General features: G+C 57.1%; 97 protein-coding genes, 1 rRNA gene, 11 pseudogenes and 1 riboswitch. Of the genes and pseudogenes, 88 read left to right on the top strand and 21 right to left on the bottom strand.

Going from position 1 to position 82,305, the window contains the following annotated elements:
* Positions 1-152: 152 nt before the first annotated feature.
* The 3 genes and pseudogenes from SD70_RS18090 to SD70_RS33525 form a co-directional block, all read right to left on the bottom strand.
* Positions 153-853: pseudogene (locus SD70_RS18090) on the bottom strand (response regulator).
* Entirely contained in the window at positions 850-3,504 is a 2,655-nt protein-coding gene (locus tag SD70_RS34995) for a sensor histidine kinase (protein WP_231571286.1), read from the bottom strand. Before SD70_RS34995 ends, SD70_RS18090 begins: the two are co-directional and overlap by 4 nt.
* Before the next feature lie 28 nt (positions 3,505-3,532).
* Entirely contained in the window at positions 3,533-3,925 is a 393-nt protein-coding gene (locus SD70_RS33525) for a universal stress protein (protein ID WP_231571285.1), read from the bottom strand.
* On the opposite strand from SD70_RS33525, the gene SD70_RS34990 reads away from it, so the two are divergent.
* Together SD70_RS34990 and racE are read left to right on the top strand one after the other, a co-directional pair.
* The gene (locus SD70_RS34990; RefSeq protein ID WP_231571284.1) at positions 3,902-4,447 is read left to right on the top strand and encodes a polysaccharide deacetylase family protein; all 546 of its coding nucleotides are present in this window, start codon (positions 3,902-3,904) and stop codon (positions 4,445-4,447) included. The two genes, SD70_RS33525 and SD70_RS34990, sit on opposite strands and share 24 nt — an antisense overlap.
* A gap of 207 nt (positions 4,448-4,654) precedes the next feature.
* Positions 4,655-5,464 carry a glutamate racemase gene (racE, locus tag SD70_RS18070; RefSeq protein WP_041048925.1) on the top strand — a complete coding sequence of 270 codons (810 nt, stop codon included), beginning with the start codon at positions 4,655-4,657 and terminating at the stop codon, positions 5,462-5,464.
* A 77-nt stretch (positions 5,465-5,541) separates the two neighbouring features.
* On the opposite strand, the gene SD70_RS18065 is transcribed toward racE, so the two are convergent.
* On the bottom strand, positions 5,542-6,330 hold the full coding sequence (locus SD70_RS18065; protein WP_041048924.1) for an AraC family transcriptional regulator: 789 nt from the start codon (positions 6,328-6,330) through the stop codon (positions 5,542-5,544).
* A gap of 154 nt (positions 6,331-6,484) precedes the next feature.
* Here SD70_RS18065 and SD70_RS18060 point away from each other — a divergent pair, with 154 nt between their 5' ends.
* From SD70_RS18060 to SD70_RS18020, 10 genes and pseudogenes are all read left to right on the top strand, one after another.
* Positions 6,485-7,690, top strand: a complete 1,206-nt coding sequence (locus tag SD70_RS18060; protein WP_041048944.1) for an MFS transporter — start codon at positions 6,485-6,487, stop codon at positions 7,688-7,690.
* 403 nt (positions 7,691-8,093) lie between these two features.
* Complete coding sequence (locus SD70_RS18055; RefSeq protein ID WP_231571283.1) at positions 8,094-8,993, top strand: M14 family metallopeptidase; 900 nt, start codon at positions 8,094-8,096, stop codon at positions 8,991-8,993.
* A 105-nt stretch (positions 8,994-9,098) separates the two neighbouring features.
* Positions 9,099-9,311, top strand: a complete 213-nt coding sequence (locus tag SD70_RS18050; protein WP_041048923.1) for a hypothetical protein — start codon at positions 9,099-9,101, stop codon at positions 9,309-9,311.
* A gap of 925 nt (positions 9,312-10,236) precedes the next feature.
* Complete coding sequence (locus tag SD70_RS18045; RefSeq protein ID WP_041048922.1) at positions 10,237-10,479, top strand: hypothetical protein; 243 nt, start codon at positions 10,237-10,239, stop codon at positions 10,477-10,479.
* A gap of 19 nt (positions 10,480-10,498) precedes the next feature.
* Positions 10,499-10,900, top strand: a complete 402-nt coding sequence (locus tag SD70_RS39850) for a FadR/GntR family transcriptional regulator (protein WP_331436811.1) — start codon at positions 10,499-10,501, stop codon at positions 10,898-10,900.
* Positions 10,894-11,229: a FadR/GntR family transcriptional regulator gene (locus SD70_RS39845; protein ID WP_331436810.1), complete on the top strand. Its 336-nt coding sequence runs from the start codon at positions 10,894-10,896 to the stop codon at positions 11,227-11,229. The genes SD70_RS39850 and SD70_RS39845 overlap by 7 nt, the downstream gene beginning before the upstream one ends.
* Positions 11,230-11,630: 401 nt before the next feature.
* Positions 11,631-12,377: a (Fe-S)-binding protein gene (locus tag SD70_RS18035; RefSeq protein ID WP_041048921.1), complete on the top strand. Its 747-nt coding sequence runs from the start codon at positions 11,631-11,633 to the stop codon at positions 12,375-12,377.
* A gap of 1 nt (position 12,378) precedes the next feature.
* Positions 12,379-13,883: pseudogene (locus tag SD70_RS18030) on the top strand (LutB/LldF family L-lactate oxidation iron-sulfur protein).
* Positions 13,873-14,670, top strand: coding sequence for a LutC/YkgG family protein (locus tag SD70_RS18025; RefSeq protein WP_231571282.1), 798 nt, complete (start codon positions 13,873-13,875; stop codon positions 14,668-14,670). The pseudogene SD70_RS18030 and the gene SD70_RS18025 overlap by 11 nt, the downstream one beginning before the upstream one ends.
* A 163-nt stretch (positions 14,671-14,833) precedes the next feature.
* Positions 14,834-15,268, top strand: a complete 435-nt coding sequence (locus SD70_RS18020; protein ID WP_041048920.1) for an Hsp20/alpha crystallin family protein — start codon at positions 14,834-14,836, stop codon at positions 15,266-15,268.
* Between the two features lie 419 nt (positions 15,269-15,687).
* On the opposite strand, the gene SD70_RS36160 is transcribed toward SD70_RS18020, so the two are convergent.
* A complete protein-coding gene (locus tag SD70_RS36160; protein ID WP_156158078.1) occupies positions 15,688-15,834 on the bottom strand; it encodes a hypothetical protein in 147 nt (48 codons plus the stop codon).
* A gap of 184 nt (positions 15,835-16,018) precedes the next feature.
* Between SD70_RS36160 and SD70_RS18015 the strand changes: the two genes are divergently transcribed.
* Positions 16,019-16,558, top strand: a complete 540-nt coding sequence (locus tag SD70_RS18015) for a hypothetical protein (protein ID WP_041048919.1) — start codon at positions 16,019-16,021, stop codon at positions 16,556-16,558.
* A 21-nt stretch (positions 16,559-16,579) separates the two neighbouring features.
* The gene (locus SD70_RS18010; RefSeq protein ID WP_041048940.1) at positions 16,580-18,037 is read left to right on the top strand and encodes a flotillin family protein; all 1,458 of its coding nucleotides are present in this window, start codon (positions 16,580-16,582) and stop codon (positions 18,035-18,037) included.
* Positions 18,038-18,262: 225 nt separating this feature from the next.
* Here the strand turns inward: SD70_RS18010 and SD70_RS18005 are convergent, their stop codons facing one another.
* The 5 genes and pseudogenes from SD70_RS18005 to SD70_RS17985 form a co-directional block, all read right to left on the bottom strand.
* On the bottom strand, positions 18,263-18,475 hold the full coding sequence (locus SD70_RS18005) for a hypothetical protein (protein WP_041048918.1): 213 nt from the start codon (positions 18,473-18,475) through the stop codon (positions 18,263-18,265).
* A gap of 248 nt (positions 18,476-18,723) precedes the next feature.
* Positions 18,724-18,903: a hypothetical protein gene (locus SD70_RS18000; RefSeq protein WP_041048917.1), complete on the bottom strand. Its 180-nt coding sequence runs from the start codon at positions 18,901-18,903 to the stop codon at positions 18,724-18,726.
* Between the two features lie 139 nt (positions 18,904-19,042).
* Positions 19,043-20,118, bottom strand: a pseudogene (ytvI, locus tag SD70_RS17995) (sporulation integral membrane protein YtvI).
* Between the two features lie 16 nt (positions 20,119-20,134).
* Entirely contained in the window at positions 20,135-20,893 is a 759-nt protein-coding gene (gene map, locus SD70_RS17990) for a type I methionyl aminopeptidase (protein ID WP_041048916.1), read from the bottom strand.
* Positions 20,894-20,938: 45 nt separating this feature from the next.
* Positions 20,939-21,304: a winged helix-turn-helix transcriptional regulator gene (locus SD70_RS17985; protein WP_041048915.1), complete on the bottom strand. Its 366-nt coding sequence runs from the start codon at positions 21,302-21,304 to the stop codon at positions 20,939-20,941.
* A gap of 163 nt (positions 21,305-21,467) precedes the next feature.
* Here SD70_RS17985 and SD70_RS17980 point away from each other — a divergent pair, with 163 nt between their 5' ends.
* Entirely contained in the window at positions 21,468-22,415 is a 948-nt protein-coding gene (locus tag SD70_RS17980; protein ID WP_041048914.1) for an aldo/keto reductase family protein, read from the top strand.
* 42 nt (positions 22,416-22,457) lie between these two features.
* On the opposite strand, the gene fosB is transcribed toward SD70_RS17980, so the two are convergent.
* Positions 22,458-22,883: a metallothiol transferase FosB gene (gene fosB, locus SD70_RS17975; protein WP_041048913.1), complete on the bottom strand. Its 426-nt coding sequence runs from the start codon at positions 22,881-22,883 to the stop codon at positions 22,458-22,460.
* A gap of 137 nt (positions 22,884-23,020) precedes the next feature.
* Here fosB and SD70_RS17970 point away from each other — a divergent pair, with 137 nt between their 5' ends.
* Positions 23,021-23,323, top strand: coding sequence for a heme biosynthesis protein HemY (locus SD70_RS17970; RefSeq protein ID WP_041048912.1), 303 nt, complete (start codon positions 23,021-23,023; stop codon positions 23,321-23,323).
* Complete coding sequence (locus SD70_RS17965) at positions 23,323-23,544, top strand: DUF1450 domain-containing protein (protein ID WP_041048911.1); 222 nt, start codon at positions 23,323-23,325, stop codon at positions 23,542-23,544. Before SD70_RS17970 ends, SD70_RS17965 begins: the two co-directional genes overlap by 1 nt.
* A 61-nt stretch (positions 23,545-23,605) precedes the next feature.
* On the opposite strand, the gene SD70_RS17960 is transcribed toward SD70_RS17965, so the two are convergent.
* The gene (locus SD70_RS17960; protein ID WP_052487585.1) at positions 23,606-24,304 is read right to left on the bottom strand and encodes a YczE/YyaS/YitT family protein; all 699 of its coding nucleotides are present in this window, start codon (positions 24,302-24,304) and stop codon (positions 23,606-23,608) included.
* A 250-nt stretch (positions 24,305-24,554) separates the two neighbouring features.
* Here SD70_RS17960 and SD70_RS17955 point away from each other — a divergent pair, with 250 nt between their 5' ends.
* From SD70_RS17955 to SD70_RS17850, 25 genes and pseudogenes are all read left to right on the top strand, one after another.
* Entirely contained in the window at positions 24,555-26,048 is a 1,494-nt protein-coding gene (locus tag SD70_RS17955; protein ID WP_052487589.1) for an FTR1 family iron permease, read from the top strand.
* A gap of 32 nt (positions 26,049-26,080) precedes the next feature.
* Positions 26,081-26,449 carry a hypothetical protein gene (locus SD70_RS17950; RefSeq protein WP_052487584.1) on the top strand — a complete coding sequence of 123 codons (369 nt, stop codon included), beginning with the start codon at positions 26,081-26,083 and terminating at the stop codon, positions 26,447-26,449.
* 40 nt (positions 26,450-26,489) lie between these two features.
* Positions 26,490-26,648, top strand: a complete 159-nt coding sequence (locus SD70_RS36155) for a hypothetical protein (RefSeq protein ID WP_156158077.1) — start codon at positions 26,490-26,492, stop codon at positions 26,646-26,648.
* On the top strand, positions 26,623-27,873 hold the full coding sequence (locus tag SD70_RS17945; RefSeq protein ID WP_082053456.1) for an MDR family MFS transporter: 1,251 nt from the start codon (positions 26,623-26,625) through the stop codon (positions 27,871-27,873). The genes SD70_RS36155 and SD70_RS17945 overlap by 26 nt, the downstream gene beginning before the upstream one ends.
* A 102-nt stretch (positions 27,874-27,975) precedes the next feature.
* A riboswitch (cyclic di-GMP riboswitch) is annotated at positions 27,976-28,062 on the top strand.
* Positions 28,063-28,152: 90 nt separating this feature from the next.
* Positions 28,153-28,428: a hypothetical protein gene (locus SD70_RS33520; protein ID WP_052487583.1), complete on the top strand. Its 276-nt coding sequence runs from the start codon at positions 28,153-28,155 to the stop codon at positions 28,426-28,428.
* A 487-nt stretch (positions 28,429-28,915) separates the two neighbouring features.
* A complete protein-coding gene (locus SD70_RS17935) occupies positions 28,916-29,701 on the top strand; it encodes a DeoR/GlpR family DNA-binding transcription regulator (protein ID WP_041048910.1) in 786 nt (261 codons plus the stop codon).
* A complete protein-coding gene (locus SD70_RS17930; RefSeq protein WP_041048909.1) occupies positions 29,698-30,717 on the top strand; it encodes a PHP domain-containing protein in 1,020 nt (339 codons plus the stop codon). The genes SD70_RS17935 and SD70_RS17930 overlap by 4 nt, the downstream gene beginning before the upstream one ends.
* Positions 30,717-31,616, top strand: a complete 900-nt coding sequence (locus SD70_RS17925) for a metallophosphoesterase (protein WP_331436808.1) — start codon at positions 30,717-30,719, stop codon at positions 31,614-31,616. The genes SD70_RS17930 and SD70_RS17925 overlap by 1 nt, the downstream gene beginning before the upstream one ends.
* A gap of 217 nt (positions 31,617-31,833) precedes the next feature.
* Entirely contained in the window at positions 31,834-32,490 is a 657-nt protein-coding gene (gene eutL, locus SD70_RS17920) for an ethanolamine utilization microcompartment protein EutL (RefSeq protein ID WP_041048934.1), read from the top strand.
* A 20-nt stretch (positions 32,491-32,510) separates the two neighbouring features.
* The gene (locus SD70_RS40425) at positions 32,511-32,807 is read left to right on the top strand and encodes a BMC domain-containing protein (protein WP_449267216.1); all 297 of its coding nucleotides are present in this window, start codon (positions 32,511-32,513) and stop codon (positions 32,805-32,807) included.
* Positions 32,804-34,292 (top strand): annotated as a pseudogene (locus tag SD70_RS34985) (acetaldehyde dehydrogenase (acetylating)). The gene SD70_RS40425 and the pseudogene SD70_RS34985 overlap by 4 nt, the downstream one beginning before the upstream one ends.
* A gap of 23 nt (positions 34,293-34,315) precedes the next feature.
* Entirely contained in the window at positions 34,316-34,603 is a 288-nt protein-coding gene (eutM, locus tag SD70_RS17905; RefSeq protein WP_041048908.1) for an ethanolamine utilization microcompartment protein EutM, read from the top strand.
* An 8-nt stretch (positions 34,604-34,611) separates the two neighbouring features.
* Positions 34,612-35,402: pseudogene (pduL, locus tag SD70_RS17900) on the top strand (phosphate propanoyltransferase).
* Positions 35,403-35,408: 6 nt separating this feature from the next.
* Positions 35,409-36,449: a hypothetical protein gene (locus tag SD70_RS39310; RefSeq protein ID WP_041048907.1), complete on the top strand. Its 1,041-nt coding sequence runs from the start codon at positions 35,409-35,411 to the stop codon at positions 36,447-36,449.
* A 6-nt stretch (positions 36,450-36,455) separates the two neighbouring features.
* Positions 36,456-36,830, top strand: a complete 375-nt coding sequence (locus SD70_RS17890) for a EutN/CcmL family microcompartment protein (protein WP_082053455.1) — start codon at positions 36,456-36,458, stop codon at positions 36,828-36,830.
* A 9-nt stretch (positions 36,831-36,839) separates the two neighbouring features.
* A complete protein-coding gene (locus SD70_RS17885; RefSeq protein ID WP_041048906.1) occupies positions 36,840-37,181 on the top strand; it encodes a BMC domain-containing protein in 342 nt (113 codons plus the stop codon).
* 5 nt (positions 37,182-37,186) lie between these two features.
* Entirely contained in the window at positions 37,187-37,639 is a 453-nt protein-coding gene (locus tag SD70_RS17880; protein ID WP_041048905.1) for a EutP/PduV family microcompartment system protein, read from the top strand.
* Positions 37,640-37,642: 3 nt separating this feature from the next.
* Positions 37,643-39,097 carry a sensor histidine kinase gene (locus tag SD70_RS17875; protein WP_041048904.1) on the top strand — a complete coding sequence of 485 codons (1,455 nt, stop codon included), beginning with the start codon at positions 37,643-37,645 and terminating at the stop codon, positions 39,095-39,097.
* Positions 39,094-39,696: an ANTAR domain-containing response regulator gene (locus tag SD70_RS17870; RefSeq protein ID WP_041048903.1), complete on the top strand. Its 603-nt coding sequence runs from the start codon at positions 39,094-39,096 to the stop codon at positions 39,694-39,696. The genes SD70_RS17875 and SD70_RS17870 overlap by 4 nt, the downstream gene beginning before the upstream one ends.
* A 9-nt stretch (positions 39,697-39,705) precedes the next feature.
* The gene (locus SD70_RS38245) at positions 39,706-40,521 is read left to right on the top strand and encodes an ethanolamine ammonia-lyase reactivating factor EutA (RefSeq protein ID WP_231571281.1); all 816 of its coding nucleotides are present in this window, start codon (positions 39,706-39,708) and stop codon (positions 40,519-40,521) included.
* Positions 40,446-41,184: pseudogene (locus SD70_RS38235) on the top strand (ethanolamine ammonia-lyase reactivating factor EutA). Before SD70_RS38245 ends, SD70_RS38235 begins: the two are co-directional and overlap by 76 nt.
* Positions 41,181-42,542 carry an ethanolamine ammonia-lyase subunit EutB gene (locus SD70_RS17860; RefSeq protein ID WP_041048902.1) on the top strand — a complete coding sequence of 454 codons (1,362 nt, stop codon included), beginning with the start codon at positions 41,181-41,183 and terminating at the stop codon, positions 42,540-42,542. The pseudogene SD70_RS38235 and the gene SD70_RS17860 overlap by 4 nt, the downstream one beginning before the upstream one ends.
* 33 nt (positions 42,543-42,575) lie before the next feature.
* Positions 42,576-43,460, top strand: a complete 885-nt coding sequence (gene eutC / locus SD70_RS17855) for an ethanolamine ammonia-lyase subunit EutC (RefSeq protein WP_041048901.1) — start codon at positions 42,576-42,578, stop codon at positions 43,458-43,460.
* A gap of 23 nt (positions 43,461-43,483) precedes the next feature.
* Positions 43,484-43,612 (top strand): hypothetical protein, encoded by a 129-nt coding sequence (locus SD70_RS39305; RefSeq protein ID WP_269432490.1) that lies wholly within the window; start codon positions 43,484-43,486, stop codon positions 43,610-43,612.
* A gap of 14 nt (positions 43,613-43,626) precedes the next feature.
* Positions 43,627-45,189 carry an amino acid permease gene (locus tag SD70_RS17850; protein ID WP_041048900.1) on the top strand — a complete coding sequence of 521 codons (1,563 nt, stop codon included), beginning with the start codon at positions 43,627-43,629 and terminating at the stop codon, positions 45,187-45,189.
* Between the two features lie 132 nt (positions 45,190-45,321).
* On the opposite strand, the gene SD70_RS17845 is transcribed toward SD70_RS17850, so the two are convergent.
* Positions 45,322-46,467 (bottom strand): THUMP domain-containing class I SAM-dependent RNA methyltransferase, encoded by a 1,146-nt coding sequence (locus SD70_RS17845; protein WP_394297985.1) that lies wholly within the window; start codon positions 46,465-46,467, stop codon positions 45,322-45,324.
* Positions 46,468-46,545: 78 nt separating this feature from the next.
* Between SD70_RS17845 and SD70_RS17840 the strand changes: the two genes are divergently transcribed.
* Positions 46,546-47,205, top strand: a complete 660-nt coding sequence (locus SD70_RS17840; protein WP_041048898.1) for an O-methyltransferase — start codon at positions 46,546-46,548, stop codon at positions 47,203-47,205.
* Between the two features lie 272 nt (positions 47,206-47,477).
* Here the strand turns inward: SD70_RS17840 and SD70_RS17835 are convergent, their stop codons facing one another.
* Positions 47,478-47,660 carry a hypothetical protein gene (locus SD70_RS17835; protein ID WP_041048897.1) on the bottom strand — a complete coding sequence of 61 codons (183 nt, stop codon included), beginning with the start codon at positions 47,658-47,660 and terminating at the stop codon, positions 47,478-47,480.
* 528 nt (positions 47,661-48,188) lie between these two features.
* Between SD70_RS17835 and SD70_RS17830 the strand changes: the two genes are divergently transcribed.
* Positions 48,189-50,021, top strand: coding sequence for a sensor histidine kinase (locus tag SD70_RS17830; RefSeq protein WP_052487579.1), 1,833 nt, complete (start codon positions 48,189-48,191; stop codon positions 50,019-50,021).
* Positions 50,022-50,076: 55 nt separating this feature from the next.
* Here SD70_RS17830 and SD70_RS17825 read toward each other — a convergent pair whose 3' ends face one another.
* The 3 genes from SD70_RS17825 to SD70_RS17815 all read right to left on the bottom strand — a co-directional run bounded on the left by SD70_RS17825 (position 50,077) and on the right by SD70_RS17815 (position 52,620).
* On the bottom strand, positions 50,077-50,325 hold the full coding sequence (locus SD70_RS17825) for an NHLP leader peptide family RiPP precursor (RefSeq protein ID WP_041048896.1): 249 nt from the start codon (positions 50,323-50,325) through the stop codon (positions 50,077-50,079).
* A 71-nt stretch (positions 50,326-50,396) separates the two neighbouring features.
* Positions 50,397-51,332 (bottom strand): hypothetical protein, encoded by a 936-nt coding sequence (locus SD70_RS17820; RefSeq protein ID WP_041048931.1) that lies wholly within the window; start codon positions 51,330-51,332, stop codon positions 50,397-50,399.
* An 88-nt stretch (positions 51,333-51,420) separates the two neighbouring features.
* Entirely contained in the window at positions 51,421-52,620 is a 1,200-nt protein-coding gene (locus SD70_RS17815) for an MFS transporter (protein ID WP_041048895.1), read from the bottom strand.
* 97 nt (positions 52,621-52,717) lie between these two features.
* Between SD70_RS17815 and SD70_RS17810 the strand changes: the two genes are divergently transcribed.
* The gene (locus SD70_RS17810; protein ID WP_041048894.1) at positions 52,718-53,272 is read left to right on the top strand and encodes a spore coat protein; all 555 of its coding nucleotides are present in this window, start codon (positions 52,718-52,720) and stop codon (positions 53,270-53,272) included.
* Between the two features lie 179 nt (positions 53,273-53,451).
* On the opposite strand, the gene SD70_RS17805 is transcribed toward SD70_RS17810, so the two are convergent.
* Positions 53,452-54,228 (bottom strand): metallophosphoesterase family protein, encoded by a 777-nt coding sequence (locus SD70_RS17805; RefSeq protein WP_041048893.1) that lies wholly within the window; start codon positions 54,226-54,228, stop codon positions 53,452-53,454.
* 89 nt (positions 54,229-54,317) lie between these two features.
* Between SD70_RS17805 and SD70_RS17800 the strand changes: the two genes are divergently transcribed.
* From SD70_RS17800 to SD70_RS17790, 3 genes are all read left to right on the top strand, one after another.
* Complete coding sequence (locus SD70_RS17800) at positions 54,318-55,730, top strand: CapA family protein (RefSeq protein WP_052487578.1); 1,413 nt, start codon at positions 54,318-54,320, stop codon at positions 55,728-55,730.
* Between the two features lie 11 nt (positions 55,731-55,741).
* Entirely contained in the window at positions 55,742-56,371 is a 630-nt protein-coding gene (locus tag SD70_RS17795) for a fumarylacetoacetate hydrolase family protein (protein ID WP_041048892.1), read from the top strand.
* A 294-nt stretch (positions 56,372-56,665) separates the two neighbouring features.
* Positions 56,666-57,283 carry a DNA-3-methyladenine glycosylase family protein gene (locus tag SD70_RS17790; protein WP_231571279.1) on the top strand — a complete coding sequence of 206 codons (618 nt, stop codon included), beginning with the start codon at positions 56,666-56,668 and terminating at the stop codon, positions 57,281-57,283.
* Between the two features lie 99 nt (positions 57,284-57,382).
* Here SD70_RS17790 and SD70_RS17785 read toward each other — a convergent pair whose 3' ends face one another.
* A complete protein-coding gene (locus SD70_RS17785; protein ID WP_041048891.1) occupies positions 57,383-58,420 on the bottom strand; it encodes a fatty acid desaturase in 1,038 nt (345 codons plus the stop codon).
* Positions 58,421-58,750: 330 nt separating this feature from the next.
* On the opposite strand from SD70_RS17785, the gene SD70_RS17780 reads away from it, so the two are divergent.
* The 36 genes and pseudogenes from SD70_RS17780 to SD70_RS17610 all read left to right on the top strand — a co-directional run bounded on the left by SD70_RS17780 (position 58,751) and on the right by SD70_RS17610 (position 78,151).
* Positions 58,751-58,954, top strand: a complete 204-nt coding sequence (locus SD70_RS17780) for a cold-shock protein (protein ID WP_041048890.1) — start codon at positions 58,751-58,753, stop codon at positions 58,952-58,954.
* Positions 58,955-59,038: 84 nt separating this feature from the next.
* Entirely contained in the window at positions 59,039-59,293 is a 255-nt protein-coding gene (locus SD70_RS17775) for a cold-shock protein (protein WP_041048889.1), read from the top strand.
* Between the two features lie 228 nt (positions 59,294-59,521).
* Positions 59,522-59,689, top strand: a pseudogene (locus tag SD70_RS38230) (tRNA-binding protein); the annotation flags it as partial.
* Positions 59,683-60,345, top strand: a pseudogene (rplB, locus tag SD70_RS17770) (50S ribosomal protein L2); the annotation flags it as partial. The pseudogenes SD70_RS38230 and rplB, both read left to right, overlap by 7 nt.
* Before the next feature lie 49 nt (positions 60,346-60,394).
* Positions 60,395-60,676, top strand: coding sequence for a 30S ribosomal protein S19 (rpsS, locus tag SD70_RS17765; protein WP_041048888.1), 282 nt, complete (start codon positions 60,395-60,397; stop codon positions 60,674-60,676).
* Positions 60,677-60,734: 58 nt separating this feature from the next.
* A complete protein-coding gene (gene rplV, locus SD70_RS17760; RefSeq protein ID WP_041048887.1) occupies positions 60,735-61,070 on the top strand; it encodes a 50S ribosomal protein L22 in 336 nt (111 codons plus the stop codon).
* A gap of 12 nt (positions 61,071-61,082) precedes the next feature.
* Complete coding sequence (rpsC, locus tag SD70_RS17755; protein WP_041048886.1) at positions 61,083-61,754, top strand: 30S ribosomal protein S3; 672 nt, start codon at positions 61,083-61,085, stop codon at positions 61,752-61,754.
* Between the two features lie 3 nt (positions 61,755-61,757).
* Complete coding sequence (gene rplP, locus SD70_RS17750; protein ID WP_041048885.1) at positions 61,758-62,195, top strand: 50S ribosomal protein L16; 438 nt, start codon at positions 61,758-61,760, stop codon at positions 62,193-62,195.
* A complete protein-coding gene (rpmC, locus tag SD70_RS17745) occupies positions 62,182-62,379 on the top strand; it encodes a 50S ribosomal protein L29 (RefSeq protein ID WP_041048884.1) in 198 nt (65 codons plus the stop codon). The genes rplP and rpmC overlap by 14 nt, the downstream gene beginning before the upstream one ends.
* A 25-nt stretch (positions 62,380-62,404) precedes the next feature.
* On the top strand, positions 62,405-62,674 hold the full coding sequence (gene rpsQ / locus SD70_RS17740) for a 30S ribosomal protein S17 (protein ID WP_041048883.1): 270 nt from the start codon (positions 62,405-62,407) through the stop codon (positions 62,672-62,674).
* Positions 62,675-62,707: 33 nt separating this feature from the next.
* Entirely contained in the window at positions 62,708-63,076 is a 369-nt protein-coding gene (rplN, locus tag SD70_RS17735) for a 50S ribosomal protein L14 (protein WP_041048882.1), read from the top strand.
* Between the two features lie 97 nt (positions 63,077-63,173).
* Positions 63,174-63,527: a 50S ribosomal protein L24 gene (rplX, locus tag SD70_RS17730; RefSeq protein ID WP_082053452.1), complete on the top strand. Its 354-nt coding sequence runs from the start codon at positions 63,174-63,176 to the stop codon at positions 63,525-63,527.
* A 33-nt stretch (positions 63,528-63,560) separates the two neighbouring features.
* On the top strand, positions 63,561-64,103 hold the full coding sequence (gene rplE / locus SD70_RS17725; protein ID WP_041048881.1) for a 50S ribosomal protein L5: 543 nt from the start codon (positions 63,561-63,563) through the stop codon (positions 64,101-64,103).
* A 34-nt stretch (positions 64,104-64,137) separates the two neighbouring features.
* Positions 64,138-64,323, top strand: coding sequence for a type Z 30S ribosomal protein S14 (locus SD70_RS17720; RefSeq protein WP_041048880.1), 186 nt, complete (start codon positions 64,138-64,140; stop codon positions 64,321-64,323).
* 33 nt (positions 64,324-64,356) lie between these two features.
* Positions 64,357-64,755: a 30S ribosomal protein S8 gene (rpsH, locus tag SD70_RS17715; protein WP_041048879.1), complete on the top strand. Its 399-nt coding sequence runs from the start codon at positions 64,357-64,359 to the stop codon at positions 64,753-64,755.
* A gap of 29 nt (positions 64,756-64,784) precedes the next feature.
* Positions 64,785-65,327 carry a 50S ribosomal protein L6 gene (gene rplF / locus SD70_RS17710; protein ID WP_041048878.1) on the top strand — a complete coding sequence of 181 codons (543 nt, stop codon included), beginning with the start codon at positions 64,785-64,787 and terminating at the stop codon, positions 65,325-65,327.
* A 23-nt stretch (positions 65,328-65,350) separates the two neighbouring features.
* Positions 65,351-65,719, top strand: a complete 369-nt coding sequence (gene rplR, locus SD70_RS17705) for a 50S ribosomal protein L18 (protein WP_041048877.1) — start codon at positions 65,351-65,353, stop codon at positions 65,717-65,719.
* A gap of 24 nt (positions 65,720-65,743) precedes the next feature.
* Positions 65,744-66,241: a 30S ribosomal protein S5 gene (gene rpsE, locus SD70_RS17700; protein WP_041048876.1), complete on the top strand. Its 498-nt coding sequence runs from the start codon at positions 65,744-65,746 to the stop codon at positions 66,239-66,241.
* A gap of 12 nt (positions 66,242-66,253) precedes the next feature.
* Positions 66,254-66,439 (top strand): 50S ribosomal protein L30, encoded by a 186-nt coding sequence (gene rpmD / locus SD70_RS17695; protein WP_041048875.1) that lies wholly within the window; start codon positions 66,254-66,256, stop codon positions 66,437-66,439.
* 32 nt (positions 66,440-66,471) lie between these two features.
* Positions 66,472-66,912: a 50S ribosomal protein L15 gene (rplO, locus tag SD70_RS17690; protein ID WP_041048874.1), complete on the top strand. Its 441-nt coding sequence runs from the start codon at positions 66,472-66,474 to the stop codon at positions 66,910-66,912.
* Positions 66,912-68,216 carry a preprotein translocase subunit SecY gene (gene secY, locus SD70_RS17685; RefSeq protein WP_041048873.1) on the top strand — a complete coding sequence of 435 codons (1,305 nt, stop codon included), beginning with the start codon at positions 66,912-66,914 and terminating at the stop codon, positions 68,214-68,216. The genes rplO and secY overlap by 1 nt, the downstream gene beginning before the upstream one ends.
* 90 nt (positions 68,217-68,306) lie before the next feature.
* Positions 68,307-68,956, top strand: a pseudogene (locus tag SD70_RS17680) (adenylate kinase).
* Between the two features lie 109 nt (positions 68,957-69,065).
* The gene (locus SD70_RS17675) at positions 69,066-69,377 is read left to right on the top strand and encodes a KOW domain-containing RNA-binding protein (protein ID WP_041048872.1); all 312 of its coding nucleotides are present in this window, start codon (positions 69,066-69,068) and stop codon (positions 69,375-69,377) included.
* Between the two features lie 2 nt (positions 69,378-69,379).
* Entirely contained in the window at positions 69,380-69,598 is a 219-nt protein-coding gene (gene infA / locus SD70_RS17670) for a translation initiation factor IF-1 (protein ID WP_041048871.1), read from the top strand.
* 53 nt (positions 69,599-69,651) lie between these two features.
* A complete protein-coding gene (rpmJ, locus tag SD70_RS17665; RefSeq protein WP_003333770.1) occupies positions 69,652-69,765 on the top strand; it encodes a 50S ribosomal protein L36 in 114 nt (37 codons plus the stop codon).
* A gap of 21 nt (positions 69,766-69,786) precedes the next feature.
* On the top strand, positions 69,787-70,155 hold the full coding sequence (gene rpsM, locus SD70_RS17660; protein WP_041048869.1) for a 30S ribosomal protein S13: 369 nt from the start codon (positions 69,787-69,789) through the stop codon (positions 70,153-70,155).
* A 21-nt stretch (positions 70,156-70,176) separates the two neighbouring features.
* Positions 70,177-70,575: a 30S ribosomal protein S11 gene (rpsK, locus tag SD70_RS17655; RefSeq protein WP_041048868.1), complete on the top strand. Its 399-nt coding sequence runs from the start codon at positions 70,177-70,179 to the stop codon at positions 70,573-70,575.
* Between the two features lie 118 nt (positions 70,576-70,693).
* Complete coding sequence (locus SD70_RS17650) at positions 70,694-71,638, top strand: DNA-directed RNA polymerase subunit alpha (protein WP_041048867.1); 945 nt, start codon at positions 70,694-70,696, stop codon at positions 71,636-71,638.
* A gap of 28 nt (positions 71,639-71,666) precedes the next feature.
* On the top strand, positions 71,667-72,032 hold the full coding sequence (gene rplQ, locus SD70_RS17645; protein ID WP_041048866.1) for a 50S ribosomal protein L17: 366 nt from the start codon (positions 71,667-71,669) through the stop codon (positions 72,030-72,032).
* 85 nt (positions 72,033-72,117) lie between these two features.
* Positions 72,118-72,887: pseudogene (gene truA / locus SD70_RS17640) on the top strand (tRNA pseudouridine(38-40) synthase TruA).
* Positions 72,888-73,068: 181 nt separating this feature from the next.
* Positions 73,069-73,508, top strand: a pseudogene (gene rplM, locus SD70_RS17635) (50S ribosomal protein L13).
* A gap of 21 nt (positions 73,509-73,529) precedes the next feature.
* Positions 73,530-73,922: a 30S ribosomal protein S9 gene (gene rpsI / locus SD70_RS17630; protein WP_041048863.1), complete on the top strand. Its 393-nt coding sequence runs from the start codon at positions 73,530-73,532 to the stop codon at positions 73,920-73,922.
* Between the two features lie 249 nt (positions 73,923-74,171).
* The gene (locus SD70_RS17625) at positions 74,172-74,864 is read left to right on the top strand and encodes a phosphoadenylyl-sulfate reductase (protein ID WP_041048862.1); all 693 of its coding nucleotides are present in this window, start codon (positions 74,172-74,174) and stop codon (positions 74,862-74,864) included.
* A gap of 28 nt (positions 74,865-74,892) precedes the next feature.
* Positions 74,893-76,077, top strand: a complete 1,185-nt coding sequence (sat, locus tag SD70_RS17620) for a sulfate adenylyltransferase (RefSeq protein ID WP_041048861.1) — start codon at positions 74,893-74,895, stop codon at positions 76,075-76,077.
* Positions 76,078-76,145: 68 nt separating this feature from the next.
* On the top strand, positions 76,146-76,904 hold the full coding sequence (gene cwlD / locus SD70_RS17615) for an N-acetylmuramoyl-L-alanine amidase CwlD (RefSeq protein WP_041048860.1): 759 nt from the start codon (positions 76,146-76,148) through the stop codon (positions 76,902-76,904).
* A 155-nt stretch (positions 76,905-77,059) separates the two neighbouring features.
* Positions 77,060-78,151: an Mrp/NBP35 family ATP-binding protein gene (locus tag SD70_RS17610; protein WP_041048859.1), complete on the top strand. Its 1,092-nt coding sequence runs from the start codon at positions 77,060-77,062 to the stop codon at positions 78,149-78,151.
* Here SD70_RS17610 and gerD read toward each other — a convergent pair.
* On the bottom strand, positions 78,116-79,150 hold the full coding sequence (gerD, locus tag SD70_RS17605) for a spore germination lipoprotein GerD (protein ID WP_052487576.1): 1,035 nt from the start codon (positions 79,148-79,150) through the stop codon (positions 78,116-78,118). The genes SD70_RS17610 and gerD overlap by 36 nt on opposite strands.
* A 157-nt stretch (positions 79,151-79,307) precedes the next feature.
* On the opposite strand from gerD, the gene SD70_RS17600 reads away from it, so the two are divergent.
* Entirely contained in the window at positions 79,308-79,919 is a 612-nt protein-coding gene (locus tag SD70_RS17600; RefSeq protein ID WP_041048858.1) for a KinB-signaling pathway activation protein, read from the top strand.
* A gap of 17 nt (positions 79,920-79,936) precedes the next feature.
* On the opposite strand, the gene pdaB is transcribed toward SD70_RS17600, so the two are convergent.
* The gene (gene pdaB / locus SD70_RS17595) at positions 79,937-80,719 is read right to left on the bottom strand and encodes a polysaccharide deacetylase family sporulation protein PdaB (RefSeq protein WP_041048857.1); all 783 of its coding nucleotides are present in this window, start codon (positions 80,717-80,719) and stop codon (positions 79,937-79,939) included.
* Positions 80,720-80,859: 140 nt separating this feature from the next.
* Between pdaB and SD70_RS17590 the strand changes: the two genes are divergently transcribed.
* From SD70_RS17590 to SD70_RS17580, 3 genes are all read left to right on the top strand, one after another.
* A complete protein-coding gene (locus SD70_RS17590) occupies positions 80,860-81,432 on the top strand; it encodes a stage II sporulation protein M (RefSeq protein ID WP_156158076.1) in 573 nt (190 codons plus the stop codon).
* Between the two features lie 202 nt (positions 81,433-81,634).
* Positions 81,635-81,853: a hypothetical protein gene (locus SD70_RS17585; protein WP_041048855.1), complete on the top strand. Its 219-nt coding sequence runs from the start codon at positions 81,635-81,637 to the stop codon at positions 81,851-81,853.
* 263 nt (positions 81,854-82,116) lie between these two features.
* Positions 82,117-82,305, top strand: a 16S ribosomal RNA gene (locus tag SD70_RS17580); the annotation flags it as partial.

Genomic DNA, 82,305 nt, shown 5'->3' with positions numbered 1-82,305 from the left:
CCATCGGGTACTTCACGCCCAATCAACGAGAACGTATGTACTACACAGCTGCGTGATTTTCTCGATTCTATGTGTCCAATCTATTGACAGCGGTGCACTTAACGATAGACTCATGCGGCGAAAGTAACCGGAGGACGGCGACTTCTCTAATCCTAATTACGAGAAAGAAACCTGTACCCTATCCCCGGCTCCGTGACGATATATTTCGGCCTGGTAGGGTCTTCCTCCAGCTTCTTCCGCAAATGGCCGATGTACACGCGCAAATAATGGCTGTCCGATTCATGGTGATGGCCGCCCCAGACTTGCTGAAGCAACTGCCGCTGAGTAACCACCTTACCGGCGTTGGCGGCTAATATTTTCAGGAGATCGTACTCTGTCGGCGTCAGCTTCAACCTTTCACCGTTAAGTTCAACCGCCCGGTGAGCCAAATCGATCACGAGGTCGCCGAACTGAAGGATAGGCTCGTTCACGGATTTTGCCACATGGCGGAGCGCCACGCGAATTCTGGCTACTAGCTCTCCCATGCTGAACGGTTTCGTGACGTAGTCGTCAGCCCCGCCTTCCAATGCGGTGATTTTGTCTTCTTCGCGTTCCTTCGCCGTCAGCACAATAATCGGTACACTCGACCAGTCCCGGATACGCTTAAGGACATCCATTCCAGACATATCGGGGAGACCCAGATCCAACACAATTAAATCGGGATGAATGATGACGCTTGCAATACGCCGTCTTCTCCGGTGGTTGCTTCGTGAATTTCAAAATGATGGGCCTGCAAGGTGACTTTAAGCAGCTTTTGTATCTGGGGCTCGTCATCAATGACCAGAATGCGCGCCCCATTTTCGGTGATTGTCATGGTTGTTCGGTTTCCCCCTCTGGAGGTAGCGGACTCGGTTTGCTTTCTTCATTCAAGGGTAAAGAAATCATAACCTTCGTTCCTCTGTCAACATTCGGTTGTGCCGTAATTAACCCCCCGTGCAGTTCGACGATTCCTTTGCAAATCGCCAGTCCCAAGCCGGTGCCGGGTACATGTCTAGTTGCTTCGGCACGATAAAACTTGTCAAAAATGCGTTCCCGGTCAGCCGCCGCGAGACCGATTCCGGCATCCGCGACGGCGATAACGACACTGCTCTCTTCCGTCTTGACGGATACGTCGATGTTGCTATAATCAGGGGAAAATTTGATGGCATTGCTTATGACATTAACCAGCACTTGCTCCAGCAGCACCTCGTCTCCGAGAATCATCGGGATATGATCCGGCAACTCAACTCGGATGTTTCGATGCTGCTGAAAATCCTTCACCTGCGCAAGCACGACCCCTATAATGTCCTCAACATCGCACCATTTTTTACGCAGATGGAGCATGTCGCTTTCCAGCTTGACCATGCCGAGCAGGTTCGTAACAAGGCGATTCATGCGCAGTGCCCCGTCTCGGATTGTAGCGAGCAGATCCAGCCGATCCTCAGGCGAGAATAGCCGATCTCCTTCGATTAATCCTGTCACGGAACCGATAATGGTCGCCAGCGGCGTTCGCAGCTCATGGGAGACGGAATCGAGCAATGCCGTCCGAAGTTTTTCCGATTCCGCCATCAAATGCGCAAGCTTCGCCTCCTCGGCCAGCTTGACACGTGCAATTGCGCTTGCGGCAAGCCCACATAGAGCCTCCAACAAGCGGACGGTATCAGGCGAAAGAACGGCATGCGAACTCTCGAGATTGACGGATAAGACTCCGTATATACGGTCCTCGGTACGCAATGGAACGTAAAGTCCCGACGATTCTCGCAACGTGTTGGACCCTTTCCCCGCTATTTCCCCATGCTGATAAACCCACTTTGCGATGACCATTTCCGAATCGGACTGCCCCAACTGGGAGTGTACGAAAGAAGAGGCCGATAATCTCAGTTCGTTCTTGTCATCAGGCAAATAAATGGCAACCGGAGTGCCGGCCATCTGGGATACTTGCCGGGAAACGTTCTCCAGAAGGGAATGAATGTCTGTAATCGCGCTCATTTGTCGGCTCAACGCATAGAGCGAGGCCGTATGTGCTTCTCTTTGCTTCGAGAAGCGCAGCTGTTCCTTCAACCGGGCAGCCAGACTTCCGGTTAATGCAGCTACCGCCAAAAACACGACAAAGGAGACCAAATAACGCAAATCCGCTACGGTAAAGCTCAGGAAAGGCGGTACAAAAAAGAAATCAAAAGCCAGGACGCCTAAGGCCGCCGCGTAAAAGGATGGCCCGATTCCTCCATAAACAGCGCTTAACAATACGGGGATTAAATACAAGAGCGCTATATTCACTAACTCGAACGTCAGCCCGAAAGGATGGAGGATAACGGTTAAAAGCGCAATGCTTACCGTGATCCAGGCATACGACTTCAGGGAAAATGACCGGTAGCCCCGTAACGGGGCTCTCGGTTCCTGGTCAGACTTGAGGCTTGCAGGGATGACATGGACATTAATGCCATGACTGTTCCGAATGATCTGCTCCACAACGGAACTGCGGAGCCATTCCCCGATCCGGGACCGGAGCGGCTTCCCGATAATCATTTGTTTCACATTGCGGCTGCGCGCTAAAGAAAGCAGTTCTTCGGCGATATGATTTCCCGATATGGTGACGACCTCTGCGCCAAGCTCTTCCGCCAGCTGAAGATTCCGTGAGAGCTGATCCTGCTTCTCCTTGTCTTTCGAAAACCCTTGCGGCGTTTGAACGTACACGGCAATCCAATCCGATTTGAGGCCCGCGGCCATTTGGCGCCCCATGCGAATTAACTGCTTCGAGAAGGGGCTGGCGCTCACGCACACCATGACCTTTTCGGCTACGGGCCAAGGACCGGAAATTTTCTTTGCCTGCATATATTGCTCAAGCTGACTGTCAACCCGCTGCGCGGCATAACGGAATGCCATTTCCCGCAAGGCGTCGATGTTGCCAGCGCGATAAAATTTCCGCTGAGCTTCTCTTTCACTCTCGTTAAGTCCGGCACGATTGAATCGCTGTATGATTTCATCCGTCGGCGCATCGACCAATTGGATGCGATCCGCTTGCTCGAGGAACGTATCGGGTACTGTCTCCACCACGTTCCAGCCGATAATCCGCGAGACGATATCGTTAAGACTTTCCACGTGCTGAATATTGAGCGTAGCGTACACGTCAATGCCGTGGCCCAGAATAGTCTCTACATCCAAGTAACGCTTCGGCCTCATGGCGTTCGGCCCGTTTACGGGTTCAAGGTTATCGACCAGAACGAGCCCGGGACGCTTTTGAATGATTCCTTCCGTATCCATGAGTCCGTTCTTCTTGGACAAGACAGGGAATTGAAGCTTGGCATTCAAGCTCTTCGTATCGGGGTAAGCGGCCGCTTCCATCCATCCGAGCAAAACATCGATGCCCTGCTCTCTCTGCTTCTCTGCAGCGGTCAGCATGGCATAGGTTTTGCCTACGCCGGCGGCGGCGCCGAGAAACAGCGTTAATTTCCCTCTCTTCGCAAGCTCTGATACCAATTGTCTCACATCCTGCCGATTCTCTTGCTCCAGTTCATTATAACGCAAGGTTCGGATCATAATCCGCTACAATTAAGACATCTCTATGCCTGGATTGACGGATAAGACGATTCACCACGGAGCCTTTCCACAGCTCTTCCCAGAAGCCTAGCTTCGATTGGCCGATTACCAGCTGCGTAGCTTCCACTTCATCCGCCTTTATGCGCAGCACTTCGGCAATTTTCTGCGCGTACTGGCCCTCGTGAACGATGAATTTTCCGCCGAGGCGAACCGTCAGCTTCTTAAACGCCTCGAGTCTTAACTTGAGTTCCTCGGATAACGGTCCTCCTGCATGCACATAATTGACATACCAGGCGGCTTTCAGCCTGTAGGCGGTGCGAAATCCGCGGCGAATCAAACGATCGGCGTGAGGAGTGGAATTGACGCACACGAAAATCACCTCCTTGCGCCGCCACGGGCCGCGAAGGGAGCTTTCCTCGCCGGGTATAACCTCAAGAAAGATCCCGCGTTCCTGAAGCAGCTCGTCGCGGACGGGCACCTTGTCGCCAATCATACGATGACGCACCGCGATTTCAATACGCTTTCCGACGACGAGATCAAGAAGGAGATCGCCGATTTCGAGAAGCTGTACAAGGACATTACGGGCAGCGCCGTTAAGCCGTTTTTCCGCTTTCCTTACGGTCGTTACAACCGCCATGTGCTGAGCCTCGTATCCGATCTCGGTTATACGTCCGTATTTTGGTCGACGGCGATGAAAGATTGGGAGCCGCGCAAGCATCCCGACGATCCGCTGAACGATATCATGGCCAATCTGCATGACGGCAACGTCATCCTCATGCATCAAGGGTCGAAGGAAAACATCGAGGCGCTGGACAAAATCATCAAGGCGATCAAGGACAAAGGATACGAATTCGATACGGTGGACCATTTGCAAGCCCCGCCCCGGTCTTAAGTCTCGGGCGCGCACTCCGCGCAGGCAATGTTCTGGATATAACGGCGTATTGCCTCCCGGGCGGCGATGAGGTAACATATCGTATTGTCTCTTTGTGACAGCAATCCGACATGCGCCGCCCGAACGTGCCTCCGGTACGTTGCCGGGCCGTCAGGCATATGTTACAGGGATGCCTCACCATCAAAGTGGAGAAGGAAGCGTGGACCCGTGCAGCATGCGATAGCCATCTTAGATTCAGGCGTCGGGGGCTTAACCGTTGTGAAAGAAATTATGCGGCAGCTTCCGCAAGAGAAAATCATCTATTTCGGCGACACCGCCCGCTCGCCTTACGGGCCGCGTCCCGCCGACGAGGTGCGCCTGTTCACCCGGCAAATCGTTGACTACCTCGCGCAATTTGCGCCGAAAATGATCGTGATCGCCTGCAATACCGCCACTGCGGTAGCGCTGGACGATATTCGCCGGCATGTCGGCATTCCGGTCGTCGGCGTCATCCACCCTGGCGCACGGGCGGCCATCAAGTCGACCCGAAGCGGCATGATCGGCGTTATCGGGACCGAAGGCACGATTCGCAGCGGCGCCTACGAGCAAGCTCTAAAGCGTATTTCGCCGGGGCTTCAGGTGTTTAGCCTGGCGTGCCCGCGGCTGGCACCCTTCGTCGAGCGCGGCTTGTTCGGCGCCGATGAAGCGGAAGACGTCGTGCGCAGCTCGCTGGAGCCGATCATGAATGTGCCGATGGATTGCCTCATTCTCGGCTGCACCCATTACCCGTTTCTGGCAGATGCGATCGGGCAGGTGATGGGGCCAGGGGTAAAGCTCATTTCTTCCGCAGACGAAACGGCGCGCGAAGTGAGCGCCATCCTTTATCATAAGGGCTTGCTATCGGAGTCGGCGGACATTCCGCTTCATCAGTTTTTTTGCAGCGGCGATCCCGCGCTGTTCAAACAAATCGCCCAAACGTGGCTGTCCGAGCAAATCTCGATCACGCCCGTCATCTGGCAAGTGCCCAATATCGTATAATCCTGAGCTGCCCCCGCCGCTCCCGGAGCGCGACGGCAAGCTCAAAAACCCCGCTCGAGCGAGCGGGGTTTTTGGCTTTAAAGCGACCTGAACTGCTCCGGGCTCATGCCCACGGCGGTCCGGAACGCCCGGTATAACTGGCTCGTGCTCGCGAATCCGAGGCTCAAGCTAATGTCCGTAACCGACATCCGGGTTGTCCGCAGCTGGCGCTTCGCTTCCTCGATCCGCACTTGCAGCACGTACTGGTAAGGCGACAAACCGGTGGCCGATTTGAACGAGCGTATAAAATGATACCGGCTTTGCAGCGCGACCGACGCCAGCTCGTCAACGGTCAAGCAAGAGCGGAAGCGGGCCCGGATATACTCGATTGCGCGGGCGATGTGCGGATCGTTCTTGTTTGGCGTGGAAAGGGGGCCGTCGCTTGGCGGGATGCTTCCTGTCAGAACGCGGCTCATGTAGGAGACCACAAGCGATTCCGTCTCCTGCTGGGCGAGCGGGTCCGCAGCATCGCGCATGAGCAGCTGCTCGGCCCATGCCCGGAACCGGACCTGCAGCTCTTGTGCGTTAATATACGGCCTCGGAGCCAGCCCGTCTGCCGGGAAGCCCTCGGGCATCCGGTCCGACTGCAGCTGAATGATGATGACGCCGGACTTGCCGCCGAGCCGAAAATGGTGCTCTTCGCGTGGGTGCTGCACGCGGGCGCACCCTTCGCCGAGCCGATATTCGCGGCGTTCCTGCGTAAACTGGCACGTGCCGTGAATGGGCACGGTCAATTGAACGCGGTCGTCATGAAAGTGGGGGTCGTTCGTAAACTCGTCCTCGATGCGCCACAGCTCCATCGCGGGCGTCTTGATTCGGATTTGCATAGACGTTCACCTGATGACAGTATAGCAAAAATTGCTTGATTTCGTAGCAACATTCGCGACGACATCAACCTCTCGCTTTTTTAAGATATAGAAAAAAGAAGGAGGAGAGACGCTTATGCTGCCGCAATCGTCAACGGATGCGCCGCAATTCCGCATGGAGCAAGCGGCCGAACGGACGCGGACGTACTCGATGTACGCCCTTGTCGGAGTGAGCCTCGCACACTTGTTCAACGACGCGATGCAAACGGTCATTCCGGCCGGGTTCCCGCTGTTTCAGCAACAAATGAATTTGAGCTTCAGCCAAATCGGATGGGTGGCGTTCGTTCTGAATGTCACGGCATCGCTCCTTCAGCCGCTCATCGGCTACTATACGGACAAAAGGCCGATGCCCGCCATGCTTCCGGCAGGAATGATATTTTCGCTTGCCGGAATGATCGGCTTGGCCAGTTCCGCGAATATGACCGCGCTGCTTTTGTCCGTCATGGCTGTAGGTATCGGCTCGTCCGTGCTTCATCCGGAATCTTCGCGCGTCGCCCATTTGGCCGCAGGCAAAGGCAGAGGGCTTGCCCAGTCCGTTTTCCAGGTCGGGGGGAATACGGGCCAGGCGCTCGGACCGTTGCTGGTGGCCCTTCTTCTCGTTCCAAAAGGCCAGCAAGGATTTGTGTGGCTGTCGCTTCTTGCCTTGGCGGGCATTGCAATCCAAATCGGGGTCAGCCGTTGGTATAAGTCCGGAATCGCGATAGACCGCGTGGGCCATAAAGAGAAGACGGTACGGCAGCCGGCAAAACTAAGCGGACAAGCCGACCGGAAAACGACCGTTTTTGTCATCGGCGTGCTCATCCTGCTGCTGTTTTCCAAGTTCGTTTATTTGGCCGGAATGAACGGGTTCTATTCGTTCTATTACATGAACCGGTACGGGCTGCCGCTCGCTAACGCCCAGTTGTGCCTGTTCGTCCTGCAGTTTGCCGGCATGCTCGGTACGCTGCTCGGCGGTCCGCTGGCCGACCGGATCGGCAGGAAGAGCGTCATCTGGTTTTCGATTTTCGGCACCGCGCCGTTCGCCATGCTGCTGCCTTACGCCGGTCCAACCGCCTCGCTGCTGCTTTGCGTGCCGATCGGCCTGATTTTGATGTCGGGCTTCTCGGTCATTATCGTCTACGCGCAAGAAATGCTTCCGGGCAAAGTGGGCACCGTGGCGGGACTGTTTTTCGGGCTGTCGTTCGGGATGGGCGGCATCGGATCCGTCGCTCTCGGATGGCTTGCGGATGCGACTTCCGTGACGCTCGTCATCCGGCTTTGCGCATTTTTGCCGCTGCTGGGCATCGTAGCCTTTTTGCTGCCGAAGGACAGGCGCGGCTGACGCGAATCGCACGTACCAATCATAGGAAATGAACCGGCTCTATGCCGGTTTTTTTATCGCTCCATCGGTAAGTATAAGCTGCGCCTATACGTAGGCGGAATCCGCTACGAGACGTTGAGCTGGAGAAATGGCGCGCAACAAGGCTAACTTCGTACAGCTTGCTTAACGCTTTGGCGTTAAGCTGGAGGAGAAAATGGTGAACAACAAGGCTAACGTCGTACAGCCAGCTCAACGCTTTGGCGTTAAGCTGGAGGAGAAATGGTGAACAACGCACCTAACGTCGTACAGCCTGCTTAACGCCGGGAAACGCGTTCGTCTTAAGGACGGCGTAAACCGTCTCCTCTTGCTTGCCGGCGGAATACACTGTAGCACAACGAAACGTTGCAGGGGAGGATCGGGCGAGGTGGAACGATCTATTGTCGAGTCGGCAGCGGCTTACGATTACGGCGCGTTTCGGCGCGATTTGGCATTGCTGGCGCAGCGGTACGGCCAGCTGCGGACGGAAATGCTCGGCTGCAGCGTGATGGGGAGAGAGCTGCTGTGCGTGCGGCTCGGCTCGGGACCTAGGCGCGTCCATATCAATGCGGCGTTCCATGCCAACGAATGGATTACTTCCCTCGTGCTCATGAGCGTGTTGGAGGAGCTGGCCGGCGCCGACGAGCAAAATTCCTTGTTCGCCGGACGGTCCGCCCGGCGGCTGCTGGCAAACAATACGCTGTGGCTTGTGCCGATGGTGAATCCGGACGGGGTCGAACTTGTGCTGCATGGCCCTTGTTCTGCGCCCCCGCTGCAGTGCGGGCTGCTCGCGCAGAATGGAGGCTCTTGCGATTTTAGCGGCTGGAAAGCGAACATTCGCGGGATTGATTTGAACGATCAGTTTCCGGCCCATTGGGAGGAGGAGCGTGCCCGCCGCTTTGTGCCGGAGCCTGGCCCGCGCGATTACGGCGGAGAAGCGCCGCTCACCGAGTCGGAGGCGCAGGCGATCGCGCTGCTTACTCTCGACGTGGATTTTCACCGGGCTATGGCGCTGCACACGCAGGGCGAAGAAATTTATTGGAATTACCGCGAATGCGAACCGCCGGAAGCGGAAGTTCTCGCCGCGCGGATGGCCGCCGCCAGCGGCTATAAAGCCGTGAAGCTGGCGGACAGCGACGCCGGGTACAAAGATTGGTTCATTCAGCTATACCGCCGGCCCGGCTTTACGATCGAGCTCGGCTGTGGCGTCAACCCGCTTCCCGTATCGCAGCTTCCGCAGCTGCTGGGAGCCGCTAGGGCGATCATCGGCGAACTGCTGGAAGATTGACGCCGATGCGGCCAGTCCCGGCAAAAATGTCCGAGCCGCCCTTGCACCAATGGGCTCCCGCTCACCATATATTGCTGCATACACGTTTCGGAGGAGGGCACAGAGATGGCGGGAAGCAAGGGCGGGCATAAACCGAAAAAGAAAAAGGAAGGCGCTTCTGGACGGGCCCAATACACGATGAGGATTGTCGATTCGGCCACGTGCGCCGTATGCAAAACGCCGTGCGCGCGCGGCCTCGATTATTTGGCGCGGATGTCGCAGCCGGGCGCGGTCGGCAGAGGGGTACCCTGCATACTGACGCGCAAGCGGGTCAACTGAAGGGCAAGGCCGCAAGCAGCGCGGCAAAAAGACCGGTCTGCCGCCTCGAGGCTGTGCAGACCGGTCTTTTTTGAAAATTGTATTCATCGGGCAACTCGCTTGTCTTTTATTGGGCAGAGCGAGCGCCGGCTGCAGGGCGGGGTTTGGTGGGCGAGCTTCTTATTATGGAGCCGGATATGCTCTTGGGGCCGGCATGGTGTTGTTGCATGAGGTTGCAAGGAAGGCCTCGCCTCTGTACGATGGTGAAACAGAAGACGATGGGGCCGGACAGGAGCAATCTTCACAAAGTCCAAGGTTCTTAATTCAACGACTTGGGGGGCGCTGATTGGGAATGAAACGACGAATAACGGCGTTTAAAGCCCTGACATTCGCTAGCTAAGACGTTTGTTCTCTCTGCATGGAATTTTCAGTCGCTGATCGTCTTTTCCCCATAAAACCGGCTCCGGATCCGTCATGAAAGTCGCTAACTAACGAACATGTTCGTTATTTCACCGCAATGTCGAACGGATATGCGGTTGGGCGCTTGGGTAACTTCCTAGATCACGTCGACTCGGAACTGCGAGCCGGATTCCCCCTGCATTTGGGATATTCATGCGATTTGCAGGCAAAACCGGGCGGAGGCAGGATTTGCGACGGCGATTGTCGAACGATAAGGACTGAATGATAGCCTGAACCGTAGCTTTAGCAAGCAAGAACCAAGCAACACGCATGAGAGACAACCGAAGCAAGCAAGCAACCGAAGCAACACGCATGCGGGACAACCGAAGCAAGCCAGAACCAAGCAACACGCATGAAGATCAACCGAAGCATGCATTTAACCAAGCAACACGCATGAACAGCAGCCCGGCACGCGCCAAGTTTACCGTCGCTCCCGGAAGCCTATACTACGGATACACTTCTTGCCCGCAATAAGGAGGGAACGCGAATGTTCAAAACGGTGCGGTGGTGGTCGCTGCGCAGATGGGGACGGGCCGTCGCTCGCGTGTGGCGCATCATCCGGTCGCCGCAAGTGCCGCTCCGCGTGAAGCTGCTGTTTGTCGTACCCGTGCTCCTTTATTGGGTGCTGCCGGATGCGCTGCCGGGCCTGCCGTTCGACGACATTGCCGTGACGCTGCTGCTGACGGGCTGGTTCGCTTCCTATACGGAACGCAAATATCCGCATTTGTAACGGGAGAAAGTATGAGGTCATGGCTTTGATGGAATATCCAAAATTCGAAAACCGCAAAATTTACGAAAAAATTGCCGCGCATTTGGAAGAACAAATTGCCGGCGGCGTCCTGAAGCCCGGGGACAAGCTGCCGTCGACGAAAGAGCTGTCCGAGTCGTACCAAGTCGGACGCTCCACGATTCGTGAAGCGCTGAGCGCGTTAAAAGCCAAAGGGCTGCTGGACATTCATCAGGGCGAAGGGAGCTACGTGCGCAAGGTTGAGCCTGGCGACGTGCAGCTGCCGAAATTGGCAACGCTGCTGCTCAGCAAGGAGTCGGTGCTGGAGCTGCTGGAAGCGCGCAAGGCGCTGGAGACGGCGAACGCCGGCATCGCTGCGGCCAAGCGGACGGAAGCCGATCTGCCTCGTTCGAGCGCGTGCTGAAGACGATGGAGGCGAACCTCGGCAACGAAGAAGAAGGAGAACGGGCCGACGTCGAGTTTCACCGGACGCTCGCGGCGGCAACGCACAACTCGATTATGATGCGGCTGCTCGAGTCGATATCCGGCCAGATGGAGCTTGCGATCCGCGAAACGAGACGGCTGCAGATGTACGCCGACAAAGCGGTCTCGAAGCAGCTGTGGATGGAGCATAGCGCGATTTACTGCGCGGTGCGGGACGGCTCTCCGGAAGCGGCGCAGCAGGCGATGCGCGATCATTTGCTTCATGTGGAGCGGATGTTGGAGCCTTTTTTGCTCCAGCAGAAAGTATAAGCATCGCCTATACTCAGGCTGATTCCGCCACTAGGCGTTAAGCTGGAGGAGTAAACGGCGAGCAACGGGCAGGCGTCGCACAGCCAGCTTATCGCATCGGCGTTAAGCTGGGAGAGTAGCGGCAAGCCAATGTGCGGGGCGTCTCTCAGCCAGCTTAAAGCCGGGAAACGCGCTCGTCCTAACGGACGGCGTAAGCCGGTTCCTCTTGCTGCGTCATAAGCATTAGCCGCTCATAGAATCGCCCGGTTCCGCTGCGATAAACGCGCCCGCCCTAAGACGGCGCATGCCGCTTCCTCTCGCATTCGCATTCGCGGAGCGGCCGTGTTCGCGGAAAAGGGGCTTCCCAACATTCAACTTATCTGATAACCTGATAACAGGATCATTTTAGGAGGCGAACCCCTTTGACAGTATCGCTATTCATTACGTGTTTGGCCGACATGTTTTACCCCGAGGTCGGGGAGAGCATGGTGCGGCTGCTGCACCGGTACGGCTGCGAGGTCGATTTTCCGGAGGGCCAGACGTGCTGCGGGCAGCCGGCGTTCAACAGCGGCTATCAGGACGAGGCGCGCGAGGTGGCGCGGCGGCTAATCCGCGCTTTCGAGCACAGCGACTACGTCGTCTCGCCGTCTGGCTCGTGCAACGGCATGATTCACCATTATTATCCGCATTTGTTCCGGAACGAGCCGGAATGGGCGGCGAAGGCGGAAGCGTTCATCGCCAAGACGTACGAGTTTTCGCAGTTTATGGTGAACGTGCTCGGCGTAACCGATCTCGATGCGGAATTCCCTGCGAAGGCTACGTACCATCCTTCATGCCACGGCTCGCGGCTGCTCGGCATCAAGGACGAGCCGGCGGCGCTGCTGAAAGGAGTGCGCGGCCTGGAGCTTGTGGAGCTGCCGCATAAGGAAGATTGCTGCGGCTTCGGGGGTACTTTCGCGGTGAAAATGGCCGACATGTCGGAAGCGATGATATGCGACAAAGCAAACAATGTGGTTTCAACCGGGGCGGACGTTTTGGTCGGGATGGACATGGGCTGCCTGATGAATATCGAAGGCAGGCTGAACAAGGAAGGCCGGCCGATCCGCGTCATGCACCTCGTTCAGCTGCTGGAGGAAGGAGTGAACAGGCGTGAGCGAAACCGCGTATAGCATGGCCGATCCCGAGCTGGAGCCGATCGGCAGCGGGCTGAAGAAACGGACGGAGCGGGCCCTGGCCGACGAGTTTTTGCGCAAGGCCGTCAAGTTCACGACAGAGAAGCTGAAAAACAGCAGGCTAAGCGCTATCGCCGATATCGGCCATTGGGAAACTTGGCGCGAGCGGGCCAAAGCCATTCGCTCGCATACGATCGCGCACCTCGACTACTATTTGACGCAGTTTTCCGACAACGTCGCCCGGGCGGGAGGGCATGTCCATTTTTGCGCCTCCGCGGAAGAAGCGGTGCGGCAGTTCATCGCTATCGCCGAAGCGAAAAAGGCGAAGCTCGTCGCCAAAGGCAAATCGATGGTGTCCGAAGAGATGCATCTCAATCACCGGCTGGAGGAGCTCGGCATCGAGGCGATAGAAACCGACCTTGGCGAGTACATTTTGCAGCTGGCCAGGGAGACGCCGTCGCACCTCATTATTCCGGCAATTCACAAAAACAAGCAGCAGATCGCCGACCTGTTTACCGCCGACGGCGGCGAGCCGATGGAGCCGCAGACGCAGGTGCTGGCGGCGTACGCCAAGCGCAAGCTGCGGCAATATTTTCTGGAGGCGGACATCGGCCTTACGGGCTGCAACTTCGGCGTGGCGGAGACCGGTTCGATTACGCTCGTCTCGAATGAAGCAACGGCCGGATGGTGTCGACGCTGCCGAAAACGCATGTCGTCATTATGGGCATGGAGCGGCTTGTACCGACGCTGGAGGACCTCGAGGTCGTGCTGAATATGCTGGCACGCAGCGCTACAGGACAGAAGCTGACGGTATATACGTCCTTGATTACGGGCCCGCGGCGGCCGGAAGATTTGGACGGACCCGAGGAGCTGCACGTCATCGTGCTCGACAACGGGCGGTCGGCGCAGCTCGGCGACCCGATGTTCCAGGAAGTGCTGAACTGCATTCGCTGCGCGGCGTGCCTGAACGTGTGCCCGGTTTATAAGCAAGTCGGCGGCCATACGTACGGCAGCGTGTACAGCGGGCCGATCGGCGCCGTCTTGACGCCGCTGCTGAAGCAGGACATGAAGGAAGCCGGGCAGCTCGCCTATGCATCAAGCTTGTGCGGAGCGTGCTACGAAGCATGCCCGGTCAAAATCCCGCTGCACGACATGCTCGTGCACCTGCGCCACCGCAAAGTGAAAATGGGCTACGCGCCGCCACTGGAAAAGCTGGCATTCAAAGTGTACGCCACGACGTTCGGCAGCGTGAAGCTGTACCGAATGGCGGCAAAATCGGCCTATTTCGGCCTGAAGCCATTCGCGCGCGGCGGTGCGATAAGACGGCTGCCGGGGCCGGGAGCCGGCTGGACGCAGTCGCGCCTGTTCCCGATGAAGCCGAAGCAGTCGTTCCGCGACCGTTGGGAGGCGCTGCAGCGGGAGCTGCAGGCGGCGCCGCAGACGAAGGCGGCGAAAGCTGCGGGGCAGCAAGTCGAAAAGGGGCGGATCAAGCATGATGGATAAGCATACAATGCTGCAAGGCAGCATTAACGGCCGCGAGGCGTTCATGCGCCGCATCGCGAACCGGCTTGGCCGCGGCGAGCCGCTTGCCTCGGCGCCGCAGCGCGACGTGCGCGGCGTGCCGGAGCATTACGCCGTAGTCAAGCTTGGCATGAGCGACAACGTGCAATTGTTCCTCGAAAGCTGGTCCGCATTGAAGGGTCAGGCGCTCGTCGTCAAGGAGGCCGAAGCGCCGCAAGCGATCGGCGCCTGGCTGCGGCAAATCGCCGCGGAACACGGCGTCACCCGCATCGCTCGCTGGGATCACGACGGCCTCGAGGCGCTCGGGCTGGACGAAACGCTCGCTGCCGCAGGCATCGAAACGGTGCCGTGGCGCGAACGCGAGGACGATCCGGAGGGAGCGGCCCGCGATGCCGCAGCTTCGCCCGGCGGTCCCATGTGGGCGAACCGCTCGCCGCTTTTGCGGATGACGGAGCGGGCGCAGCTCGGCCTCGTCTGGCCGGACTGTGCCATCGCCAACACAGGTACGCTCGCTCTGCTCGCTCGCGGCGGCCAAGGCCGTTCCGTCTCGCTGGTGACGGACATTCTGTTCGCCGTGTTCCGCGCCGACCAACTCGTCACCCGGCTCGGCGAAGCGTTCGAGCTCATTCGCAGGCGGTTCCCGGACGCGCCTTCGCTGCCTTCGTCCATCAATTTCGTCACCGGACCGAGCCGCAGCGCCGATATCGAGAACGACCTGACGATCGGCGTGCACGGCCCGGGCAAAGTGTATGCCGTGATCATCGAATGAGCACCGCCTGACGCCTCAAGTGGCAGAGGGGCAGAGCTTTCCGTTCCGGGCCCGTGCTTTGTTTTGCGCAGCCGCTTAGTCTCCGCTCCCGCCCACACCAATAGGCCTTTGCCGGCGTATGTGTATATCAGATCACATACCCGACAATGAGGTGAAACTTGCCATGTTCGAAGGATTGGAGCGGATGAAGCAATGGCTGCAGTCCGGCGATCAATTTTTCCAGCAGGTGCATGCGCTGTGGAACAGCGGCCCGCGTGTGGACGTATACGACACGGGGGATAAAGTCAAGGTCGTCATCGAAGCCCCTGGCCTCATGAATGCGGCAAGCAGGCACCAGTGGGCGGTGCGCGTCATCGATCACAATCTGGTGCTGCGGGGCCAGCTGCATATCGACCAGTCGGCGCGGAGCGATTACGGACGAACCTACAGCGAACGGCGCGATGAGCAGTTTACGAAAATCGTCCCGCTGCCCGCTCCGGTCGAACGGAAGCCGTCCGCGGTCCGGTACGACGACGGGCTGGTGACGATCGTGCTCGACAAGCGCAAAGACGACGCGGGCGACGAGTGGCACCGGATCGATTTCAGCCGCAAAAAATAACGCTGCATGCAAAAACTTTCCCCCGGCACAGTCGGCGGAAAGTTTTTTTTTCTATGAAATATGGGAAAGCGCGGAAGCGAAAAGGCTTTTTAGACAAGTAGACGGGATTTGTTCCGGTAAGCAGGGCTATCCAGTTTAGGAACAGGTTCGCTGTACAGCGTCTTGCGGGGCGTTATTAGGCACCGAATTGACGGAATGGATGCACAAGGACCGATTGTTCCATGAATAGCGACGAAAATTCGCTCACGGAGCGACCTTCGAGTCGCTTCCGGCTAATTTTTTTATTCCGGCTCAAAATCAGCGTCCAAAAAGTCTCAGTTTATCGAACACGGGCTGTATTTCATCCGTTAGAAGCGACCGTTTGCGGCCAGGGGCCGGATTCAGTGCGAGACAATCCGGCCGTTTTCGTTCCTTCACCCCTAAATCCACCAATTGATCGGCCCATATTGAAAATGTTTGAAAAACCAGTGGTCCTCTTCTTCGTCCTCCGGCGTTTCCGTCTCCTGAATGGCGTCGTCTTCCGGGGACACGATCTCTTCGTTTGTGTACGGATCGAATTTTGCCATTTTCATCACCTCAATTTAAGCATTTGAATCAAAGTGAATTTTATACATGCCGCCTAGAAGTACCCGCCGCCACTGCTTGCGCGTTCTGAAACATTATCCGCCTGCTTCACGTATAGAAGATAAGATTCAACCGTTACACTTTGTTTGAAACCGGAAGTCTGAAGGAGGAGGTGCAAGCGCTCGAGTGGTTACTCTCTACTGGATTTGCCTCATTACCGGCGTCTTGTTCGCGCTCGTCACGCTGCTGTTCGGCGAGCTGATCGGCCACTTGTTCGGCGCGGCGTTTGACGGCGCAGCCGGCGCCCATGCGCTGCCGGTGCTGCAGCCGGTTTCGCTCGTCGGGGGCATAACCGCGTTTGGAGCCTGCGGCTTGCTGCTGACGCGGTACACCGTCTGGCCGGCTTTTCCCGTCGCGCTTCTGTCGCTGTTTGGCGCGCTCGCTCTCTCGGTTGCCTTCGCTTTCCTCTATGTACGCCCGATGCAGCGCAGCGAAAACTCGACCGGCTTCTCGATCCGCGAGCTGACCGGCGCCGTCGGCGAAATTACGGTCCCGATACCCGCCGCCGGCGGCTGCGGCGAAATCGTGCTCAAGGTCGGCGCCGCGCGGACGAACCAGATCGCCGCCTCGTTCGACGGCGCGCCGATTCCGGAAGGCGCCAAAGCCGTTGTGGTGGACGTGCGCGAAGGCGTGCTGTACGTGTCTCCGCTCGGAGACGAACTTTAGCCCATAAGGAGAGTGCATCTCATGGAATCTTCCGCTTTGCTCATTCCCAGTATCGTTGTCGGCGTTATCGTCATTCTCGGACTCGCCTTCTGGGCACGGTACAAAACAGTTTCGGCCGACGAGGCGATGATCGTAACCGGCTCCTTCCTCGGCAGCCGCAACGTCTCCGAAGACGAATCCGGACGCCGCATCAAAATCGTCCGGGGCGGCGGCGCCTTCATTTTGCCGGTGTTCCAGCAAGCTCAGTTTTTATCGCTATTGTCGCATAAACTCGACGTAACGACGCCTGAAGTATACACGGAGCAGGGCGTACCCGTAAGTTCGGAAGCCGTCGCCATCATTAAAATCGGCGGTTCCGTCGAAGATGTCGCCACAGCTGCCGAGCAGTTTCTCGGCAAGCCGATCGAAGCGCTGAAAGGCGAAGCGCAGGAAGTGCTCGAAGGCCATCTGCGCGCCATTCTCGGCTCGATGACGGTCGAGGAAGTGTACCGCAACCGCGACAGGTTCGCGCAGGAGGTGCAGGGCGTAGCCGCCAAGGATCTGAAAAAAATGGGGCTGCAAATCGTCTCGTTCACGATCAAAGACGTGCGCGACAAGCAAGGCTACCTCGACGCGCTCGGCAAACCTCGCATCGCTGCGGTGAAGCGCGACGCCGAAATCGCCGAAGCGGAGGCGACGCGCGACGCCCGCGTGCAGAAGGCGCGCGCCGAGGAGGAGGGGCAGAAGGCGGAGCTGCTGCGCGACACGAACATCGCCGAGGCGGCGAAGGAGAAGGAGCTGAAGATCGCTTCGTTCAGAAAGGAGCAAGATTTGGCCAAAGCGGAAGCGGACCAGGCCTATGCCATCCAGGAAGCGCGCTCGAAGCAAAACGTCGTCGAGGAGCAAATGCGCGTCGAGCTTGTGCGCAAGGAGCGGGAGATCGACCTGGAAACGAAGGAAATTTTGCGCCGCGAGAAGCAGTACGATGCCGAAGTGAAGAAAAAAGCCGACGCCGACCGATATGCGGTGGAGCAGGCGGCGGAAGCGGACAAAGCGCGCAAGCTGCTGGAGGCGGACGCGCTGCGCTATAAGATCGAAGCGGAAGCGAAAGCGCAAGCCGAGCAGAAGCGGCTCGAGGGCCTTGCCGTCGCCGAAGCGGAGAAAGCGAAAGGTACGGCCGAGGCGGAAGTTATCCGCCTGCGCGGTCTCGCCGAAGCGGAAGCGAAGCAGAAGCTGGCCGAGGCGTTCGAGAAGTTCGGCGAGGCGGCGGTGCTGGACATCATTGTGAAAATGTTGCCGGAGCTCGCCGGCCGCGTAGCCGAGCCGATCAAGGCGATCGATAAGCTGACCGTCGTCGACACCGGCCACGGCGAAGGCGCGGCGCGCCTTTCGAACTACGTCACGTCGCTCATGGCGACGGCCCCGGAGATGGTGAAGAGCGTGTCCGGCATCGATGTCGAAAAGCTGATGAAGAGCTTGACGGCGAAGGCGGAGCAATAACGATAACCGTTCACGGCAAAAAGCATCCCGACCCGCGGCTTAGGCGCCGCTACCAGGTCGGGATGCTTTTTTTACCGTTAAAGAATGTTTAAGTTCTGTGAAGCGGTAAAGCGAGCAGAAGAACATTCTTTACGGCATGAAAAGCTTCCTCGCTAACGAAGCGAGTTTTGCTACGCAAAACTTGCAGGTCGCTCATCATCGCAAAGGCTTCGAAAGAAGCTTTTCTTACTTTATGCCGGTTCGTGAGCCTTTGGGCGGGATGGAACACTTGTTTTCGATGAACGCAATTTGGTTTTCGATCCGGTTCCGCAGCTCCAGCTGATCCTGCGAAGGATCGGCGCCGAGGGAAGCTTGCAGCTCCTGCAGCTCCTCCTTCAAGGCGTGCAAATCGGCGCCGGCGTTCGCGCAATCGTAGTCGCTCTCCAGGTTGTTCAGCATCGCGCAGCGCTCCTTATTTGGATTTCCCTTTGTTGTCGCTTTTGTCGGACGTGCGGGTGGTCGTGTTTTGGTTCGCGTGGCCTTGCTGTTTGTGGCCCATATCGTTCCCTCCCTTGCTAAGCTCGCTCGCGCCGGCAGGCGCGGGCGGCACTACGCGGATAGTGTGCGAAGGTGCGGGGGGACTTATTCCAAAATAAAAAAGCCCTTCCTACGCTCGTCATGGAGCGGAAGAAGGGGGTGTGCGTCATTCATCTGCCGGAAGCGGCTAACAGCTTGTTCTCAATGGAACGCTTCACTTTTTTGACAGCTTGCGTTTCGAGCTGGTGATTCATGGCGAACTTATCGCCGGCGAGCGCAAGCGCTTCCTTCAGCGTGAGTTCGATAACGATACGGTCTTCGCCTTGGGCAATTTCCAGTTTTTCGCTCATGCCATATCACCCTCCATCCAATCATCCTTTGAGTTTCCTCATTTCTAATATAACACATCATGTAAGGTTTATCAAGAGGATCCGGAGGCGTGAAGGCCTATATTTTATCGGGTTTTCGGCGGTTGGAAGGGCCGGTCCGTCAGTCGTTCGGCAAACGAATCCAGCGCTGCAAATAGCCCTGATCGAGCAGCGCCTTGATGGTAATAATGAGGATCGGAGACAAAATCAAGCCGCGACGCCGAACAAAGAGAGTGAAATGATCATGAACGAAAGCATCGTGAACGCCGATACGCCGAGCGATTCGCCGGTAATTTTCGGTTCGAGGAACTGGCGAATGAGAATCGTGACGACGAGCAGTACGGAAAGCGATATGCCGAGATGAACGTCGCCGACGATGAACAGGTACAAAATCCACGGAATGAACAGCGTCGGCACCCCGAGCAAGGGCAGCAGGTCGAAGACGGCGGAAAGCACCGCCAGCGTGAAGGCGTTGGAAATGCCAAGCACGAGCAGGCCGACAAACACGATAACGAACGTAATGGAAATGAGCTTCAGCTGCGCCTTCAAATATGTAGCGATGCCGCGGATGACGTTCTCGCGCAGGAACTGAAACACTTTCTTGAACGTTCCGGGCGTCTTCTCGCCAGCCAGCCTTTTCCAGCTTTCGATTTCGATGCTGAGAAAAAAGGCGAGCACGATCCCGATCGCGAAATTGACGACGAACGCGGATACGCTCGTGAGCGTGCCGACGACGCTCGCCAAAAACCTTTTGGCCAGCGCGGACAAGTAGTTCGCCATTTCGCCGGCGTACTTCGTGATATTGGCCGTCACTTCGTCCGGCAGCGCCGAATAGCGCGCCTGCAGCTCGTGAGCGTGAACGGCGATTTGTTCTTGCAGCAGCTTCGTGTAATCGCCGAATTTGGCGGTGAGACTGATCGTTTGCGACACCATCAAAATGCCGGCGCCGGTGAGCGCCCCCAGAATGACGAGGAAGAAGACGAGCGTTGAGATCGCCGTGGCGATCGTTTTTTTCATGCCGCGCCGGTGCAGGAAGCGCGCCAGCGGTTCGATGATAAGATAGACGACGAAGGAAAGAAAGATCGGCGTGGCGATCCGATACAGGAAGCTGAACAGCAGCATGAACACATATACAGTAAGCAGCAGCAGCGCGATATCGAACGCCGTACGCCAATATTTCCGCCAAAAAGGAATCATGCGGACACCTCAGCGTTTAGGAGATAGGGTCTTGCTCCGTCAAGATGAGCGGACCGTCCGCAGTAATGGCGATGGTGTGTTCATATTGGGCGGACAAGCTGCCGTCGACGGTGCGGGCCGTCCAGCCGTCGGGATCGACCATCGTATGGTAGGCGCCGACGTTCAGCATCGGTTCGATCGTGAACACCATCCCTTCCTTCAGGCGAGGGCCCCGACCCGCCGGGCCGTAATGCGGCACCTGCGGATCCTCGTGCATTTGTTTGCCGATGCCGTGGCCGATAAAGTCGCGCACGACGGAGAAGCCCTGCGCCTCGGCAAACGTCTGGATCGCATGCGACACGTCGCCGATCCGATTGCCGACGACGGCTTGCTGAATGCCGCGGTAGAGCGCTTCTTTGGTGACGCGCAGCAGCTTGTCGGCCGTTTCCGAGACGTTGCCTACGGCGTACGACCAGGCGGAATCGGCCAGCCAGCCGTCCACATTGACGACCATATCGATCGTTACGATGTCGCCGTCCTTCAGCGCGTAGTCGCCGGGAAATCCGTGGCAGATGACGTCGTTGACCGAAGCGCACGTGGCGTATTTGTAGCCTTTGTACCCTTTTTGCTCCGGCGTGGCGCCGCGCTGCTCGAGAAATTTCTCGACAAAACGGTCGATCTCCCCGGTCGTAATCCCCGGACGGATCATTGCGGCAATTTCTTTATGGCAGCTCGCCAAAATGCGGCCGGCCTTGTGCATGTTCTCGATTTCTTCTTTCGTTTTCAGCGTAATCATTGCTGGCGGTTCACCTGTTCCTCTCTGTGAGGGCCTGCTTCCCAATCATGTCCATTTGGCGGCCCAAAGCTTCATTTCCTTCAATATTTGATGCAGATCTTCGCCTTTCGGCGTGAGCGAATACTCGACGGTGACAGGGACAGTGGGGTAAGCGGTGCGCTCGATGACGCCCTTCTCCTCCAGATGGCGGAGCGTGTCGGTAAGCGACTTCGGATTGATGCCGTTCACTTGCCGCTGCAGCTCGCCAAACCGCTTCTTGCCGCAAAACAGCTCGCGAAGCACGAGGAACGACCATTTGCCGCCGATGACGTCGAGCGTTTTCTCGATATTGCATTCGATAACGGTCGGCTGGCGCGGCACATAGCTGTTCGGGACCGGCGAGGCGGGCGGCTCTTTCTTCAATGCGACCATAAAAGACGGCTCCCTTCTGCTTCACACGTTTGAGCTACTTACCTAAATGTAAGTAGATTTTGTTTTTGTAATAACATGAACTATTTTTCACTACTTTCTATTTTAAATAACAAAGATTAAAATAGCAACAAACGACGCTCGTTCAGATGGAGGGACAAAGACGTTGGAATACCGGAGACTTGGCAGAAGCGGCGTGAAGGTAAGCGAAATTTCGCTCGGCAGCTGGCTGACGTACGGCGGCTCGGTCGAAGCCGCGCAGGCGGAAGATGTCATCGACAAAGCGTACGGGCTGGGTATCAACTTTTTCGATACGGCCAACGTGTATCACCGCGGCGCGGCCGAAGAAATCGTCGGCAAAGCGCTGAAGAAATATCCGCGGCATTCGTACGTGCTGGCGACGAAAGTGTTTTTCCCGATGGGCGACAAGCCGAACGAAAGCGGACTTTCCCGCAAACACATTATGGAGCAGTGCGAAGCGAGCTTAAAGCGGATGAAGGTGGATTACATCGATCTGTACCAATGCCACCGCTACGATCCGGAAACGCCGCTGGACGAGACGCTGCGCGCGCTTGACGATCTCATTACGCAGGGCAAAGTGCTGTATGCCGGCGTCAGCGAATGGAGCGCGGTGCAGATCGCCGATGCGGCCGCCGCGGCGCGCGAGCTGAACCTCGACCGGATCGTCTCGAACCAGCCGAACTACAGCATGCTGCACCGCGCCATCGAGAAGGAGATCGTGCCCGTATCCGAACGCGAAGGAGTCGGCCAGATCGTGTTCTCGCCGCTGGCGCAAGGCGTCCTGACCGGCAAGTACAAGCCGGAGGCACCGCTGCCGGAAGGCTCGCGCGCTGCCGATCCGAAGTCGAACATGTTCATTAACCGCGTTCTGACCGACACTAATTTGCGCAAAGTCGAGAAGCTGCAGGCGGTCGCGGCCGAGCTCGGGCTGTCGATGTCGCAGCTTGCGCTGGCGTGGATTTTGCGGCTGCCGAACGTTTCCTCCTGCATCATCGGCGCGTCGCGGCCGGAGCAGGTGGAGGAGAACGCGAAGGCGTCCGGCGTGAAGCTGTCCGCAGAGACGCTGCAGCGGATCGAAGACATTCTTGCCTAGCGAAAATGGGAAGGACGCCCCGCCAGGCGTCCTTCCCATTTTTCACCGTTCGTAGAACTTCATATGCGGCATCGCACTGCGGTAATATTGCAGGCGGTTCTGCAGCGTTCCGGTGTGAAGCTCGAATTTGTGCCCGTCCGGATCGGTGAAATAAATCGAATTCCGGTCGCGCGGGTCCCGTTCGCGGCTTTCCAATATCGTTACGCCGTGTTCGCGAAGCCTATGCTCCCATGCAGGCAGCTCCGCCTCGGCGACGGTAAACGCCAGATGGGTGTAGGACAAGTGAATGTCGCGGCGCGGGATGTCCTCTTCGACGTTCAAGGCAAGCCAAATGCCGGCGAGGTCGAAATAGGCGAGCTTGCGGCCTTCGGCCAGCAGCCTGGCGCCGAGCGCGTCGCGGTAAAAGGCGATGGAGCGCTGCAGATCGGAAACCGAGAAGAGCAGATGATTGACGCCTTGAATGTGCATGCTATCGTTCCTTTCTAGCAGACGAGCTGCTTTCTGATAGAAAGACGCTAGGCGGGCGGGGAAAGTTGCTTTCCACGCCCCTTTTCTTTACAATAGGAACAAGCTGCACTATAACGCGATGATCAGGAGAGGTCCGAATGAAAGTCAAAATTAGCCGTAGCGCCGCGAAAGTACTGCTGGAAGAATTGAACAAGGAAGAGAACGCCGGGCTGAAAGTGCGCATCCAGGTGAGCGAGCGCCATGGCGACCACGTCCATTATGCGCTCGGCCTTGACGATCAGGCCGAGAACGATATTGTCGTATCGACGGACAAAGGCATCGATGTGCTGCTCGACAAGGACGAGCCGATGCTTCACGGCGTTCGCGTCGACTATTTTTATTTGCCGGAAGAAGGATTCATGATTACGAATCCGAGCAAAGGCAATCTCGGGGATCACTGATGGCCAACGATATTCGGGTCTGCGACAAGTGCAAGCATATGCGGATCAAGTCAGCAGTTCCGAAGCTGCAAAAGCTCGCGCCGGACGCCGATATTAAGGTGGGCTGCAAGTCGTATTGCGGCCCGTGTTCCCGATATGCGTTCATCTTTGTTAACGGCAGGTACGTCACCGGCGCGACCGAGGACGAAGCGATCGAAAAGGCTGCGAAATATATCAAATGACAACAACGGAGAGCCGCGGTGCGGTCTCCGTTTTTTCTTTGCGTTAGCGTTCGCGGCCCGTTCAGTCCGGCTCGGTCAGCGAACGGAGCAGCCGCTGCGCGACCTTCATGCCGAGCTCCGTCGTATGCCCGATACAGAACGAGAAGGCGATCGTGCCGATGGAAAACGGACCGCTGAGGCAAATGCCGGCCGTAACGGCGGCGATTTCCAGAATCGTGCGAACCCAGCGGATCGGCCAGCCGGTTCGATGGTGAATCGCCAGCATGAGCAGATCGCGCGGGCCGGCCCCGAGCTTCGACTGAATGTAGACGCCTGTGCCAAAGCCCCAAACGAAGAGCCCTGCCGTAAATAAGGCGATGCGCCGCGGAATATCCGTCGCGACCGGCACGAGATGAAGCGCGACAAGCCAATTGCAAAATTCGCCGACAAGCAGCATGTTGGCTATCAGCCCGACAGTCGGCCACTGCCGCAGCATGAGGCAGGCAACGGTGATAACCGCCAGCCCGACAATCTGGCGCACCCGGCCGAACGACAAACCGCTAAGCTGCACGATGCCGAGATGCATTACGTCCCACGGAGCGGCACCGAATCTGGCTTGGACAATCAGGACGATGCCGTATGCCATAATGGCCAGGCCTACGATAAAGACGGTAGCCCGGCTTGCCAGCAGACGCATATCGAAGCCATGAACGGCGGGGGCGGCTGCCGCGCTTCTGGCCCGGGGGACGGAGACGGGCGACTGGCGCGAAGCGATTTTCACCCGATCGCTCACTTCCTTTCTGCCGGTAGAGAGCTTGGCTAACGTTCACTTTACAATGTATCGTACAGGCTCTCCTTTTATGACTGGAGCTTTAGATCAGGGAATTTTTTGCAGCTAAATGATAATGAAAATCAATATTGACAAGGACGGTGCGCAGCTATTAAAATCAACTTGTCGTTAACAATGATAATCGTTATCAATTAGGGGGCATCCAGGGCGGATGCAGACTACAGAAAGCAGGTCGATGAACATGACTCGATGGTGGATCCGGATTTTGCTGGGGATTGTTATCCTCTGCTCATTCGTTCCTGCAGCATCCGCTGCCACAGCCGAAGACGCGCTGAAGCAGGCGAACGCCAGCGTCAGGCAGGCGCTGGAAGCGGCGCAGCAAGGCAATTACGCCGAAGCGGTAAACAAGATCGGGCAATTCCGCGATGCGTGGCTCGATTTCGAGGACGGGATCAAGAAGCATTCGAAAACGGCTTACCGGCTCATCGAAGAGTCGATGAGCGACGTCAGCTTCTTGCTCGCGCAGCAGCCTGTACAGCAAGAGAAGCTGACGGCAGCGCTGCGTCTTTTGCTGGAACGGAACGAGCACGCCATAGCCGGCGATTACGGGTACTTCAAGCAATCCGAGGCGCAGGGAGGCGGCAACGCGACGGTCGCCTCGCTTGTCGCGCTGCTGGACGATGCGTCCGCCAAGCTGGCAAGCCACGATACGGAAGGCGCCAAGGCCGACATGGAAAGCTTCAAAAAATCGTGGCTGGACATCGAAGGCGTTGTGCTGACGCAATCGGCTGGGGTGTACGGGGACGCGGAACGCGATATGGTCTCGGCCTACGGCCTGATTGCGTCGACGCCGCCGAAGACGGACGAGGCAGCGAAAATTATCGCCCAGATGCGGGCATACCTGGCTCCGCTCGCAGGCAAGACGACTTATACGATGTTCGACGCCACGACGATTTTGCTGCGGGAAGGCCTGGAAGCGCTGCTCGTCGTTGTCGCGCTGCTCGCCTTCCTTAAGAAGGCGGGCCACGACAACAAGAAAGCGTGGATCTGGTATGGCGTCGGCGCGGGACTGCTCGTCAGCCTGGCGCTGGGGGTTGCGGTGCAGCTGCTGTTCTCATCCGGCGCGTTCGGCAGCAACAACTTCCTTATTGCGGGCTGTACCGGTTTGTTCGCCGCGGTCATGCTGCTGTACATGAGCTACTGGCTGCACAGCAAATCAAGCTTGTCCGCATGGCAGACTTACATTCGCAGCCAGAGCACGAAGGCGCTGGCGACCGGCAGCCTCGTCTCGCTCGCCGCGCTCTCCTTCCTTGCCGTGTTCCGCGAAGGTACGGAGACGGTGCTATTCTTCATCGGCATGGCGTCGTCGATCGGCCTTGGCGAGCTGCTCGCCGGCATCGCCATCGGAATTGCCGTACTCGCCGTATTGGCCGCTCTCATTTTGTTTTTCGGCGTGCGCATTCCGGTCCGGCCGTTTTTCCTCGTCTCCAGCGTGCTTGTGTTTTATTTATGCTTCAAGTTCACCGGCATGGGCGTACACGGCCTGCAGCTGGCGGGATGGCTTCCTGCCTCTCATGTAGACGGAGTGCCGACGCTGACCGCTTTGGCGCTGTATCCGACCTGGCAAAATCTTGTGCCGCAAGCGGCGCTGCTGATCTGCGCTTTGGCGGCGGTTGCGTACCGGGCCCTCAAAGACCGGCAGTGGCGCAAGAGCGAGACGGCTTCGACACCGTAATCGATCAATCATTTCATAGGGGGATTTCCATCATGAACATCGGTCAAAAACTCGCGGCTTCCGCCGCCCTGGTCCTGCTGCTCGTCACTTCGGCCTGCGGCGCCAAAATGACGCCGGCGGAGGGCGTTACGGCGATGAAACAGACGCTCGGCGAGCTGCAAAAGAGCATCGACGCCGGAGATGCGGCGAAAGCGAAAGCGCAAGCGAACGAGCTGCACGAAACGTGGGAGAAGTTCGAGGACGGCGTAAAGGATAAGTCCAAAGATGTGTACAAGCAAGTGGAAGACCCGCTGGGCAAGCTCGAATCAGGCACGAAGGCGTCGTCGCTCGACAAGGCGGTCCTGTCGCAGGAAGCGAAGAAGCTGGCGGACGCCTTGGCTGCTGCGGAAGCGCTGAAATAAAAAAGAGAGGGATGCCGCCGGGCAGCAGGCGGCATTTTTTTTGTGCGGGAAGGCGTACGCATCGCTGGCGAGCGTTCCGGACAGCAGTTCCGAATCGGGGGCAGACAAAAACGGGGGGAAGCTGTATACTAGAGCGATGACGACACTAGACGACAAAGAGAAGGGGGCCGGATATGAATACCGCTCCGTTACCGAATGAGGCTAAACGGAAGCCTGCTCAGCTGTTATCCGCTCTTACTTCCCTTCATCCAATCGTGCTGTCGCTCCTGTTCGGCACCGTCCTCGCCAGAGCGGCATCGTCGATGAGCCTTCCCTTTCTGGCGATATACTTGGCCAAAACGACGCAAATGAGCCCGACGCTCATCGGTGTCGTCGCCGGCGCCGGTCCGCTCGCGGGCACGCTCGGCGGCTTTTTCGGCGGCGCCTTGTCCGACCGGTTCGGACGGCGCGTCATTATGCTGGCGGCGCTGTTCGGCTGGGCCGGCGTGTTCGTCGGCTTCTCACTGGCGAAGCTCCCGCTCGTCTTTTTGCTGCTCAGCGCCGTGAACGGTCTGTGCCGTTCGTTCTACGAGCCGGTATCGCAGGCGCTTATGGCCGACTTGACGCCGAAGGAGCAGCGGTTTCGCGTTTTTTCGATGCGCTATTTGGCCATCAATATCGGCGTAGCGGTCGGACCGCTGCTCGGCGCTTTTTTCGGCCTGAAGAGCAGCGCGCTGCCGTTTCTGCTTACGGGACTCGTTTACTTCGTGTATGCGGTGTCGCTTTATGTTCTGCTCCTCGCGTTCGGCATCAAGCGGATCGAAGGCGAAGCGAAGTCGAACGTTACGATCGGTTCGGCCTGGCACGTTATTCGCCGGGACGGAGCGCTTCGCTGTTACCTCGGCGGCAGCATGATCGGCGCTATCGGCTATTCGCAAATGACGGTGACGCTGTCGCAGTATGTCGAGGGCCGTTTTGCCGCAGGGGCTATGCTGTTCGCCGTGTTGATGACCGTGAACGCGATAACCGTCATCCTTCTGCAAGTGCCGCTCGTGCGCTGGGCGGAACGGCGCCGCTCGCCGCTTATCGCGATCGCCGCGGGCAACGTAATGTTCGCGCTCGGCGATATCGGCTTCGCTGTATCCGGTAGCCCGGCGGCGATGATCGTGTCGATGGCGGTGTTCACGTTAGGGGAAATTCTCAATTATCCGTCGGCGAACATGCTGATCGACCGGATTGCGCCGGAAGGAATGCGAGGGACGTATTACGGCGCGCAGACGTTCGGCTCGCTCGGCCAGTTCGTCGGGCCCTGGCTTGGCGGCATGCTGCTCACGGCGATCGGCGGAGGTCCGATGTTTATGATCATGGCCGCCGTAACGCTGTCGGCAACGTCGCTTTATTGGAAAGGCAGTCGAATCAGCATGGAAATGGGACTTAAGGCCTAGTCATTTTTCTGCAAAATAAGGAGAAAGAACGATAAACAAAATCATGACCATCTATTATCCTGAATGTAAAAGAATTTACACCATTTGACATCATTCGATTATTCTCGAAAAAGGCAAACCAAGCGAAAGCTTGGGACGCAAAGCTACAGGGGCTTACGCGCGATGAGCGCAAGCCAGCCAGCTGCCGAAGGGAAAGGAGCGATACAAACCTTTCCTGACGGTGTGAAAGGTTCTTTTTTTTGTGACATCATTCGTGGTAAAAGAGGGGGGGAAGACAAAATGGAGCACGAAGTCCGAATCGAGACGTCGGAAGGAGAAGCGAAGCTGGTCATCGGCCGCGAGCAGTTTCCGCTGCACGACCGCTGCTGGGACATCGAACTCGTTTACGGCAATCGGTATTGTTTGCTGACGTTTTATTGGAAAGGCGAGGTTAAGCTCTCGATCCGTTACAAGCAAGGCAGGGATTCGCTCTGGTCGAAAATTGAGGCGTTTCTGCTGAACGCTTATGAGCTGTTTCGTTCGGCAGCGCCGACCTTGTCGCCGCGGCTCGTCTAACGACTGATCATCAATTTAGCGTGAAACGGAATAATCCGATCGTGCCGCTGCGGCGGCCACGGTCGGATTTTTTTTACTGATTCGGAATGTTTAAGTTCATTGAAGCGATAAAGAGCTTGTCCTCCGATTTCAAATTGGATTCGCGAATGTAGAGTCACCGAAAACAACAAGAAAACAGACGAATATTCAAAATTTTCTTTGACACCGGGCGTGAAAATTCATAAGATGGGTATAAACAATAAGATCGTTCATCATCGGTCATGAATAATCAACAAAAGGAAGTTGGCCTGCTTGAAACGGGAAATTAGCGTTCGGCAAGGAGACGCTTCCGTACTGAATCGCGCCAGGCATCATGTAAGCGTTTTTGGCTGGCGGGGCGGCGAAGCCCGGGAACAAAGCCGTACATGGGTTTCGAGTCTGGAGCGCATATCGTTCTATGAAAGATTTTTGTGACAGATACATAGCAGGTACAGGGGATGGGAGAGCAATGTCTTTAACGTTTGAGGAGCGGAAGAAAACGATATTGGAGCAATTGCTGCGGGACGAGAAGGTGCAGGTGTTCGGCCTTGCCGAGCGGCTCGCCGTATCGCCGGAAACGATTCGGCGCGATTTGGACCGGCTGGAAAAGGAGGGGATGCTGAAAAAGGTGTACGGCGGCGCCGTCAAGACGGGGACGCACATATGGGAGCCTCCGTTCAGCCAGCGGACCCAAATCAACAAAGCGGAGAAGGAAGCGATCGGCAAGCTGGCAGCTTCGCTTGTGAAGGAAAACGAGACGGTCATGATCGATAACGGGACGACGACGATGGAAGTTATTCGCCATCTGCAGGGCAGGTCCGACGTAACGATCGTGACGCACTCCGTGCCGGTTATGCTGCTGGCCTTGGAGACGTTCAAAGGCGACAATCATTTTGCGGGAGGGGAGATCAACGCCGCTTTGCAATCCGCGGGAGGAGCGCTGGCCGAGCAAACGCTGCAGCAGTTTAAAGTGCACAAAGCGTTTATTTCCGTCGGAGGCGTGTCGCTGGTGGACGGCATCACCGACTACGACCTGCACGAAGCGAGTATTTCCCGGAAAATGATCGAGCGCGCGGAGGAAGCGATTGTGTTGGCGGACCATTCCAAATTCGGCGTATCGACCTTTTGCCGCATCTCCTCTTTGCAGGACGTTTCGATGATCGTCACCGATCGCGGCTGTCCGGAAGAGCTGGTGCGCCAATTCCGGGAGAAAAGTATAGAACTGCTAATTGCAGAGCAGGAGGGAAACGGGTGAAGGTTGATTTTCACTTTCATTTGGAAGAGGGACCGTATTCGGCAAGCTGGCTCGGGCGTACCGCGAGGGCGCTGGAGCACGTGCATCCGCAAGCCGGAGAGGCGGCGGAGCCCCATTCCTTGGCGTGGGCCGGCGGGCTTGCGGAGCTGCTGCGGGACAGAATGGAGAAGGGCTGTTTCAGCGAGGAATGGCTTGGCTATTATTTCGCCGAAGGCAAGGCCAGAGGCATCGAGCGCTTCGGCATGGTCGATCATTTGTACCGGTTTACGGAATTTCGTTCCTATTACGAGTCCCATATCGTCATGGATGATACGCCACTTGGCCGCATGCAGCGGTATTGGCTGGACAGGGTGTGCGTCGGTTCCATAGAGCCGTTCCTGCAGGCGGTGCGCCATGCGAAGCGGGCCGGTTATCCCGTATCGCTCGGCGTTGAAGCCGACTTTTTCCCGGGCGGGGAAGCGGAGCTTCGGCGGCTGCTGGCGCACTACGAGCTGGACTATGTGATCGGCTCCGTTCATTTTCTCGACGGCTGGGGCTTCGACAACCCGGAAGCGCAATATATGTTCGAAGGCAAAGATTTGGCGGCCTTATACAAGCAGCTGTTCGCTACCGTGCAAAGCGCGGCGGCCAGCGGATTGTTCCATATCATCGCCCATTTGGACAATTTGAAGGTGTTTAATTTCCGGCCGGACGAGAGCGTCTTGCTGCCGATGTACGAAGAAGTCGCCGCAGCGCTCAAGAAGGCCGGCGTCGCGACGGAAATCAATACGGGGCTGGCCTACCGTTATCCGGTCAAGGAAGCTTGTCCGAGTCCCGCGTTTCTGCAAGTTTTGGCCAAGCACGGCGTTCCGGTTACGATGAGCTCGGACGCCCATTTTCCGGACGATATCGGCACGCTTCTCGATGAGGCGGCAGGCTTACTGGCGCGGTCGGGCTATACGGAAATCGTCTATTTCGAGGGAGGCAAGCGCTTCCATGCGCCGCTTGAACCAAATTGCGACAAAGGGGCAGAATAATGAAGCAGTCATTGCAATTTCGCGCGGACGGAACGTTTACCATCGTGCAATTTACCGATGTTCATTGGCATGACGGGAAGCATTCCGAACTGGAAGCGGACAAGGCCAACGAGCGTACGAGAGCGCTGATGGTTCAAGTGCTGGAGGCGGAGAAGCCGGACTTGGTCGTGTTTACGGGCGACGTCATTTCGGCCGGCCATTGCCGCGATCCGTTTCAATCGTTTCGCGATGCGGTATCGACGGTGGAGCAGAGCGGCATTCCGTGGGCGGTATGCTTCGGCAACCACGATACGGAAGCGCTGATTACGAGACGGCAATTGATGGAGGTTGTAAAGGGGCATAAGCACGCTATCGCGGAAGCTGGGCCGGATGGCGTATCCGGCTGCGGCAATTACGTGCTTCCCGTTGCGGATGCCGATGGCCGGACGGCGGCGGCCTTATACGTGCTGGATTCCGGAAATGTGTCCGAACTCTCTCATGTGAAGGGCTACGACTGGATTCGGCGCGATCAGATCGATTGGTATATGCGGGAATCCCGCCGCTCACCGCCGATAACGGAGGCACGCCGCTGCCGGCGCTTGCGTTCTTCCACATTCCTGTGCCGGAATACAAGGAGGTATGGGAAGGCGGGGGCTGCAGCGGCAGCAAATGGGAGGAAGTATGCTGCCCTCCGCTCAATTCCGGTTTTTTCGCGGCGATGGTCGAAATGGGCGACGTCATGGGTACGTTCGTCGGCCACGATCATATTAACGATTACACGGGGACGCTGCACGGCATCCGGCTGTGCTACGGCCGGGCGACGGGATATAACACGTATGGGCGGGAAGGGTTTCTCCGCGGTGCCAGAACGATTGCGCTGCGGGCCGGAGAGCGACGCTTCGAAACATGGTGCCGCCTAAGCGACGGCACTGTCGCAAATCGTGAAGCGGTACAGTCCGAATAGGAAAAATTGGATGATAGCGCTTGCAAAAAAAGCGCCTTTCGCTTACAATTCGGGTATAGGCAGGCACAAGTGGATAGCTAAAGGCAAAGGCGCCTTTGAAGGAAGGAGCGCGGCAGCGCTCCCTCTTTCGGGCGCCTTTTTTTCACATCCAAATTGGCAAAGAGGTGAAGGGAGTGAGACAGCAACCGATCCGCGCCGCCGCGCTTGCCGTCAAGGTGATACCGAATGTCGATGCGGCGCTCGCGCGGCAGCTGAAGCTGAAGAAAGGAATGCGCAGCCTGGGCCTCTTGACGTCGAGCATCGACGATGTCGGCTATACCGCCATTGACGAAGCGACGAAGAAAGCGGCCGTCGAAGTCGTCTATGCCCGTTCGTTTTACGCCGGCTCGGCGCATGCGTCCGGTCCGCTGTCGGGGGAGTTTATCGGCATCATCGGCGGCGAAACGCCGGCCGAAGTGAAGAGCGGGCTGGATGCGGCGGTCGAGCTGATGGAGAACGGAGCTTGCTTTTACGCCCTCAACCAGGAAGGAACTCATGCGTATTACGCCCACGTCATCTCCAGAAGCGGGTCCTATTTGTCCAAACAGGCGGGGATTGCCGAAGGCGAGCCGATCGCTTATTTGATCGCTCCGCCACTGGAGGCGGTTTACGGCCTGGATGCCGCGCTCAAGGCGGCGGACGTCCGGCTGTGCCGGTTTTACGGCCCTCCCACCGAAACGAATTTTGCCGGCGGGCTGCTGACGGGCAGCCAATCGGCCTGCGCGGCGGCGGCCGAGGCGTTCGCCGAAGCCGTCCGCAGAGTCGCCCGGGAGCCGACGAAACCAGGATAACGGAAAAGCGGTGAATTGCGATGAAATGGGACGGCATGGCGTTAGGCATGCTGGAGACGATGGGGATGCCCGCCCTCATTGCAGCGGCGGATGCGGCCGCGAAGGCGGCGGACGTCCGCGTGGCGGCGTATGAGAAAGCGGATGCGGGCATCGTCACCGTATATGTGCTCGGCGACGTAGCTCCGTGCAAGCGGCGGTGGACGCGGGCGCGGCCGAGGCGCGCAAAGTTGGCCGGCTGCTGGCCAGCCGCGTCATTCCGCGCCCCGACCGCAGCGCTTTGGATATTTTTGATAGAAAGGAGTGAGCGGGCCGGATGAAGCTCGATCCGGATTTGCAAGCGATACAGGAAGTTCGCGATTGCCTGCACGAGGCGAAAGCCGCTCAGAAGCAGCTGGAAAAAATGACCCAGCCGCAAATCGACGCCATCGTCGCCTCCATGGCGCAGGCCGCGGAAGCGGAAGCCGAACGGCTCGGCGCGCTGGCGGCGGAGGAAACGGGCTACGGCAAGGCCGCCGACAAAAAGGCGAAAAATTTGTTCGTAGCGCGCCAGGTGTACGAAGCGATCAAGGATATGCCGACCGTCGGCGTCATCCGCAAAGACGAGGAGCGGAAAGTGTGGGAAATCGCGCAGCCGGTAGGCGTGGTGGCCGCGGTCATTCCGTCGACGAATCCGACCTCGACCGTTCTTTTCAAATGCCTGATTGCGCTGAAGGCGCGGAACGCCATCGTGATCAGCCCGCACCCAGCGGCGCTGCGCTGCTCGCAGGAGGCGGCCAGGCTGATGCGGCAAGCGGCGGAGAAGGCGGGAGCGCCCACGGGGCTCATTCATGCTTGACGCAGCCGTCCATCGAGGCGACGGGTGAACTGATGAGGCACAAGCTGACCGATCTCATTCTCGCTACCGGCGGCACGGGAATGGTCAAGGCGGCGTACAGCTCCGGCAAACCGGCGTACGGCGTCGGGCCCGGCAACGTGCCGGTATACATTCACCGCAGCGCGAACATCGCCAAAGCGGTAAGCCTCATCCTGCAAAGCAAGACGTTCGACTACGGCACCATCTGCGCTTCCGAGCAAGCCATCGTCGCGGATCAGGCGATCAAGCCGCAGCTGATGCAGGAGCTGACGCGGCAAGGGGCCTATTTTCTGGACCAGCGGCAGAAGCAGCAAGTCGCAGCCGTGCTCATGAGCGGCAAAAGCTTAAATCCGAAAATCGTCGGCAAATCGCCGCAAGCGATTGCGGCATGGCCGGAATTTCCGTTCCCGCAGAAGCTCGCGTCCTGATTGCGGAAGAAACGGAGGTTGGGCTGGAGCACCCTTTTTCCGTGGAAAAGCTGAGCCCTGTGCTCGCGCTTTACACGGTTGCCGATTGGCAAGAAGGCTGCCGAAAGTGCATCGAGCTGCTGGAGCTGGGCGGGCTCGGGCATACGCTGGGCATTCATTGCGAAGATATGGCGGTCGTGGAAGCGTTCGGTCTGGAAAAACCGGCGTCGCGCATCGTGGTGGGGGCCGGTACGACGTTCGGCGGGATCGGCGCCACGACGGGGATTATGCCGTCGATGACGCTCGGATGCGGCTCGTTCGGCAACAACATCACGTCGGACAATATCGGGCCGCAGCATCTGCTGAACATCAAGCGGGTCGCTTTCGGCATCCGGGACGTTGCCTCGGACGAACCGCCTGCCGCTAACGCGAAGACGGCGAACGCGCTGCAGGGCGATAACGGGCTGGGGATTACGCGCGACGAAGTGATGAGCATCGTCAGGCGCGTGCTGTCGGAAATACAAGCTAAAGCAGCTGAATAACTTATACCAGGGAGGAATTAACGATGGCTGGAGAAATGTCCGCATTAGGCATGGTGGAGACGAAAGGACTTGTCGGCTCGATCGAGGCGGCCGACGCTATGGTCAAGGCGGCGAACGTAAAACTGATCGGCAAGGTGCATGTCGGCGGAGGGCTCGTCACGGTCATGGTTCGGGGCGACGTCGGCGCCGTCAAAGCCGCGACCGATGCCGGCGCCGCGGCTGCGGAAAAAATCGGCGAGCTCATTTCCGTCCACGTCATTCCGCGCCCTCATTCCGACATCGAGCACATTTTGCCGAAGCTTGAAGGGTAATCGTCTCTATGGCGCTCATTACGGAAACGCAGCTGCGCGCCCAGTCGGTCAAGGGCAAAGGCATCCCGAACCCGTTTCCGGTTGCAAAAGAAGATAAGCTGACGCCGGCCGCCGCCGATTTTTTGAAAAGCAGAGGGATCGCCCTCAGCCGTACGGGAGCGGAAGCGGCGGCTATGCAAGCCCGGACCGGCGATCCCGGCCCCGCGATTCCCGTCGGCGTATCGGGCCGGCACGTGCATTTGTCGGATGAGCATGTCGCCGCGTTGTTCGGCGCCGGCTACCGCCTGACGCCGCTGCGCGAGCTGTCGCAGAAAGGGCAGTTCGCCGCGAAGGAGACGGTGACGCTCGTCGGCCCGAAAGGAGTCATTCCCCATGTGCGCATACTCGGTCCTTCGCGCGGCGCGACGCAAGCGGAAATTTCCCGTACGGACGGGTATACGCTCGGCGTGCATCCTCCCGTAAGGTTGTCCGGGAACATCGCGGGCACGCCGGGCATTACGATCGCCGGGGAGCTGGGCGCCATCGTTTTGTCCGAAGGCTGATCGCCGCGCACAACCATGTCCATATGTCTCCCGCCGATGCGGCCCGTTTTGGTGTCGCGCACGGAGACCGGATTATGGTGCGGAGCAGGGGGGAGCGCCAGATCATTTTCGCCGATGTGATTGTACGGGTCGACGAGCGGTTTTCGCTGGACTTCCATATCGATACGGATGAAGCGAACGCCGCCTGCCTCAGATCAGGGGATACGGTGCGGATGATCGGCAAAAACGGCGAATTCGCGGCAGGCGCAGGGAGGTAGCTGCAAGTGGAAATCAAGCAAACGGTCGAAGCGATCGTCCGCGAGCTCGTGCAGGCGATGCGGGCGGAAACGGCCAAACGGCCTAAAGTGCTGTACGTTTTTTGCGACAGCACGGCCCATGAAGCTTACGCGGACCATTTTATTCATTTGCAAAACTGCGGCATTTGTTACGACTTGCTGTTCCTTGACGGCGAGACGTCGTCATGGCTCGGCATACATCAAATCGAATGCGGCGGGCCCGGCAAAACGATCGCCGCCGACGAAAACGCCCCGTCCCCGCTTGAGCTTCCGCTCGAATACGACGGCATCGTCATCCCCGAGCTCGACCTCGATAACGCCGCCCGGGCCGCTTTGGGACTGAAGGGTACGATCAAATCGGAAATGATGTTCGCGGCGCTTGTGCTGAACAAGTTCGTGCTTGTCGGCGAAGACAAGGCCGGCTTGAAAAGAGCCGACCGGCGCACGCTGAAGACGCTGGAGCTGCCCCGGCCTTACCGCAGCCTGTTTGCCTACTACAAGCAAGAGCTGCAGTCGTTCGGGGTGGAGTTCGCGCCTTGCCAAAGCTTGGCCGAAGCCGTCGTGCGCAAGTGCCGGGCTGGCCGCCCGGGCGCGGAAGAGGGAGCAGGCGGGGGAACGGGTGCGGGAGCAGGTGCGGGAGCAGGTGCGGGTGCAGGTACAGGTGCGGGAGCAGGTGCAGGTGCAGGTGCAGACACTGGCGCTAGCGCAGGAGCGGGCACGGGGATCTGGGCAGGCGCTGGCGCAAGAGCGGACGCACGAGCGGATACAGGTGCGGGTGTCGGCGTAGGCGCGGGCCCTGGCATGTTCGCAGGCACAATCGCAGGGGCAGCGGCCGTTTCGGCGCAGGGCGAGGCAGAGGCGGGACTGACTTTCGAAGGCAAGCTGCTGTCCGCCGATTGGGTGAACCGGCACGTAACGGCGCATAGCGTCTCCAGCGTTACGCTCGGCAAAACGGCGCTCGTGTCGCCTCTCGCCCGCGATATGCTAAGGGACAAAGGCGTTGCCATCCACTACAGAGACGGCAGGTGAAGACTCATGTTGCTTGGCCGGGTGATCGGCAGCGTATGGGCGACGCAGAAAGAAGAGGGCATGGAAAACTTGAAGTTCATGATCGTTCAGCCCATCGGCACGAATGGCCGGGAAGCCGGCCACGAGGTCGTTGCCGCCGACCGGATCGGGGCCGGGGTAGGCGAGAAGGTGCTTGTCAGCCGGGGCAGTCCGGCGCGGGTGCTGTTCGGCGGACGCTCGGTGCCGATTGACGCCATGATTGTGTGCATCGTGGACAGCTTCGAGGTCGAGGACGAAAGCGAGACCGGACCTGTGGCAGAGGCTGCCGGTGTTCCCGCATACGGAGCTGCAAAAGCGGTTGAGGAAGGGAACGCGACCGATGCCGCACCCGAAGCCGAATAAGGAGGTCGTATGGAGGAGCACAAGCAAAGGGTCATTCAGGAATACGTGCCGGGCAAACAAGTCACGCTGGCTCACGTTATCGCGAATCCCGATCCGGTGCTGTACACGAAGCTCGGCATTGAAGCGGCGAACGCGCTCGGCATCCTGACGCTCACTCCGACGGAGACGGCCATTATCGCCGCCGATATCGCCACGAAGGCCGCCAGCGTCGATATCGGGTATTTGGACCGTTTTACCGGCTCGCTCGTCATCGTCGGGGAAGTCGCCGCCGTGGAGATGGCGGTCGAAGCCGTGAACGGGTTTCTGCGGCACAAGCTTCAATTTTCCGCAGCTCCTTTGACGAGGTCTTGACCGCCATGAAGAAGATCATGATTATCGGTGCGGTCGGAGCGGGCAAGTCGACGCTGGTCCGAACGCTTTTTGGAGAGCCGGGGCCGGCGGCCAAAACGCAGAGCCTCACCTACCGCGAATGGCTGATCGATACGCCCGGCGAATATAGCGAGAACCCGATGTATTACCGTTCGCTTATGGCCACTTCCCACGAGGCCGCCGGCATTTTGCTCGTTCAAGACGCCACGCGCGGCCGCAGCACGTTTCCGCCGGGCTTCGCGTCCGGCTTTCCGGTTCCGGCGCTGGGCGCCGTCACCAAAATCGACCACCCGAACGCCGACGCGGACAAAGCCGTCAAGCTGCTGCGCCAGTCGCTGCCGGAAGGCGACATTTACTTGACGTCGTCGCTCGAAGGCCGGGGCGTCGCCGAGCTGAAGGAACGGCTGTGGAGCATCGTATCCTGGCAAAGGGAGAGATAGGAGATGGCATCGATTGCCGAGCTGATCTTGGGGCATACGATTTTGTCGCCGGACGATGTGGAGGTGATCGAGGATTTGGCCCGGCAGCTGCAGTTCATCGCCGACGTGACGCAGTCCGACGTGTTCATCGATTGCCCGCTGGCCGACAAAAGCTCGGCGCTCGTCGTCGCCGAGGCGCATCCGTCCGCAGCCCCGTCCCTGTACAAATCGTCTGTCACCGGCCAGCGCGCCTACGCGCACAACGAGCCCGCCGTCATGTTTTGCCTGGCGTCGGGGCAGCAGGTAATCGGCTCGCGGGGCATCTCGCAGGAGATGATCGCCATGGAGCAAAATGTGGTGCCTATCGTATCCCGCAGCAGCGGGAAAGTCATCGGCGCCCTCATTATGGAGAAAGACATTTCCGCCAAGGTGCAGCAGGAAAAAGACGTGGAGCGCCTCATGGAAACGACGAAGCAGCTGAGCGAAACGCTGCTGACCGTCGCCATGTCGGAAGGCCGCATGCAGTCGATCATGCATGAAGGCATCGTGCTGTTCGACGAACGGGAGACCGTCACGTACGCGAACCCGAGAGCTCTCGACATGCTGGGCAAAATCGGGCACGCCGCAGCGGTGGAGGGACGAAGCGTGGCCGAGCTGTTTTACGGCAAGCTGAGCCGGGAGCGGGTGCTGGAGCAGGCGGGCATTTTGCGCGAGGAGCTGCAAATCGGCAGCGCGGCGCTCGAGCTGAAGGCGGTCATGATTTATCGGGAGCAGCAGGCGGTCGGGGGCCTCGTTCTCATTCGCGACATTTCGGAATTAAAGGAGAAAGAGAAGAAGCTCATCATCCAATCCGCAGTCATGAAAGAGATTCATCACCGCGTCAAAAACAACCTGCAAACGGTGTCCAGCCTGCTCCGCCTGCAAATGCGCCGTACGAAAATTGCCGAAGCGGAAAACGTATACCGGGACAGCATCAACCGGATCAACAGCATTGCGATCATTCACGAGATGCTGGCGTATGACGGGCTGGAGCTGATCCGCTTCAACGACGTTGCCGACCGCGTCGTCAAAAACATCGTATCCCAAGCGGCCAAGCTGGACCAGAACATCCGCACCCGCATTTGCGGCGATGAACTGATCCTGCCTTCGGACATGGCGACAACGTTGGCCCTGGTAACGAACGAGCTGGTGCAAAACTGCGTTGCGCACGCGTTTAGCGACAGAGCGGCGGGGAATATCGACATCTCCCTGCAGCACAGCGGCCGCATCGTCAGCCTGTGCGTAGCCGATAACGGGAGAGGCATCGATCCGGCCGGCCGGGCGGCCAAAAAAGACCGTCTCGGCCTCAAAATAACGGAAACGCTCGTGCAGGAAAACTTGAACGGCACGATGAGCATCGACACGGGGGCGCAGGGTACTGCGGTGCAAATCCGTTTCCCGCTAACGAATGCGCAGCCGAAGGAGGAGGAAGCCTCTTGAACGACTCCATCGTCGTTGTGGATGACGATCCGATCATCCGTATGGATATTCGCGAAATGCTGGAGGAGGCAGGCTATTTCGTAGCCGGCGAAGCGAGGAACGGCGAAGAAGCGGTGGCGCTTGTCGCCAGGCTGAGGCCTGCGCTTGTCATCATGGACGTCAAGATGCCGGTCATGGACGGCATCAAGGCATCGCGCATTATCCGCAGCATGCGGGAGGACACGTCGATCCTCTTGCTGACCGCCTACAGCCAAAGAGAGCTGGTGATGGACGCCCGGCAAGCGGGAGTGACCGCTTATCTGGTCAAACCGGTATCGGAGCAAAATGTAATCCCCGCCGTAGAAATGGCTCTTAGCCAGAAGGAGAAGTTCGAATCGCTGAAGCAGGATCTGAACCGGCTGAAGCAGTCGATCGAGGAACGGAAGCGCGTGGAGAAGGCGAAAGGCATCGTCATGCGCGCGCTGGCGCTGGACGAAGAAGCGGCCTACCGCAAAATGCGCTCCGCCAGCATGAGCTCGCAGCTGCCGCTCGGCAAGCTTGCGGAGATGATCGTGGCCGGCGAGCCGGAGCAGTGGCCTGACACGATGAAAAACGGGTGAGCGGACCGCATGCAGAGCCAATGGATCACCAGCGCCGGCATCGACATCGGAACGAGTACGACGAAAATGATCGTCAGCCGGCTGAAGCTTGTTCGTACGTCAAGCGCCTTAAGCCTTCCCCGCTACGATATTTCCGAGCGGGAGCTGCTGTATGCGAGCCCGGTTTACGCGACGCCTCTTGCCGGCAGCGATGAGATCGACGGAGAGCGGCTCGGCGCGATTTTGGCAGAGGAATACAGACGCGCGGGAATCCGGCCGGAGGATCTGAAATCGGGAGCCGTCATCATTACCGGCGAAACGGCGAACAAGCGGAACGCCTCCCGCATCGTTCATCTGCTTGCCGAACGGTCCGGCGATTTCGTCGTCGCCACGGCCGGCGCCGATCTGGAAGGGCTGCTGGCCGGCAAGGGCGCCGGCGCGGAGCGCCGTTCGACGCAAGTGAGAGGCGCGGTCGCGAACATCGACATCGGCGGCGGCACGGCGAACGCGGCCATTTTCCGCAGAGGCAAGCCGGCCGGCACCGTGACGTTTCACGTTGGGGGCAGGCTGCTGCAAATCGGCGGCGGCGGAACGATTGTACATATTTCTCCATCCGTACGGCCGTGGCTTGCAGCGAGCGGTTTCCGGCTGGAGGAGGGGCAAGTGGCGAGCTTTGCGATGCTTCAGGATGTATGCGTCTCGATGTGCCGCTGCATGCTGGACTATTGGCCGGGCGCGATTCGCCACAGCGGAGGGAAGCCGTTCGCGCCTTGCTGCTCGGGCCGCCGCTCGATTCGGTTCCGCCGCTCGAGGAGTGGATGGTGTCCGGCGGCATCGGCCGCCTGATGAACGAACCCGGCCCCCGGAACGTGGAGGAGACGGCGGTGTACGGCGATATCGGACCGCTGCTCGCTCATGCCGTAAAAGTATGTGCGGCGGAGTACGGCATTCGCCTTGTGCAGCCGGAGCAGGACGTCAGGGCGACCGTCATCGGGGCGGGCATGCAGAGCGCGGAAATTAGCGGCGCAACGGTTCATCTGGACGAGCGCGCTGCCGATCCGCAACCTCCCCGTCATGAAGCTCGAGCTCGATGCCGGCGCGCTTCGCCAGCCGGCTGCGCTGCGCGGCATTTTCGCGCAAACGATGCGGGCCGCCGCAAGCTTGTACGGCCGGGAAAGCTCGCCGCCGTTCGCGCTGGCGCTGTCCGGCATGCCGTACTTGTCTTACGATGCGGTGCAGCTTGTGGCGGAATGCATTAGCAGTACCTATACCGCATGTTTTCCGGAATCCCGGGTGCTGGTCGTCATCTGCGAGCACGATGTCGCCAAGGCGCTCGGGCAGTCGCTGCAGCGGCGGTGCGGTCCGTCTCCGCGGGTCGTCTGCCTCGATCAAATCCAGGCCCGGCACGGCGACTACGTCGATCTCGGCGAGCCGATTGCGGGAATGATGATCCCCGTCGTCGTCAAGACGCTGGCATTTCACGACAGATCGGAGGTGACAGGCGTATGAAGCTCAAAAGCGCGCTGTTCGGCACGACGTATCATTTTCGCGATGTGAAGGAAGTGCTGGCCAAGGCAAACGAGGAGAAGTCGGGGGATCAGCTGGCAGGCATTGCGGCGGCGGACGCCAAAGAGCGGATGGCCGCCAAACTGGTGCTCGCCGATTTGACGCTGGCCGATATCCGGAATCACCCTTTGCTGCCGCCGGAAACGGATGAGGTGTCGCGGGTGATCGAGCAGTCCGTCAACGAGAAAATGTACGCGGAAATCCGCAACTGGACGGTAGCCGAGCTGCGCGAATATTTGCTCAGGCAGGAGACGGGCGAGAGCGACATCCGCCGCATCAGCCGCGGGCTCACGAGCGAAATGGTGGCGGCGTGCGCCAAGCTGATGAGCAATCTGGATTTGATTCAGGCGGCGTCGAAGATCGAGGTCAGAACGCACTGCAACATCACGATCGGGCAGAAGGGCGTCCTCGCCGGACGCGCCCAACCGAACCATCCGACGGATAGCATACAGGGCATCAAGGCGTCTTTGTTCGAAGCGCTGAGCTACGGCATCGGGGACGCGGTCATCGGGATCAATCCCGTGATCGATTCGGCGGAGAGCGTGCGCAATATTTTGCAGGAGACCAAGGAAGTGATGGCGAAATGGCAAATTCCGACCCAGAACTGCGTCCTCGCCCACGTCAAAACGCAAATGAAAGCGATCCGCCAAGGGGCGCCTGCCGATTTGGTGTTTCAAAGCCTCGCCGGCACGGAAGCCGGCAACAAAGCGTTCGGCATCGACGTGGCGCTGTTGGACGAAGCGGATGAGCTGATTCGCCGCGAAGGCACGGGTACAGGCCCGAACGTCTGGTATTTCGAAACGGGGCAGGGCTCCGAGCTGTCGGCGGAAGCGCATCACGGCATCGATCAGGTGACGCTCGAAGCGCGCTGCTACGGGCTGGCGCGGAAATATAAGCCGTTTATCGTCAACACGGTTGTCGGCTTTATCGGTCCCGAATATTTGTACGACAGCAAGCAGGTGATCCGCGCCGGGCTGGAGGACCATTTTATGGGCAAGCTGCAGCAGCTGCCGATGGGCGTGGACGTATGCTATACAAACCATATGAAGGCCGACCAGAACGACATGGACAATTTGGCGGTACTGCTGGCAGCCGCCGGCGTCAACTATTTGATCGGCGTGGCGATGGCGGACGACTGCATGCTGAACTACCAATCGACCAGCTACCACGATATCGCCACATTGCGGGAAATGCTGCAGCTTCGGCCCGCCCCCGAGTTCGAACGATGGCTTGTGCGGATGGGCATTATGGAGAACGGCAAGCTGACGCCGCTGGCGGGCGATCCGACCTTATTCATGTAAGCGGCTGTAGGCATCAAAAGGAGGCGATGAGGCATGGACCGAACGGCCGAAATGGAGCGGCTTGTCGACCGGGTGATGGAGCTGCTGGAGAGCAAGCTGTCCCCGGCTTCGCAGCATCCGTCTCCGCCATGGCCGGCTGAGCCGGCAGCCGGCGTGGCTGAGGCTGATGAAGCCGACACGGAGGCGGGCGGAGAAAGCCGGAAAGTTCCGAATCCCCGCTGGGAGGAAGGCATGCGCGAGCTGCTGTCCAGCACGCCGGCCCGCATCGGCGTTTGGCGCGCCGGCACAAGGCCGCTGACAAGCGAAATGCTGAAATTCCGCTGCGACCACGCCGCCGCCGTCGATTCCATCTACGGCGAGGTCGATCCGGGTCTCCTCGAGGCGTTCGGCTTGTTTACGGTCGAGACGCGGTTCGGGAACACGGAAAATTACTTGAAACGGCCCGATATGGGCCGCATCGTGAACGAAGAGGGCGCGGCTCTTATCCGGAGCCGATGCCGCATGAAGCCACAGGTGCAGATTGTCGTGTCCGACGGCTTAAGCGCTAACGCCATAGACGACAATTTGCGCGATATATATCCGTCGCTGCTCGATTCGCTGCAATCGTATGGGCTTGCAGCGGGAACGCCGTTTTTCGTGCGCGGCGGCCGGGTTGCCGTCATGGACCATATCGGCGAGCTTCTTCGGCCCGAAGCGCTCGTGCTGCTGATCGGCGAAAGGCCGGGCCTCGTTTCGTCCCGGTCGATGAGCGCCTACATGTGCTATCGGCCGCGCCAAGGAACGGTGGAGAGCGACCGCACGGTCATTTCCAACATTCATCGCAGAGGCACGCCGCCGGTGGAAGCGGGAGCTTACATCGGAGCCGTTTTGAAAAAAATGATGGAACAAAAGGCGAGCGGCGTCAACCTGGAGCTCTGATTCCGAAGGAGGAGGTGGGAGGCTTGGCGACTTTGATCGGGTTTGCACTGCTGCTGGCGGCCTGTTTGGTGGCGGTAGGGATTGTGCGGATTGCGGGCAAAAGCATACGCGAATACAACGAGAGCGAGCACGAAAGTTTCCTTGGAAAATGAGAGGAGGATGAAGCATGCGTCCACAAGCCATCCACCACGACAAAGACAAGCGCGATTTGAACAAATTCGGGTATGCCCAGGAATTGCTGCGCAGCATGGGCGGATTTTCCAACTTCGCCATATCGTTCTCGATCATTTCCATTTTGACCGGAGCGGTTTCGCTCTACGGACACGGGCTCAAATACGGCGGACCCGGCATGATGGGCTTCGGCTGGACGATCGTGGCGCTGTTCGTCATGTTCGTCGCCGCTTCCATGTCCGAGCTGGCGTCCGCGATTCCGACGGCCGGAGCGCTCTACCATTGGGCGGCCATTTTGAAAAACAAGCGCTGGGGCTGGTACACGGCATGGATCAACCTGATCGGCCAAATCGGCATCGTCGCCGGCATCGATTATTCCGTCGCCTTGTTCGCCGACCCTTTGCTGGCCAGCGTGTTCGGGTACGCTTCCAACGATACGACCATTCTGATTGCCTTTACCGTCATTTTGCTGTCGCACGGCGTACTGAATCACATCGGGATACGCATCGTCGCGAAGCTGAACGACTTCTCCGCTTGGTACCATATCGCCATCGTCGCTATCGTTGTCGTGTCTCTGGCGTTTTTCACCAAAGGAGGGCTGAACAGCGTCGACTATTTGTTCAAGGTCGGGCAGACGTTCTCCGATAAGCCGTACATGTTCGCTTTCCTGATCGGGCTTCTCCAGGCGCAGTGGACGTTCACGGGCTACGACGCCTCCGCCCACACGATCGAAGAGACGATCAATCCCCGCGTTCGGGCGCCTTGGGGCATTTTCACGTCGGTCGTGTATTCGTTCGTGTTCGGCTTCCTGATGCTCGCCTTCGTGACGTTGTCCATTAAAGACGCGGCTGCGGCGGCCGGCTCGGACAACGCCTTCATTTACGTCATCAGCCAGGCGCTGGGCGGCACGTTCGGCTCCGTCGTGCTTTGGCTCGTAACGGCGGCGATGTGGTTTTGCGGGCTATCTTCGATTACTTCCTTCTCGCGCATGATGTACGCCTTCTCCCGCGACAAAGGCATGCCCTTCAGCCGCCAGTGGGCGCAAATCTCCAAGAAGTACCGCACACCCGCGAAAGCGATTTGGCTCGCTGTCGCGCTCTCGTTTCTGCTCGCCTTCATCGATTACATCATCAAGCTGGTGAGTCCGGATGCGACGTATACGACAATCGCCTTCCTGACCGCCGTCAGCGTCGTGGGGCTGTATGTGGCATACGGCATTCCCGTCTGGCTGAAGCTTCGGGCCAAAGCGCAGGGAAGGTTCCAGGCCAAGCACAACGGGCCTTGGCACCTGGGCAAATACAGCAATGCCATATCCATCGCCGCGCTCGTCTGGATCGTGTTTATCTGCATCATGATGATCGTTCCGCCGAACGAAATGGCCGGCTACGCCTTGGCCGGGATGTTGGTGCTCCTGGTCATTATGGATTTGGCTTATTACCGCAAACATTTCCAGGGCCCGCAAGCTGCGCTGAGCAACTCGATGGAAGATATTTTGCGCAGGGAGAGGGAGCTGGAGGGGGATTCCCGGCCTGGGGCGGGGTTTACTCATAAAGCGTGACCTCATGGCTTTGCCTGCGCGGTCTGCACGTTACGTGCTTGGCTTGCAGGTGATTGGAGTCAAATCGTTGCCGGCCTGACTGACAATGGCGACCGCGGCGTTGCATTCTCGCCGGTACGGTCGCCATTTTGCCTATGTCCGAGGCGGAAGCGGGCCGAAAAATTGATGGAAGTGCGTTTCGATGCGGCCGTTGAACAGCTTCCGGTTTTTGTCCGATTTGCGCCCCATATAGTGTTCAAGCTGCCGAGCCGGGGAGATGACGAACGCCGACCATGTCGGCAGCTGCTGCAGCAGCTGGCCGAGCTCGCGCAGCGCCCGCTCGGCTTCGCGCTGATCGCCGAGCCGCTCCCCGTAAGGCGGGTTGGTGATCAGCGCGCCGTAGTCGCCGCGCGGCTTCGCCGCGGCGACCGGCTCTACGCGGAAGCGAAGCTCCCGCGCCAGCCCTGCCGCCTTGGCGGCGGCCACGGCGACGTCGATGGCGGCGCTGTCGATGTCGGAACCGGCGATGTCGAGCGGCACATCGTCGCGCACGGCGTCGTACGCCTCGTCGCGGGCGTCGTCCCACAGCTCCGGCGGCAGCCTGTCCCACGCTTCCGCGGCGAATTCGCGCCGCAGTCCCGGCGCGATGTTCCAGCCGATGAGCGCCGCTTCGATCGGGATCGTGCCGGAGCCGCAGAACGGGTCGTACAGCGGCCGCTGCGGGCTCCAGCGGCTGAGCAGCACGAGCGCGGCGGCGAGCGTCTCCTTCAGCGGGGCTTCGGTCACGAGCTTGCGGTAGCCGCGTTTGTGCAGGCTCGGCCCTGTCGTATCCAGCGTCAGTGTGGCGACATCGTTTAGCAGCGATACCTCGATCGTGTAGCGCGGGCCAGTCTCCGCAAACCAAGACGTGCCGTATACTTGCTTCAAGCTTTCCACGACCGCTTTTTTCACAATGCCTTGACAGGCCGGCACGCTGGACAGCTGCGACTTGTGCGAACGCCCTTCGACCGGGAACTGCGCGTCTTCCGGTATCCAGCCGGCCCAACCGAGCGCCTTCACGCCCTCGAACAGCTCGTCGAACGTCGTCGCCGTGAACTGTCCCATTCTGACGAGAATCCGGTCGGCGGTCCGCAGCCACAAATTCGTCCTCGCCACGGCCAGCTCGTCCCCGCGGAAAACGACGCGGCCGTTCTCTACCGTCTGCTCGGCATACCCAAGCTCCTTCAATTCCCTGGCCACGATCGCCTCAAGCCCCATTGCGCAGGCCGCGACCAATTCCAACTCAGCCAATGCGTTCATCCTTCCATATATGCTACAATATGCTTTAGTATAGGTGAAATTGTAATGGTTAAGCAACCTGCGAAGGGGGACGAATCGATGACGACGACGGATCGGGAGCCGCGGCTGCCGTCTGCAGAACAGTATACGGAATCGCTATATCCGCAAGATGAACAGCTGGAACGGGTACTGGAGACGATCAGGGCGAACGGGATGCCGGAAATCTCGGTGAAACCGGGGTACGGGAGGCTGTTGACTTTGCTCGTGAAAATGAGCGGCGCGAAGAGCGTGCTGGAAATCGGCGCGCTCGGCGGATACAGCGGAATTTGCCTGGCGCGGGGACTGCCTGCGGACGGGCGGCTCGTGTCTTTGGAGCTGCGCGACGAATATGCCGCGCTTGCGCATGCAAACTTAACGGCCGCGGGATTCGGCGACAAGGTGGAGTATATGACCGGCGAGGCGCTGCCGAGCCTGGAGCGGCTTGGCGCGGAAGGGCGTCGCTTTGACCTGTTCTTCATCGACGCCGACAAAGGGAATTATCCGAACTATTTGCAGTGGTCGATAAATCTTGGCAACCCCGGGGCGATCATCGTCGGCGACAATACGCTGCTGCATCAGAAAGTGATGGATACGGCCGAGCAGGGCAACAATGTGCGCCAAATGCGCGAGTTCAACCGGCTCATGGCGGAGCACCCCATGCTCGAAAGCACGATGCTCCCGGCTTACGACGGCTTGGCCATCGCGCGGCTGCGCGCGTAACGGCGCTGCAAGCGGATCGATAATAAGACGGGGCGGAACGTCGGCGCCGGCATCATGATGAGTTGCGGCAAACGCGACAGCCGCCGGCTTGAAAGCAGCGGCTGAATGGCAGCGGAGCGGCAGGCTGGCGGCATGTGAGGCGTGCGATCGCTTTGTTTCGGGAATGCCGGAACTATCGCTGAGGGCGCATAGGTCGAAACGGCCTGTGCGCCCTCATTTGTTGCTGCATATGAAATTGTGCAATCGCACAAAAAAAGGGCCGGCCCGAAGGCTCACCCTTGTTGCCAAACTTGCCGCTCCGCAGTTTGCGGCGCTGCAGAGACCGGACGCTCCTGCTGAAGGTTCTGCTCCTGGATCTGGCGAACGGCTTCTTTATGCTGCAGCGTGCTCCAATACAGCATGAGCAGCTCGCAGACGAGAATAAGCACAATGACCTTCCGCCAATTCAGGCGCATAGCAACACCAACCTTTGCCCCCATATAATATGTATTGTCGTATAGGAACGACACGCTACACTTATATTAGCACATTTGCAGCATGACGACTACAAAAAACGCTTACAAGCCGACAAATCAAGACAAAAGGCTTGCGGCCCGCGGGCTGCGAAGCCTTTTGCCGAATATGCCGTCAGCGGTGCGTCACCACGTCACCACCAGAACCTCGGAACGAATACGAATACGAGCACGATGAGCACCAGCAGCCAAATGACCCAAGTACCGCCCCACGCAAAAGGAGCGGCTCCCGGCACTCCTACGACTCCAGCCATTGCTTTGCCCTCCTTCCAATGCGCGCGTCAATCATTTTTTACAGTTTATGTTCTCCGCGGCTGAATGGACATGGGCGTTTACCGGGGTTGCCGGATTTGTTCCATCGTTCGTTTGTTTACAATTTTATAAGTAATTGTTTGCTGCAATGGAATTAGAGGAAAAATATAGAAGGACGTCGAACTGGTTTACGAAAACATTACCCTGGAGTGTGGTTGCATGAGCAAAAGGGGCGGGTATTTCATCCTGATCGGCCTTCTTGCGATTATTGCCGTAACATACGTTTATTTTCAAGTTCATCGTTTTTCCGCCGGACCGGCGAACGGGGCCATATCGGATTTGCGAATTACTCGGCTGGACACCGAAACGAAAGGCGAGCCGCCGGCTATGAAGTCGTATGAGGTTACTTTTACGATTCCGAATTTCGAAGCGGAACGGCCCGCTCTTTTATTCAATCAGCTGAAGGCCCAGAACGTCCGAATTTATATTAAGGACCGGCTTGTGTACGAGTCTTTCAGGAGTTACCCGTACAACACGAACAATTTTTTGATTTCGCTGCATAAGGAAGAGCTGGGAAGCACCGTTACCGTGTGGATGCAATCGATGAACGGCCGCGCAGGCCCCAACAGAGATGTCGAGTATGGAGAAGAATCCGTCCTGCAAAAGCAGATCGATCAAAATATGCAAAGCTTCATTATCGGCTCTGCATTTATTCTCATTGCATTCGTGATGCTATGCTGTACGTTATTTCTGCGAAAAACGAGGACTACCGGAGTATGGCTCGTCTTAACTGCCATCATTTGTTTAGCAGGGATTTTATTTATCACCTATTCTTCGTACATGTTCGGACAACACGGGGATTACGGCCCGGTCTTTTTCGCGGGCTTCGATTTAGCGCTGTTCACATTTTTGCCGACGTTGACGTATTTTTTCGAAAGAATCGTAGGCAAAGGCTACCGTAATTTCGTCAAAACCTTCAGAATCGTTCAAGTCGGCTATTCGTTGTTATGCGCAGTGCTGATGGTTACGGATATTCTCGTTTCGTACCGGTTGTTTCCCGTTTACTACTTTTTCTCGGTTACCGCCTTAGGATTTATGATGATTGCGCAATTTGTTGTGTTGACTATTCATTCGATCACTTACGCCATGAAGGGGAACCGCGACGCTGCGATATTCGCCTGGGGAACTTCTTTGCTGGCGATGGCTATCGTTGTCGATCTGCTGTGCTATTACATTACGTCCGGGAAATACGAGCTCATCCTTTGGAAGTGGGGCATTACGCTGTTCGTCATCACCTTGCTCATCATCATGGGCCGGAAGCTGGCCGAATATTACGAGCAAATCGTCAACTATTCCCGTGAAGTGGAGCTATATAACAATCGGCTGCAGCGGTCCGAGAAGTTGGAAATTGTAAGCGAACTGGCGGCTTCCATCGCCCATGAAGTGCGAAACCCGCTGCAGGTGACGCGCGGTTTTTTGCAACTGCTGCTGATGAAAGTTAGCGACCAGGAAAAGGAGTATATGAACTTGGCGATCTCCGAGCTCGATCGGGCTGCGGGAATCATTACAGACTTCCTGACGTTCGCCAAGCCGCAGCTGGACCAAGTGGAGCCGATGCATGTCGAATCGTTGTTGAAGCAAATCGAGGGCATCATCATTCCGCTTGCCCGTTTGAACGGCGGAGAAATTGAGCTGCAAATCGCCCGCGACTTGTACATACGCGGCAATTCGTCGAAGTTCAAGCAAGCGGTTATCAATATTATTAAAAACAGCATTGAAGCATTTCGGGAACTGGGCCACATCCGAATTTGGGCTTATGAAAAAGAGGGACGAGTGCGGATCCATATACGCGATAACGGCGAAGGGATGAATGCGGAAGAAGTAGCCCGGCTGGGCGAGCCGTACTTTTCGACGAAAACGAAAGGAACCGGGCTCGGGCTGATGGTGACGTTCCGGATCATCGAAGTTATGGAAGGCGATATCAAGTTTGTCAGCGAAAAAGGCAAGGGGACCGAGGTGATCATGTCGTTCCCGTCCGCAGTCCCGTCTTGACATATAAGAATAGCTTGCCCTGACAGGGCAAGCTATTTTGTGTGACGTCGAACAACTATTCCCAACCCATTGTCGGTTCGTTTTTAACCCCTGCTGCGACCAAAACTGCCGAAGGCTCTTTAGGAACAACTAAGTAGAACTGGTTGTCGGTCTCTTCCAACGCTTGAAGCTTGATATTGCCAGGAACCTCGATGCCAAAAGCTTCGTTGATGGCTCGTTTCGGATCGGATAGCAACTTCGCTTTAAAGTTGGCATCCTCCCAAGCTTTGCGAACAATTTTGTGCTTCAATTCCTCTGCTGTCATTGGTCGATCACCTCGCAACAGTTTTAGGGGAAATATCCCTTTTCTAGTATATCATTAGAAACTATCAATTTCTACCCTATTTTTCCCTCCTTCGACAATAAATAGTATAAGCCGCCCGATATCAGCCTGCTTTTCTCGTTTTCGATCGTTGCGGCCGCAGAAACGAGATTGTCGACAAGAGATCCATGAAACGAAACGAGATCAGGCAGGTTGAACGGCTGTTGCCGCAACGAACGATGCCGGTCGGCGGCGTTTTGCGCGTAAAGGTCGAGCACACTCCGGTCGTATATCCACTTATGCATTACCGATTCGGTAACCGCTTCCCCCTCCGGCAGCAAAGAACGGACCAGCGCTACCAAAGCGTTATAGTTTCCGTCTGCCAGATCCTCCTGCCAATCCGCGTAATCGTCGACCGTCTGCAGCGTATCCAGCACAGCGTCGACGATGTCCGATACCGCCGGGATAAGCTCGTGCTTGTCCGCGAGAAGAAGGCTGCCGGTGCTGGCCAGCTTGACCGGGCTCGCTTTGTGCGCAAGCCTCCCATGCCGCTCCGCAAAGTAGCCGGGGTCGTTTTCGTGCAGGACTGCGTCCGCCCATTCGGACAAGTAGGTTCGGTAATAGCTCCAGAAAGAGGATTCGGGCGGGAACAAGATCTGGTAAACGCTCATATATTCATGCTGCATAAAATTGGCCAGAGGCAGCATCTCCCGGCAATTCGGCATGCCGCTGTCCATCAGGTCGTCCTGGATGAAAAAATGGAGCATCAGAAACACGTTCGCCAGCGAAAGCTGCCGGTACAGCTCCGGGTTCAGGCGCGTCTCTTCCTTCATCCAGAAGGGGAGCGTATAGCAGATGTAATTTTTGCCGCTCCCCTCGTTCTGAATCGAGAACTTGTCCAGGTAAGCCGCCGCCATTTTGGCAACGGGTGCCGGAAGCCGGCCGCAAACCCGCTCGGCTTCGGCGAATACTTCCCGCAATTCGCTCCGGTAAGGCTCCAACCAGTCCACGACAATCACCTCGCACAGGTGTTGAGTAACTTTCTTCCATCCTATCATAACATTGCCAGGGGGTGTCGAACAGTGCGGAAATCGGCATTCAAACGCCGCGGCGGCGGGCGACGAGGTTGCGGCGCACCCAGAGCGCGTTCAAGGCAAGGAGGCAGGCGGACACGGCAAACAGGGCGCGAATCGACATGAAGCCCGAGACGGCCCCGCCGATGACCGGCCCGAGCATATTGCCGAGCGCAAGCGAGCTGGAATTGAAGCTGTACGCGCGGCTTTCCATGCCGTTCGGCGTAAATTTGCGGATGAGCGCGTTGACTGCGGGAAGCAGCCCGCCCATGAAAATGCCGAGGAAAAAGCGCGCCGCGAGCAGCTGCCAGATCGACTGCACGAAAATTTGCGGCACGAACGCGACGGACGAGCCGATCAAAGCGATGCGCAGCACGCGCTCGTGGCCGATCCGGTCGGCGAGCTTGCCGAGCAGCGGCGCGGCCAGCATGTTGGAGAAGCCGGTGACGGAGCTGACAAGGCCGGCGAAAAAGGCGATCTGCTCGCTAGGACCGACGAGCTTCTCGACGAACAGCGGGATGAGCGGCATAACGCTCAGCATCGAGAACTGGATCAGGAACGTGACGGTGTACAAGGCCGGCAGCTGCGGAATGTGCCGCAGCTGAGACAGCCCTTCGAGTGTCGACACTTTCGGCTGCCTGGCCGCTTCCTCGGGATTAAATTTCTCCTTCACGAGCAGCATCGACAGCACCGAAGCGGAGAACAGCAGCGCCCCCGTCACGTAAAAAATGTAGCGGTAGCCGATCCAATCCGCCAGCAGCCCGCCGAGGAAAGGACCGAGAATGGAGCCGGCGACGGATCCCGACTGCAGCGTCCCCATGGCGAAGCCCATTTTGTTTCGCGGCGTATTGGACGACATGAGCGCCACCGCGGCCGGCGAATAGCCGGAAATCGTCCCGTTCACGAGCCGCAGCAGGAGGAGCTGCCAAGGATGCGTGGCCAAGCCCATCAGCGCGATGACGACAGCCATGCCGAAGCCGGAGCGCAGCAGCATCACTTTGCGCCCGTAACGGTCGGACAAATTGCCCCAGATCGGCTGGGCGAGAAACGACGTGACGAAATTGCCGGCGAAAATAAAGCCCGCCCACATCGCGACGGCGTGCTCCTCCGTGACGCCGAGCGTTTTGATATAAAGCGGAAGGAACGGAGTGATCATCGTCATGCCGGCAAATACAAGAAATTGCCCGAACCAGAGCACGAGCAAATTGATTTTCCAGCGAGCCATGCGGCCATTCTCCTCTCGGTATTGGTATATTTTGACCATGAACGGACATCCTACCCGTTGGGCAATTTTGCCAACCACCGCAAAGGAGTGTTAGGATATGCCGTTTGGCGCACACGAAACGATGGAAGTGCATGAAATTCTGAACGAGAAAATGAATGCGATCAACCACTTCATGCTCTATGCCGAGCAAGCCCGCGATCCGGGGGTGCGCGAGATGGCGAGGCGGCATCTGCACGGGTGCATGCAGCATTACGACCAGATTGTCGCTTACACGCACGATTACAGCGCAGCACAAGGGATGGGCAATCCGCTCGGCCAGTTCCCCCGCGTCCAGCCGGAGCAAATCGTGTACGGCCTGGACAATCCGGCTCGCGTCGCTCCGATGCTGCAGGGCGGCTTTACCGACCAGCAAATTCTCATGGCCATGCTCAGCTGCCACAAATGCGCGGCGACGAACGCGATGCGGGCTTCGCTGGAAATCGCCGACCCGAATTTGCGCCAGATGGTCATGGGCAGCGCGATTGCGGCGAACAACGACGCCTACGAAGTATTTCTGCTGATGAACCGGATGGGCGTGTATCAAGTTCCGACGATGCACGATCATACCGCCAAAACGTACTTGCATACGTATCAGCCGGCTTCGCCGCAATAACGCAAAACGGGCTGTGCGCAAGAAGAAAAAGGCGGGGCCGTCCGTTCCGGGCGGGCTCCCGTTTCTCGCGCGGAATCAGCCCAAGTATAGGCGCAGCTTATGCTTTTTCATGAAGTGAAAGAAACCATCGGGCTTGCCGCACGAAGCGGGGCCCGATGGTTTTTTGCTGCGTGCTGCCGCTATTTGAAGCATAAACCGGCCCGAACTTCGGCGATGTAGCGCTCGCTGCCCGGCATATCGGCGGCTCGCGCCGCTTCGGCCGCAAGCTCGACGTCATACGGGACGCGAACAAGCTGGATCGAGAGCGGAGCCGGCTCATCGCCCGCGGTTCCTTCGACGATGACATAGCTCGGCTGCGCGATGCCGTCGTACGGAACGCCGACGCTGCCCGCGTTGAACAGCGTCCGGCCGCGCGGCTGCCGGCCTTTTTCGCGGCGCGAATCGGCTGCGCGCGGTTTGAGCGTCAGCAAGTAGGGGAGATGGATGTCTCCATAGCCGACGACGTCGGGAGTGCGGCCTCCATCCGGCGTTCCGGTTTGCGGCGTATTGGCGAACAGTTCCAGCTTTTCGCGCTTGGGCGCTTTGCGAAGGACGCGGCGAAATACGCTGTCTGCCGAAGCATGGAACAGGCGCACGAGCTGTCCGCTCAGCGTCAGGTCGATGGAAAAGGGCAAATTCGCGAGATAATCGATGCGTTCCGCGCCGATTTGCTCTTGCTGCCATTTGCCTTCCGGCAGCTCCTGCTCGCGGGCGATGCCGGCTTCCCAGTTGCCTTGCGCCACGAACTCGCACCGCTCGCGTATGCGGTCGACGGTTTGCGCCGGCTGCGGTCCTTTGCCGACGAGGTCGCCGAGGCAAACGATGCGGCGGATGCGCCGTCTGGCAATGTCTTTGTAAACGGCCTCAAGCGCAGGCAAATTGCCGTGCACGTCGGAGAGGATTGCGATTTTTTCCATGGCAGGCCTCTTTTCGCAGCGCGATTTTTCATGTACACTTTTGATAGCTTTTGCATCATTACCCATGATTTTACCATAAGGGGACAATTATGATCCAATCGAGACAACAGCGGCATAAAAGAAAGCGGCGGCCTTACGGCTTGCTCATCGTCGGCGCAGCTGTTGTCGCCGGGGTGTGCGTTGCCGCAGCAGCGCATAAACTCGCCGCGCCAAGCGATCCCGGGGCGAAGCCGCCGGCGCAAGCAGCGGCCCCGCATGCCGCCGGCAGCGGCGGGGCCCAGGCGGGCGCGGGCGCTGCGAGCGGCCGGCGCAAGGCGGGTCGGCGGCGAAGCCGGAGGGACCGGCGCTGGCGTGGAGCGAGCGGCGGAACGGGCGGCGGCTCGGCGGCCGACGGAAGCAAGCCGGTTCGGGAGGGCGGAGGCACCCCTGCCGCAGGGGCGCCGGGGGCCGGGCCGCATGTGCGCATGGCGTTCGTCGGCGACGTGCTGCTGGCGGACACGGTCGAGAAGCTGCTGCTGCAAAACGGCTACGATTACCCTTACCAAAACGTAAAGCAGCTGCTTAGCGAGCCGGACGTGACGGTGGCCAACCTCGAAACGCCGGTAACGGAAGGCGGGACAAAGCAATCGAAGGAGTACGTGTACCGCTCGTCTCCGCTGGCACTGCCGGCCCTGAAGGAATCCGGCATCGACGTCGTCAACATGGCGAACAATCACATCATGGATTACGGCGCTGCGGGCATGCTCGATACGATGAAGTATCTGGATCAGAACGGCATCGAACATGTTGGCACGGGACACAATTTGGAAGAAGCGCTGAAGCCTGTCTTCATAACGAAGCAAGGCATCAAAATCGCTTTCCTCGGCTTTAGCCGGGTCGTTCCCGACAACACCTGGAAGGCAAGCGCGAAGCAGCCGGGCGTCGCCGACACGTACAATTACACCGTGCCTGTGGAGACGATCCGCAAGACGAAGGAACAGGCCGATCTCGTCGTCGTGCTGGCTCACTGGGGCACGGAGCGCAAAGATACGCCCGATCCGGTGCAGACGGACCTCGCTCATCGCTACGTCGATGCCGGCGCCGATCTCGTCGTCGCCAGCCACCCGCACGTGCTGCAAGGGCTGGAGGCGTACAAAGGCAAATGGATTGCGTACAGCTTGGGCAATTTTATTTTTACGACGAACGATGTGGCGAAGACGTGGGAAACGATCGTGCTGCAGGCCGAATGCGGCAAGACGGGCGACTGCTCGCTGCGGGCAGTGCCGATCCTGACCAAATGGGCGAAGCCCGAGCCGATGGTTGAGCCTGCCGGGTCGGAGCTGCTCCAGCGGCTGTCGGGGCTATCGTTCCGTTCCAGAATCGAGGCGGGCGGCAGCGTAGTTCGCGATGACAGCGTGACGGGACCGGCGGTGATGGCACCTGCATCCGCCGCACCGTCCGCGTCTCCCGCGCCTGCCGCATCCGTCTCGCCCGGTCAATCCGCCAATACTAAGAAGAAATGAGGCATATGTCAATGACAACCACGATTCGCAACGTTTATTGCGTAGGGCGCAACTACGCTTTGCACGCAGCTGAGCTCGGCAATGCCGTGCCGGATAGCCCGATGATTTTTACGAAGCCGACGTATGCTGTCGTGCACATGGATGGCGGCGCAATCGAGCTGCCGGGGGGCCGGGGCGAGCTGCACTTCGAGACCGAGCTTGTTCTTCATGTTGCCAAACCGTACCGTCCCGGCGCCAGTGTGGACGAGCTCGTCGACACGATGACGATCGGCATTGATTTTACGCTGCGCGACGTTCAATCGGACATCAAAAAGAAGGGCGCCCCGTGGCTTCCGGCCAAAGGCTTCCTCCGTTCCGCGCCAGTTGGGGCGTTCCGCCCGTTCCCCGGCCAGGCGGCCGTGCGGGACAGCGAGTTTACCATGCGCCGCAACGGCGCGATCGCGCAGCAGGGCAAGCCTGCGGATATGATTTTTGGCTTGCAGACGCTCGTCGATTTTATCGGCACACACTACGGCCTTGGCGAAGGCGACCTCATCTTCACGGGAACCCCTGCCGGCGTTGCCGCTGTCGCTGACGGCGACAAGCTTGAGCTGCTGTGGGGCGACGAGCCGGTCGGCTCGTTTGTGGTGGCTTTGCGGTAAACGAGCCATCGGCGATACCTGGTTTTGGCGGCGCGTTGGCGTCGAAGCTTTGCGGCTGGCGTAAAAGCCGTGCCCCGCGGCCATAACGGAACCCGGATCCGTTAATGAGGTTATTTCCCGATATTTCCTCGAAATAGCGGAACGCGGTGCCGTTATTTCCGTGATTGGGACCCCGGTTCCCCGTTTTACGAGAGAATAACGGAACGGTGTTCCTCTATTTGCCAAAAAATGCTCGTAAACGATGGAATAACGGAACCGTGTTCCGTTAACCTTTTGCGGGAGGAGGGCGTGCGCTTGTTCGAATTGCATGCTGACGATGACAGGGTGCGGCACTTGGCCGCTGCCGATCCCTATATGGCCCGCCTGACGGCATTGATCGGCACGATTACGTTCGGAAAGCGCGGAGACTTGTTCGGCTCGCTCGCCAAGTCGCTCGTGGCGCAGCAGCTATCGGTCAAGGCGGCGGCAACGATAGTGCGGCGCGTTGGGGAAGTGTGCGGAGAATGGACCCCCGAGGCGCTGCTGGCTGCCCCTGAGGAGGGGCTGCGCGCTGCCGGTCTGTCTAAGCAAAAGCTCGGCTACATTCAAGGTCTGGCACAAGCCGTGCTGCGAAAAGAGCTCGACGATGAAGCATTGCGCAACATGAGCGATGAAGAGGCGATTGCGGCGCTGACGAAGGTGAAGGGCATCGGCCGTTGGACAGCGGAGATGTTTTTGATCTTCTCGCTCGGCCGGGAAGACGTATTGTCGCTTGGCGATGCGGGCCTGCGGCGCGCTGCGCGTTGGCTTTACGCGGAGCGGGAAGGAGACGTGGATCTGGCGCAGCTGGGCGAGAAGTGGAGGCCGTATCGCTCCATCGCTTCGTTCTATTTGTGGGAAGCCGTGAACCGGGATCTCGTGCTGGAAAAATAGCGAACGGCCGTCGTGAGACGGCCGTTGCCTTTTTTATAACTGCTTCTCTTCGCCGCGCATCGCCCGTAAGCTAGCCTGGCAAACGGCTGAATCGCCATATTATTTCGGTTTTAAGACGTTCGAGGGGTTGTTGCGGCTCATCTGGAAGCGTTTAATGTAACTGAAGCCCATCAGCTGCTTTCGATGTTCGTCCCAAATGCGGAAACGGAACGATCGCAAACTGGATAAAAGTGTAACGGGGGGTGCGATTTGGAACATAGCATTGTCATCGTGAGCGCGTTCCAGATAGTAATTTGGAACACGGGGGCTAAGGTGGTGAATATGGTGAAACCCAATGTTTCCCGTGAACCAGTGCAAAATTTTCGGCAGTTTATAGAAGGAGCTCCCGTGTAAAGCCGCATTGACATAATCCCAGTTCTCGTCCTTCTCGAAATACGTATGTTCGAACTGGTGCTGTACGTAGAAAAGCCAAAAGCCGGCCAAACCCGAGAGAAGAAAAGTCGGTCCTTGAATCAAAAGAAACGCCTTCCAGCCGACCGCCCAACAAAGCAGGCCTGCCAAGGCAGCTATCCCAACGTTTATCGTATACGTGTTCAGACGCTCTTTCATTTTCGCTTCCTTGCGGTTGAACCGGTATTCAATCAGGAAAACATAAGCGGGACCAAGTCCGAATAAGATCAGCGGGTTCCGATATAGCCGGTACCCTAGCCGCTTGAGCGGAGGCAATGCCAAATATTCCTGGACCGTTAACGTCCAAACGTCGCCCGTGCCGCGTCGATCCAGGTTGCCGTTGGTTGCGTGGTGGACCGAGTGGCTAAATCGCCACTGGTAAAACGGACAATAAGTTAAAATGCCGGAAATTGTGCCTACAACTTCGTTTGCCATGCGATTGTTGAAGAAGGAACCGTGACAACAGTCATGGAAAATAATAAAAACCCGAACCAATAAGCCGGCTGTGATAACGGTCAGGAAAAGCGTCAGCCAATACGTAACGGACAGACTCCAGTACGCTCCATACCAAAGAAGCAGGAGGGGGGCAATGGTGTTAAACAGCTGCCAAACGCTTCGTGCTACGCTCGGTCTCTCATAAGGTGCGATCGTTTTCCTCCAGCTTCTGTTCTTGTCCGGCAATGCCATTAAATAACTCCTTTTTATTAAAACCGTATTGGTAAGGGCCTATTTGGGGATAATGGAATCGAGACTTTATTGTAACATAATTCATAGGATTAGCCTTCAAAACAGGAATGTAATTGCTGGGTACGAGGCGGAGTGGGGCTGAACCGACACATATGTGCTCGGTCGCTTGCCTTTTGCCACGGGCTGTGTTAAGCTAATACCAGTTAATGATACTGACATCAATTCACATTTTGAAAAAGGTCTCATTATAATGATGGAACTTTTTTCAATGTGTGAATTTTTTTATTTTAAGGAAAATGAACATGTTAAAATTATTTTGGAGGTAATCAAATGCAAACAGGTACAGTAAAATGGTTCAACAGTGAAAAAGGCTTCGGCTTTATTGAAGTCGAGGGCGGGAACGACGTTTTCGTGCATTTCAGCGCGATCGAGGGCGAAGGATACAAATCCTTGGATGAAGGCCAGCGTGTTCAATTCAACGTGGTCCAAGGCAATCGCGGACCGCAAGCAGCAAACGTAACAAAAATCTATTAAGCAAACAAAAAGCGAAGCTGCTCCTGACGTGTTGGGAGCAGCTTCTTTCTTTAAATCTATGAAGGCGAAGGGGGAGAAAGCAGCGTGTACTATAGCTTTCGCAACAAGTATTTGGAAGATCTCCCGAAAGAAAATGTCCGAATCTGGTCCTGCACCAAAGAAGGATGCAAGGGATGGATGCGATACAATTTTGCGTTTGAACACGAACCGAAATGCTGTTTGTGCTTATCGCCCATGATCAGCGACATGAGGCTGCTGCCTCTGCTTGTCAATTCGAACGACGAATGGGAAGCGCTCCGGAAAAGCATCCCCATGAAGCCCGCCAAACCGATTGCTTAAGGCGATGGCCATTCCTTACGGCTGCTTCTCATCGTTCCATACGTCATCGGAACAATGCTCGCGATCGGCGGCAGTGCGGCCGCGAATGGGAATTTCCTCGTCCTTCGAACCGTGTGGATAGCTGCCTCCGTTCCATTAGCGGCGGACAAGGTCCGGGCCGTTAAGTTTCGAGACGAAGCCGTTCATGCTACAATATCGTGGGAAAATAGAGGAAAAGGGAGAAGGAGAATGGCAACGATTGACGATTTTTTGCGGCTCGATGTGCGGATCGGCACGATTGTCAGCGCAGAGCCTTTTCCGGAGGCGCGCAAGCCGGCCATCAAGCTGCAGATCGACTTCGGACCGCTCGGTGTGAAGTGTTCCAGCGCGCAAATTACAACAAGGTACAAGGCGGACATAAACGCAAATACCGCATCATCGATTTCAAGCGGAACAAGGATGGAATACCCGGCCGCGTTGCTACGATCGAGTACGACCCGAACCGTTCTGCGAACATCGCGCTCATCCATTATGCGGACGGCGAGAAGCGCTACATCATCGCGCCAAAAGGTCTGAAAGTGGACGACGTCATCACTTCCGGTTCCGATTCGGATATCAAAGTGGGCAACTCGCTGCCGATGGAAAACATTCCGGTCGGTACGGTTATCCACAACATCGAGCTGAAGCCTGGCAAGGGCGGCCAATTGGTGCGCGCGGCAGGTACGGAAGCTCAGCTCCTCGGTAAAGACGGCGACTACGTCATCGTGCGACTGTCTTCCGGCGAGATTCGCAAAATTTTGAAAGTGTGCCGCGCAACCGTAGGTTCCGTCGGCAACGAAGACCACGAGCTGATCAGTATCGGTAAAGCGGGCCGCAGCCGTTGGCTCGGCAAGCGTCCGGAAGTTCGCGGTGTCGTCATGAACCCGAACGATCACCCGCACGGCGGTGGCGAAGGCCGCGCTCCGATCGGCCGCAAATCTCCGATGTCTCCGTGGGGCAAGCCGACGCTCGGCTTCAAAACCCGGAAGAAGAAAAAAGCTTCCAACCAGTACATCATTCGCCGCCGCAAGTAATCGGGCGGCGAGAGCGGTATAGAAGCTTCAGATGGAAGGAGGAACATCCATGGGTCGCAGTTTGAAGAAGGGGCCGTTTATCGACGGTTACCTGATGAAAAAAGTAGAAGAGCTGAACGCAGGCGGCAAAAAAGTCGTTATCAAGACTTGGTCCCGCCGCTCTACGATTTTCCCGCAATTCGTGGGACATACGTTCGGTGTGTATGACGGCCGCAAGCACGTGCCGGTATACGTAACGGAAGATATGGTCGGCCACAAGCTCGGCGAATTCGCGCCAACCCGCACGTACAAAGGTCACGGCGGCGACGACAAGAAAACAGGCAAACGCTAAGATCGAGCTCTCCGGCTGATCGTCGGCATACAATCTCATCTCGGGAGGAGGTACATCCATGCAACAAGCGAAAGCATCTGCGAATTTCGTGCGCATTGCTCCTCGTAAAGCCCGTCTGGTCATTGACTTGATCCGCGGCAAGGCTGTAGGCGATGCGATTGCAATTTTGCGCCATACGCCGAAGGCAGCATCCCCGATCGTGGAAAAGATTTTGAATTCGGCGATTGCGAATGCGGAGCATAACTACTCCATGGATCCGAACAAACTGGTCGTGTCCCAAGTTTATGTGAACGAGGGCCCGACGATGAAGCGTTTCATGCCTCGCGCGCAAGGACGCGCAAGCAAAATCAACAAGCGGACCAGCCACATTACTCTGGTGGTATCTGAAAAATAAGGAGGGATAAGTGTGGGTCACAAGGTAAGCCCGGTAGGACTTAGAATCGGTATTATCCGCGATTGGGAGTCCAAATGGTACGCGAACGACAAAGATTTCGGCTCGCTGCTCATGGAAGACGTCAAAATCCGCGAATACCTGAAAAATAAATTGAAAGACAGCGCCGTTTCCCACTTCGATATCGAGCGCGCGGCTAACCGCGTCAGCATCACGATTCATACTGCGAAGCCCGGTATGGTTATCGGCAAGGGCGGCGCAGAAGTCGAAGTGATCCGTACGTATCTGGCTAGCATGACTGGCAAGAAAGTACACATCAACATTGCAGAGATCAAAACGCCCGATCTGAACTCCGTACTCGTAGCTGAGAGCATCGCGCAGCAATTGGAACGCCGCGTATCGTTCCGCCGCGCGCTGAAGCAAGCGATCCAGCGGACGCTCAGAGCAGGGGCAAAAGGTGTGAAAGTATCGGTTAGCGGACGTCTTGGCGGCGCCGAGATCGCACGTACCGAAGGATATAGCGAGGGCACGGTTCCGCTGCACACGCTGCGCGCGGACATCGACTACGGAACAGCGGAAGCTCACACGACGTACGGCCGGATCGGCGTAAAAGTATGGATCTACCGTGGTGAAGTTCTTCCGGCTGCGAAGAAGAGAGAAAAGGCTGCTACGGAAGGAGGCAACTAAGCCATGTTATTGCCTAAACGCGTCAAACACCGCAAAGAGCACCGCGGCACGATGAAAGGCCGCGCGAAGGGCGGCACGGAAGTGTCGTTCGGCGAATACGGTCTGCAAGCGCTCGAGGCGGCTTGGGTAACGAACCGCCAAATCGAAGCGGCACGTATTGCGATGACCCGTTACATCAAGCGGGGCGGTAAAGTATGGATTAAAATTTTCCCTTCGAAGCCGATCACCCAGAAGCCTCTCGAGGTGCGGATGGGTAGCGGTAAAGGTAACGTCGAGAAGTGGGTATGCGTCGTGAAGCCGGGCAAAATTTTGTTCGAGCTTGCCGGCGTCAGCGAGGAAATCGCTCGCGAAGCAATGCGCCTTGCCTCGCACAAACTGCCGATCAAGACGAAGTTTGTGAAGAGAGACGAAGTGGGTGGTGAAGCAAATGAAGGCAATTGAGTTTCGTAACCTAACCACTGCAGAACTTGAACAAAAAATTAACGGATATAAAGAAGAGCTCTTCAACCTTCGCTTCCAATTGGCTACCGGCCAACTGGACAACCCGATGCAAATTCGCGAAATCCGCAAGAGCATCGCGCGCGCAAAGACGGTCATTCGGGAACGAGAGCTCGGCATCAGCTAAGCCATTCAGAGAGGAGGTCCTCTACATGAGCGAAGTAACGCGTAACGAACGCAAAACGCTTATCGGCAAAGTCGTTTCCGACAAAATGACGAAGACGATCGTCGTTGCCGTCGAAACGTACAAAAAGCACGATCTGTACCATAAGCGGATCAAGCATACGAAGAAGTTCAAAGCTCACGATGAGAATAACGAGGCAAAAATCGGCGATACTGTGAAAATCATGGAAACTCGTCCGTTGTCCAAGGATAAAACTTGGAGACTCGTAGAAATCGTAGAGAAAGCTGTTATCGTATAAGCACGCAAGTGACATGCGAAAGGAGGGGCAACAATGATTCAACCATTATCCCGTTTGGCTGTGGCTGACAATTCCGGCGCGAAGCAGCTGATGTGCATCCGCGTTCTCGGCGGTACAGGTCGCCGCGTAGGCAATATCGGCGATATGATCATCTGTTCTGTGAAAGAAGCAACACCAGGCGGCGTTGTCAAGAAGGGCGACGTTGTGAAGGCAGTTATCGTGCGCACGAAGACAGGCGCTCGCCGTAAAGACGGCTCCTACATTACGTTCGACGAAAACGCAGCGGTTATCGTGAAAGACGACAAGAGCCCGCGCGGCACCCGTATTTTCGGACCTGTCGCCCGCGAGCTGCGCGACCGCGATTTCATGAAGATCGTATCTCTGGCGCCAGAGGTTATTTAATTCGCAAGATTCGATAAGCTTCGCCCGGCGCGAAGTTCAGCGGTTGCTTACGAAGCAAGTTTTCCGCAAGGAAAACTTTTAGGAGGTGCAAAACCACATGCCAAGGTTGAAAAAAGTTCTTGAGTCCCACAACAACAAGCTGCACGTGAAAAAGGACGACACCGTGTTCGTCATTTCCGGCAAAGATAAAGGCAAAAAAGGCCGTGTTCTGGAAGCTTATCCTCGTGAAAACCGCGTTCTCGTCGAGGGCGTGAACATGATCAAGAAGCACCAGAAGCCGAACCAGGCCAATCCGCAGGGCGGCATCATCTCGAAGGAAGCTCCGATTCACGTGTCCAACGTGATGCTGATCGATCCGAAGAGCGGCAAGCCGACCCGTATCGGCTACAAAGTGCTCGACAACGGCAAAAAAGTGCGCGTCGCCAAGAAGTCCGGCGAAGTGATCGACTAATTTCAAGCTCCAAGGAAAGGAGGCCACCGATTCATGTCTGCAAGATTGAAAGATCGTTTCCTGAATGAAGTCACTCCTGCTCTCATGCAGAAGTTCAACTACACGACGGTTATGCAAGTGCCGAAAATCGAGAAAGTCGTCATCAACATGGGCGTAGGCGAGGCGACGGGCAATTCCAAGATCCTCGACGCAGCCGTGGAAGATATGCAAAAAATCGCAGGCCAAAAGCCGGTGATCACGCGTGCGAAGAAGTCCATCGCAGGCTTCAAGCTCCGTGAAAACATGCCGATCGGCGTGAAAGTTACACTGCGCGGCGACCGCATGTACTACTTCCTGGATAAGCTGTTCAACATTTCGCTTCCGCGCGTCCGCGACTTCCGCGGCGTTTCGAGCAAAGCGTTCGACGGCCGCGGGAACTATACGCTCGGCCTGAAAGAGCAGCTGATTTTCCCCGAAATCGAATACGACAAGGTCGACAAAGTGCGCGGTATGGACGTCGTTATCGTCACGACAGCTCGCACGGACGAAGAAGCTCGTGAGCTGCTCGCGCAACTCGGCATGCCTTTTTCGAAATAAGTACGGAACCTAAGGTTTAGGAGGTGTAAACTTAGTGGCAAAAACTTCGATGAAAGTGAAGCAGCAACGTACTCCGAAGTTCAAAGTGCAAGCTTATACGCGCTGCGAACGCTGCGGCCGCCCTCACTCGGTTCTCCGTAAGTTCAAGATTTGCAGAATATGTTTCCGCGAATTGGCCTACAAAGGTCAAATTCCCGGCGTGAAAAAAGCAAGCTGGTAATTCATCGAATTTCGGGAAGGAGGTTCTCACCCAATGGTTATGTCCGATCCAATTGCAGATATGCTGACACGCATTCGCAATGCGAACGTTGTCCGTCACGAAACCGTGGAAATCCCGGCCTCCAAAATGAAGAAGGAGATCGCGGAAATCCTGAAGAAGGAAGGTTTCATCCGTGACGCCGAATACGTAGAAGACAACAAGCAAGGCATCATCCGCTTGTTCCTTAAATACGGTCCGAACAACGAGCGCGTCATTTCCGGCCTGAAGCGCATCAGCAAGCCGGGGCTGCGCGTATATACGAAATCCCAAGAGATCCCGCGCGTGCTTGGTGGCCTTGGTATTGCCATCATCTCCACGTCCAAAGGGGTTATGACGGATAAAGAAGCTCGCCAGTCCAAGTCCGGCGGCGAAGTTATTTGCTACGTGTGGTAATACATTAAGAACCGAATGGAGGTGTCCCCATGTCCCGTATTGGCCGCAAGCCTATCGCCATTCCGAATGGCGTTGACGTAAAACTTGATAATACGCAAATCACGGTGAAAGGTCCGAAAGGAACGCTGAGCCGCGAGCTTCACAAAGATATGAAGATTGTTGTGGAAGGCAACGTGATCACGGTCGAGCGTCCTTCCGAGCACAAGCTTCATCGCGCTTTGCACGGTACGACCCGCAGCGTCGTGGCGAACATGATCAACGGCGTAACGGAAGGCTATGCCAAGTCGCTGGATCTCGTCGGCGTCGGTTACCGCGCCAACAAAACCGGCAACAAACTCGTTCTGAACGTCGGCTATTCCCACCCGGTCGAGTTTACGCCGGAGAACGGCATTGAATTCGAAGTGCCGGCTGCCAACAAAATTATCGTGCGCGGCATCGACAAGGAACTGGTCGGCGCAACCGCTGCGAAAATCCGTGCCGTCCGCGAGCCCGAGCCGTACAAAGGCAAAGGGATCAAATACGAGAACGAGCGCATTCTGCGTAAAGAAGGCAAAGCAGGTAAGAAGAAATAATCTGGAAAGGAGTGCATAACCGGATGATTTCCAAAGAGGATAAAAACAAGGCCCGTCTGAAAAGACACCTTCGCGTCCGTAAAAAAATCGCGGGCACGCCCGAGCGTCCGCGCCTCAATATTTTCCGTTCCTCGAAGCATATGTATGCTCAAATCATCGACGATACGACCGGCGTAACGCTGGCTTCGGCATCGACGCAAGATAAGGAACTGAAAGGCCAAGTCGAGAGCGGCGGCAACGTAGAAGCTGCGAAAAAGGTCGGCGAGCTGATCGCGCAGCGCGCTAAGGCGAAAGGCCTGGACAAAGTCGTGTTCGACCGCGGCGGCTACCTGTACCATGGCCGCGTGCAAGCATTGGCAGACGCAGCCCGCGAAGCAGGGCTTGAATTCTAATCCCAACTGAAGGAGGTTAACGACTTGCGCGTAGATCCGAATACATTAGAGCTTACTGAAAAAATGGTCTCCCTGAACCGCGTAGCCAAAGTTGTTAAAGGCGGACGCCGTTTCAGCTTCAGCGCACTCGTCGTTGTCGGCGACGGCAAAGGCTGGGTTGGCGCAGGCATCGGCAAAGCGGCCGAAGTTCCGGACGCGATTCGCAAAGGCATCGAAGACGCGAAGAAGAATCTGATCCACGTTCCGATCGTCGGAACCACGATTCCTCACCTCGTGGAAGGCCATTTCGGCGCAGGCAAAGTGCTGCTGAAGCCGGCATCCGAAGGTACCGGTGTTATCGCAGGCGGCCCGGTTCGCGCCGTGCTTGAGCTGGCTGGTATCGGCGACATTTTGACGAAATCCCTGGGTTCGAATAACCCAATCAATATGGTTCACGCTACGCTCGAAGGTCTGAGCCGTCTCAAGCGCGCAGACGAGGTAGCGAAGCTTCGCGGTAAAACCGTCGAAGAACTGTTAGGGTAAGGAGGGGTAACGATGGCTAAATTGCAAATTACCCTAAAGAAAAGCCTCATCGGCCGTTCACAGACACAGCGTACGACGGTGAACGCTCTAGGCCTTCGCAAAGTGAACCAGACTGTCGTTCAAAACGATAACGAAGCGATTCGCGGTATGGTGAACCAAGTGAGCCACCTGATTGAAGTAAAGCAAATTGAGGCGTAACGTATAATTTTGACACAGAGGAGGTGCTAGCGATGAAACTGCATGATCTGAGCTCCGCTGAAGGATCCCGCCATACTCGCAAGCGTGTTGGCCGTGGCGTGGGCAGCGGCATGGGGAAAACTTCGACTCGCGGCCACAAAGGTCAGAACGCTCGCTCCGGCGGCGGAGTAAGACTCGGCTTCGAGGGCGGCCAAAACCCGCTGTACCGCCGATTGCCGAAGCGCGGCTTCAACAACCCGTTCCGCACGGAATACGCGGTTGTGAACGTTCAGGATCTGAACGCGTTCGAGGCAGGTACCGAAGTGACTCCGGAGCTGCTGAAGCAGGCCGGTCTGGTGAAAGATCAGCTCGACGGTATCAAGATTTTGGGAAGCGGCGAACTGAACGTCAAGCTGACGGTTAAAGCGAACAAGTTCTCGCAATCTGCGGTAGAGAAAATCCAGGCTGCCGGTGGTCAAACTGAGGTGATCTGATGTTCCGAACGATATCCAATATCTTTAGGGTAGAGGATTTGCGGAAAAGAGTTCTTTTCACGCTGCTCATCTTGATCGTTTACCGCATCGGTGCCTTCGTACCGGTACCTAACATCGATACGGAAATTCTCAAAATGCAAGACCAAGCTGGCGGAGCCGATGTGTTCAACTTGCTGAACACATTTTCCGGCGGCGCGCTGTTTAACTTCTCCATCTTCGCGATGGGGATTATGCCTTACGTAACGGCGTCGATCATCGTCAACCTGCTGTCGATGGATGTCATTCCGAAGTTCACGCAATGGGCGAAGGAAGGCGAAGTCGGCCGCAAGAAGCTGGCGCAGATTACCCGTTACGGCACCGTCATTCTCGGTCTCGTTCAGGCGTTCGGCACGGCAGTCGGCTTCAACCGGCTGTATGGCGCAAGGCTCGTGCTCGATCCGAGCTTTGCGACTTATGCGCTGATTGCCGTCGTTTTGACCGCCGGCACCGCATTTCTGATGTGGCTCGGCGAGCAAATTAACGAGAACGGGATCGGCAACGGCATCTCGGTGATCATTTTCGCCGGTATCGTCGCCGTCATACCGAGAAACTTGAACCAAATTTACCAGACGCAGATCGCCGGTGCAGGCGACGCGCTGTTCCTGAACATCGTCAAGCTTGTCGTGGTTTTGATCGTGGTCATTCTGCTCATCGCAGGCGTCATTTTCGTCCAGCAAGGGGTTCGCAAAATTCCTGTGCAATACGCCAAGCGCGTAGTCGGACGGAAAATGTACGGCGGCCAGACGACGCACATCCCGTTGAAAGTGAATGCTGCCGGCGTCATTCCGGTTATCTTCGCTTCGTCGCTGCTCATTTTCCCGCCGACGATCGCAAGCTACTGGAGAGGCAACGTTGTCGCCGACTGGATTATTCAGAACCTCACTTATACGGCGCCGATCGGCATGGTGCTGTACGTTCTGATGATCATCGGCTTCACTTACTTCTACACGTTTGTGCAGATCAATCCGGAGCAGATGGCCGAACAGATGAAAAAGAACGGCGGCTACATTCCGGGCATTCGCCCCGGAAAGGCGACGCAGGTTTATCTGATTCGCGTCATGAACCGGATCACGCTGTCCGGATCGTTATTCCTGGCGCTCATCTCGATACTGCCGATGCTGTTCGTCGATATCGCAGGGCTGCCGCAATCGATTCGGGTCGGCGGTACGTCGCTCCTGATCCTGGTCGGTGTCGCTCTGGAGACGATGAAGCAGATCGAGAGCCAGTTAATCAAACGCCACTACAAAGGTTTTATCAACAAATAGGCAATAGGTACTGATGCTGTAGGGCACCTAAAGCGTCGGCACCTATTGTGCTGTTCGTCAAACGCCATAGGGCAATGGAGGAGAGCGGACGTGAACGTACTGTTTATGGGTCCTCCCGGTGCAGGCAAAGGCACGCAAGCGGAGCAAATTGTTTCTGAATTTCGCATTCCCCATATCTCTACCGGCGACGCTTTTCGCTTGGCGATGAGCAGGGCACTCCGCTCGGCGTAGAAGCAAAATCCTACGTGGACAAAGGACTGCTCGTTCCGGATGAGATCACGAACGGCATCGTCAAGGAGCGCCTCGCTCAGCCGGACTGCAGCGGCGGATTTTTGCTTGACGGCTATCCGCGGACGCTGGCGCAGGCGGAAGCGCTCGACGGCATGCTGAGCTCGCTCGGCAAATCGCTCGATCACGTCATCAACCTGAAGGTTGACCGGGGGCTGCTCCTCGCCCGGCTGACCGGACGCCGCATTTGCAAATCGTGCGGGGCCACGTATCACGTGATGTTCAACCCGCCGAAGCAAGAAGGCGTCTGCGACAAGTGCGGCGGCGAGCTGTACCAGCGCTCGGACGATACCGAAGAGAAAGTCGGCACCCGGCTTGACGAATACCTGAACAAAACCGCTCCTTTGCTCGATTTCTACGCTAAGAAAGGAATCTTGCACGAAGTGAACGGCGAACAAGACATTCAAACGGTGACTGCCGAGATCCATGCTCTGCTGCGAGGTCAGGCCTAATGATCATCTGGAACACGTTTTCCGGCAGCTTATGCGCTTCTACGACGTATTTGCGTTATGCGGCGGCTCGGGCCGCGCACGCTCCCGTTGAAGGTGCAGGTGGGTGGAAGTGAAAGAGCCGCAAGCCCCGCAGCTAGGCCAGCTCGTGCGCAATCTGCGAGGCCGCGACGAGGGCAAGATTGCCGTCATCGTCGGCATTCAGGATGAACGTTTCGTGCTCATCGCCGACGGCGACAAACGAAAGTTCGACCAACCGAAGAAGAAGAACGTGCTCCACCTCGAGCTGCTGCCCAGGCACAGCGAAGAGGTTGCCGACTCGCTTCGGGAAACCGGCCGCGTTACGAACGGAAAGCTGCGTTACGCCATAACCAAATATGTCGAGAGTCAACCGACTGCAGAAGCGCAAGAGAAAGGAGAATGACTGTGGCCAAAGAAGATGTGATTGAAGTCGAAGGTAAAGTCATCGAACCGCTTCCGAATGCGATGTTCAAAGTGGAGCTCGAGAACGGACATCAAATTTTAGCGCACGTGTCCGGCAAAATCCGGATGCACTTCATCCGCATTTTGCCCGGGGACAAAGTGACCGTGGAGCTGTCCCCTTACGACTTGACCCGCGGCCGGATCACGTACCGTTTCAAATAGCGTATGCTTACGAAGCCAGCTTTCGCTATAGAAAGCTTTTAGGAGGAATACCTATGAAAGTCAGACCTTCGGTTAAACCGATCTGCGAAAAATGCAAGGTTATCAGACGTAAGGGCAACGTCATGGTTATCTGCGAAAATCCGAAGCACAAACAAAAACAAGGGTAATAAGGAGGTGCACGCACAAACATGGCACGTATTGCTGGTGTAGACTTGCCTCGCGACAAACGCGTCGTTATTGCGCTGACGTACATTTTCGGTATCGGCAACACCACTGCACAAAAGATTATCGCTCAAACTGGCGTTAACCCGGACACTCGCGTTCGCGACCTGACGGAAGACGAAGTGAGCAAAATCCGCGACGTGATCGACAAGACGCTGAAAGTGGAAGGCGACCTCCGCCGCGAGATCGCTCTGAACATCAAGCGCCTGATCGAGATCGGCTGCTATCGTGGCGTTCGTCACCGCCGCGGCCTGCCGGTGCGCGGCCAACGCACGAAAACGAATGCTCGTACGCGCAAAGGCCCTCGCCGTACGGTAGCGAACAAGAAGAAATAATAAAGGGGGGACAATTAACCAATGGCAAAACCAACGAAAAAAGTCGTCCGTACCAAGCGTCGTGACCGTAAAAATATCGAGTCCGGCGTTGCGCATATTCGCTCTACGTTCAACAACACGATCGTTACGATCACGGACCCGCACGGCAACGCCATCTCCTGGGCCAGCGCCGGCAACCTCGGCTTCAAAGGCTCCCGCAAGAGCACGCCGTTCGCCGCGCAAATGGCTGCGGAATCCGCTGCGAAAGCGGCTATGGAACATGGGATGAAAACTGTCGAAGTCATGGTCAAAGGTCCTGGCTCCGGCCGTGAAGCCGCGATCCGTTCCCTTCAGGCTGCAGGCCTCGAAGTGAACCTGATCAAGGACGTCACACCGGTGCCGCACAACGGCTGCCGCCCACCGAAACGTCGTCGCGTATAACTAACGGATCACGTGTGGTATATTTATCCATCGCTTGCCAATACTGAATGGATAGGCATACTGCATATTTATGCTTGGAATCCAGAGTGAAACGACGTTTTCGAGGAGGGTACATTTCATGATTGAAATTGAAAAACCAAAAATAGAGACCGTAACCGTCAGCGAGGACGGCACGTACGGCAAGTTCGTGGTCGAACCGCTGGAGCGCGGTTACGGGACAACACTGGGTAACTCTCTGCGTCGTATCTTACTGTCTTCACTTCCTGGAGCTGCAGTTACCTCTGTGCAGATTGATGGAGTTTTGCATGAGTTTTCGACGATCCCCGGGGTGCGGGAAGACGTAACCGAAATTATTCTCAACCTCAAAGGGCTGTCGCTGAAAATTCATTCCGACGAGGAAAAAGTGCTCGAGATCGACGCCGAAGGCGAAGGCGAAATTACGGCCGCCGACATTCGCGGCGACAGCGATGTCGAGATCCTGAATCCGGATCTGCACATCGCTACGCTCGCGTCGGACGCCCGCCTGCACATGAGAATTCATGCGAACCGCGGCCGCGGCTATGTCTCCTCCGACAAGAACAAGAGCGAAGACAAGCCGATCGGCGTCATCCCGATCGACTCCATCTATACGCCCATTACCCGCGTGAACTACAGTGTGGAAAATACGCGCGTCGGCCAAGTGACCAACTATGACAGACTGACACTCGAAGTATGGACCGACGGAAGTATTCGTCCTGAAGAAGCAGTCAGCTTGGGAGCGAAAATCTTGACCGAGCATCTGATGCTGTTCGTCGGGCTCACCGACGAGGCGAAAGATGCGGAGATTATGGTTGAGAAGGAAGAGGACAAGAAGGAAAAAGTGCTCGAGATGACGATCGAGGAGCTCGATCTTTCGGTCCGTTCCTATAACTGTCTGAAGCGCGCAGGCATTAACACTGTGCAAGAACTGATTACGAAGACGGAAGAAGATATGATGAAAGTCCGTAACCTCGGGCGCAAGTCCTTGGAGGAAGTGCAGGAGAAGCTCGAAGAGCTCGGCCTCGGCCTTCGTACGGAAGACTAACGCTAAACAGAAGGAGGTTTGTAGCGACATGGCATACCAAAAGTTAGGCCGTGACTCCAGCGCCCGGAAAGCTTTGTTCCGCGACCTGGTGACCGACCTGTTCATCCACGAGCGCATCCAAACGACAGAGGCGAAAGCGAAAGAAGTGCGTTCCATCGCCGAGAAGCTGATTACGCTGGCGAAGCGCGGCGATCTGTCCGCTCGCCGTCAAGTTGCGGCTTTCGTTCGTCGTGAGGAAGCTCAGAACGACCAGGACGCGATTCAAAAGCTGTTCTCCGAGCTGGCGCCCCGTTACTCGAGCCGCCCGGGCGGATACACCCGCATCCTGAAGCTGGGACCGCGCCGCGGCGATGCAGCTCCGATGGTATATCTGGAATTGGTAGATCGAGTATAGGAACGGATGGGAAAGGGTGGACGGAATCCATGCGATTCTGATGAAGCCCTTTTTTTTGTAGGATTTGAGTTGGAGGAACGTGAAGGTGCGCAACATTCGGTTTGTCGTCAGCTATGACGGTACGGCCTACTCGGGATTTCAGACACAGCCTAGCGGCAATACGGTTCAAGACCGGCTGGAAGCCGCCATTCGCCTGCTGACCGGGGAAAGCGTCAAGCTACGGCGTCCGGACGCACCGATGCCGGCGTGCACGCCCGGGGACAAGTGTGCAATTTTCATACGGAGTCGTCCATTCCGATCGAGCGGTGGAGCCTGGCGCTCAATTCGCGATTGCCGCGCGACATCGTCGTGCTTCATGCGGAGGAAGCTCCTCCTGAATTCCATGCCCGCAAATCGGCCAAGCGCAAAACGTATCGTTATACGATCCGCCGCAGCAAATTTCCCGACGTGTTTCAGCGCGCTTATCAATACCACCATCCGGGAAAGCTCGATGTTCCGGCTATGCAAGAGGCTTTGTCCGCTATTGTCGGCGAACACGATTTCACCTCGTTCTGCTCCATTCATAGCGAATCGGAATCGCACGTCAGAACGGTATACGAGGCTAGCATCGACGAAATTCCCGACCCCGGTGAGCTTCCGGATTCGCCCGCACCGTCCGGAGTGATCACGATTGCGATTACCGGCAACGGGTTTTTATATAATATGGTCCGCATCATCGTCGGCACGTTGATGGAGATCGGCGAAGGGAAGCGGCCGAGAACCGCCATGGCCGACATATTGCGCGCCCGCGATCGCGCCCTGGCCGGGCCGACGGCTGTTGCGCACGGCCTTACGCTATGGAAAGTCGAATATTAACGCTAATTCGCTGTTGCTTTTGCCGGGTGGATGATGTAAAATGATTCTTGGCGTTTCTTGATGGCTATCCCACTGCCCCGAATCAAGATACACCCCAATCCGTTGACTTAGCACCAACGGACCATGCTAGACCATACCATACCATGACTATGAACGTTTCTTAGAATTTTTAGGAGGAACAATGATGCGCACCACATATATGGCGAAACCGCTCGAAACCGAGCGCAAATGGTTAGTCGTAGACGCAGCCGGCCAAACGCTCGGTCGTCTGGCGAGCGAAGTCGCTTCGCTCATTCGCGGCAAGCATAAGCCGCAATTTACTCCGCATGTGGATACTGGCGATTTCGTTATCGTGATCAATGCCGACAAAATCGTCCTGACTGGCAAGAAGCTGCTGCAAAAGAAGTACTACCGCCATTCCGGTTATCCGGGCGCCTGCGTACGACTACGGCGCAAGAGATGCTGAATACGAGGCCGGAGCGCATGATCGAGCTGGCTGTGAAAGGCATGCTGCCGAAGAACAAGCTCGGCCATCAGATGCAGACGAAGCTGAAGGTGTATGCAGGTGCGGAGCATCCGCACGCGGCGCAACAGCCTGAAGTTTGGGAACTTCGCGGATAATCGAAAAGGGAGGATACCTTCGTGGCACAAGTTCAATACTACGGAACAGGTCGTCGGAAGCATTCGGTAGCGCGCGTGCGTCTCGTACCGGGTGAAGGACGTATCATTATCAATAAGCGTGATCTGGGCGACTACTTTGGTCTGGAGACGCTGAAGCTCATTGTGAAGCAGCCGCTGGCTCTGACCGATACGGTAAGCAAATACGACGTGCTCGTGCTTGCGCACGGCGGCGGCATGTCCGGCCAAGCCGGCGCCATCCGTCACGGCATTTCCCGCGCTCTGCTGAAGGCAGACCCGGAACTGCGCGGCTCTCTCAAGAAAGCGGGCTTCCTGACTCGCGACCCGCGTATGAAAGAACGTAAAAAATACGGTCTTAAGGCCGCTCGTCGCGCGCCTCAGTTCTCCAAGCGTTAATCCGCGCAGCGGAGCGGAGCGTCAAGACCGGAACGATATCAAGCAACGGACCTTTTTTGCGAAAAGCAAAAAAGGTCCGTTTTTTTCGTGTAGGCAAGTAACGCCGTATGGCAGATGCCCATATATTACAAGGAGGCTCGAACATATATAAAGGATGTCATTGACAATCTATAGATCTTTATTATAATTAGAGAAAAAGTTAAAATCGCATCTGATTACTCGGAATTAGTAAAAAAGGAGAGAAACATCGTGAACTTGTTCGAGAAAGAAGCTTTAGTGAATGAGAAAGCTGCCGAGTTCGAGCACGCTTCGCCGGAACAGATTTTAGCCTGGGCGGTGCGGACGTTCCCGAGCATTACGCTGGCTTGCAGCTTCGGCGCAGAGGACGTCGTGCTCGTCGACATGCTGCAAAAAATTAGCCCGAGCACGGACATTTTCTATCTCGATACGAACGTGCATTTCAAGGAAACGTACGAGACGCGCGACCGGCTGGAATCGCGCTACGGTACGAAGTTCGTGCAAGTTCTGCCGAAGCTGACGCTCGAGGAGCAGGCACAGCAGTACGGCGACGAGCTGTGGAAGTCCAACCCGAACCAGTGCTGTAACATCCGCAAGGTCGATCCTCTTACCGATGTGCTGCGCCGCTACGATGCGTGGATTACCGGCATTCGCCGCGATCAGGCGCCGACCCGGGCGAATGCGAAGAAGGTCGAATACGACGTGAAATTCGGCCTGATCAAATTCAATCCGCTGGCAAGCTGGACGTCCGACGATGTGTGGCGGTATATTAAAGAGAACGATGTCATTTACAATCCGCTGCACGATCGAAACTTCCCGAGCATCGGCTGCGAACATTGCACGAGACCGGTAGCTCCCGGCGAAGATCCGCGCGCAGGACGTTGGGCCGGCTTCGAGAAGACGGAATGCGGATTGCACAAGTAACGAGCATCGCAAGAGGAGGAACGTTCCAATGACAGCACAAACGATCGCGGCACACGGCGGTACCCTGATCAATCGCCTCGTCACCGGCCGGCGCCGGGAAGAGCTGCTGGGGCAAGCTCGCGAGTTGAATCAGGTGAAGATCAACACTTGGGCGATATCCGATCTGGATTTGATCGGGGTAGGCGCGTTCTCGCCGCTAACCGGGTTTATGGCGGAGGAAGATTACAAGTCCGTCGTGGATACGATGCGGCTGGCAAACGGCCTTGTATGGAGCATCCCGATTACGCTCGGCGTTAAGCCGGAAGTTGCGGCACAGCTGAAAATCGGAGAACGGATCGCTCTCGTTGGCGAAGAAGACGGCGTCGTCTATGCCATTATGGACGTAACGAGCATTTACGAGGCCGACCAGAAGTATGAAGCGGTCAAAGTGTTTAAGACGGACGAAACCGCTCATCCCGGCGTGCAGAAGCTTTATTCGAAGCCTTCCACGTATATCGGCGGACCTGTTGAAGTGCTGAACCGTCCGAAGCCGGCGAAGTTCGAGGAGTTTTATTTCACTCCCGAGCAGACCCGGGCCATCTTCGCCGAAAAAGGTTGGAAAACCGTTGTCGGCTTCCAGACCCGCAATCCGGTGCATCGGGCGCATGAATACATCCAGAAATCGGCGATGGAAATTGTCGACGGCCTGTTTCTGAATCCGCTTGTCGGCGAGACGAAGTCGGACGACGTGCCGGCGAACGTGCGGATGAAGAGCTACCTCGTTCTTTTGGAAAATTACTACCCGAAAGATCGCGTCTTCCTTGGCGTATTCCCGGCAGCGATGCGGTATGCAGGGCCGCGGGAAGCGATTTTCCACGCCATGGTGCGAAAAAATTACGGCTGCACGCACTTTATCGTCGGGCGTGACCACGCGGGCGTCGGTGACTATTACGGCACGTACGAAGCGCAGCAAATTTTCAGCAACTTCACGAAAGAGGAACTCGGCATTACGCCGCTGTTCTTCGAGCATAGCTTCTTCTGCAAAAAATGCGGCAATATGGCTTCCAGCAAAACGTGCCCGCACGACAAGAGCGAGCATGTGCATCTGTCCGGCACGAAGGTGCGGGAGCTGCTGCGCAGCGGGCAATGCCCGCCGCCGGAATTCAGCCGTCCGGAAGTAGCCAAAATCCTGATCGAAGGCATGGCCGAAACCGCCTCCGCCCTTCAACAATAACGCATATTTGTCCACCTCGTCCCATATAGATGGTACAGAGTCTATGGGGAGTTGAGGTGGATTTTTGTATGCGCAAGAAGAAATCGAGATTCGTCGTCTGGCTATCGCCGCAAGGTGTGCTCAAGCTCGCCATGTCCGCTCTGCTCGTCGTGCTGATGGTAGTCGTGTACACGTACGAGCTCCCTTCGACGAAGACGTGGACTCAATGGACGATGCCGCTGTCCGGGAAGACGATCGCCCTCGACGCCGGACATGGCGGCCCGGACGGCGGCTCGAGCAGCAAGGACGGCGTTATCGAGAAAGATATCAATCTGGCGGTAGCTTTCTACGTTCGGGACTACTTGCAGCAGGCCGGGGCGCTGGTCGTCATGACCCGGGAGGAAGACAGAGACTTGGCCAATCCCGACACCAAAGGGCTGAGCCGGCGCAAGACGGAGGATTTGACCAGGCGTTCGGACTTGATCGCGAAGCAGAAAGCCGATTTGCTGCTCAGCGTGCATATGAACGCCATTCCTTCCAGCAAGTGGCGCGGGGCGCAGACGTTTTTCTATGGGAACCACCCGGATAACGCCAAATTGGCCGCTTTGATCCAGGACGAAATCAAGAAGAACCTGCAAAACACCGATCGCGTGGCGAAGCTGCTCGACGCCAACAACTATTTGCTGCGCACCGCCAAAATGCCCGCCGCGCTCATCGAGGTCGGCTTTCTGTCCAATCCGGACGAGGCCAGGCTGCTGGCAAGTCCGGCCTACCAGAAAAAAGTGGCGGCGGCCATTTACCAAGGCGTGCTTCGTTACTACTCAGGGGAGAAAGTTGGATCGCTCTAGGATAATTGGTATAATGGAGCGGAGTCCATTCGGGCTGCCCGGGAAAGCCGGTGCGGAGGATAGCAACGTAGCTCTTCGATCCACATTCCGAATCCGCAGCGGAGCCATACTTTCCAGCGCAGCCTAAGTCCACTACTGGTAAACCGAGGTGTACCATGACGACCCGAGAACAAGTGCTGCAAGCGCTGCAAAGCGTGAACGATCCCGAGTGGTCGCGCAGCGTCGTTGAACTTAACCTGATTAAAGATATCGTCGTGAAACAAGACAGCGTTTCGCTAACCTATATCGTTTCCGCCGGGACGAACGACGCAGGCAAAGATTTGCGCCGCGGCGCCGTTCTGGATGCGCTGCAGCAGCTGCAGCCGGGGGAGATTCGCATTCGATTCCGCGATATGACGGAATTCGAACGGCAAGAGGTGGAGAAAGCGCGGAGCGCCTCCAAAGACCCGCATGCGCCGCCGTCCCAGGCGGGGAAGCCCGCGTCGTCAATCCTGTCGCCGGAATCCGGAGTCGAATTCATCGCCGTTGCATCGGGCAAAGGCGGCGTCGGCAAATCGACGGTCACCGTCAACCTGGCCGTAGCCCTGGCGCGGCGGGGCAAGAAGGTCGGCATCGTCGACGCCGACATATACGGCTTCAGCGTGCCCGACATGATGGGCATCGAGGAGACGCCGCAGCTCGTGAACGAGCGCATCGTGCCCGTGGAGCGTTTTGGCGTGAAGGTCATTTCCATGGGCTTCTTCGTTCAGGACAACGCTCCCGTCATTTGGCGCGGACCGATGCTTGGCAAAATGCTGCGCAACTTTTTCCACGAAGTCGATTGGGGAGACGTGGAGATCATCCTGCTCGATCTGCCGCCGGGGACGGGTGACGTGGCGCTGGACGTGCATCAAATGATTCCGCACAGCCAGGAAATTATCGTGACCACTCCGCATGCAACGGCGGCGTTCGTCGCTGCCCGAGCCGGGGCGATGGCGCGCTCGACGAACCACGAACTGCTCGGGGTCGTCGAAAATATGGCGTATTACGAGTGCGGCAAATGCGGCGAGAAAGATTACGTGTTCGGACGCGGCGGCGGCGCCAAGCTCGCCGACGAGCTGCATACGCAGCTGCTCGCGCAGCTGCCGCTCGGCGCCCCCGACAATCATCCTTCCGAGCCGGACTACGCTCCGTCCGTGTACAAGGCGGATTCGCCGACGGGACAGTTGTATTTAAAGCTTGCGGATGCCGTGCTGGATTATATGTAGACGTAAAAAGAGCTCTTCCTCCAGGTGGGGGAAGAGCTCTTGCTTTAGGGAGCGACTCGGGCTAAATGCGTCATGCTTGGGGCATGTTCGTTTACGTACCCGAATCCCCGCCTCCGCCGGTGTTCTTTTTATCCTTTTTCTTCGTTTGATCGTCGCCGCTGTCGCCGCTATCGCTGCTGTCGCCGCCGCTGCTGTCGCCGCCGCTGCTGTCGCCACCGCCACCGCCTTTTCCACCGCCGCCTTTTCCGCCGCCTTGATCTCCTTGGCGCCTCCCGCGGGGGGTTGGGCCGCCGTGCCTTGTTCGATCGCTTTCTTAAGCATGTTAATCATTTCCACTTTAAACAGCGGGCTTTGCATCGATTCTTGGATGACGTTCATGACATATTGGCGATACTGCATGCTGCGCATCGTATCGATGAGAAGCTTCTGATATTCCGGATTCTTCATGGCGTCCAGATGCAGCTTCTGGTATTCCGGATCCTTCATCAGATCCTTCATCAGCTGTTTGTTTTCTTTCTGAACCGCCTTGGCGAAATCGCCTGCGAACCTCGGGTCGGTCATCAAAGTATGCAAAAATGCACTATTCTGCTGATCGGTCAGCACATCCTTGACGGCGAGCTGAAGCTGCTGGGCGTCTGCGACTGCCAGCGTCTTGATTCCGGTTGCTCCAAATCTGGCGGCGCCCATGCCTGCAGCGCCCATGCCCCCTCCGCCTCCTGACGAACCTCCGCCCGTCCCGCCTGACGAACCGCCTGACGTACCGCCTCCCGCGCCTCCGCCTGTACTTCCGCCCGCACCTCCGGCGGTGCCATCCTCGAGCCCGAACACCGCAGATTGGACTGCCCTTCGGCCATCATCGGATTTCAATATGTCCATCACCATCGATTTCGTGTCTTTATAGCTGGTGGCGGTCGCGGTCCCGCCGCTCGAAGTATCCGAACCGCATGAGGTCAGCAGCAAGACAGCGGCGATGGAGATAAACCGCAGTGTCTTATTCATGATGCCAAGGCTCCCTTCGGTAGGTTGTAGATCTAGTTTGCGGTGGAGCCGTGCGCTTTATGATGCGGCATAAGTGGCATTTTGTTGTGAACGTTGGTACAATTAGCTATTAGAAGTTCGGCTGCCGCATGCGGCGGCGTTTTGGAGGCTGGATGTAGTGACGCTGCGCAAATGGTTTCATCTGTTCTGGACGACGCTGCTGCTTGGCATCGTGCTTGGTCTCGCCGCGGGCCTTATTTTATCGGTCGGCCAATTCGAGCTGGCGATGCCGGGGCTTCGCGCGATCGGCTTTAACATGTTGTATATGATACTGGTCGGCGCTACAGTGTCGATTTTGTCCCAAATGGGATACTTCGCATTCCTAATTGTCCGCTATGTCGGCCTCGGCATCATTCGCAACAAAAAAACGTGGGATTTGCTCCAGTGGGCGCTTGTCGTCATTGCGATGTTCGAACTCGTCTCTTTGCGGTACATTCAATTCGGCGGCAGCTGGTTCGCGTATGTGCCTTTGGCGGCTGTTATGTTGGCGGTATCGCTTCTGGTTGCTTACTGGAAAGTAAAGCTTACGAATGCCAATGGATTTTTGCCGACCTTGTTCTACATGTACGTCGTTACGATCCTCGAAGCCATTCCGGCTCTGCGGACGAACAACGCTTCGGGGATTTTCTTTATGCTCGTTCCGCTGCTGGGCTGCAACGCGTGGCAAATTCTTATTTTGCCGCGCATTTTGCAAAATCAAAAAGAGCCGGCTGCAGCCGACTCCAAATAATATTGCGCGAACGCGGGCTATGATAACGGTTTAAACGTCTGGTCTTCGACCGGCTTGTTGTTCACCTGCGTCTGCTGAAGCAGCTCGCTGACCGATACGAATTCGTACCCTTTGGCGCGCAGCTGATCGATGATTTGCGGCAGCGCGGCGGCGGTCTGCACGGAAGAATCGCTGGCGTGAAGCAGTATGATATCGCCGGGGTGGGCACGGGTTACAACGCGCTTGACGATGCTGTCGGCGCCGATGTCTTTCCAATCGTAGGAGTCAGTGTCCCATTGAATGACCGTATAGCCAAGGCTGTCGGCAATCGTGAGCACGCGCTTGTCAAAATCGCCGTTTGGCAGGCGGATGAGAGTCGGGCTTTTGCCTGTAGCTTCGGACAGCAATTGATGAGCGGTCAAAATTTGCTTGCGGATATCCGCCTCTTCCAGCTCGCTGTAATTCGTAAACTTGTGGCCGTGGCTGCCGATCTCGTAGCCGTCCTTGACGATTCGTCCAACCACCTCCGGGTGTGCTTTTGCCCATGGCGAGGAGAGGAAGAACGTCGCGTTTTTCACCTTTTTGTCTTCGAGCACTTTGATGATCGGCTCCGTCCGCTTCTCACCCCAGCTGATATCGAAAGTAAGAGCCAATATCTTTTTGTCCGTGGGAACGCTAAACACCGCGGCCGGCTGCTCGCTGGCAAAGGCACTGACATTCGTTTGTTCGGAATAAATAATCCCTGCGGCGAACATGACCGCTGCCGCGATGAAAATAAACTGCTTAATGCGCTTCCCGTTCACCACCAAGAACACGTTCATGTTGTTCCGGCCTCCTTGCGTTGTCCCGAAGGGCTTGTTCCTGTTTTTGTACAAGTGTATGCGGGGATTCGGCGCTTATGACTATTCGAAAGGGGCTCCTGCCCGTGAGACTTCGTCTTCTTTTTGCGGATTTCCGCCGCATGAACAAATACTTTGTCGCAGCCGCCGCGGTGTTTATCGCCGGATTTGTGCTTGGCATCGAAGGCTCGGGCCGTTACGCCGGCTTTATTGAGCAGCAGCTCAAAGGTCTGGAGCACCTTGCCTCCACCGTACAAAACAAGCCAAATCCGCAGCTGTGGCTATTTGTCCTCATTTTCCTGAACAATGTATGCAAATCGCTCATTTTTGTCTACTTCGGGCTGTTTTTCGGAGTGCTTCCGATCGGCGTGTTGGTCGTGAACGGCATGATTCTCGGCTATGTCGCCTCCGCCCAAGCTCATAACCAGTCGTGGTGGTACGTGGCCAAAGGCATTTTGCCGCACGGAATTATCGAGATTCCTGCGGTGATCATTGCTTGCGCATACGGAATCCGGCTCGGATTTATCGTTCTCAAAGGCGTCGGGTCGCCTTTTGTGCCGGGGCTCGGGACGCGGGTGCGCGGCGAACTGATCCACACGTTCAAAATGACGCTGCCGCTCGCGGGCTTGCTGACATGCGCATTGCTCGTTGCCGCCGCTATTGAAAGCACCGTAACGTATTGGCTGGTGAAATAGAGAAAATATTTTTGCGGCCAGCCATCATAAAAATGCCAAAAACTGAACATAACAGTAAAGCCATCACCTGCAGCGACTGCTGAAGGGTATGTGCATGAAAGCGCCGAATCGCAGCCTGAACGGAATTAGCGTGCTTTTGTGTGCATACCCTTTTTGCCTCTCATTATGGGCGCGATTTGCGAAAGGAGTTTAGGTTAGCGTTATGTTAGGGTTTTTGTTTAATGAGCGCGAATGCCGCGAGCTTGATTACGTGCTTCGCAAAGAGCTTGACGAGATGCTGTTCGATCTGAATGACAAGCGCATCGACACCGATATCAAAGGGGCGATTGAATCTCGGTACAAAGTCATATTCCGCATGTATGCGCGGTTCGCTTCTCCGAAGGAAATTTCCCGCTACGCCCGCAACCGCGTTTTCCGATAAAAGGAAGCTGCGGCGGTGTTGACTTTTGGGCGCGGGATGTGATACTTTATTACTCGCCGCTTCAAAAGCACCGGACAAGCAAGCTGGAGATAATAATTTCCACTTGCACCGGACAGGGCGGATGTGATATATTATAAAAGTCGCCGCTGAAACGGCTGGCGATGAAAAGCAAGACGATTGCTCCTTGAAAACTGAATGACGAGTGAGAGGTTTTCGCAAGAAAACAACACGCAAGTGTTAAGTAAGAGCTATAGATTCAAACTTTATTGGAGAGTTTGATCCTGGCTCAGGACGAACGCTGGCGGCGTGCCTAATACATGCAAGTCGAGCGGAGTGAGTCCTTCGGGGCTCGCTTAGCGGCGGACGGGTGAGTAACACGTAGGCAACCTGCCTGTAAGACCGGGATAACTACCGGAAACGGTAGCTAAGACCGGATAGCTGGTCTTCTCGCA

The sequence above is a fragment of the Gordoniibacillus kamchatkensis genome (genome assembly GCF_000829455.1).
GTDB lineage: Bacteria > Bacillota > Bacilli > Paenibacillales > NBRC-103111 > Gordoniibacillus > Gordoniibacillus kamchatkensis.
This window is presented reverse-complemented; position numbering and strand designations above follow the sequence as displayed.

Bases quoted from the DNA above. Each gene is read 5' to 3' on its own strand.
- SD70_RS18065 (WP_041048924.1), bottom strand. From the start codon at position 6,330: ATGCAAATCCGAATCAAGACGCCCGCGATGGAGCTGTGGCGCATCGAG.
- SD70_RS18060 (WP_041048944.1), top strand. From the start codon at position 6,485: ATGGAGCAAGCGGCCGAACGGACGCGGACGTACTCGATGTACGCCCTT.
- SD70_RS18050 (WP_041048923.1), top strand. From the start codon at position 9,099: ATGGCGGGAAGCAAGGGCGGGCATAAACCGAAAAAGAAAAAGGAAGGC.
- SD70_RS18045 (WP_041048922.1), top strand. From the start codon at position 10,237: ATGTTCAAAACGGTGCGGTGGTGGTCGCTGCGCAGATGGGGACGGGCC.
- SD70_RS39850 (WP_331436811.1), top strand. From the start codon at position 10,499: ATGGCTTTGATGGAATATCCAAAATTCGAAAACCGCAAAATTTACGAA.
- SD70_RS18025 (WP_231571282.1), top strand. From the start codon at position 13,873: ATGATGGATAAGCATACAATGCTGCAAGGCAGCATTAACGGCCGCGAG.
- SD70_RS18020 (WP_041048920.1), top strand. From the start codon at position 14,834: ATGTTCGAAGGATTGGAGCGGATGAAGCAATGGCTGCAGTCCGGCGAT.
- SD70_RS36160 (WP_156158078.1), bottom strand. From the start codon at position 15,834: ATGGCAAAATTCGATCCGTACACAAACGAAGAGATCGTGTCCCCGGAA.
- SD70_RS18010 (WP_041048940.1), top strand. From the start codon at position 16,580: ATGGAATCTTCCGCTTTGCTCATTCCCAGTATCGTTGTCGGCGTTATC.
- SD70_RS18005 (WP_041048918.1), bottom strand. From the start codon at position 18,475: ATGCTGAACAACCTGGAGAGCGACTACGATTGCGCGAACGCCGGCGCC.
- SD70_RS18000 (WP_041048917.1), bottom strand. From the start codon at position 18,903: ATGAGCGAAAAACTGGAAATTGCCCAAGGCGAAGACCGTATCGTTATC.
- map (WP_041048916.1), bottom strand. From the start codon at position 20,893: ATGATTACGCTGAAAACGAAAGAAGAAATCGAGAACATGCACAAGGCC.
- SD70_RS17985 (WP_041048915.1), bottom strand. From the start codon at position 21,304: ATGGTCGCATTGAAGAAAGAGCCGCCCGCCTCGCCGGTCCCGAACAGC.
- fosB (WP_041048913.1), bottom strand. From the start codon at position 22,883: ATGCACATTCAAGGCGTCAATCATCTGCTCTTCTCGGTTTCCGATCTG.
- SD70_RS17970 (WP_041048912.1), top strand. From the start codon at position 23,021: ATGAAAGTCAAAATTAGCCGTAGCGCCGCGAAAGTACTGCTGGAAGAA.
- SD70_RS17965 (WP_041048911.1), top strand. From the start codon at position 23,323: ATGGCCAACGATATTCGGGTCTGCGACAAGTGCAAGCATATGCGGATC.
- SD70_RS17955 (WP_052487589.1), top strand. From the start codon at position 24,555: ATGACTCGATGGTGGATCCGGATTTTGCTGGGGATTGTTATCCTCTGC.
- SD70_RS17950 (WP_052487584.1), top strand. From the start codon at position 26,081: ATGAACATCGGTCAAAAACTCGCGGCTTCCGCCGCCCTGGTCCTGCTG.
- SD70_RS17945 (WP_082053456.1), top strand. From the start codon at position 26,623: ATGAATACCGCTCCGTTACCGAATGAGGCTAAACGGAAGCCTGCTCAG.
- SD70_RS33520 (WP_052487583.1), top strand. From the start codon at position 28,153: ATGGAGCACGAAGTCCGAATCGAGACGTCGGAAGGAGAAGCGAAGCTG.
- SD70_RS17935 (WP_041048910.1), top strand. From the start codon at position 28,916: ATGTCTTTAACGTTTGAGGAGCGGAAGAAAACGATATTGGAGCAATTG.
- SD70_RS17925 (WP_331436808.1), top strand. From the start codon at position 30,717: ATGAAGCAGTCATTGCAATTTCGCGCGGACGGAACGTTTACCATCGTG.
- SD70_RS40425 (WP_449267216.1), top strand. From the start codon at position 32,511: ATGAAATGGGACGGCATGGCGTTAGGCATGCTGGAGACGATGGGGATG.
- eutM (WP_041048908.1), top strand. From the start codon at position 34,316: ATGGCTGGAGAAATGTCCGCATTAGGCATGGTGGAGACGAAAGGACTT.
- SD70_RS17890 (WP_082053455.1), top strand. From the start codon at position 36,456: ATGTTGCTTGGCCGGGTGATCGGCAGCGTATGGGCGACGCAGAAAGAA.
- SD70_RS17885 (WP_041048906.1), top strand. From the start codon at position 36,840: ATGGAGGAGCACAAGCAAAGGGTCATTCAGGAATACGTGCCGGGCAAA.
- SD70_RS17880 (WP_041048905.1), top strand. From the start codon at position 37,187: ATGAAGAAGATCATGATTATCGGTGCGGTCGGAGCGGGCAAGTCGACG.
- SD70_RS17875 (WP_041048904.1), top strand. From the start codon at position 37,643: ATGGCATCGATTGCCGAGCTGATCTTGGGGCATACGATTTTGTCGCCG.
- SD70_RS38245 (WP_231571281.1), top strand. From the start codon at position 39,706: ATGCAGAGCCAATGGATCACCAGCGCCGGCATCGACATCGGAACGAGT.
- SD70_RS17860 (WP_041048902.1), top strand. From the start codon at position 41,181: ATGAAGCTCAAAAGCGCGCTGTTCGGCACGACGTATCATTTTCGCGAT.
- eutC (WP_041048901.1), top strand. From the start codon at position 42,576: ATGGACCGAACGGCCGAAATGGAGCGGCTTGTCGACCGGGTGATGGAG.
- SD70_RS17850 (WP_041048900.1), top strand. From the start codon at position 43,627: ATGCGTCCACAAGCCATCCACCACGACAAAGACAAGCGCGATTTGAAC.
- SD70_RS17845 (WP_394297985.1), bottom strand. From the start codon at position 46,467: ATGAACGCATTGGCTGAGTTGGAATTGGTCGCGGCCTGCGCAATGGGG.
- SD70_RS17840 (WP_041048898.1), top strand. From the start codon at position 46,546: ATGACGACGACGGATCGGGAGCCGCGGCTGCCGTCTGCAGAACAGTAT.
- SD70_RS17835 (WP_041048897.1), bottom strand. From the start codon at position 47,660: ATGCGCCTGAATTGGCGGAAGGTCATTGTGCTTATTCTCGTCTGCGAG.
- SD70_RS17830 (WP_052487579.1), top strand. From the start codon at position 48,189: ATGAGCAAAAGGGGCGGGTATTTCATCCTGATCGGCCTTCTTGCGATT.
- SD70_RS17825 (WP_041048896.1), bottom strand. From the start codon at position 50,325: ATGACAGCAGAGGAATTGAAGCACAAAATTGTTCGCAAAGCTTGGGAG.
- SD70_RS17815 (WP_041048895.1), bottom strand. From the start codon at position 52,620: ATGGCTCGCTGGAAAATCAATTTGCTCGTGCTCTGGTTCGGGCAATTT.
- SD70_RS17810 (WP_041048894.1), top strand. From the start codon at position 52,718: ATGCCGTTTGGCGCACACGAAACGATGGAAGTGCATGAAATTCTGAAC.
- SD70_RS17805 (WP_041048893.1), bottom strand. From the start codon at position 54,228: ATGGAAAAAATCGCAATCCTCTCCGACGTGCACGGCAATTTGCCTGCG.
- SD70_RS17800 (WP_052487578.1), top strand. From the start codon at position 54,318: ATGATCCAATCGAGACAACAGCGGCATAAAAGAAAGCGGCGGCCTTAC.
- SD70_RS17795 (WP_041048892.1), top strand. From the start codon at position 55,742: ATGACAACCACGATTCGCAACGTTTATTGCGTAGGGCGCAACTACGCT.
- SD70_RS17785 (WP_041048891.1), bottom strand. From the start codon at position 58,420: ATGGCATTGCCGGACAAGAACAGAAGCTGGAGGAAAACGATCGCACCT.
- SD70_RS17780 (WP_041048890.1), top strand. From the start codon at position 58,751: ATGCAAACAGGTACAGTAAAATGGTTCAACAGTGAAAAAGGCTTCGGC.
- rpsS (WP_041048888.1), top strand. From the start codon at position 60,395: ATGGGTCGCAGTTTGAAGAAGGGGCCGTTTATCGACGGTTACCTGATG.
- rplV (WP_041048887.1), top strand. From the start codon at position 60,735: ATGCAACAAGCGAAAGCATCTGCGAATTTCGTGCGCATTGCTCCTCGT.
- rplP (WP_041048885.1), top strand. From the start codon at position 61,758: ATGTTATTGCCTAAACGCGTCAAACACCGCAAAGAGCACCGCGGCACG.
- rpmC (WP_041048884.1), top strand. From the start codon at position 62,182: ATGAAGGCAATTGAGTTTCGTAACCTAACCACTGCAGAACTTGAACAA.
- rpsQ (WP_041048883.1), top strand. From the start codon at position 62,405: ATGAGCGAAGTAACGCGTAACGAACGCAAAACGCTTATCGGCAAAGTC.
- rplN (WP_041048882.1), top strand. From the start codon at position 62,708: ATGATTCAACCATTATCCCGTTTGGCTGTGGCTGACAATTCCGGCGCG.
- rplX (WP_082053452.1), top strand. From the start codon at position 63,174: ATGCCAAGGTTGAAAAAAGTTCTTGAGTCCCACAACAACAAGCTGCAC.
- rplE (WP_041048881.1), top strand. From the start codon at position 63,561: ATGTCTGCAAGATTGAAAGATCGTTTCCTGAATGAAGTCACTCCTGCT.
- rpsH (WP_041048879.1), top strand. From the start codon at position 64,357: ATGGTTATGTCCGATCCAATTGCAGATATGCTGACACGCATTCGCAAT.
- rplF (WP_041048878.1), top strand. From the start codon at position 64,785: ATGTCCCGTATTGGCCGCAAGCCTATCGCCATTCCGAATGGCGTTGAC.
- rplR (WP_041048877.1), top strand. From the start codon at position 65,351: ATGATTTCCAAAGAGGATAAAAACAAGGCCCGTCTGAAAAGACACCTT.
- rpmD (WP_041048875.1), top strand. From the start codon at position 66,254: ATGGCTAAATTGCAAATTACCCTAAAGAAAAGCCTCATCGGCCGTTCA.
- rplO (WP_041048874.1), top strand. From the start codon at position 66,472: ATGAAACTGCATGATCTGAGCTCCGCTGAAGGATCCCGCCATACTCGC.
- secY (WP_041048873.1), top strand. From the start codon at position 66,912: ATGTTCCGAACGATATCCAATATCTTTAGGGTAGAGGATTTGCGGAAA.
- rpmJ (WP_003333770.1), top strand. From the start codon at position 69,652: ATGAAAGTCAGACCTTCGGTTAAACCGATCTGCGAAAAATGCAAGGTT.
- rpsM (WP_041048869.1), top strand. From the start codon at position 69,787: ATGGCACGTATTGCTGGTGTAGACTTGCCTCGCGACAAACGCGTCGTT.
- rpsK (WP_041048868.1), top strand. From the start codon at position 70,177: ATGGCAAAACCAACGAAAAAAGTCGTCCGTACCAAGCGTCGTGACCGT.
- SD70_RS17650 (WP_041048867.1), top strand. From the start codon at position 70,694: ATGATTGAAATTGAAAAACCAAAAATAGAGACCGTAACCGTCAGCGAG.
- rplQ (WP_041048866.1), top strand. From the start codon at position 71,667: ATGGCATACCAAAAGTTAGGCCGTGACTCCAGCGCCCGGAAAGCTTTG.
- sat (WP_041048861.1), top strand. From the start codon at position 74,893: ATGACAGCACAAACGATCGCGGCACACGGCGGTACCCTGATCAATCGC.
- cwlD (WP_041048860.1), top strand. From the start codon at position 76,146: ATGCGCAAGAAGAAATCGAGATTCGTCGTCTGGCTATCGCCGCAAGGT.
- SD70_RS17610 (WP_041048859.1), top strand. From the start codon at position 77,060: ATGACGACCCGAGAACAAGTGCTGCAAGCGCTGCAAAGCGTGAACGAT.
- gerD (WP_052487576.1), bottom strand. From the start codon at position 79,150: ATGAATAAGACACTGCGGTTTATCTCCATCGCCGCTGTCTTGCTGCTG.
- pdaB (WP_041048857.1), bottom strand. From the start codon at position 80,719: ATGAACGTGTTCTTGGTGGTGAACGGGAAGCGCATTAAGCAGTTTATT.
- SD70_RS17590 (WP_156158076.1), top strand. From the start codon at position 80,860: ATGAACAAATACTTTGTCGCAGCCGCCGCGGTGTTTATCGCCGGATTT.
- SD70_RS17585 (WP_041048855.1), top strand. From the start codon at position 81,635: ATGTTAGGGTTTTTGTTTAATGAGCGCGAATGCCGCGAGCTTGATTAC.